A 115,105-nucleotide genomic window follows, 5' to 3' on the forward strand; every position below is an offset into this window, starting at 1 on the left:
CATCTCGTCCATGACCGCGCGCACGTCGGCAAAGTCGAGGTTGATCAGGCCCGGGCGGACCATCAAATCGGTCACCCCCTTCACGCCCTGATAGAGCACGTCGTCGGCCATCGAAAACGCCTCGGTGAAGGTGGTCTTCTCGTTGGCGAGACGGAACAGGTTCTGGTTGGGAATGATGATCAGCGTATCGACCACCCGTTGCAGGCTCTCCACACCGTCTTCGGCCTGACGCATACGCTTGGCGCCTTCGAACTGGAACGGTTTGGTGACAACACCCACGGTGAGCACACCCAGCTCGCGCGCCGCCTGCGCGATGATCGGCGCGGCGCCGGTGCCGGTGCCGCCGCCCATGCCGGCGGTGATGAAACACATATGCGCGCCCGCAAGGTGATCGACGATCTGTTCGATGCTCTCCTCGGCCGCGGCGGACCCCACGCTGGGTCGGGCCCCTGCGCCGAGTCCTTCCGTGACCTTCACGCCAAGCTGCACACGGTGTTCCGCGTTACTCTGGGCAAGGGCCTGCGCATCGGTGTTGGCGACCACGAACTCCACGCCCGTAAGCTCTTTGGCGATCATGTTGTTGACCGCGTTGCCACCGGCTCCGCCGACACCAAAAACGGTGATACGGGGTTTCAAGTCTTCCTGACCGGGCATCATGAGATTTAATGTCATTGAGCTGTCCGCCTGCTGCCTGAACCCGTCTTCACGGGTGTTTTTCTGCCTACTCTGGGACGATCCTAACGATGACAGCGGGAATCGTCATCCAAAAAAGCACAAATTGACGCGAAATATGGCCATAAATCGATCACGACACGCGGTATTTTGCCGATATGGGCACATCTTGCGGCTTTGACTGCCGTCAACACAACACGCGAAAACACCCCGCCCGAATATCAGGCGAGTCATTTTGCGTTTCAGAATGTCGGTGGCCTCTGCTCGGCCCATATATCTATCCGCCTTGTTCTGGCGGTTGATCTTATCGTATCGCGTTTCACCCACGCCGTCACCCCGAAAATCCCTTTTGGCAGGGTGTTTTACCCGCTGCCTTGCGAAAGCTCTGCGCCCTACCAGTTGTCGCGAAACCAACGCACGGCGCGGCGCAGGGAACGGACGGGGTAGCGTTCGACCGGCAGGTCGAAATCCCACCATTCATCCTGTGGATGGGTTGCGAAAAGGCACATACCCACGGCAGAGGCGAACCCCGGACCAGTCGCCGCCTGCGGCAGGCCGTGAACGCGCATGGGCCGTCCAAGGCGCACCTGTTGACCGAGGATGCGGGAGGCAAGGCCGTCAAGGCCGGGGATCTGGCTGCCGCCGCCGGTGAGAACGATCTGCTGGCTGGGCAGGTATTCGAAACCCGCTGCGTCCAGACGGGCGCGCACCTCTTCGAGGATCTCTTCGACCCTGGGGCGCATGATGCCGATGAGTTCGGCGCGCGACACCGTGCGGCGGTCGTGCTCCCAGTCGCCGGTGTCGCCTTCAAGCTCAATCATCTCGCGGTCGTCCATGCCCGTGGCCACGACCCCGCCGTAGAAGGTCTTTATACGCTCGGCCGTGGCTGTGGGCACTTGAAGACCCATCGAGATGTCGCCGGTGACGTGTTCACCGCCCATGCGCACCGCGTCGGCATAGATCATGTGCTTCTTCATGAAGATGGACAGACCGGTCGCGCCGCCCCCCATGTCGATGCAGGCCGCGCCCAGTTCCTGTTCGTCCTCGACCAGTGCGGACAGCCCCGAGACATAGGACGAAGAGGCGATCCCCGCCAGTTCCAGATCGCATCGCTTCACACAGTGCAGGAGGTTTTCCACGGCCGCCGCATCCACCGTCAGCATATGCATGTCGCAGGTCAGTTGCTGCCCCATCTGACCGCGCGGATCGCCAAGTCCGGAACGGTGATCGAGCGCGAAATTCACCGGCTGAGCATGCACGACCTCGCGTCCTTCGCCATAGTCGGGCAGGTCGCAGGCGGCCAGTGCGCGCGCCACATCCTGTTCGGTGACAACATGTCCTTCAAGGTCGATTGCCCCGTCCAGCCCGTAGGAGCGTGGCTCCGCCCCCGAGAAACAGGCGATGACGTGATCGACCCGGATCTGCGCCATCTTCTGGGCGGCCTGGACCGCTGTGCGGATGGCGCGCTCTGTCTCCTGCATGGCGCTGATTTCGCCGAAACGGACGCCGCGCGAACGGGTCGTGGCGGCCCCGATCACGCGAAACCCCGTTTGGCCCGCCATCGGGCCGACCCCGTCCATCGCGGCGAGTTTGTCGGTTCCGTCGAAGCGCAGGACAAGGCAGGCAATCTTGGAACTGCCGACATCCAGAACCGCCACCACACCGCGCTGCATCGCCGCCTTGCGCATGTTGCGCATCGCTCGCTGGCTATCGTAAAGTCCATTCATAAGTCATTGCTCCGAGCCGAGAGTTTGCGAAGTTTCCACCAGTCCTGAACCGCGCGCTCGGCGATGCGGACGGTTGGCCGCTCGGGCAGCCGCATGTCCACAATCACGAGGTCGCGGTCGAGCATGTCCTGACCTTCGGCCAGCACGATCACACGTTCCAGCGCCTGAACCGCGCCGCGTTCGGGCAGCAGGATGCGTTGTCCCCGGTCGAGCACCACGTCCCAGCGCCGCTCTCCGATACGTTCCAGGCCGCGCAGCCGGTCGCTCAATGGCTCACCCGCCGAGAAGAGCGCCAACGCCTCATCGACATGCGCCGCAGCCCCCTTTCCCGCCATGATCGGCAAGGGTCCATGTGCGGAGCGGCCCGCCGCACGGGCGACGACCACGCCATCCACATCGACCAGATCCAGCCCCGCGGCGGTGCGCCACAGGATCACCGGCACACGTTCGGTCACATCGACACGCAACACGCCGCCCGGACGGATACGCACCGAGGCGGCGGAAATCGCCGGAAGCGCCATCACCTGTTCGCGGATCTGCGCCAGATCGAGATCAAAGGAACTGCGGGGAAAATCTATCGGAACGATCTCGCGGATGGTTCCGGACACATCCGGGCTGGCGCCATTGATCTCCATCAGATCGACCATGAATTCGGGGCGGCTCTGGATCGAGGTGCGGATATCGGCAATCGCCAGCACGATACGATCGCGCCGGTCCGCATCCGACAGCCAAAGCCCCGCAGCGCCGAACGCAAGAGCAAAAGGCACCGCCACGCGAAGCGCAAAGCGGAACAGCGGGGTGAGCATAAGCCGCTGAAATCTGTAGGCCCAGCGGGAGGGAGCGGGGTCGGAACGCGGAGGGCTCACCTGTTGCACGAGGCGTCCTCCACCATCCAGCGACACAGGTCGGGGAACGACACGCCGACGGCCTGCGCCTGTTCGGGCGACAGCGATGTGGCGGTCATGCCGGGTTGGGTATTGGTTTCCAGAAGCACCAGCCCGTCGAGACCGCGCGTTTCGTCCCAGCGGAAATCGGTCCGGCTCAGGCCGCGGCAGCCAAGGGCCTCATGCGCGCGCAGGGCATAGTCGAGGCAGGCTTCGAAAATTTCCGACGGGATCTCGGCGGGAACGACATGGCGCGAGCCACCGGGCTTGTATTTGGCATCATAGTCATACCAGCCATCGGTCAGGATGTCGGTGACCGTGAGCGCCCGGTCCCCCATCACCGTGGTGGTCAGCTCGCGCCCCGGCGCGAAGCGTTCGATCATCACCACCTCGGGCATGTCCGCCGAAAGCTGCGGGGGGCCGTTGGCGGCCTCATGCACGAGATAGACCCCGACCGAAGAACCTTCGTTGTGCGGCTTCACCACATAGGGGGGGTCCATGACATGGCGTGTGCGCACCTCATCGGCGGACGCGAGGCGGCTCTTGACCACCGGCAGCCCGGCGGCGGCAAAGGCGGCCTTGCTGCGTTGCTTGTCCATCGCCAGCGCAGAAGACAGCACGCCCGAATGCGTATAGGGCAGTGCCATCCATTCGAGAACGCCCTGAACGCAGCCGTCCTCTCCCCAGCGGCCATGCAGGGCATTGAACACCACATCGGGGGCGATCTCGGCCAGCCGCAGCGCGACATCGCGGCCCGCATCGAGTTCCACTACATTCAGAAATCCGGCGTCTCGAAGGGCGGCGGCGCAGGCATGCCCCGTGGACAGCGACACCTCGCGTTCCGCGGAAATGCCGCCCATCAATACCGCAACCTTCGGGTTCGCCCTGCCCGACAGTCCCATCCGTGCCTCAATATCCGGGCCGTTTCGGCCCCTTATTATATGGCGCGATCCGCGCCTTTCTGCTCTTGGGCTGTTTGCCCCGTTCCGCCTTTCAGACGGTTGTTTTCCTCATGCGCCGATGGGGATCGTTGCCTGTCCGACCCCGGCAAAAATCAGCCCGGATCACCGATACGCATGATTTCCCACTCTAGCTCTATTCCGCTTGTCTGGAAAACCTTTTTTCGCACTTCTTCGCCAAGACCTTCGAGATCGGTCGCTGTCGCGCCACCCTTGTTGATGAGGAAGTTGGAATGTTTCTCGCTCATCTGCGCGCCGCCACGGCTGGCCCCGCGCATTCCCGCATCATCGATCACCTTCCACGCCTTCAGGTCATGCACGTCGTCATCGCGCCCGGTGGAGGAAAATCCGGCCGGATTGCGAAAGGTGGAACCGGCGCTGCGCTCTTTCGTGGGTTGGGTGGCATCGCGCCGGGCCAGTTGGTCGGCCATGCGGCGATCAAGGTCTTCGGGATCGCCGGTGCGTCCCTCGAAGGTGGCCTGCGTGATCACCCACCCCTCCGGCAGATCGGTCTGGCGGTAGCGAAAATTCAGATCATCGGCGCGGAGGGTGACCGTCTCGCCGCCACGGGTCACGGCCTGCGCCTCGACAAAGGCATCGGCCACATAGGTGCCATAGCATCCCGCGTTCATCCGAACTGCACCGCCGATGGCGCCGGGGATCGTGCGCAGGAATGTCAGATCCACCCCTGCCTGCGCGGCCTTGCGCGCCACATGGGCGTCGAGCGCGGCCGCCCCTGCGGTAACGCGGCCTCCCTCTATCGTGATACTGTTGAAGCCGCGCCCCATGCGGATCACCACCGCGCGCAGCCCGCCGTCGCGCACGATCAGGTTGGAGCCGACGCCCATTGTGAAAACGGCAACCGATGGGTCAAGGTCGCGCAGGAAGGCGGCCAGATCCTCGTGATCGGCCGGTTGAAACAGCCAGTCGGCAGGCCCGCCGACCCGCAGCCACGTCAAGTCGGACAACGGCCGGCCGGAGGTGAGTTTTCCGCGGGGATGAGGCATCTCGGTCATGCCGTCCGTGATAGGGGGCCACGTCCCGGGCTGCAAGCCACGACGACGCGCGCTCTCCGGATCCGGACGCGGCGCCTATGGGCGCGTGGCGTGCTTGACGACAACGGCCTTGAGTTTCCGGCCCAGCCGGATCAGCGGCCAGCGCAGCAGGCTCATCGCCGCGACCAGTATCAGCAGCCCGGTCCAGAGCCCGTTTTCCCAAGTCGCATAGGCCAGGATCGGCAGGCCGATCCCGATCATGCCGTAGGCAAAGCGCCAGTGGTTGTCACGGCTTGGCAACATGCCCCGCAGATTCACCAGCACCAGCCACGCCAGTGCGAGCAGGATCGAAAGATTCATGAAAGGCCTCCCTGAAAATTGGCGACCAGCGCACCCGCCGACAGAACGGCCCCGACGACCGGCACTGCCATCGGCACACGAAAGGCAGGCGCGCCCGGGTCGCGGCGCTTGAGCACGATCAGCGCGATATTCACCAGCACGAACACCGCCAGAAGAATGGAGGACGTCACCTCTGCCAGCACGCCCACCTGCAAGGCCACCGCTCCGAAGATCACCGCGCCGCCGATCACAAGGCTTGCCAGAACCGGCGTGCCGAAACGCGGATGGGCGTGGTGAAACATGGACAGAACGGCGCTGCGCCTGCCGATGCCGAACAACACCCGGCTGGCCATGACGATCTGCGCCAGAACACCGTTGAGCGCGGCGATAACCGCCACCAGTGACAGAAACCTTCCGCTGCCGCCCTGCCCCGCCTGCCAGACCAGAACAAGGGGCTGTTCGCTTGCTGCAAGCACGCCCTGCGGCACGGCACGAACGGCGGCGACAGCGACGGCGGTGTATATCAGCGTGGTCAGAATGAGCGAGATGAGTATGGCGCGCGGCAGGACACGTTCGGGATGCGCCACCTCCTCGGCCATGTTCACAATATCCTCGAACCCGATGAAGGCGAAGAAGGCGAGTACCGCCCCGGCCCCGACCCCGGACCAGATGATCGTCGGAGGCGCCTGCCAGTCGGCGACAGGGTCGGCCTGCCCGCCCGCCCAGACCACGAGCACAAGACCGAGCACCTCGATCACGGTAAACACCGCCGCAAGCGCGAGACTCTCCATGACGCCAATCACGGCGACCGCCGTAAGTGCCAGCCCCAGACCGATGACCGCCACGTTGAAGGGCACATCGATCACCCCGGCGAGGTAGCCGACCCCGCCGCGCAGGACCGCCGCAGCAGAAATCGCCCCCACCATCACGATGGCGAGCCCGACCAGAAGCGCCAGCGCCTGCGAGTTCAACCCCTGACCGACATAGGCCGCCTCGCCCGCCGCCTCCGGAAAGCGGGTGGAAAGCTCCGCATAGCTCAGCGCCGTGGGCGCCGCGATCACACCGGCCAGAAGGAACGACAGCGGCGCCCAGATCCCGGCATCCCCGGCCACGGCGCCGACCAGCACATAGATGCCGGCCCCCACCATGACCCCGACGCCATAGGCCGTGAGCAGCCCAAGCCCGATCCGACGTTTGAGATGTTCCGCCATCGCCCTGCCCCTCAAGCTGCCCGGAGCACAGCCCAGCCACCGGCGTGATGCAACTGTTTTCTTCGCGTGTCTCTTTCAGAGGCAGGCGCTACTCTCGGAGCCGCCCGGGCAGCGCGTTGGCCCATGCGCTGATTGTGCCGGCACCGAGACAAACCACGATATCACCGGGGTGTGCCTCCTCGCGCACCAAACGCAGCAGATCGTCCTCATCGCCGATCGCGCGCACATGGCGGTGACCGTGGGCGATCAGCCCCGCCACGAGATCATCGCGGCTTGCGCCCGGTATCGGAACTTCGCCAGCGCCAAAAACCTCGGCAATGCCGACCACGTCGGCGTCGTTGAAACAGGCGCAGAAATCGTCGAAGAGCGACGACAGGCGGCTGTAGCGGTGCGGCTGATGCACGGCGATTACCCGCCCCTCGCTGGCCTGACGCGCCGCGCGCAGAACGGCGGCGATTTCCACGGGATGATGGCCGTAGTCGTCGATGATCGTCACCCCGTCGACCTCGCCCACCTTGGTGAAGCGCCGGTTCACACCGCCGAAGGCGGCCAGCGCCTCGCGGATCGCGTTGCGCGACATGCCAAGGTGCCGCGCCACCGCAACCGCGGACAGCGCGTTGGAGACATTGTGATCGCCCGGCATCGGCAGGGTGCACCCTTCGATCATCGTGTCCTCGGCCTGAAGCGCAATGTCGAAATGCGCCACACCGCCCTGATAGCGCAGGTTCACCGCGCGCACGTCGGCCTGCGCGTTGAAGCCGAAAGTCACGACTCGGCGATCCGTCACCCTGCCGACCAGCGCCTGCACTTCGGGGTGGTCGGTGCAGCAGACGGCCAGCCCGTAGAACGGGATGTTGGAGACGAATTCCTGAAACCCGGCGCGCAGCCGGTCGAAGTTGCCCCAATGCTCCATATGTTCGGGGTCGATATTGGTGACGATGGCAATGGTCGCGGGCAGCCGGGTGAAGGTGCCGTCGCTTTCGTCGGCCTCCACCACCATCCACTCGCCATCGCCGACCCGCGCGTTGGAGCCATAGGCGTGGATGATCCCGCCATTGATCACCGTGGGATCATACTTCCCGTGGTCGAGCAGCGCCGCCACCATCGTCGTGGTGGTCGTCTTGCCGTGGGTCCCGGCCACGGCGATATTGGATTTCAGCCGCATCAGCTCTGCCAGCATCTCCGCCCGGCGCACCACCGGCAAACCGCGCCGACGCGCCTCGTCCAGTTCCGGGTTGCCGGGCTTGATCGCGGAGGAGACCACGACCACGGTTGCCCCTTCGAGGTTCTCTTCGGACTGGCCGATGAACACGGTCGCGCCACGCTCTTCGAGCCGCGCGGTCAGATTGCTGACCTTCAGATCGGACCCCTGCACCGTGTAGCCGTGGTTCAGAAGCACCTCGGCGATGCCCGACATGCCGATGCCGCCGATGCCGACGAAATGGATGGGGCCGACGGTGTCGGGAAGTTTGGTTGCTGGGCTCATGTCCTGTCTTTCATTCTTCGCTGGCCAGACGCTCCACCATGGCGACCAGCGCCTGCGTGGCATCCGGCCGCCCGACCGAAAGCGCCGCCTGCGCCATTTTCAATGCGCCATCGGGATTGCAGAGCACCGCGCCGATCTGGTCGGTCAGCACCTCTTCGGTCAACCGGCTTTCCGGTATCACGATGGCCGCTCCCGCCTCGCTCAGCCCGCGTGCGTTGGCGGTTTGATGATCGCCCGTCGCAACGGCATATGGAATGAGAATCGAGGGCCGTCCGATCACGCTGATGTCCGCGACCGAAGAGGCGCCGGCGCGGGAAATGACAAGCTGCGCCTCGCTCATCCGGCGGGGCACATCGTGAAAGAACGTCTGCACGTCGGCGGTGATGCCATGCTCGGCGTAAAACCGAATCACGCGCTCTTCGTCTTCCTGCCGTGCCTGATGGCTGACCCGAAGATTGCCGCGCACCCACTCTGGCAACGCGGCGATGGCGGCGGGCACCTTGTCGGACAGGATGCGCGCGCCCTGACTGCCGCCCATGACCAGAATGGACATGGGGTAGTCGCCGGGCGCGATATAGGGGGCGCCGGCCCGTTCGATCACCGCGCCGCGCACCGGGTTGCCGACATGTGTGCCCTCCCCCCCCGTGGGCAGGTCCGTGGGCCATGTGCCGCAGGCGACCGCATCGACCCGGGTCGCAAAATGCCGGTTCACCCGGCCCAGAACGCCGTTCTGTTCATGGATCATGCGCGGCAGGCGCAAGATCCGGGCTGCCGCAAGCGCCGGGATCGTCGGGTAGCCTCCAAAGCCCACGACCACCTCGGGCCGGTCGCGGCGCATTCTTCGCAAAGCCGACAGCACACCGCCCACGATACGGAACGGCACCGCGAGCCGGGCCAGCGCGCCGCCTCGGGCAAAGGTGGCGGAGGCGATCCGCTCGATCTCGACGGAATGCGGGAAGCCGCCGGTATAGCGCGCGCCGCGTGCATCGGTGGTCAGCTTCACGCGCCAGCCCTTGCGCAGCATGGCCTCTGCCAGTGCCTGCGCGGGGAACATGTGCCCCCCGGTGCCGCCTGCCGCAATGACTAACAAGGGTGCCTTCATTTCTCTGTCCATGTCTTGCGTTCCAGACCGATCACCGCAGATGACCCCGAAGGATATCCCTGATCTCGCCCTGCGGGCGCGTTCGGGTGAACGCCAGAAGCATACCCAGCGCAATCCCCCCCGCAATGAGGGAGGAGCCGCCATAGCTGACGAACGGCAACGTCATGCCCTTCGCCGGCAGAAGCCTCACCGCGACCCCCATGTTGATCATCGCCTGCACACCAAAGATGGCCGTCAGACCCGTGCCGGCCAGCCGGATGAACGGATCTCGTTCACGCATCAGCCGGGCGAACGAACGCACGACAATCAACGCATAGAGCAGGATGATGCACAGGACGAGCACAAGGCCGTATTCCTCTGCCGCGACGGCGATGATGAAATCGGTGTGGGCATCGGGCAGCGACCATTTCACCTGCCCCTCGCCCACACCGACACCCAGAAAGCCGCCCTCGCGGATCGCGTTGGTGGCATAGCCAAGCTGCGTCGTCGGATCGAGATCCGGGCTCAGGAAACCGTCGATCCGCCGGGCGAAATGTTCGGATTTGTCATAGGCCAGCATCCCGCCGAAGATCGACGCCCCGGCCATCCCGACCAGAAGTGTCATCGGTGCCCCGGCAACGAAATACATCACGCCCCAGCCGAACAGGATCAGGCAGGCCTGACCGAAATCGGGCTGCATCACGAGGATGACCGCGATCGTCACCGCGAGCATGAACGACCACATGCGCCCCGGCGGGCCGTTGATTTCCTGACTGGCGGCCATGAGCCACGCCGCCACGACCACGAAACCGGGCTTGAGAAATTCAGACGGCTGCACCGAGGCAAATCCCAGCGAATACCAGCGCATCGCGCCCTTGCCGAAATCGGTGCCAAAGAACGGCACCCCGAGTAGCGCCACGAAGGCGACGAGAAATCCCAGAACGGCCAGACGCCGCACCAGAAGCGGGCTCAGCATCGAGGTGATCAGCATCGCCGTCAGCGCCGCCCCCCCGAAAACCGCCTGCCGCATGACATAGTGGAAAGGTTCGAACCCGTTCTTGGCCGCCAGCGGCGGCGAAGCGGCAAGCCCCAGAAGAAGACCGATCGCGAACAGGATCAGGATGCAGGTCATCGACCACTTGTCCACGGTCCGCCACCATTTGGGAAAAATCGGCTCACCTTCCCTGACGGGCTGCGTGCCATACACCATCTCTGTCATCGGGTAACCCGCCGTTCTGCCTCATGCGCGCCCGGTTTTCCGGGTCTCGTGGGAAAAGACTAGCACCTTCGCGAGTCGCTGCAAAGCACCCTATCGGCCGAACCAGCAGCTTTCCGCCCCGCGCAGGCAGGGTCAGCGCCGGCGAAACGTCAGGTAATATGGCACCCGCCCTTCGCGGAGCGCCTTTTGCTCATAGCGGGTCGGCACCCAGTCGTCCCAAGGGATGCGCCAGTCGTCCGGCCTCTCTGCCAGCCAGTCGAACCCGTGGCGCGGCACCTGTTCGAGCGTCTGGCGAACGTAGTCGGGAATATCCGTGGCCACGCGAAAGATCGCCCCGGGCTTCATCACCCGCGCCAGCGGCTCGAGATATTCGGGCATGACGAACCGGCGGCGGTGATGCCGCTTTTTCGGCCATGGGTCGGGATAGAGCAGAAAGGCGCGCGCGATGCTTTGATCGGGCAGCACATCGAAAAGATCGCGCACGTCGCCGGGATGAACGCGGATGTTGTCGCCCCCCGCCTCGCGGATCTTGCCCAGAAGCATGGCCACGCCGTTGATATAGGGCTCGCACCCGATCAGGCCGATGCCGGGATTCCGGGCCGCCTGATGCACCATATGCTCGCCACCGCCGAACCCGATCTCAAGCCAGAGGTCGCGCCCGCCGAACAGGGCGGACAGGTTGATCGGGGTCCGTTCCGGATTCGCCTCCCAATCCACCTTGCCAAGCGACAGGGCGGCGAGGTCTTCGTTCAGATACGCCTCCTGCGCCTTGCGCAGGCCCTTGCCCCTGAACCGGCCATAGAAATTACGCCAGGGGGCGCCCGAAGGGTGGGTTGTCTTGCTCATGGCGCGCGTCCTAGCGGCTTGACGTGCCGGGATCAATGGGCGCCGGCGTCCATGGCGCGGCCCGTTTCAGGGCCGCGCCCGGGTCGCGTCAGACCGAGTTCCTGAGTGTCTCGGCCAGATCCGTGCGTTCCCAGCTAAACCCGCCATCGGCATCGGGCGCGCGCCCGAAATGGCCATAGGCCGCGGTGCGCTGATAGATCGGCTTGTTGAGTTGCAGGTGATCGCGGATACCGCGCGGCGACAGGTCCATCGCCTGTGCAATGGCTCTTTCGATCTCCTGCGGCGTCACCTCGCCAGTGCCATGAGTATCGGCGTAGATCGACAGCGGCTGGCTCACCCCGATGGCATAGGAGAGCTGGATGGTGCAGCGTTCGGCCATGCCGGCGGCGACCACGTTCTTGGCCAGATAGCGCGCGGCATAGGCAGCGGAGCGGTCCACCTTGGTCGGGTCCTTGCCGGAGAACGCGCCGCCCCCATGCGGGGCCGCGCCGCCGTAGGTATCGACGATGATCTTGCGGCCGGTCAGCCCGGCGTCGCCATCCGGCCCGCCGATCACGAATTTCCCGGTCGGATTGACATGCCAGATCGTCTCGGCGCTGAGCCAGCCCTCGGGCAGCACCTCTTCGATATAGGGAGAGACGATCTCGCGGATGTCGGCGCTGGTCAGGGTTTCATCGAAATGCTGGGTCGAGAGCACCAGAGAATGCACACCCACCGGCTTCCCGCGATCATATTGAACCGTGATCTGGGACTTGGCGTCGGGCCCCAGCATCGGGGCGGCACCGCTTTTGCGCGCCTCCGCCAGACGGCGCAGGATAGCGTGGGAAAACTGGATCGGGGCCGGCATCATCGCATCGGTTTCATTGGTGGCAAAGCCGAACATGATCCCCTGATCGCCGGCGCCTTCGTCCTTGCCGCCATCGCCGGTAACGCCCTGTGCGATATGGGCGGATTGCTCGTGCAGCAGGTTGGTGATCTCCACCGTCTCATGGTGGAATTTTTCCTGCTCATAGCCGATATCGCGGATGCACTCGCGCGCGATCCCCTCGATCCGCCCCATGTATTCGGCGAGCTTTTTCTGATCAGACAGTCCCACCTCACCACCAATCACCACGCGGTTGGTCGTGGCAAAGGTTTCGCAGGCAACACGCGCCCTGGGCTCCTCGGCAATGAAGGCGTCGAGAACAGCATCGGAGATGCGGTCGCACACCTTGTCGGGATGCCCCTCCGAGACGCTCTCGGAAGTGAAAACATAGTTCTGTCGTGACATGAAAGTGCTCCGTTGGGTTATTCCCCGCCACGCCAGGAAGCCGTTGTGACGGATCAATTCGACGTCAGTTACGGTGCAATGTGGAAAGGGTCAATCGCTTTTGGCAAAGCGGCGCGCGATCAGCGCAAGATGCAGCAGAAGCAACACAATACTCAGCGGCAGATCCCCGACACGGGCATAGAGCGTCGGTGCATGCGGGACGGGCAGCCGCGCCTCGACATGTCCCCCCTCGCCCAGATCCAGCGAGGTCAGGATACGGCCGCGCGCGTCGATCACCGCCGACACCCCGGTATTGGCCGCCCGCACCAAAGGCAGCCCCTGTTCGATGGCGCGCATCCGGGCCTGCGCGAGATGCTGGTAGGGCCCCGAGAACCGCCCGAACCACGCGTCATTGGTCAGTTGCATGAGAAACTCGGGGCGCTCCGGCGCGCCGCGCACATCGCGGGGAAACACCACCTCGTAGCAGATCAGCGGCAACGCCGTGCCCAGCTCGCCCAGATCCATCAGCCGCGGCCCCGGCCCCGGCGAGAAACCGAACCCCTCGTCCGCGGCGAGCCCATAAAGGCCTAGGCGCGACATCAGGCCGCCAAAGGGCATGTATTCACCGAACGGCACCAGATGATGCTTGTCATAGGTATCCGCGATCTGTCCCTGCGCACCCAGAAGAATGGCCGAGTTGTAGTAGCGATACCCCTCGCCGCGCTGAAGGCCGAGCACGACCGGCACGCCGCCCGCTGCCTCCGCAATCCGCGCCAGCGTCTCCCCGGCGGCTGAAAGCTCTGACGGGACGGATGTTTCGGGCCAGATCACCAGATCGGGGGGCTGGGCACCGGGGCGCGTCGATTCCAGCGCGCGGGCAAGAAAGCGCGGCGCGTGGTCAGGATCCCATTTGAGGTGCTGCGGCGCATTGGGCTGCACTAGCCGGATCAGCGGGCGGTCCTCATCGGGGGACATCGCGGGAGGCAACGGCCAGAGCATCGCCACGACCACCCCAAGTGCGAGCGCGTAGGCCCCGAGACGGGGCGCGCGTGCAATGGCCCAAGCCGCGAAAAAGAGCAGGAGGTTGAGCCCGTGCGGGCCGAGAAAGGCGGCGAGTTGCCCGGCGGCCCCATCGACCAGCACCTGCGACGGCATCGCCCAGGGAAAGCCGGTAAAAAGCTTCGCGCGCAGGATCTCTGCTCCCGCAAGGGTCGGTATCAGCGGCCATGCGGCCCGGCTCAGCCAGCGGGCAAGACCGAATGCCAGACCCCAGAACAGCGCAAGTCCTCCGGCCATGAACACGAGGGCAAAGGGCGCCATCCAGCCGTGGCGCGGCACGTCGACAAGGAACGGCTCAACGATCCAGTTCAGGGCCAGTGCGAAATACCCCGCGCCGAAGGCCCAGCCGATCAGCGCGGCCCGGCGCGGGCTCGGCGTCCCGGCGAAGAGATGAACCGCGAGAACCAGCCCCATGAGCGTGAAAGGCGAGAGCGAGACCGGCGCCTGCCCCAGCGCCGCGAAGGCACCCGCCCCTGCCGACATAAAAAGGGGCAGAGCCCCGGCGCGCGCGCCGGGGTCAGTCATGAAGAGCGTTGTCTTGGGCTTCGGGCAGGCGCACGCGCAGCCGTTTGATCCGGCGCGGGTCGGCGTCGATCACCTCGAACTCCAGTCCTGCCGGATGCGGGACCACCTCCCCGCGTGCCGGGACATGCCCCGCGAGCATGAAGACAAGGCCACCCAGTGTGTCGATTTCCTCGGGGTCCACCTCGTCCGTCGCCGAAAGATCGAATCCGATCTCGGCCTCGAAGTCCTCCAGCGGGGTCTTGGCCAATGCCATATAGCACCCGGACTTTTCGAGGTTCCAGAACTGGTCCTCATCGACATCATGTTCATCCTCGATCTCGCCGATCACCTGTTCGATCAGATCTTCGATCGTGAGGAGCCCGTCGACCCCGCCGTATTCGTCGATAACCAGCGCCATGTGGCGCCGCTCTGTCTGCATCTTGGTGAGCAGAACGCCTATGGGCATGGACGGTGGCACGAAGAGAAGCGGGCGCAACATCTGATCGAGCGCGAAAGCCTCTTGCGCGGCGCCGTTGAACCCGTGCTTGAGCGCGAGATCCTTGAGGTGGATCATGCCGATGGGCGTGTCGAGCGTCCCCTCGTAAACCGGCAGGCGGCTCAGGCCGCTGTCGCGGAAGACCTTGACCAGATCGGTCTGGGTGATCGAGACCGGAACCGCAACGATATCGGCCTTGGGAATGGCCACGTCCTCCACCCGCATCCGGCGCAGGTTTATCATGCCGTGCGACGTCAAGGCGACGCGTTCTGTGGTCTTGCCGTCAGAATCCTCGTCGTCCTCTGAGGTCGAGAAGGAATCGAAAAAGCGGCGTAAGAACCCGCCGCCGTTGTCTGTCTGGTCTTCGGGCTGCGCGCTATGCGCCGCGTTAGAAGAGCCGTCCGTACTGTCGCCCATTTTACCTTTCCAACAAAGGGGATGTTCCCCGACTAGTCCCTATATGGGTCAGGCACCCCCAGTTTGCCAAGTATCTCTGCCTCCAACCCTTCCATTAAAGTGGCATCCGGGTCACGCAGATGGTCATATCCCAGAAGATGAAGCACACCGTGCACGATCAGATGGGTGACATGATCGGCCATCGGCCTGCCCGCGTCGCGGGCCTCCCGGGCGCAGGTGTCCCAGGCGATCGCAATATCGCCCAGCTCCTCCGGCTCACCCGGGATCATCGGCACCGGGGGGGCGGGCACTGCTCCCGGCACCTCGGGGGCGCGCTCTTCGGACGGCCAACTCAGCACGTTGGTGGCCGAGGCCTTGCCGCGAAATTCGGCGTTCAGCGTGGCAATCCGGGTGTCATCACACGCCAGAAGGCCGATCTGATAGTCGCCTACGCCCAACCCGAGGTGGGAGAGGGTGGCTCGCGCGGCGGATTCGGCGATACGCTCAAGGCCGATCTCCTGCCAGCGGGACTCTTCATATACGATCTCGGTCAGCATGCGCCCTGACAGCCGGGGGTTTACCACCCCCGGACCCCCGTGAGTATTTCCAGAACAAAGAAAGGATCGTCAGCTCTTTTCCATATCGGCGTCATACGCCCGGATGATCGCGGCGACCAGAGGGTGACGCACCACGTCGGAGGCCGAGAAGTAGTTGAAGCTGATCCGGTCGATCCCCGAGAGCAACCGTTCGGCGTCAGCCAAACCGGAATGCATTCCGCGCGGCAGGTCGATCTGTGTCCGGTCGCCGGTGATCACCATGCGCGAGCCTTCGCCCAACCGGGTCAGGAACATCTTCATCTGCATCGTGGTGGCATTCTGCGCCTCGTCGAGCACCACGAAGGCATTCGACAGCGTCCGTCCGCGCATGAAGGCCAGCGGCGCGATCTCGATCCGCTTTTCCTCCATCAGCTTGGCGAGCTGCTTGCCCGGCAGGAAATCATTCAGCGCATCATAAAGCGGCTGCATGTAGGGATCGACTTTTTCCTTCATGTCCCCGGGCAGATAGCCGAGCTTTTCCCCCGCCTCGACCGCCGGACGCGACAGGATGATCTTGTCCACATGCCCGCCGATGAACATCGAAACCCCCACCGCAACGGCAAGATATGTCTTGCCCGTGCCCGCCGGTCCGATCCCGAAGGCCATTTCGTTCTGAAACAGATTGAGCACATAGGCTTTCTGCGCCTCGGTGCGCGGCTCCACCAGTTTCTTGCGGGTCTTGATCTCGACCGGGCCGCCCCTGAACATTTCAAGCTGATCGCCATCGCGGGTTCCGGTTTCCGTCTCTCCCCCGCCCATGCGGATCTCACGGTCGATGTCGCCCTGGCCCACGTCACGCCCCGATTCGAGCCTTTGGTAGAGCGCGCCAAGGACCTCGACGGCCTCTTTCTGCGCCGCCTCCTCGCCGTGGATGGCAAGAAGATTGCCGCGGCGCAGAATCTGCACCCCGAGTTTCTGTTCAATTTCAGCGAGGTTGCGGTCGTATTCACCGCAAAGGTCAATGAGAAGACGGTTGTCCGGAAATTCGACCAGCGACTCGGCCGGGTTTTCGGAAGGGGGCGGTGGGGTCAGGGCGCCTATGGCCAAACAAGTCTCCTGCGAGCGAAAGTTGTCACTTGATCGTGCCAACTTGTAGCCCCCTGCGCAAGCAGTGCAGAGTAAAATTCAACAAAGCGTTACAAAAATGGCCGCATGCGAAACCATGCGGCCATCTTTTCCGTTTTCGACCCCGAAATCAGATCGGATCCGGGAAGGCGGAGCCTTTCTTGAACGGGCCGGTGGCCACACCCGGGGGGGCCACACCCGAACAGACAGGCTTGCCGTATTTGTCGAGGCGCTGGCTGAGATACCCCTCAACCCCGTCATCGATGATCCAGTGATCGCACCCGTTCGGATCGACCCAGATCCCGGCCTTCAACTGGCTGAGATGCTTGCTGTCGAAGCCGCGGTCCACGGTCTTGTCGACCTTGTTTCCCATACAGCCCGAAACCGACGCGACCAGTCCGACGAGGATTATTCCCTTGAGCAGTTTCATGAACGATCCCCTTTACCGGATACAGATGATTTCGACGCGGCGATTCTCTGCCATGCCGGCGGCCGTGCTGTTCGTCGCCCGTGGCATCCGCTCCCCGTAGCCGCGCACATCGACAACCCGGGCCCCTGTGCTGGCCGCGACCTTGGCGACGGCATTCGCGCGATTGTAGCTCAGCCGCATGTTATAGGCATCACTGGCGCGCGCATCGGTGTGACCGGCGATCACGAATGCGGTTGCGCTGGCTTCGCTGAAGAACCGGCGCAGCCGCTCCTGACCGGAACGGCTGATGTTATACTTGTCGGTCGCGAAAAACTGATCGGTGTTCATCACACCGCAGACATTCCCCCGGCGGCAGACCGGAATGCCCTGTCGGTTGACATGAGGGCTCATGTACCCCTCGACGCCGTCATCCATTACCCAATGTTCGCACCCATCGGGATCGACCCAGATCGTGGGCACGTATCTTTCGCCCCGAACGGTGCGTTGATCTGCAAATGCAGGCTGTGCCAGGGTGGCCAGTGCAATCAGCACGGCAGCAGCCCCCCCGAGCACAGCCCGAACAGTCGAAATACTCTTATTCGCCACAGCTATATCCTTTGTTATCCCCCCGGGAACGGCAGCGACGAGCCAAGCCCGTTCAGTTCCCTAATGGCCCGCAGTCTAACAAAAAAGCGGGTCATGTGAAGATAATTTCACGATATCTGGTGGTCGGAGCTCACTGTTTTTGCGGCTCACGCAGTCAAAGGGCGCGCATATCTTCCCATTGCCCACAAATACGCACCAATACCGATAATGTGGCGGCATTGTTTCCAGCGGTGTCGCAGGTCAAAGTATCACCCCGGCCAGTGAATTGGGGCCGCTGTCCTCGATGCGAACCCGCGAGATCTCCCCGACCGACGCATTGGAATCGGCGACATGCACCGCATGAAGGTGATCGGATTTGCCTACCATTTGCCCCGGCAGGCGACCGGGTTTTTCAAATAACACGCTGACCTCGCGTCCCACCATCGAGTCCTGCACCGCGCGCTGCTGCCTGGAAATCAGGGCCTGAAGGCGGTGCAGCCGATCCGTGGCCACGTCCGGATCAACCTGCGCGCGCTCCGCGGCCGGGGTGCCGGGACGGGTGGAGTATTTGAAGGAAAACGCCTGCCCGTAATGCACCGCTTCGATCAGATCCATCGTGGCCTGAAAATCCGCGTCGGTCTCTTCGGGAAATCCGACGATGAAATCGCCCGAAATCAGGATGTCGGGACGTGCGGCGCGAATGCGCTCGATCAGGCGCAGATAGCTTTCGGCGGTGTGGCTGCGGTTCATCCGCTTGAGAATCCGGTCGCTGCCCGACTGCACCGGCAAATGCAGGTAGGGCATGAGTTTCTCGCATTCGCCATGCGCCGCGATCAGGTCGTCGGTCATGTCGTTGGGGTGGCTGGTGGTAAAACGAATCCGCTCCAGCCCGTCGATGTCGCTCAGCGTCCGGATCAGGCGGGCCAGGGAATACTCCCCGGTCGGCCCCTGCCCGTGATAGGCGTTGACGTTCTGGCCCAGAAGCGTGACCTCGCGCACCCCGCGCTCCACCAGATCGCGCGCTTCGCTCATCACACGATCGACGGGGCGGCTCATTTCCGCGCCGCGGGTATAGGGCACGACGCAGAAGGCGCAGAACTTGTCGCAGCCCTCCTGTACCGTCAGGAACGCCGCCGGGCCGCGCCGCGCCTTGGGACGGGATCTGAGTTTCTCGAACTTGTCCTCTTCGGGAAAATCGGTGTCGATCGCCCGTTCCCCGCCACGGGTCCGCGCTTCCATCTCGGGCAGGCGGTGATAGCTCTGCGGTCCCACGACAAGATCGACAAGCGGTTGACGACGCATGATTTCTTCGCCTTCGGCCTGTGCAACACAGCCCGCCACGCCGATCTTGAGTTCGGGGTTTTCGGCCTTCAGCCTCTTGAACCGGCCCAGTTCGGAATAGACCTTTTCGGCGGCCTTCTCGCGGATGTGGCAGGTGTTGAGCAGGATCATGTCCGCGCCATCGGGGCTGTCGGTCGTCTCGTATCCTGCTCCGCCCAATGCCTCTGACATGCGCTCACTGTCATAGACGTTCATCTGGCAGCCGTATGTCTTGATATAGAGCTTTTTCGTCGCGGTCATGTGACACCCGTTTGCCCGTGCCTGAAGATCGCCTGCCTATACCATATTGCCGCCGGCTTGCAATGCGGGCGGAATTGGCCGATTCTCCGCCAAAACAGGAGCGGAATCCGGATATGCATTACAAGTCTCTGGCAGCGTTAACGAAATCCGGCAGGGGACATTTCGCCAAGGGGCCGGTCGCTCTCGTCTTCGCGGAGGATGACGTTGAACTGAGCACCACCCTGCGCCATCACCGGCAACTGGGGTTTCAAGAGGTGATCGCCTTCATGCCCGACGCCTTCGCCCTGCCCGACGACCTGAACGACACGGTGACACGCGTGAGCTTCGACATCGCGGCCGGCGGGGATGTGATCTCGGCGGTGAACGCGGTGATCAAGGCCGCTCCGGACATCTGGTTATACTATTGTTTCAACGCGGAATATCTCTTCTTTCCCTTCTGCGAATCCCGCACTGTCGGGGAAATGATCGCCTTCCACCGCGAAGAGCGGCGCGACGCCATGCTCACCTACGTGATCGACCTCTATGCCGCCGATCTGGACACCTGCCCCGATGCCGTGTCGCTCGATGATGCGATGATGGACAGATCGGGGTACTACGCGCTGGCACGGCCCGATCCCGGTAACAAAAATTATCCCAAGGAACGGCAGCTCGATTTCTTTGGCGGGCTGCGCTGGCGGTTCGAAGAGCATGTGCCCCCTGACCGCCGCAAGATCGACCGCATCTCGCTGTTTCGCACGCGCAAAGACCTGATACTGCGGCCCGATTTCACCTTTGATGACGAGGAATACAATACCTACAGTTGCAAGTGGCACAACAACCTGACGGCGGCCGTCTGCTCTTTCCGCACCGCCAAGGCGCTCAAGCACAATCCCGGCAGCCGGTTCGACATCCACAGCTTCCAGTGGCACAATTCGGTGCCCTTTGAATGGCACTCGCGCCAGCTTCTCGATCTGGGGTTGATGGAGCCGGGACAGTGGTTCTGACTCGAGCCCGGTTCAACGACGGATCGAGCCGTTCATGATCCCAGTCAGTAGGATATTTCGCCCTCGGCGCGATTGAACACCACGCCCAGAAGCGGCGTCGCTTCGCCCAGTGCGCGCTCCGCATCGAGCACCTCATCGGCGCTGGTGATGCCGCCCGCCGCAACCAGCAACACCCCGTCGACATTGGGAAGAAACGCGATCATGTCATCGTTTTCAAGCACAGAGGGCAGATCGAAAATCACCATCTCCGGCATCAACAGGTCCTGCATTTCATCCAGAACGTCCGACGTCATGGTTTCCGCCAGAAGCTCGGAGGCATTGCGAACTGACATATCATTCAACGCCAGCGCAAATCCCGGCCCCGCACGCAGCAGAAAGTCCTCCGGCGCGATATGCCCGGAAAGATATTCAGCGATCGAGCCGGGATGCGACACCCCCAGCATCCGCGCCAGTCCGGGGGTGCGCAGGTCCATGTCCATCAGCACCGTCCGGCAGCTTTCGCGCCGCGCCAGCGCCACGGCAAGATTGGCCGCCACAAAGGTCTTGCCGCACCCCTCCGTCGGAGAGCTGACCGCGATCCGGCTCCATCCACGCTCACGCATGGCCAGAAGAAGCCGGGTGCGCAGCATGTCGAAAGACATATGCGCCGGATCGTGGCGGGACGCGCTCACCACCCGGTTACGGGCAAGCTGCTCAGAGCTCAACTGCACCGGCTCAAGCGCGGTCCAGATCTCCTCCGCCTCCAATGCCACGGGCAGATTCGCCGTGTCTGTCTTGCCGTCCTGTGTCATCTCTCTCACCGTTTGGACCCTGCGGATGCAAGGCTCTGGTTTTGCTCTGTTTACCTGCGGGCTATGCCCGAATTCCGGTCAAATCATGGCAGGCCCGGGGAATTTCCGTCAAAGCGCCGGACCTGCGCCTTTCGTCAACATGCCCCTTGTCATTTGTATTCGATAATTCGCATGGATTTCCCGCGCAAACGACGCCAGTGAAACAGGGCCATGCCGATCAGGTTTGGAAATTTCGACAGGCTGAGGAACACGGACTGGTGGAGCGCCTCGCGCAGGGGCAGCCCCTCGGTCACACACAACCCGCGCACGGTGCGCACATAGGACAACAGGTAGATCAGAACGACCGCAAGCGATAGCCACAACGTCGTGACCAATCCCAGAAGCGCCACAAGCGGCAGGATGAACCCGAACACTAGGGCACGCCGCCGCTCTCTTGCGAACCGGGGGGGATGCATGTGCCCCACCTGGGCGATCCCGTGACCGGCCCGCACCAGCCGCCGCCACCATTCGCTGAAACGGGTCATCGCGATGTCGTGCCGAGTCATGACACGCGGAAGGCGCTCCAGCCGCCAGCCCGCCTTGGCCAGTCGCAGGCAGAATTCATCGTCTTCCGATGCTATCAGGCCGGGATCGAAACCACCCGCCTGCCGGTAGGCACGCACGCGCACCATCATGTCACCGCCGCAGGTCTCGATGGGGCCGGCAGGGCGGTGCCATTCCACATCGCACATCCGGTTGTAGACGCTGATCTCAGGGTGAATCTCCGACCGCCAGCCGGTAACAAGGCCCAGTGTTTCATCCGCGTTGAGCGCCGCCCGCGCAGCCGGAAGCCAGCCCGGCTCCACCGTGCAATCGCCATCCACGAATTGCACTGCCTCCGGGGGCATCCCCGCCATCAGCGCCTCGAACCCCGCCTGCCGCGCCCGCGCGGCAGTAAACGGGAGGGCAGGATCAAGCTCCACCACCTCGGCGCCGGCCTCGTGCGCGGCCGCAACGCTGCCATCGCGCGATCCGCTATCGACATAAACGATCCGGTCCGCCTGCCCCTTGAGGGAGACAAGGCAGGCCAGAAGCCGCGCGCCCTCGTTGCGGCCAATCACCACCACACCGATCATGGCTTGCCTTCAGGGCGCAGGGTATCGGGCGCCTCCCCCTCAAGATAGCCTGTCATGAGCCGCGAAAGCCACGCCGCCTCGGCCTTGACCGTGAACTCCGCCTGCACCTTGGCGCGTCCGGCTTGCCCCAAGCGCACAGCCTCCTCCGGGTCACGCAGGATCGTGTCGATCGCATCCGCCAGCGCCCCGGCGTCGCCCGGCGGCACAAGCCGCCCGCTCACCCCGTCCTCGACCAGTTCGGACACGCCCGCAACTTGCGTTGCCACCACCGGCAACCCCGCCGCCATCGCCTCCATCAGCACCACAGGCACTCCTTCGGCAAAGCTCGGCAACACCAGAAGATCGCTGCCCCGCAGGGTGCCGGCCACCTCGTCCTGCGACCTGTAACCGGCGAACGTCACGCAGCCCTTTACTCCAAGCTGCCGCGCCCGGCCCTCCAGCGCCACTCGCTCCGGCCCGTCCCCGATCAGCGTCAGATGCAGATCGGGGTGGCTCTCTCGCAACGTGGCAAGGGCCTCCAGCAGCACCGCGATCCCCTTGACCGCCGCCAGCCGCCCGACAAACACAAGGTTCCGGCCCGCGCCGCCCGCCTGCCCGGCATACCGCTCAGGCTCCACCCCGCAATGCACGATATGCAGTTTGCGCCAATGCGCCTGATCCGAAAACACCATCGCCTGAGAGCGCGCGAAATGGCTGATGCAGGCCACGAAACGCGCGCGGGCGATCTTGGCGTCAAGCCGCCAGTGCTCGGGCGCGAAGAAGATGTCCGGCCCATGCAGGGTAAAGCTGTAGGGGACGCCCGACATCTCGGAAGCAAGCATCGCGACCGTGCAGCTCGACTTGGCAATGTGATTGTGCAGCAAACGCACCCGCTTGCGCCGCAGATGCGCCGCCAGCACCCCGGCCTCGGCGAAATAGAAAAGCTGATAGAGCATCCCGCGCAGCCCCGCCTGCCGGGTGTGCCACGCCAGTCGAAGCGCCCGGAGATACAGCCCCGGCGCCCGCCCCAGCGCCCCGACATGGCAGGCCAGAAGGTGCAGCGGCGCCCGCGCGGCGGCCAGCACGTAAAAGGTGCCCCCGGCCTCTTGCCTCTGCTCGTCGCCCACCAGATGCTCCGCCCCGGTGCGGCGGATGGAACAGGTATGGACCACATGTCCCAGCGCGCGCAGCACGGCCACCTCCCGCTGAATGAAGGTGTCGGTCGCGCGCGGGTATTCGCCGGTCAGATAGGCGATGGCTGGCTTTTCCTGGCCCGTCACTTGGTCTCGTCCCGCTCAGCCGCAATGGCACGGGCCATAGCCTCCTCGAAGGGCGGCATTGTGACCGGGCCAAGGCGATTGTGCATCCGCGCGTTGTCGTATCGCAGCGGCTTGTGCCGCGCCTCAAGCACCTTACGCCGCAACAGTCCCGGCATAAAGCCGCCATTGGGCGTGATCCACGCCGCCAGCCGCACCGGCCCCAACGGCAGGCGCAACACTCTGCGCGGCCAGCCGCTGGCACGCAGCGCCGCCACGAACCGGCGCCGATCCGGCAGATCGTCGTCGATCAGGTTGATCTCGCCCACCCCTTCGGGCGCCTGCGCCGCGCGGACCAGCGCCTCGGCGCAGAGCGTCACCTGGCACAGCGGAATCTCCCCCCCGCCATCGAGCAGCAGAAGAAGCGAGCCCAGCCCCGGCCCCAGATGCGCATTGCCAAGCCGTCCGGGCCCGTAAACCGCACCGGGCCGTAACACCGACAGCGAAAACTCCCCCATCTGCGCCGTTGCCTGAAACAGCTCCTCCTGCGCCAGCTTCGCCGCCGCATAGCCATCGCGCCGCGCCGGATCACACTCGAGCGGGGTCGCCTCGCTCAACCTGTCGAAATCCGCCAGCGCCGTGACATCATGGACCGTAATCGAACCGACAAGCACCACGCGCTTCACCTGCGCGGCCAGCACCGCGCCAAGCACCGCTTCGCTCACGGCCAGCGTGTCGCCGCATTGTTCCTGCGCGCGCCCGGTCATGCGCGCCGCCGCATGGATCACCGCCTCGGCCCCCGCGAAAACCGCCGTGAGGTCGGGCTGCTTCGTCAGGTCCGCCTCGAACACCTCGATCCCGTCCTCTGCGGCCCATCCCTCCGGTGCCGTGGCAGCCCGCCGCACGACCGCGCGCACCGAAAGCCCCGCCTCCCGCGCCGCCTTCACGGTATGGCGGCCGATGAAACCGGCGGCCCCGGTGATCACGACCGGCCCGGTCATCGCGCCCACTCCATCGGCGCCACCGGCTCGCAACGCGTGGTCATGTCCTGCGCGCCGCCCGCATCGCCCGCAGTCTGGATCGCCAGCGTCACCTCGTTGAGATGCAGCGCGAAATCCGCCGACAGGCGTGCGGGCCGGCCCTGATCGAGCGCATCGAGCATCTCCACCGGACCAAGCGCGAAGTTCATCGCCGCCGCCCCGCGCCGGCTAACCCTGGGATGGGTCGGGCCGGAAAGACGGATGCGCCGCCCGATGGGATGTTCCAGCAACCGGCGCCGGATCCGCAGCCGGCGGTGAAACCGCACCGGCGCGGTGTTATCCCACGCACGCCTGACCTCAAGCACGCCGCCATCCCCGATCACCCGGATGCGGTGATCGTGCGGCGCCACGATGGAACAGGTCAGCCGCGCCACCGGTCCGCTTTCGAAAAACAGAACCGCGACCGAGACATCCGGCGTGCCGGCGCCACCGGGCATCTTGTCCGGCAGCACCTCGGCAGAGGCGGCCACGACCCGCCGCACCGGCCCGAAAAATCCGATCAGCCAACTCAGGTAGTAGCCCGCGTGTTCCATCGTGCAGCCCACGCGAAACTCGTCCGCCGCGGGCCAGGGCGCACCCGATTCGCTCCGCCATCCGGCAAAGGGGGCCTGCGGGACGAACCCGTCGTCCAGTTCCGCATAGATCAGCCTTGGCACCCCGACAACTTCGTCGCGCAGCGCCCGGCCCAATGTCTGCGCCGCCTCCCCCAGAAGGCTGCAAGGCGCGGAGGCCAGCATCAGCCCCGCGTCCGCGGCCCGCGCGTGAAGTTCCCGCGCCTCTTTCATGGTCATCGCAAGCGGCTTTTCCGAATAGACATGGTGCCCCGCCTTCAGGCAGGCGCGCGTGACTTCGGGATGGGAATGCGGATTGGTCAGGTTCAGGATCAGCGCCCCCTTCGGCAAGGCATCCAGAAACGCATTGAGCGACGGCTCGCCCGGCACATCCCAATACTTGCAAAACGCCGCCAGCCGATCCGGATCGCGGTCGTGCGCCAGACCGATCTCGACATCGGGATAGAGCGCCAGAGACCGCATGTAGAGATCGGCGACAAAGCCGCAGCCAATGATCGAGACCGCCCGCATCTCACCTCACCTTCGTGCCGAACCCGTTTGCCTGCGCCTCCGACCCGAAGTCAAGCAGATCGCCAAGCCCCCGGCCGGCGGTTTCGGGGCCGACTATACCGCACCCGCCCCGCGATTCCAGTTGTTTGCCCCGGCCCGCCGCCGCTGTTGCCATTTCAACCCGATCCCGGTGGCGGCGCACTGCGGGGCTGGCAAGCGCCGGAAGCCGCGATATGGTATCCGCAGAACACCACCCTGACCGGAGACCCCATCCGTGCAATTCACCATCGGCACTGCCGACGTCACGGTCAACATTCCCGACAAGGCCGCGCTCGTGCGCGCGGTGGTCGAGCGTTTGCGCGACAACCGGGGCTTCGCGCTGGCCACGCTCAATCTCGACCACCTGACGAAACTGAACAGTCCCGAGTTCGCGCGCGCCTATGCCGCGCAGGATTTTGTGGTGGCCGACGGCAACCCGATTGTCTGGCTCTCGCGTCTGGCCGGGCGGCCGGTCTCTCTGCTGCCCGGTTCCGATCTGGTGGTGCCGCTGGCGCAGATCGCGGCGCGCGAGGGCGTGTCCGTCGCCCTTCTGGGAAGCACGCCAGAGGCGCTCGACCACGCCGCCGCGGCGCTGCGCGCGATGGTCCCGGACCTCAGGGTCGCGCTGCAACAGGCTCCGCCCTTTGGCTTCGACCCCGAGGGCGAGGAGGCGCTGGAGGCCTTGGGAAGTGTCGCCGTCTCTGGCGCGGGCCTTTGCTTTATCGCCCTTGGCGCACCGAAACAGGAACTCCTTGCCGCGCGCGGACGCCGCGAGGTGCCGCATGTCGGCTTTGCCTCGATCGGGGCGGGGCTCGACTTTCTGGCCGGAACGCAAAAACGCGCGCCGCGCTGGGTGCGGCGGCTGGCGATGGAATGGCTCTGGCGGATGCTGGGCGATCCCTCGCGTCTCGTGGCCCGCTACGCACGCTGTGCCGCGATCCTGCCGGGCCTGACCCTGCGCGCGCTGCGTCTGCGGTCGCAGTGAAACGGAACAGGAGAGCGGATTGGAACAGGATATGAACGTATCGGCAACCGATCCCGACTGGACGCGCGAGGCGATCCGCCGCTTCTGGGATCCGGGGCCGAAACTTCTGCGTACGATCCGCCGCTATCAGGCCGCCCGCGCCCGCGGCGGTTTATTCGGCTGGCTCGCCTCGAAATACTGGGCCTTGGTGCATCGCGTCTGGTCGGTGATCACGCAATCGGAGATTCATCTGCAAATGCAGATCGGGGGCGGTCTCCTGTTACCCCATCCGACGGGCATCATCCTGCACCCCGACGCCCGGATCGGCCCCAACTGCCTGATTTTTCAACAGGTCACGCTTGCCAATGCGGTGAACGTCGGCGGGCATGTGGACATCGGTGCGGGCGCCAAGCTCATGGGCCCGCTGCGCGTGGGCGACAATGTGGTAATCGGGGCGAACGCGGTGGTCACCGGCGACGTGCCCTCCGGCGTCACCGTGGCGGGCGTGCCCGCGCGGGTGATCTCTCAGGGGGCATCAAAGGGCGCGTCATCGAAAAAGGATGGCTTGCCGCCCCGCCCCAGCACCCAGTCATAGACCCGCGCCACCTGCGCGGCCTTGCGCGGCCATGTGAAATGCGCCGCCACCCGTTCGCGTGCCCGCGCCCCCGCCTCGGCGGCCTTTCCGGGATGCTCCGACAGATCCTCCAGCGCCGCGCGAAACCGCGGTACGATCTCTGCCCGTGTGCCGATCGGCACCTTGAAGCCCACGTCCGGCGTCACAAGCTCCCCCGGCCCGGCGTAATCCACGATCAACGCAGGCATCCCAAGCGCCATCGCCTCTAGCACCACGCCGCCGCCGAATTCGCGGATCGACGGAAAGCTGAGCACATGCGCGCGCGACAGCACATCCTGCACATCCTCATGCGCCAGCCAGCCATGAAACGTCACCGCCTGAGCGATCCCGAGCGTCTCGGCCTGTGCCCTCAGCACCGGCAGCATCGGCCCGTCGCCCACCATGTCCAGCGTCATCCGACCCGCCTGCAGAAGCGGCGCCGCCGCCTCCAATAACATATCGCCCCCCTTGTAGGGCACCATGCGCCCCACGAAACAGGCCCGCAGCGCCCCCGGCGCAGGGGTCGCCTGACGGCTGAACCGCGCCGGATCAATGCCGTTCTCCGGCAGATAGACGCATTTCCCGCGCTGCGCCGTGGGGATTTCACTTTCGGTATGGTGTGACCCCACAAGGATCGCCGCCGCGTGACGCAATGTCGCCCGCCGCCCCGGCAGGGCCTTATAGGCGCCGCGCAGATAGGACAGCCATTCCCGCTCGCGCCGCCGCTCGGCGTCAAACCCTTTGGGCCAGGGCACGCCGCCGTTGAGCGGGCCAAGCACGAAGGGCACGCCCGCCCGCGCGCAGCGTGCCGCCAGAAGGCTCGGCACGGTTGGCGAAAGCGGCGTGACCCGATGCACCACGTCGAAGACCCCCGCCGCGATCCGCTTTCCGAACTGGTGCCACACCAGCCGCTCGAAATACGGGTAGGACAGCGCGCTCACCGCCTGAAGCATGGTCCAGCCCTTGCCCTCGCCCATTCGCAGCGCGCTGCCCAGTCGCCACAGCGGCCGCGCGAAGGCTTCGGAATCGATTGCCGTGAACTCCCGCCCCTCCTGCCAGCCTGCGCGCAGGAGGGCCTCGCGGTTGCGGATCTGCGTGACCACATGCACATCCGCCACCGCGCCAAGCGCTTGCGACAGCGACCAGCCGATCAACGGCACGCTCACCCATTCGGGATTGGCCGCTTCGGCGATGATCAGAACGCGGGGCTTTGCCATGCCGAGACTCAAAGCACGCTTCGGCGGCGTTTGGGCGCGGACTGCGCCGGCAACGCCTTCGGAACGTCCGGTTCGGCCCTGCCAATCGCGCCGTCACGTGCCTCGTGCGCCGCGCTGCGATGTTCGGCCAGCAGTTCCGCGTGCCCCAGAAGCGCCCCGGAAATCAGCCAGGTGATGGGGGTCAACGTGGCATTGGGCAGAAGCTCCATCATGTTCACCCCCAGAAGAAGCGCAAGCGGCCCGATATAGGGCGAGGGGCGCAGCCTGTCGGCATCCGGTCCGCGCCGGCGCAGGACGACGGGAATCTGAAGACGCGGACGACGCCGCACCGGCGGCACCCGACCACGGTCAAGCCGCCCGACTTCCCGAAACAACAGGAAGATCGGCAGCGCCAGCAACCCGAACTCCGCCACATAGCCCGTCCATCCGTAGACCCCGAAGGTGATCACCCAGCGCCCGTCCGCGACGGTCTCGATCGTGCCGTCCACCGGGTTGCGCATATGATTGCGGCCCCAGCTTCCCCAGCCGAACAACGGTTTCTGCCGCGCGCGTTCCAGAAGCATGTCCTCATTGTCGAACCGGAACCGAAGGGAGTTCGCGCGCTCGGCGCTGACCTTCTCGGCCTGCGACAGGATCGCTTGGGTCGGCACGAGGTCCGCACCCTTGAGCACCGGATAGGTCAGCGCGATCACCGCGAGCACCACCGCGAGCCGTATCATCATCCGCCGCGTCAGGAACATGACCGCCGCGCCGAAGAAGACCGCGTAGATCAGGGGACCAAGCGTCTTGCACAGCACAAGAACGATGGCGAGCCAGAGCGCCACCAGAAGATACTTCAACCTCGACATTCCGTCCGCTGTCTGGCCAAGGGCAAGCGCCGCGGCAAAGCTGCACATGACGAAGAACGCAACCCAGATCCCGTGATACAGAAAAACGATGGGGCGATATCCGTCACCCCGGATGGATTGCTCGAACATGTGCTGGAAAAACCCGTAGATCCAGATATTGAGCTGCGGGCTGATCCGCACCTCAAGAAGGATGGGCAGCGAATAGGCAAGCCCGCCGATCACCAGCGCCAGAAGAAGATCGCGCTGCGCCGCTTCATCGCGCAAGAACCGGCATGCGAGCAGGAAAGGGATCAGGAAGATCCCCTGCGTGATCGTCAGCGCCAGCGCATCCCGCACGCCCAGCCCCCGTATCGTCTCCAGGCCATAGTTCAGCGACTCTCCATTGACGGCCACCGTCGCGATCGGGGAAAGCACGAAAAGCAGGGCGAGCCCGCGACCCGTCAATGACCGCGGCATCAGGCTCAGCCGTTTTCCCAGAAACAGGAAGGCAACCAGCAGAATCGAAAGATTTGGCAGAGTTTCCTTGTTCAGCGGCGGCATGAGGGGAAAATCGAACCCCGCCGGGCGCGGAGGCAACAGAAGAAAGGCGATCAACGTCGCCCAGATCAAGGCCCGCCCCATCGGCAAGGACCGAAACAGCGCATAGGCCACGAACGGCCAGATCGCTATCACGAATTGGGCAAACAGGTTGGGCATTGCGGCTCTGCGTCTCAAGGTTCTGGTCGGGCCCCTCGCGGGCCGCTTTGCGGTGACTATAGCGAAGCGCGCCGGTGCTGTCGCGCCGAACCGGCCCTGAAACCTGTTTCCCGCCCCTCTTTGTGCCATTGAGGTCATAGATGCGGGCCCTCCCGCCGGAAGGGTCGGATATTCGTGCCATTTCGCGCGGATCCGCGAGCGCCTGCCTGATGCGCGGCGGCGCGGCGGATTGTCCACATGTGGGGCACGGACAGGCCGCACGTAGGCCCCAAAGTTCTTGTGGCCCGCTGGCGGTAATCCACAACTTATTGCGTTATCCACAAAAATATCGCTTTACACATCCCCCCCGGCACAGCACCATATCTAGTAAGGGGATGCTTGTGACAACGCACCCCTAGAGCAGATATCAAGCGCTTGGGGCGCTGCCCTCCCCCTGGCGCAACAGGGAAAGAGGTGGCGAAATGGCATTGTCCGAACACATCCTCGAAGAAGACCTACACCCCATCGACATCGTCGAATATCTCGCCGAACATCACGACTGGAGTTTTGACCGCATCGCCGACGACCAGATCGCAATGGCGGTCGAAGGGCAGTGGCGCACCTACTCCATCACCCTCGCATGGTCGGGGTTCGACGAAACCCTGCGGCTGATCTGCTCCTTCGAGATGGAGCCGCCCGCCGAGGAACTGCCCAAGCTCTATGAGACGCTCAACGCGATGAACGATCAGTGTTGGGCTGGCGCCTTCACCTACTGGGACGCGCAGAAACTCATGATCTACCGCTACGGGCTTGTGCTCGCGGGCGGACAGATCGCGGGCCCCGAACAGATCGACACGCTGATCAACACCGCCGTGACAAGCGCGGAACGCTTCTATCCCGCGATTCAGCTTGCCATCTGGGGCGACCGGACGGTCGAGCAGGCCATGCAGGTCGCCATCGCAGAGGCTTACGGCCGCGCCTAACTTGCACAGGCTTCCAGCCGCGCGTAACACTGGCCCCCGACGACACAGACAGGGGGTTTGCAATGAATCTGGATTTCGTGGCCGAACGCGGTCTTGTGCTTCTGGGCTGCGGCAAGATGGGGTCCGCCCTGCTTCAGGGCTGGTTGCGCGACGGTCTGCCCTCCTCTTCGGTCTGGGTGCAGGATCCCAACCCCGGCGACTGGCTGCGTGAAACCGGCGTGCATGTGAACGCGGATCTCCCGCAGGCCCCGGCGGTGGTGCTCATCGCCGTGAAACCGCAGGTCATGGCCGAGGCGTTGCCCGTTCTCAAAGCCATGGGCAACGGCGAAACGCTGTTCCTGTCGGTGGCGGCCGGCATCGGCATCGACAGCTACGAGGCGATGCTGGGCGACCAGACGCCCGTCATCCGCGCCATGCCCAACACCCCCGCCGCCATCGGGCGCGGCATCACCGCGATCATCGGCAACGCGCAGGCGGGCGCGGCGCGGCTCGATCTGGCCGAAACCCTTCTGGCCGCCGTGGGCGAGGTGGTGCGCCTTGAGGGCGAGTCGCAGATGGATGCCGTCACCGGCGTCTCCGGCTCCGGTCCAGCCTATGTCTTTCACATGATCGAATGTCTCGCCGCCGCGGGTGAGGCGCAGGGCCTTGCCCCCGATCTGGCGATGCAACTGGCCAAGGCAACCGTGGCGGGCGCCGGCGCGCTGGCGATGGAGGCGCCCGAAGATCCCGCGCAGCTTCGCCGCAACGTCACAAGCCCCAACGGCACCACGCAGGCCGGGCTCGACGTGCTCATGGATACCGAAACCGGGCTGCCGCCGCTGCTGAAACACACCGTGGCCGCCGCCGCCAACCGTTCGCGGGAGCTGTCCAATGGCTGAGATTTCCTTTGACGATTTTCTGAAGGTCGATATCCGCGTGGGCACTGTCACCCATGCCGAACCCTATCCCGAGGCGCGCAAGCCCGCGCTCAAGCTCTGGGTCGATTTCGGCGCCGAGATCGGAGAGCGCAAGACCTCCGCCCAGATCACCGCGCATTACGACCCCGGCGTGCTGATCGGCAAGCAGGTGCTCGCGGTGGTGAACTTCCCGCCGCGCCAGATCGGCAAGTTCCGGTCCGAGGTTCTCGTGCTCGGCCTGCCCGACGCGACCGGGGAAATCGTGCTCATTGGCCCCGATGAGCGGGTGCCGAACGGCGGGCGGATGCACTGATGCCGCCGAAACTGCTGATCACCCGCCCGCTGCCCGACCCGGTGGTGGAGGCCGCGCGCCCCGCCTTCGACGTGACCCGGCGCGAATCCACCGCGCCGCTGTCCGATGACGAACTGCGCATGGCGCTGCGCGACTACGACGTGGTGCTACCCACCCTGCGCGATGCCTTTTCCGCCGTGGTCTTTGCCGATGTGCCCGATCCGCGCTGCCGCCTGCTGGCGAACTTCGGCGTGGGATATAACCATATCGACGTGGACGCCGCGCGCGCCGCCGGGGTGGCCGTCACCAACACCCCCGGCGCCGTCACCGACGCGACCGCCGATCTGGCCATGACGCTGATGCTCATGTCCGCCCGCCGCGCCGCGGAGGGCGAACGCCTCGTGCGCTCCGGCGCTTGGGAGGGCTGGCACCCCACGCAGATGCTCGGCCTGCACCTGTCGGGCAAGACGGTGGGCATTCTCGGCATGGGCCGCATCGGGCAAGCCATCGCCCGGCGCTGCCACTACGGCTTCGGCATGACGGTGAAATACTTCAACCGCTCCGAAAAGGCGCTCGAATTTCCGGCCGAACGGGTCAATGGCCTGTCAGCCCTCGCCGCGCAGTGCGACATTCTGGTGGCCGCGCTGCCGGGCGGGGCGGACACGCGCCACACCGTCGATGCCGGCGTGCTGGCCTCCATGCCCGCCCATGCCCATCTGATCAACATCTCGCGCGGCGACGTGGTGGATGAGGCTGCCCTGATCGACGCGCTGAGCGAACGCCGCATCGCCGGTGCCGGGCTCGATGTCTATGAGCATGAGCCGCATGTGCCCGAGGCGCTGCGCGCGCTGGACACTGCCACGCTGCTGCCGCATCTGGGCACCGCCGCGCTTGAGGTGCGGGTCGCGATGGGGCACATGGCGGTGGACAATTGCCTCGCCCATGCCGAGGGCCGCCCCCTGCCCAACCCGGTCTGATCCGCGCGCCGGCCCCGGCGGCGCTGGCCTCTGGCACTGCCCGCCGGATTGCTCTAGAGGGGGGCGACAGACGGATAACGGGAAGACCATACATGGCGCGCCATCTCATCACCTCTGCCATTCCCTATATCAACGGGATCAAGCATCTGGGCAACCTCGTGGGCAGCCAGCTGCCCGCCGATCTATTCGCGCGCTATCAGCGCGGGCGCGGACATGAGGTGATGTTCCTCTGCGCCACAGACGAGCATGGCACCCCCGCCGAACTGGCCGCCGCCAAGGCCGGCAAGCCGGTGGCCGAATACTGCGCCGAAATGCACGGTGTGCAGTCGGCAATCGCGGACGGTTTCGGCCTCTCCTTCGATCACTTCGGCCGCTCCTCCAGCCCGCAGAACCAGAAGCTGACGCAGCATTTCGCCGGCAAGCTCTTTGAGGCCGGGCTGATCGAGGAAGTGGTGGAAAAGCAGGTCTATTCCAAGGCCGACGGCCGTTTCCTGCCCGACCGCTACATCGAGGGGACCTGCCCCAACTGCGGATACGAGAAGGCGCGCGGCGACCAGTGCGAGAACTGCACCAAGCAGCTCGACCCCACCGACCTGATCGACCCGCGCAGCGCGATCTCCGGCTCCACCGACCTTGAGGTGCGCGAAACCCGTCACCTCTATCTGCGTCAGTCGCAGATGCGGGACAGGCTGGAAGCGTGGATCGACTCCAAATCCGACTGGCCGATCCTGACCACCTCCATCGCGAAGAAATGGCTGAATGACGGCGACGGCTTGCAGGATCGCGGCATCACCCGCGATCTCGACTGGGGCATTCCCGTCAAGCGCGGCGAGGAGGACTGGCCCGGCATGGAGGGCAAGGTCTTCTACGTCTGGTTCGACGCCCCCATCGAGTATATCGCCTGCGCCGCCGAATGGGCCGAGGCGCATGGCAAGCCCGCCGCCGCATGGGAACGCTGGTGGCGCACCGACAAGGGCGCGGACGACGTGCGCTACACGCAGTTCATGGGCAAGGACAACGTGCCATTCCACACGCTCTCCTTCCCCGCGACCATCCTTGGCAGCGGCGAGCCGTGGAAGCTCGTGGATTACATCAAGTCGTTCAACTACCTCAACTACGACGGCGGCCAGTTCTCCACCAGCCAGGGGCGCGGCGTCTTCATGGATCAGGCGCTCGACATCCTGCCCGCCGATTACTGGCGCTGGTGGCTTCTGTCGCACGCCCCCGAAAGCTCGGACGCCGAATTCACATGGGAGAACTTCCAGCAATCGGTGAACAAGGATCTGGCCGACGTTCTGGGCAACTTCGTCTCGCGCGTGACGAAATTTTGCCGCTCGCGCTTTTCCGAAGAGGTGCCCGCCGGCGGGCAAACCGGCCCGCGCGAGGCGGCGCTGATCGAGGAGCTGACAACCCGCATCCGCGCCTATGAAACCCACATGGAGGCGATGGAGGTGCGCAAATCCGCCGCCGCGCTGCGCGCCATCTGGGTGGCGGGCAACGAGTATCTGCAAGAGGCCGCGCCCTGGGCGATCTTCAAGACGGATCCCGACACGGCGGCGGCGCAGATCCGCTTCTCGCTCAACCTGATCCGGCTCTACGCGGTGCTGTCGGCGCCCTTCATCCCCGATGCCGCCGACCGGCTTCTGACCGCGCTGAACTGCGATGACCGCGACTGGCCGGAAGACGTGCCATCCGCCCTCTCGGCGCTGGCGCCGGGACATGGCTTTACCGTGCCGGACGTGCTCTTTGCCAAGATCACCGATGAGCAGCGCGAAGACTGGCAGATCCGCTTTGCCGGTGTTCGAGGCTGATCCGCCGCCGCCCCGCACGGGGCGGCCATTTGCCGGAGCGCATGAAATGGGCCTGAAGGACCGCTTCAAGACATGGGAACGCAGTCTGCGCGCCTCTTATAATGTCGATCTGTCCACGCCCGAAAACCGCCGCCGCGCGGCGATTCATAACGCATGGTTCGATCACGGCATCCTGCGCGCCCTCTGGGCCAATTTTTCCGAAATCGCGCCCGGCGTCTATCGCTCCAATCACCCCACACGGCGGCGCTTTGCGAAGATGAAGGCCATGGGCATCCATACCGTGCTCAACCTGCGCGGCGTGTCGCAATCGGCCCAGCACTGGACCGAGGCGGAAATTTGCCGCGACCTTGACCTGCGGCTGATTTCCATCCCGCTCAGGGCCCGCGCCGCCGCTCCCCGCGCCGAGATCGAGACCCTGCTGAAAACCTTCCGCACCATCGACCGCCCCTTCGTCATGCATTGCAAATCAGGCGCGGACCGATCAGGCTTTGCCGCGGCCATCTGGCTCATGGTGATGGAAGGCTGCCCGGTGGAGGAGGCGCGCAAGATGCTAAGCCCGCGGTACATTCACTTCCGCTTCACGAAAAGCGGCATCCTCGATTACATCCTCGACAGCTACGCGGCGCGCAACGCCCGCGCACCCCTGCCCTTCGCGGACTGGATCGCCACAGAATACGATCACGCCGCGCTTCAGGATCGCTTTGACCGCAAGGTGCCCGCGTCATGACCCAGACCTCCGCAGAGAATGACACGGCACAGGCGGCCGCCCGCGACAAGGCGCAGGCGCGCGGTCTGGTCCTCTGGCTCTGGCGCGGCTACCTGCACAAGCATGTCTGGCTTTTGCTGGTGGCGTTGGTCTTCATGGCGATCGAAGGCTCCATGCTCGGCGCGCTCAGCTACATGATGCAACCGATGTTCGATCAGGTGTTCATGCAGGGCGACGGCTCCGCCCTCGCCTGGGTGGGAATGGCGATCTTTTCGATCTTCGCGGGCCGCGCGATTGCAAGCGTGGTGCAGAAGGTTCTGCTCACCCGGATCTCGCAACACACCGCCGCCGACGTGCGCACGACCCTGCTTGACCGCCTCATGGCGCAGGATGTGGCCTTTCACAAGACGCACCCGCCCGGATACCTGATCCAGCGCGTGCAGACCGACGTGGCCTCCATCAATCAGGTCTGGTCCGCGATCATCACCGGCGCCGGGCGCGACGCGATTTCGCTTGTCGTGCTCATGGGCGTGGCCCTCAACGTGGACTGGCGCTGGACGCTGGTGGCCTGCATCGGCCTTCCGGTTCTGGTGCTGCCCTCGCTCGTGGTGCAACGGTTCGTCCGCCGCCGGTCCCGCGAGGTGCGCGATCTCGGCGCCCGGCTCGCCACACGGCTCGACGAGGTGTTTCACGGCATCGTTCCGATCAAGCTCAACCGGCTGGAGAGCTACCAGTCGTCCCAGTTTCGCAATCTGACCAACCGTCTTGTCGGCACAGAGGTGCGCGCCGCCATCGGGGCCGCCGCCATTCCGGGCCTGATCGACATCATGGCCGGGCTGGGGTTCCTCGCTGTCCTGTTCTACGGCGGCGGAGAGATCATCGCCGGCGAAAAGACCGTGGGGCAGTTCATGGCCTTCTTTACCGCGATGATCTTTGCCTTTGAACCGCTTCGGCGGCTGGGTGCGATCAGCGGATTGTGGCAGGTGGCTGCCGCCGGAATCGAACGCATCCGCGAGTTGATGGACGCGGAACCGACCCTCAGGGAGGCGGCCGCCCCCGTCCCGCCCCCGTCCGGCACGCCCGATGTCGCGCTCAGCGATGTGCGTCTGTTCTATGGCGAGGCAGAGATCCTGCGCGGCGTGACCATGCGCGCCGAGGCGGGCAAGACCACCGCCATCGTCGGCGCGTCCGGCGCGGGCAAATCGACGCTCTTCAACCTGCTCACGCGGCTGGTGGATCCGCAGCACGGCCATGTCGCCGTTGGCGGGGTGGACGTGACCCGGCTGAGCGTGGCGGACCTGCGCGGGTTGTTCTCGGTCGTGTCGCAGGATGCGCTCCTGTTCGACGAAACGCTGCGCGAAAACGTCGTTCTGGGCCGCACCGACGTCAGCGACGCGCGCCTGAAAGAGGTGCTCGACGCCGCCCATGTCAGCGACTTTCTCGAAAAACTGCCGGACGGGCTCGACACAGAGGTGGGCCCGCGCGGCTCCAACCTGTCGGGGGGGCAGCGCCAGCGCGTCGTGATCGCCCGCGCGCTTCTGCGCGACACCCCCGTTCTGCTTCTGGACGAGGCGACGAGCGCGCTCGACGCGCAGTCCGAAACCGTGGTTCAGGCCGCGCTCGACCGGCTCGCCGCGGGACGCACCACGCTGGTGATCGCGCACCGCCTGTCCACCGTGCGAGAGGCCGACCGCATCGTGGTGATGGACAAGGGCCGCGTGGTGGACGAGGGCACCCATGACGAGCTGATCGCCCATGACGGGATCTATGCCGGTCTCTACCACCTGCAATTCAACACCGGCGGGCCCACCGCCGAGGACCGGCTCGCCGCGCAGACGGTCGCGGACCCGCCGCGCACCCGCCGCCGGCGCACCTTCGTCGGGCGCCTGCTGTCGCGCCTGCCCCGTCTCTGACCGCCCCCGGTCAGCGCCGGTAGGACGCCGCCAGCCGCTCCGGCGCGACCCCGGCGAAGTAGCGCGCCAGCGTCCACAGGTTGCGCGCCCCCCGCCGCAACCACCCCTGCTTTCGGTACTTCTCCGCGCTAGTGATCGCCACCGCATCCATCGCGCGCAGCCGCCCGCGCAGCCGCCGCGCCAACGCCACATCCTCCATCAGCGGCATATCGGGGTATCCCCCCGCAGCCTCGTAAAGGCCGCGCGCGATCAAAAGCCCCTGATCGCCGTAAGGCAGGCCGAACACCCGCGCGCGCAGGTTGGCCCAGCCCGCGACGATCCACGCCGCAAGCCCCCCCTCATCGAACCGCAGCCGGAAATACCCCGCCGTCTCCGGGCGCGTCATCGCCGCCGCAACGGCCCCGCTCCAACCGGGCGCAAGCCGCGTGTCGGCGTGCAGGATCAAGAACCAATCGCCCCCCGCGGCCGCGCAGCCGCGGCGGATCTGCCCGCCGCGCGATGGCGGCCCGGCGCACCAGATCGCGCCCGCGCCGTCCGCGATCCGGTGCGTGGCGTCCTGCGATCCACCGTCGCTGACGATCACCTCGCGGATCAGACCGGCCTCCAGCCCCTCCATCAGCGCCGCAAGACAGCCCGCAAGCGCCGCTTCGGCCTGCAATGTGGGTATGATCACCGATACCGGCGCGCGCATCGCGTTTCCCTGGCCCCCTGTTGCACCCTGCCGTTCTGCCTATATGACTGGTAAGGACAGGAACAGGATTCAAAATGACCGACACGCGCGTGATCTTCAAAATCTCCGGCCCCGAGGCAGAGAGCTTTCTTCAGGGGCTCGTCACCAACGACCTGTCGCGTCTGCAGGGCGGCGCGATCTACGCCGCCCTTCTCACGCCGCAGGGCAAATATATCGCCGATTTCTTTCTGGCCCCGCTGGACGATGGCATCGGCCTCGATGTCGCCGGGGAACTGGCCGACACGCTGGAGACGCGGCTTTCCATGTACAAGCTGCGCGCGAAGGTCTCCATCGAACGCACCGGCCTGCATGTGCATCGCGGCACGGGCGAGCCGCCCGAGGATGGCTTCACCGATCCGCGCCACCCCGATCTTGGCTGGCGGGCGTGGCGCGACACCCGGCAGGAAAAGGACGCCGCCGACTGGGAGGCGCTTCGCGTGGCGCTCGGTGTGCCGCAATCTGGCGTGGAACTCACCCCCGACAGCTTCATCCTTGAAACCGGGTTCGACCGGCTGAACGGCGTCGATTTCAAGAAGGGCTGCTTTGTCGGGCAGGAGGTGACGGCCCGCATGAAGCACAAGACGGAACTGCGCAAGGGCCTCACCACCGTCGAGATCGAAGGCGCCGCCCCGGTCGGCACCGCCATCACCACCGAAGACGGCAAACCGGCCGGAACGCTCTACACGCAATCGGGGGGAAAGGCGTTGGCCTACCTGCGCTTCGACCGCGCGAAAGGGCCGCTTTCAGCCGGAGAGGCCACCGTGCGCTGGACCCCGCAGGAGGCCTGCACGACATGACGTCGCGTCACTTTTTTTGACCGTCTGGACAAAAAAGGCGCGGCACCATCTCACGCCGCGCCGTTGAGATCGGCAAACCTCCGCCGATCCCCGGCGCTCAGGCCCGCTCGGAGTATTCGAGCGTTTCGGTGTTCACCACGATGTCCTCGTCCTGCCCCACGAAGGGCGGCACCATCACCTTCACCCCGTTGTCGAGGATCGCGGGCTTGAAGCTGTTGGCGGCGGTCTGGCCCTTCACCACTGGCTCTGTCTCGGCGACCTTGCACACCACTTTCTGCGGCAGCGTCGCGTTGAGCGCCTCGTCCTCGTGGAACTCCACCTGAATCGTCATGCCATCCTGAAGGAACGGACGCCGCTCACCCAGAATTTCTGCTGGCAATTCAATCTGTTCGTAGGTTTCTGTATCCATGAAGACCAGCATTCCGTCGGTCTCGTAAAGGAACTGCTGATCTTTCTGCTCAAGGCGCACCCGCTCCACCTTGTCGGCGCTGCGGAACCGCTCGTTGAGCTTCGATCCGTTGCGCAGGTTGCGCATCTCCACCTGCGCGAAGGCACCGCCCTTGCCCGGCTTCACATGGTCCGCCTTCACAGCGACCCACAGGCCGCCGTTATGCTCCAGCACATTCCCGGGGCGAATCTCGTTTCCGTTGATTTTGGACATGGGGCGACACCGTGGCAAAAGGTTGATCAGGTTGTGCGCGCACCTATATATCGCTGAGTAAGTGGTGACAAGACGGCCTATTTCGTGCTGCCAACGCAGAAAGATATGCTCAAATTGCATGGATGCTATGCAAAAATACGCTATCCGAATCGGCAAAGTTTCGTCATAAGGGGCGTCACGCCGAAAAACGCAAGAGCAATAATACAAGGACGACGAGATGCGAGATTTCGTTGATGGAACGGCATTCAACAATGAACAGGGCAACCGGGCGCGCAAGCTGTTTGCGGCCGTGGTTCTGGCAGCGTTGGATGATGCCATTGCAGATGACAAGAAATACGGCAATGGCCCCGAGCAGATCGCCCGCTGGGCCCGCTCTCGCGACGGGCGCGAAGTTCTGAGCTGTGCCGGCATCGACCCCAACGAGCGTGTGGTCACGGGCTTGATGGAGTTCGTGGGCAAGGGTGTGCGCACATCCGTCGCGCTGTCGCGCGAAGAGAGTGAGCGCCGCCACGCCGCTGAACGGGCCGAAGCCGCCTGATCCCGAGTCTCACATCCGAAAACGGCGCGCCCTTTTCGGCGCGCCTTTTCTTTTGCGGGGACGGGTGATGGACAACCTGCGCGGCAGCCTCTGGATGATCCTTGCCATGGCCGCGTTCGCGGTTGAGGATACATTCATCAAGACCGCCGCCATCGCCCTGCCCGTGGGCGAGATCATCGCGCTTTTCGGTCTGGGCGGCACCGCGATCTTTCTGGGCCTGACATGGGCGCGCGGCGAACGCGCGCTTGTCCCCGAAGCCGCCCGCCCGGTCATGCTTTTGCGCATCGGGTTCGAGATTGGCGGGCGTGTCTTTTTCACCCTGTCGCTGGCTTTCACCACGCTGTCGGCCACCTCTGCCATTCTTCAGGCCGCGCCGCTGGTGGTGACGCTAGGCGCGGCGCTGGTCTTTGGCGAGCGTGTGGGCTGGCGGCGCTGGTCGGCCATCGCCATCGGCTTTGCCGGGGTGCTGTTGATCCTGCGTCCCCTGCCGCAGAGCTTCGATCCCGCCTCGCTTCTGGCGGTCGCGGCGCTTCTGGGATTTGCCGGACGCGATCTGATGACCCGCGCGGCTCCGCCCATCCTGTCGCGGATGCAGCTTGGCGTCTGGGGGTTCGCGGTGCTGATCCCCACAGGCGCGGCCATGGTGGCCGTGACCGGCGGCGCGCGCCTGCCGCAGGGGTCCGAGGCGCTCGCCCTCTGCGGCGCCATCGGGTTCGGCGTGCTGGCCTACTATGCGCTGACCGCCGCCATGCGCATGGGCGAGGTCGCGGTGGTCACCCCTTTTCGCTACACCCGCCTGCTCTTCGCGCTGATCCTCGGCGCGTGGCTCTTCGGTGAACGCCCCGACTTGCTCACGCTGGCCGGCGCGGCGGTGATCGTGGGCAGCGGGCTTTATACCCTCCTGCGCCAGCGCCGCGTCCCGCCGCCGCCCGCCGCCGCGCGCTGAACCCTCTGCACATCGCCCGCGATCGCGCAACGCCCGCACCCCGGTCCGCACGGGCAACGCGCGCCATGTTCATCATGGCCCAAAAGGCTGAACAAGCGACGGCGGCACCGACGCAATACCGACGTTTTACCGACGTGATACCGAAGCGGCATTTTTCGCGATTCCAACGGGTTAATCCTGATTCGCCAAAACAGCCCGATACCGCCGTTGCAAGGGTCGGAAATTTGCGGCATGACAACCTCATGACACCACATGCCCGCGCCCTTCTCGTCCACCTGCTCACCGCCACGGGTGCCGTTTTCGCGATGCTCGCGCTCCTCGCCGCCGCGCAGGAGAAATGGAGCCTGATGTATCTCTGGCTCGTGGTCGCCTTCGCCGTCGATGGCGTCGATGGCCCTCTGGCGCGCAAATACCATGTGAAACACAACGCCCCACGCTTCGACGGGGAGTTGCTCGACCTGATCATCGACTACCTCACCTATGTCTTCATCCCGGCCTTCGCCCTGTTTCAGTCGGGCTTGATGTCAGGCTGGACAGGTTGGGTCACGCTGATCGTCATCACCTTTGCATCGGCGATGTATTTCGCCGATACGAAGATGAAAACAAACGATAATTCGTTTCAGGGTTTTCCCGGCTGCTGGAACATGCTGGTGATCGTGATGTTCGCGGTGGAGCCTGATTTCTGGATCATTCTCGGCATCGTCACCGTGCTGGCGGTGACCATGTTCCTGCCGCTGAAGTTCATTCACCCGGTGCGCACGAAACGCTGGCGCGTGGTGTCCCTGCCCGTGGCGCTGGCCTGGACCTTCTTTGCCGGCTGGGCCGCATGGGTGGATTTCCACCCCGAAAGCTGGGCCACCTGGGGGCTTGTCCTGAGTTCGATCTACCTGATACTCGCAGGGATTGCCCAGCAGATCATCCCTGAGAAATCCCTATAAGATCAAAGCCTTCATTGGGAAAGATGCGGTTTCCCGCCCCCGCGGAGGGGCCGGAAAACCGCAGCCGGACGGGGCCGGCAGACACCTTTCGCCCTACCCCAGCGCCTCACTGCACCGCGCGCAGGTTCCCGGATGCGCATGGCGTCCGACATCCGGCAGGATCTTCCAGCAGCGCTGGCATTTCTCTCCTGCGGCCTTTTCAAAGACCACGCCGATCCCCTCCACCTCGGGCAGACGATAGGCTTCCGCCGGACTGGGATCGCCTGTCAGAACGATGTCGGAGGTGATGCAGACATCCGCGAAATTCACCGCCTTGAGCGCCTTGAGAACCTCCGCCTCGCGCACATGCACCACCGGCGCCGCCTCCAGCGAGGCGCCGATCACCTTCTCGGTGCGCTGCACCTCCAGCGCCGCCGTCACAACACGCCGTGCGGCGCGGACCTTCGCCCATTTCGCCGCCAGCGGCTCATCGAGCCAGTCGGCAGGCGTGCGGGGAATATCCACCAGATGCACGGAGCTGCCCTCGCCGCCGAACCGCTCCAGCCAGACCTCCTCCATGGTAAAGACAAGCACCGGCGCAAGCCATGTGGTCAGCCGCTCGAACAGCAAATCGAGCACCGTCCGCGCCGCCCGCCGACGATCCGTATCGCCGTCGCAATAGAGCGCGTCCTTGCGAATATCGAAGTAGAATGCCGAAAGCTCGACCGTGGCGAAATTGAAGATCGCCTGAAAAACCCCTTGAAAATCATAGGCATCATAGCCGGTGCGCACCTTGTGATCCAGTTCCGCCAGCCGGTGCAGCACCCAGCGTTCCAGCTCTGGCATATCCGCCGGCGCCACCCGATCCTCGTCTGAGAAATGCGCCAGAGACCCCAGCATGAAGCGCATGGTATTGCGCAGCCGGCGATAGCCATCGGCCACCCCCTTGAGGATTTCCGGCCCGATCCGCAGGTCGGCGGTATAGTCGGACTGCGCCACCCAGAGCCGCAGGATATCGGCGCCATACTGCTTGGTCACATCCTCCGGCGCCACGGTGTTGCCCAGCGACTTGGACATCTTGTTGCCCTTCTCGTCGAGCGTGAACCCGTGCGTCAGAACCCCGCGATAGGGCGGGCGCCCAATGGTGCCGCAGGCTTGCAGCATCGAGGAATGGAACCAGCCGCGATGCTGGTCCGTGCCCTCAAGATAGAGATCGGCCAGACCATCCTCGGACCCGTCCTCGCGGTCGCGCAGAACGAACGCGTGGGTCGAGCCGGAATCGAACCACACATCGAGAATATCGAACACCTGCTCATAGGCGTCCGGGTCCACGATCCCGTCCAGAAACCGCTCTTTCGCGCCGGGCTGATACCAGGCATCTGCACCCTCGGCCTCAAAGGCGGCCGTGACCCGCGCATTGACCTCCGCGTTGCGCAGCAGGAAATCGTCATCCGTCGGCAGCGCCCCCTTCTTCGTGAAGCAGGTGAGCGGCACACCCCATGCCCGTTGCCGCGAGAGCACCCAGTCGGGCCGCGCCTCGATCATGGAATAGAGCCGGTTGCGCCCGGTCTTCGGCGTCCATGTCACCAGATCGTCAATGGAACGCAGCGCGCGCTGGCGGATCGTGGTGCCATAGTCGTCCTGCCCGTCGCCCACGGGCCGGTCGATGGCGGCAAACCATTGCGGCGTGTTGCGATAGATCACCGGCGCCTTGGACCGCCAGCTATGCGGATAGCTGTGCTTGATCTTGCCGCGCGCCAGAAGGCCGCCCACCTCGACCAGCTTGTCGATCACGGTCTTGTTCGCGTTGCCTTCTTTTCCTTTGCGATCAAGGATGTATGTGCCACCGAAGAAGGGCAGATCCTCGCGGAAGGACCCGTCGTCCATCACGTTGTAGGTGATGACCTGTTCCAGCATCCCCAGATCGCGGTAAAGCTCGAATTCCTCCATCCCGTGCGACGGCGCGCAATGCACGAACCCGGTGCCTTCCTCATCGGTGACGAAGTCGGCGGCGCGGAAATCGCGGGGGTCGTCCCATTCGCCGTCAGAGCCTTCGGCCCCGGCAAGGGGATGTTGCAGCGAAAGGCTGGACAATTCCTCGGAGGTGACATCCCGCACACGCGTCCATTGATCATCCGACAGCCGCGCACGGGTCATCACGTCACCGGCACGATTGTCGGCAAGGATGAACCTGTCGCCCACATTCGCCCAGCATTCATCGGGCGTGCCCGTCACCTCGTAGAGGCCGTAAGAGATATCCTGTCCATAAACCACGGCCTTGTTGGAGGGGATGGTCCAGGGAGTGGTGGTCCAGATGACGACATCGGCCCCCATAAGGTCTTTCGGCCACCCTCCGATTGGCTCATCACCTTGGCTACCGGCGAAATCTGAACTGATGCCAGCAACCTCGAACTTCACCCAAACCGTGAAGCTTTCCTTGTCGTGATACTCCACCTCCGCCTCTGCCAGCGCGGTCTTTTCAATGGGCGACCACATCACCGGCTTGGACCCCTGATAAAGCGTGCCGTTCATCAGGAATTTCATGAATTCCTCGGCGATCACCCGCTCGGCGTGGAAATCCATCGTGAGATAGGGCTTTTCCCACTTTCCGGTGATGCCCAGCCGCTTGAACTCATCGCGCTGAATGTCGATCCAGCCGGTCGCGAAACTGCGGCATTCCTGCCGGAAATCGACGACATCGACCTTGTCCTTGTCCATGCCCTTGGCGCGGTATTCCTCTTCGATCTTCCATTCGATGGGCAGGCCGTGACAATCCCAGCCGGGGATATAGCGCGCGTCGCGGCCCATCATCTGCTGGCTGCGCACCACCATGTCCTTGAGGATCTTGTTGAGCGCGTGACCGATATGCAGGTGCCCGTTGGCATAGGGCGGCCCGTCATGCAGCGTGAAGGGCGCGCGGCCCTCTTTCTCGCGCAGGCGGTCGTAGATCCCGATACGCTCCCATCGCTCCAGCCATTCCGGCTCGCGTTTGGGCAGGCCCGCGCGCATCGGGAAATCGGTCTTCGGCAAGTTCAGCGTGTCTTTGTAGTCAGGCGTTTCGGCGCTCATTTCGGGCGTCCTTCGTCATCGGTCGGATCTGGGTGAGAGGCGGCGCGGGGTGCCCATACGCCTTGTCCCGGCGGCTCATGATCTATCAGAGCGCCGGGCATGTAATTCGAATGATGATCGCCGCAATACGGGTCATGGCCGGGTTATAGGACCGCGCGCGCAGAGGGTAAAGCATGATCTCGCGGGCACGGCCGGGGCGCCGGACAACGGCGGATGTCAGAGGGCGCGGCCCCACAGACTGAGCAAATCAGGGCCGATCCTGTGCTCCTCGCGCAGGGTGAACCGCGCCGCATCGGCCAGCGCCTCGACCCCCATCGCGCCGATCGCCGGATACCCTTCGGCGCCGAGCGCCAGACCGGCGGAGAACATCGCCAGTTCATCGACCAGATCGGACGCCAGAAGCGAGGCCGCGAGCCCCCCCCCGCCTTCGCAGAACACCTGCGTCAACCCGGCTTGCCCCAGTGCCTGCAACAGCGCGCGCGGGGAAAGCTGCGCCCCGTCGGGATCGCAAGAGATCAGGCGCGCGCCAAGGCCCTGCCATGTCTCGATCAGCGCGGGATCGGCGTCATGGCCGTGGGCGATCCAGACCGGCACATCCCGGGCGGTGCGCGCCAGTTGCCCCAGAAGCGGCAGGTCGATCCGGCGTGACACCACGATGCGCACCGGCTGATGATCCATGCCCAGTCCGCGCACCGTCAGCGACGGGTCGTCGGCCCGCGCTGTGCCTCCCCCCACCATGACCGCATCATGCCGCGCGCGCATGGCATGCACAACGCGGCGCGCCTGCGGGCCGGTGATCCACTGGCTTTCGCCCGTGGCGGTGGCGATACGGCCGTCGAGACTTGCCGCCAACTTCAGCGTGACAAAGGGGCGGCCCTGTTCTGTCCTGAGAAAGAACCCCTCCAGATCGCACGCGGCCTCATCGGCCAGCACGCCGGTTGAGACCGCGACGCCTGCGTCGCGCAACATGGCGAACCCACGTCCCGCGACTCGGCCATCGCTGTCTCCAACCGCTGCGACCACGCGGTGCACTCCCGCGTCAATCAGCGCCTTTGCGCAGGGCGGGGTCTGGCCATGGTGCGAGCAAGGCTCCAGCGTGACATAGGCGGTGGCGCCGCGCGCGGCTTCTCCCGCCTGCAAGAGCGCCTCTGTCTCCGCATGGGGTCGGCCACCCGGCTGGGTCCAGCCGCGCCCGACCACACGCCCCTCTCGTACGATGACGCAGCCGACAGCGGGGTTGGGCCAGCATCGGCCAAGACCCCGGCGCCCCAACGCCAGCGCCATTGTCATGAAACGTGTATCGCGCTCTGTCGTCACTCTTCCACGGTCGGTGTCGGTCGAAGTTCCGAGACGAACCTGTCAAAATCGTCCGCCTCCTGAAAGTTCTTGTAGACGCTGGCGAAGCGCACATAGGCGACCGTGTCGATCCGGGCCAGAGACTCCATCACGATCTCCCCGATCACCTTGGAGGGGATGTCTGTCTCTCCCATGCTTTCAAGACGCCGCACGATACCGGAAATCATCTGTTCCATACGCTCCGGCTCCACCGGCCGTTTCTGAAGCGCGATGCGGATCGAGCGTTCAAGCTTGTCACGGTCGAAATCCTCGCGCCGACCATTGGTTTTCACCACCACCAGATCGCGAAGCTGCACGCGCTCATATGTGGTGAAACGCCCCGCGCAAGCCGGGCAGAACCGCCGCCGCCGGATGGAGACATGATCCTCCGCCGGGCGTGAGTCCTTTACCTGAGTATCAATGTTACCGCAAAACGGGCAGCGCATGGACCTTCCCCTATTTGTCGTCTCTGCCTCTGTGGGTTGGGCGTCTCCCCCACTTATCCACAGTTACTATATGGCAGCCTCTAGGGTTTGGGTAGGGGGGAAATCATACCCCAAGATAGGGGAAATGCCCACGTTGCCCAGCCGGCGTCAGATTACAGGATGTCCGGCGATGTGCGGCAGTATTGCTCGGCAAGCGATACCGAGATGTTGAAGCCGACCGTGCGCATGGAGACAGAGTAATTTCCCCCCTCTCCCAGTCGTGGCCCGTCTCGCAACGATTCATCGGGCGAAATGGTAAAGGACACGCCGCGAAAGCCGGGCTTTGTCCGGCTCGGACCGTAGCCTTGCGTGATATAGATCCGGTCATTGCTGCCGGCCCCCAGCTTTCGACCGGCATGATCGCCCGCCGCGCACCAGATGTCCGTCGGACCGGATCGGACCCCGGCGATCACCTCGAAATTCCCCTGCCCGGGAAGAGGATTCACGTCGAGCCTCTCAAGATTGGGATAGGGAAAGGCCGACAACGCCCCGGCAACTGCGGCGCTGATGAATACTGTGGCAATGCGAAACATGGACAATCCCCTTTTTTCATGACCCTTTCCAGGATATAGGCGGATCAAACCACAGTGCCACAAACACACGTTCATACGATGGTGATCAGGATTGTGAAATCGGTGCCCTTCGGTGCAAAGGTCATGACCAGCGCACCACGAAAATCGCACGGTTTCAGGAGTCACTGGCGGGGCTTAGGTTTCTTTCTCACCCTCGGAAATGGTCTCGACCGGGTCGGAATCAAGACTTTCCACCGCGATACTCCTTGTCGTCTTGGCGCCAAGTTCCCTGAGTTGTTCGACCTGCCGTATGACGTTACCCGACCCCGTGGCAAGGCGGTTCATGGCGGTCGAATGTGCCGACGTGGCCTGCTTCAGGCGGGTTCCCACCTCCTGCATCGAATCCACGAAACCGGACACCTTGTCGTATAGTTTTCCCGCACGGTCTGCGATGGCTTCGGCATTGCGGGTGCGCCGTTCGACCGCCCAGACATTCTCTATCGTTCGCAACGCCATCATCAGCGTCGTCGGAGTGGCAATGGTAACGTGACGTTCCAGTGCGTAGCCGGTCAGATCGCCCTGCTGTCGCAACGCCTCGGACAAGGCCCCCTCGATGGGCAGAAACATCACGACGTAGTCGACAGTGTCATCCGTCAATCGGTGATAGGCTTTGGATGACAGCCCGTCGATGTGGGCCCGAAGTGCCGCCAAATGCTGGCGCAGCGCAAGGCTTCTGTCGTCTTCAGTGTCGGCGTTGACCGCACGCTCATAGGCCACCAGCGACACCTTGGAATCCACAACAAGGCTTTTGGCGCCGGGCAGGCGGACAATCACGTCAGGACGATATCGGCGGCCTTCCTCATCGGTGGAGTGGCTCTGAGTGAAATATTCCTCCCCCTCGCGCAGGCCCGACCGCTCCAGCAGGCTTGTCAGGATCATTTCGCCCCAGGCCCCCTGCTGCCGGGTATCGCCCTTGAGCGCGCGAGTGAGGTTCACCGCTTCCTTCGAGATTGCCTCGGACTGGCGGGAGAGTTGCTCGATCTCGGTCTTCAGGCGCTCGCGTTCCTTTGCGGCGCCCTGATGCGCATTGCGCAATTCGATTTCGAACTTGCCGACATTGTCACGCAATGGCTTGAGAAGCGCTTCCAGTCGCTCGTGGCTGACCCTCGACAACACCTCGCCCTGGGTTTTGACCGAATGATCGGCCATTGCCTTGAACCTTTGTTCCATCTCTTCGCGAACGGATTTCAGCAAGGCGAGTTGTTCCGCGCTGGCCTCTCGTTCCTTGTGAAGCGTGGTTTTCAACTCGCGGATTGTCCCGTCACGCTGCGACGACGTGTTGCGCTCGCCATCCAGCAGCCGGCGCAGGTCGTCCCGATCCTGTTTCAATTCTGCCTTGTCGGACTCTGCACGCAGGTTTAGCTGCTCAATCTGCTGCGCCAGGTGATCTTCGCGCTGCTTCGCAAGGTTCGCGCGCTCCTCGGAGCGGGCCATTTCCGCCCTCAGCGCGGCCTGATCTGCACGCGCGCCCGCAAAGCCACGCATGAGCCAGAGAACCGCAACAAGAACGGCAACCGCAAACACCAGGACGGCCCAGTAAGGGATTGAAAGTTCAACTGTTTGAAACATAAACACATCATTTGGTCTGATGCGTGCAAAGGAGTCACACTATGTGTTCTCTGTCAAGCCAGCCCGGTGGCACCGCCCTGCCGCAACCTCACTGATCGAGGAAGGACCGCAGCTTTCGGCTCCGGCTCGGATGTTTCAGCTTGCGCAAAGCCTTGGCTTCGATCTGCCGGATGCGTTCGCGGGTCACGCTGAACTGCTGGCCCACTTCCTCAAGCGTATGATCGGTGTTCATCCCGATGCCAAAGCGCATGCGCAGCACGCGTTCCTCGCGCGGGGTCAGCGATGACAGCACGCGCGTGGTCGTTTCCTTGAGATTATCCTGAATCGCCGCGTCGAGGGGCAGAACCGCGTTCTTGTCCTCGATGAAATCGCCAAGCTGGCTGTCTTCCTCGTCGCCGATCGGCGTCTCGAGGGAAATCGGCTCCTTGGCGATCTTCATCACCTTGCGGACCTTCTCCAGCGGCATTTGCAGCTTTTCGGCCAGTTCCTCCGGTGTCGGCTCGCGGCCGATCTCGTGCAACATTTGGCGCCCGGTGCGCACCAGCTTGTTGATCGTCTCTATCATGTGCACCGGGATGCGGATGGTGCGCGCCTGATCGGCAATGCTCCGGGTGATCGCCTGCCTGATCCACCACGTCGCATATGTCGAAAACTTGTAGCCGCGGCGATATTCGAATTTGTCCACCGCCTTCATCAGGCCGATATTGCCTTCCTGAATGAGATCGAGGAATTGCAGACCGCGGTTGGTGTATTTCTTGGCGATGGAGATGACGAGGCGCAGGTTGGCCTCAACCATTTCCTTTTTCGCCTGGCGCGCTTCCTTCTCGCCCTTCTGGACCTGCTGCACGATGCGGCGGAACTCACTGATATCAAGGCCGACATACTGCCCGACCTGGGCCATCTCGGCACGCAGTTCTTCCACCTTGTCCGATGAGCGCTCCATGAACATCTGCCAGCCGCGTCCCGGCTTCTGCGCCATCGCTTCAAGCCATGTCGGATCAAGCTCGCGCCCGCGATATTCGTCGATGAACTCCCGGCGGTTGATCCGGGCCTGATCTGCCAGCTTCACCATGGCACTGTCGATCGCCATCACCCGGCGGTTGATGCCATAAAGCTGATCAATCAGTGCCTCGATGCGGTTGTTGTGAAGGTGAAGCCCGTTCACCAGTTCCACGATCTCGGAGCGCAGTTTCTGATAAACACTCTCCTGCTCTTCCGAAAACGCGCCGTCTTCATTGAGCGTCGCCGAGATGCGTGCATCCTGCATTTCGCTCAGCTTGACGAAATCATCCGCGATCCGGTCCAGCGTTTCAAGAACGCGGGGTTTGAGCGCGCTTTCCATCGCCGCGAGCGACATGTTGGCTTGCTCATCGTCATCCTCATCGTCTTCCTTGGCGATGGGGTTGCCGTCGGCGTCAAGCTCGGGCTCTTCCTCTTCCTTCTTCGGGGCCTTGTCCACGTTGGCGGCATCGGCCAGCGATTCGTCCACACCCTCTTCACCGTCGATCTGGTTGCCGAAGGTGGTCTCAAGGTCGATCACATCGCGCAGCAAAATGTCTTCGGTCAGAAGTTCGTCGCGCCAGATCGTGATCGCCTGAAAGGTCAGGGGGCTTTCGCAAAGCCCCGCGATCATCGTGTTGCGTCCGGCCTCGATCCGCTTGGCGATGGCAATCTCGCCTTCGCGGCTGAGCAACTCGACGCTGCCCATCTCGCGCAGATACATGCGCACCGGGTCGTCGGTCCGGTCGAGTTTTTCCTGCGCGCTGGAACTGACCGCCACATCCCGGTTGGAGGACGCATCAACAAGTGCCGTGGTCTTCTGATCCTCGTCCTCGGCTTCTTCGTCCTCGATGATGTTGATGCCCATTTCGGAAAGCATCGACATCACGTCTTCGATCTGTTCGGAATTCACCTGATCCGGCGGCAACACCTGGTTGAGCTGATCATAGGTGATAAAGCCCCTCTCCCGCGCCTCCGCGATCATCTTCTTGACGGCGCTCTGGCTCATGTCGAGCGACATCTCGGCGTCCTGATCGGCGGGTTTCTGGTCGTCGGTATCCTTGGCGGCCATGCAATGCTCCTGCAAGAAGGGCTGAGGGATGATTCGCTAGACCGAATCAATAACGCGATATGGCGATTCGCACACCCGTTTACCCTGATTTGTTTACGACTTCCTCACCATAATACGCATCTCCAAGGTCAGGGGCGCCGCTTGGTGTAACTGATTCGCTCCATCAGCGCATCCAATTCTGCGCGTTCATCCTTGTCGATCGGGGCACCGTTCGGGGCGCGCTCGAATTCCACGTCATCCTCCAGCCCCGTGCGCAGCGCGCGATTACGGGCTTCTGTCGCCTGGCTGAGACGCCATGTCATCGCCTCACCGGCCCCCCCGGCAAGATCCTCTTCAGCCTCGGCAATCTCTGCATCCAGACCCCGTTCCGCCGCCAGCTTGGCAAGCTCTTCAGCAAGGGTCTGCCGAGCCAGATCGGTATCCCCCGGATGTCGCATGGGCGGTGCAATGCGCACATGGGGATGGCTCAGCAGCGTTTCAAGCGGCGCCTCGCCCATTTCGGCCAGGATCCGGCTGCGTAGCGCCTCGGCCCCCTCCGCCGCATGGCGCAGGATACACGACCGAAGCGCCCCATGCCCGGGATCGGCGCACTCCAACTCTTCGATACCGTGCTCGAACTGGTCCAGCACCTGCGGTGTGCAGATCACCGTGGCCAGAATCACCGCCTCGCGCAAATGCGCAGTGTCCGCAGCCACCAGAACCGAGCTTTTGGTGCCCGGCCTCACCGTGACCGGCGGCTGCCAGCGCCCCTTGCCCTGACCGGCCCCGCCGCCCCTCTGCGGGCGGAAAAGCCGCCAGCGGAATTCCTTGATCGCCTCTCCGTAATGCCGCCGGATCGACGGATCGCGGATCATGGAGATTTTCTCGCGCAGCGCCTTGTCGAGCGCGGCCCGCCGTTCGGGGCTGTCAAAGACCTTGCCTTCCGTCTCCCGCTGCCAGAGCAACTGGACCATCGGGACCGCCGCGTTCAGCACGTCCTGCACGCCCTTCGCCCCCTTCGCCCGGATCAGGTCGTCGGGGTCCAGTCCGGCGGGCATCACCGCAAATCGCAGGCTCTGCCCTGCCTCAACGAGTGGCAGCGCCAGATCGACCACCCGCATCGCCGCGCGCAGTCCCGCCGTATCGCCATCGAGCGCGATCACCGGCTCGGGCGCAATCCTCCAGATGGTCTGCAACTGCTGCTCTGTCACGGCCGTGCCAAGCGGCGCCACCGCCGCCCCGAACCCCGCCTGCGCAAGCGCGATCACATCCATGTAGCCTTCGGCCACGATCAGCGGCGCCCCCTTGCCCGCCGCCTCGCGCGCGGGGCCATGGTTATAAAGGGTGCGCGATTTGTCGAACAGCTCGGTTTCCGGAGAGTTGAGGTATTTGGCGCTGTCGTTCGGGTCCATCGCCCGCCCGCCGAAGGCGATGCAGCGCCCCCGCGCATCGCGAATCGGAAACATGATTCGGTTGCGGAACGTGTCATAAGGCTTCCCGCCCTTGCGCGACGGCTTGGCCAGCCCGCAATCATGGATCAATTCTTCCGCTACGCCCTTGCCACGCAGGTGCTCCCAAAGCCCCTGCCAGCCGTCGGGCGCGAATCCGATCTCGAAGCGGTCCCGCGTGTCCTCGCGCATCCCGCGCCCATCCAGATACTCGCGCGCCGCCGACCCCGCACCCGACTGAAGCGCAAGACGGAAATGCCGTACGGCCATTTCCATGACCTCGGCCAGTTCCCCGCGCCTGTCGGATTTTGCCTGCGCCGCCGGATCGCGTTCCGGCATCGGCATCCCCGCCTCTTGCGCAAGGATTTCCACCGCCTCCATGAAACCGACATTCTCGGTCTCGCGGATAAAGGAAATCGCATCCCCCTTGGCGTGGCAGCCAAAGCAATAGTAGAAGCCCTTTCGGTCATCGACATGAAAAGATGCGGTTTTTTCCTGATGGAACGGGCACGGCGCCCAGAGATCCCCCTTGCCCTGATTGGACTTGCGCGGATCCCACACGACCTTGCGCCCAACAACCTGGCTCAGGCTGATGCGTGATCGCAGATCATCCAGGAATCCGGGGGGCAGGCTCATGCGGCATCATAACGGCAGTGGCGGGATACTGTCCAGATAGCGTCCACGCCCCTTCGCTTCAATGGTTGAGGCACTGCTCCGCATAGGCTTCGCCGATCTCAAGCTCAAGCGCGTCCTTCTCAAGCGTATAGACCCAGGCGACCAGATGCGGCACCGCCGGCTGGTAGCGTTCCTCGACCGCCTTTGTCAGCGCGCGTGTCGTGCGTGCTTCACTACGGCCATCGCGCCGCATCTGCGCCGCGCCATCCACGATCCCGGCCTGCACGGCGCAACTGGCATTCTTGGATTCCTCCGCCGTCAGGGCGGGCGCGGCCAGCAATCCGGCCACAATCGACAGTATCAGCACTCGCATGACAGACTCCTCCGCGTCAAAGTCGATGTCTTTTGATGTCAGGCGCCACGGCGCCCCGCAACCCCCTTCATGGCGGTCTGAAGCTCATGCACCAGCGTTTCAGCCATTGACCGAAAGACTAGAATCATGAAGGCATCGTCACCCACCCGCGTGATCGACGTCGTCATATGGCCCAACAACGTGCGGGCTGTATGCCCGCGCTTGAAAACCCGCTGGCGCAGATCCATCGGCACCAGCCGTGCCAGCACGGCTTCCGCATCGTCCCCCGCGATGCGCACCGCCGCCCATGCGTCCGACTGGTCCGTTTGCGCCGCGTGACCGGCAAGCGCCGTCTGCGCGCGCGCCCCGATGAGCATCACCTGCCCGCGCCCGAACCACACCGCCCGTGCCCCCTCGCGCCCGGTGGCCCGCTTCGGGGCCGGGGTGGCCATGCCGTGCGCGTCCTTGAGCGCATCCGAAAACGCGGCCTCCCGCCCATTGAAGGGCGCCATCAGCGTCATCGCCTCCGGCACAACTTCCGTCACCGCGACGGCTCCGCCCTCAAGCGGCAACAGCCCCGCGCAGGGGGTTTTCGCAATCAACTCAGCCACGGGTCTTTTCTCCTTCCGGGTCGTGAAAGACGGGGTGACAGACCTCGCAGCGGGCGGTGATCCCGCGCAGCTGATCGACCATCCGGATCTCCTCGCCATGCCGGGCCCTGCCGTTCTTCAGAAACGCGAGCGCAAGATAACTCTCCAAAGTCGGGGAAAACCCGACCGACGTGACATAGCCCTGACCATACGCCCGCTCCGCCGGATCGCCGGCGTTGAACAAATGCGCCCCCGCGGTCAGTTGCCTGACCGTGCCCACCGGCTTCAGGCCCACAAGCTGTTCGCGCTCCGGCCCGCTGAGCCCCGGCCGCTCGCTCATGGTCTTGCCGATGCAATCTTTCTTCGCGCTCACCATCCGGCCCATGCCGATGTCGTCGGCTGTCACCCGGCCATGGATTTCCGAATGGGTGATGAATCCCTTCTCGATCCGCAACACGTTGAGTGCCTCCATCCCGTAAGGACCGCCACCAAGAGCCCCGGCCCGTGCCAGAAGCAACCGAAACAGGCTGTCGCCATAGCGCGCGGGCACCGCCACCTCATAGGCATGCTCGCCACTGAACGAAATTCGAAAGAGCCGCCCTTCGACCCCCTGCACCCGCACCGCGCCGCAGGCCATGAACGGCCAGCGTTCACCGTCGATGGTCTCATCGAGGATCGAGTTCAGCAGCTCGCGCGATTTCGGGCCCGCGACTGCGAACTGCGCCCATTGCTCCGTGACAGAGGCAAGACGCACATCCCATTCGGAACGCAGGCATTGATGCACATACTCCAGATGCCGCATCACCGGCCCTGCCGCGGCGGTGGTCGTCGTCATCACGTAATGCGTCTGGCCAAGCCTTGCCGTGGTGCCATCGTCCATCACATGCCCGTCCTCGCGTAGCATCAGGCCATAGCGCGTGCGCCCGACCTTCAGCGTGGAGAACATGTTGGTGTAAACCAGATCGAGAAACGCCGGCGCATCCTCGCCCTGAATGTCGATTTTGCCCAGCGTGGAGACATCGCAGACCCCCACCGCGGAACGCACCATGTTCACCTCCCGGTCGCAGCTTTGCCGCCAACTCGTCTCGCCCGGCGCGGGAAAGTAACTCGGGCGATACCAAAGCCCCGCCTCGATCATCGGCGCGCCGCGCTCCACGCTCGCCTTGTGGCTGGTGGTGAACCGCTCCGGTGCGAAGCCGCGCCCCTGCGCCCCCGCACCCATCGCCGCGACAGGCACCGGGCTGAACGGCGGGCGGAAGGTGGTGGTGCCGGTCTCGGCAATCCCGCGTCCCGTCGCATCGGCCAGAACCGCCAGCGCCGCGACGTTGGAATTGCGCCCCTGATCCGGCGCCATCCCCTGCGTGGTGTAGCGTTTCATATGCTCGACGGAGCGGAAATTCTCCGTCGCGGCAAGTGTCACGTCCTTGACCGTCACATCGTTCTGAAAATCGAGCCACGCGCGCCCCTTGCCCGGCACGGCCCACAGCGGCTGAAGGCGATAGGGCGCGTCCTCGGCCTCCGGCGTCTCGCCCACCTCGGTCGTGATCCCAAGGTCCGACAGCGCGGCCACCGCCGCCTCCGCCCCCTGCACAAACGCGCCATGCGTGGAAAACACCCCGTTGCACGCGCCGGCCATCCGCATCCCCGGCACCGCGCCGGGCGCAGGCAGAAACGCCTGCACCGCCTCGTCCCAGACCGGCCGCCCGTTCATGTGACAGGACAGATGCACGCTCGGGTTCCATCCGCCCGACATGGCAAGGCAATCGGTCTTTATCTTCTCCTCGCCACTGGTCGCACGATAGGTGACGGACTCCAGCCCCTTGCGCCCCGCGGTATCGCAGACCTGCGCCCCCTTGATCACAGGGTATCCCTGCCCGTCCGGCGCCTCGAGCCGGCTGTCGATCACAGCGGCCACATGCATCCCGGCCTCCACGAGATCGCGCGCCGTGCGGTGCGCGTCGTCGTTGTTGGCGAAGATCGTGGTCGCCCGCCCCGGCGCCACGCCATAGCGGTTGAGGTAACTCCGCACCGCGCCCGCCGTCATGATCCCCGGACGGTCATTGTTGCGGAAGGCGACGGGACGCTCGATCGCGCCGGTCGCCAGTACGGACCGCTGCGCCACGATCCGCCAGAAACACTCGCGCGGCGCCTGTCCGCGCGGCCGGTGATGCGCCACCCGTTCCAGCGCGCCGAAGGTGCCCTGATCATAGGCCCCGGTCACCGTGGTGCGCGGCATCAGGTGGACATTGTCCATCTGCGCCAGCTCGGCCACCGCCTGCGCCGCCCATTCCGCGCCGGGCATGCCGTCGATCTCGTGGGTTTCGGAATTGAGCCGCCCGCCCATCAGGCTGTCCTCATCGGCCAATATGACATCCGCCCCCGCCCGCGCCGCCGCCCGCGCCGCGCTGAGCCCAGCCGGCCCCGCCCCGATCACCAACAAGTCGCAGAAGGCAAAGGCTTTCTCGTAGCGGTCAGTATTGCCCTGCCCACTCAGCGCGCCAAGCCCCGCCGCGCGCCGGATCACCGGCTCATAGACCCGTTCCCAGAACGACTTGGGCCACATGAAGGTCTTGTAATAGAACCCAGCCCCAAGGAACGGCGCCGCCAGATCGTTGAGCGCCAGAAGATCCCATTCCAGCGATGGAAAACGGTTTTGCGAGAACACCTCCAGCTCCTGAAAGACCTCCTGCACCGTCGCGCGCACGTTCGGGTCCTGCTCCGAGCCCCGCCCGACCGTGATCAGCGCGTTGGCCTCCTCGCTGCCCGCCCCCATCACGCCGCGCGGGCGGTGATACTTGAACGACCGCGCCATCAGCCGCACGTCATTGGCCAGCAGGGCCGATGCCACGCTATCGCCCGCAAACCCGTCATACCGCCGCCCGTCGAAGGTGAAACTCACCGGCGTGCTCCGGTCGATCAGGCCCTTTCCCGTCACCCTCATGGCCGCGCCTCCCGCAGGTCCGCGGCCACATCAGATGCCAGTTCGGTGGCCAGAACCTCATGCGTCACCGTATTGCGCGTCACCACGACCCAGGCGCCGCACCCGCCCTCGTGAGACCAAAGATCGCGCGTGTCCCCGGCCGGATTGTCGCGGTTGTGCAGGTAATCGTCCCAGGCCGCCTCCCCCGCCTCCGGGTCAGGCCGTTCGAGAAGCACCGCATCTCCCACGTAGTAGAACTCTCGCCGGTCGCGCTCACCGCAAATCGGACAGGTGATCCTCATGCCGTTCCCCCGCGCAGGCCGGAACCTGCCCTTTCTCTGTTCTTCAAATACTCATGTCCCGCCATCGCCCCCACCTCCGTCAATGCAGGTTGTGCTGGGCGCCGGTGCCCTCTTCATCCATCAGGCCGATCCCGCTGCGGAACCGGTCGAGCCGGAAGCCCGCCGCCACCTCATGCGGGCTGTCGGTCGCCATCAGATGCGCCATGCACCAGCCAGAGGCCGGCACCGCCTTGAACCCGCCATAGCACCAGCCGCAATCGAGATAGAGCCCCTCGACCCCCGTGCGGTCGATGATGGGCGAGCCGTCGGGCGTCATGTCCATGATCCCGCCCCAACTGCGCAACACCTTTGCCTTGCCGAGCATCGGCATCAGGGTCATGCCCGCCTCCATCACATGCTCGGCCATCGGCAGGTTGCCGCGCTGCGCATAGGAGGCGTAGAAATCCAGATCGCCCCCGAACACCAGCCCGCCCTTGTCCGACTGGCTGATATAGAAATGCCCCATGCCAAAGCTCACGACATGGTCGATTACCGGCTTCAGGCCCTCGGTGACGAAGGCCTGCAAAACATGGCTCTCGATCGGAAGACGCATCCCCGCCATCGCCGCCACCTGACCCGAGCGGCCCGCCACCACGATACCGACCTTCCGGGCCCGGATCGAACCGCGCGTGGTCTGCACGCCGGTCACCTTGCCGTTCTCGATGTCGATGCCGGTGACCTCGCAATTCTGGATCAGGTCCACGCCGCGCCGGTCCGCGCCGCGCGCATAGCCCCAGGCCACCGCGTCATGCCGCGCCGTGCCACCGCGCGGGTGATACAGCCCGCCATAGATCGGAAAGCGTGCGTTGTCGAAATCGAGATACGGCAGATAGCGGCGCACCCCTTCACGGTCGAGAAGGATCGCATCGTCGCCCTGATTGATCATCGCGTTGCCCCGACGGGCAAAGGCATCGCGCTGCCCGTCGCTGTGAAACAGGTTGATCAGCCCGCGCTGCGAATGCATCACGTTGTAGTTGAGGTCTTCCTCCAGCCCCTCCCAGAGCTTGAGCGAGTGACTGTAGAATTCCGAATTGCCGGGCAGGAAATAATTGGCGCGCACGATGGTGGTGTTGCGCCCCACGTTGCCGCCGCCGAGATAGCCCTTCTCCAGAACCGCGACATTGGTCAGCCCGTGGTTCCGCGCGAGGTAATAGGCGGTCGACAGCCCGTGACCGCCGCCGCCGATGACGATGGCGTCGTATTCCGCTTTCGGCTCCGGATCGCGCCAATGGGGGCCCCACCCCTTGTTGCCGGTCAGCCCTTCTTTAAGAACACGTAACCCGGAAAACCGCATCTGTTCATCCTTCCTGCCCCGGCGCGCCATCGGCGCGTCAACGCGAAACTAACACCCTGCGCGGCAAGCGCCACCCCGTGAAATTCGGCATCGGGTTGCCCGCTGGCAGCACGCCGCGACGACCTCCCGACAGTCGGCGGAGGGCGCGGCACTGGGAAATCATCCGCAAAGGTCATTTTGCCGCCCGGCGCCTCAAAGCCCCTTGGCGCGATAGCTCTTGGCCACCTTGTCGATACTGACCAGATAGGCGGCGGTGCGCAGGTCGGACACATCCTCCCGGTCGTGCCAGACATCGCGCATCGACTGATAGGCGATCCGCATCGTGTCATCGAGACCCGAGCGCACCAGCTCAAGCTCATCGGCCCCGCGCAGGTATTTCTCCTTGAAGTTCGGGGTGAGCGACCATGTCTTGCCGAGCGAATCCGACAGCTTCTCCAACTCGTCCACGACAAGCTGGTGCCGCGATTCTTCCTGCCGGCGCTGCATCCGGCCAAACCGGATATGGCTGAGGTTCTTGACCCACTCGAAATAGGACACGGTCACACCGCCGGCATTGGCATACATGTCCGGTATGATCACGACGCCCATCTTGCGCAGGATCTCGTCGGCGCCCGCCGTCACCGGCCCGTTCGCCGCCTCGATGATCAGCGGCGCCTTGATGCGGTCGGCATTGGTCAGGTTGATCACCCCCTCAAGCGCCGCCGGAATGAGGATGTCGCATTCCTCCTCCAGCACCGCAGCCCCTTCGGCCGAGTGGGTGGCGTCGGGAAATCCGGTCACGCCGCCATGCTTGGCGATCCAGGCGTGAACCGCCTCCACGTCAAGCCCCTCGGGACTGAACAACGCACCGTCGCGCTCGATGATGCCGGTGATCACCGCGCCATCTTCCTCGCTGAGAAACTTGGCCGCGTGATAACCCACGTTGCCAAGGCCCTGAACGATGATCCGCTTTCCGTCGAGCGTACCGCTCAGCCCGGCCTTTTCCTTGCCGCGGTGGTCGCGGAAGAACTCGCGCAGCGCAAATTGCACCCCGCGCCCCGTCGCCTCGATCCGGCCGGCGATGCCCCCGGCATTGAGCGGCTTGCCGGTGACACAGGCCCGCGCGTTGATGTCGGTGGTGTTCATCCGGGCGTATTGGTCCGCGATCCACGCCATCTCGCGCTCGCCGGTGCCCATGTCGGGGGCGGGCACGTTCTGGCTGGGGTGGATCAGGTCGCGCTTGGCCAGTTCATAGGCAAAGCGGCGGGTGATGAGCTCCAGCTCGTGTTCCTCGTATTCGCGCGGATCGATCCGCAGCCCCCCCTTGGAGCCGCCGAACGGCGCCTCCACCAGGGCGCATTTGTAGGTCATCAGCGCCGCAAGCGCCTCCACCTCGTCCTGATTGACCGCGAGCGCATAGCGGATGCCGCCCTTGACCGGCTCCATATGCTCCGAATGCACCGAACGGTAGCCGGTGAAAGTATGCATCTGCCCCCGCAGCCGGACACCGAAACGAACGGTATAGGTCGCGTTGCAAACACGGATCTTCTCCTCCAGGCCGGGCGGCAGATCCATCAGCGCCACCGCGCGGTTGAACATCAGATCCACGCTCTCGCGGAAACTCGGCTCTCTCACTGATGTCGCGTCCATTCTCGCCCTCCAAACCAAAGCACCTGTTGCGACTCAAAGCCGCATACCCGAAGCCTAAGCCGGAAACCGGGCAAGATGCGAGTTTGAACTTTCGGTTTTGCACAAAACTTGAGCGGCACCTGAACACCACACGGATCGCGCGAATTCTTCTCGCCCCTTCGGCTCCAGTCAACGAAAACAGCGCGTAAATAACCGAAAAAACCGCTCCTCAGAGCCATTTCCGCCAAATTTACGCCGTAATGCGTTGCGACATATGCCGGTGGCGCAATCTGTGCCGTACGAGTGAATCCAGTTTAGCAGGCTCCCGCGGAGGGCGGATTACAATGACCCAGTCAAAGGCAGCACTTCCCCCTGAAACCGGCCCGGCCCGGGGATTCAGGCGCCATCTGGCGCGCCTTGCCATCGACGAAAGCGGGGTCGTGACCGGCCTGGCAATCTTCATTTTCCTGATAATCCTCATGGTGGGTGGCCTCGGCATCGACCTGATGCGCTCCGAAATGCGCCGGACGGACCTGCAGAACACCCTCGACCGCGCCATCCTCGCCGCCGCCGACCTCGATCAGGATCGCGATCCGGAACTGGTGGTGCGCAGCTATTTCGACGCCACCGGCCTGACCGACTATCTCGGAAGTGTCACGGTCGACGACGGGTTGAATTATCGCACCGTGTCCGCCGACGCCTCGATGACCATGAATACTCATTTCATGAAACTCGCCGGCGTCGACACCCTCACCGTTCCGGCACGCGGCACCGCCGAGGAACGCATCGCCAATGTCGAGATTTCGCTCGTGCTCGACATTTCCGGGTCCATGGCCGGCAACAGCAGAATTACCAACCTGCGTGCCGCCGCCAAGGAATTCGTTGATGCCGTGATCCGCCCCGAGACCGAGGATCTGATCTCGCTTTCCATCGTGCCTTACACCGCGCAGGTGAATGCCGGGCCGCTGATCTTCAATGAGCTCAACGTGAATCAGGTGCATAATTTCTCGCATTGCATCGAATTCTACGACAGCGAGTTTTCCACCACCGCGCTCGACACTGAACGCACCTATAACCAGATGCAGCACTTCGAGGCCGGGTCCTACTACAACAACCCGATCACCAACCCCGGCTGTCCGCGCCGGGACTATGAGCGCATCACCGCATTCAGCCAGAATGGCTCCGCGCTCAAGGATCAGATCGACAATCTGCGACCCCGCGCCAACACCTCCATTCATCTCGGAATGAAATGGGGCGCGGCGCTGCTCGACCCGTCATTCCAGCCGATCACCGGCGCGCTGGCCGCCGGCGGCCATGTGGATAGCGAGTTCTCAGGCCGCCCCGCCGCCTTCAACGACAGCGAAACGCTCAAGACCGTGATCCTGATGACCGACGGGGAAAACGTCACGACCCGGCGAATCGCCGACCACTATTACGACAGCGAAAGCGAGATTTCCCACTGGAACCGCTATCCGCTCTACTACTATCTCAACAATTATGTGAGCTGGTATTATCGAAGCGGGTTCTACTATACGAAATACTCGGCCCATCACGCCGACAACCTGCTGGACAATATCTGTGACGCCGCCAGGGCGCAGGGCATCGTCATCTGGTCGATCGGCTTCGAGGTAACGAACCACGGGGCGGATGTCATGCGCAGCTGCGCCTCGTCGGACGCCCACTTCTTCCGGGTCGAAGGGGTCGAGATTTCCGATGCCTTCTCGGCGATCGCACGGCAGATCAACCAGCTGAGGCTGACCCAATGAGCCGCCGCCCCCTGTTCCGGTCTGGCAGGCTCGCGCGGGATGAGCGCGGCCATGCCACCGTCGAGTTCGTGATCATCTTTCCGATCTTCCTGGTGATCATGCTCTCGGCCATCGAACTTGGCCTGATGACAATGCGCTACTCCCTGCTGGAGCGCGCACTCGATCTGACCGTGCGCGAGGTGCGCCTGTCCACAGGCTTTTCACCCGATCACGATGAGCTGAAGCAAATGATCTGCGACGAATTTGGCATGCTGCCGAACTGCTTCGACCGTCTGGCGCTGGAAATGATCCAGGTTAGTCCGCGGGCCTATGTCGAACCCTCCAGCGAGGTGACCTGCAACGACCTGTCGCTTGAGTCGCAACCCGTGACCACATTCACACCCGGCATGGACAACGACCTGATGCTGCTGCGCGCCTGCGCGAAATTCACACCGCTGTTTCCCAACACGGGATTCGGTCTTGAACTGGCCAAGGACGGCTCGGGCGATGTCGCACTCGTCAGCATGTCCGCCTTTGTGCAGGAGCCGAGGTAGCACCATGACCCACTCGATCTTCCGCCGCTTCCGCCGCTTCTGGCCGAACGACAGAGGCTCCGTCTCCGTTGAGGCCGTTATCATCCTTCCGATACTGCTCTGGGCCTATATGGGCAGTTTTATCTTCTTCGACATGTATCGCGCCAACTCCACCGCTTCAAAGGCCGCCTACACGATCTCCGACATGCTCTCGCGCGAAACACAGGCAATCAACCAGACCTATCTGAACAATTCGCTGGACCTGTTCCGCTTTCTCTCGGGAACGCAGGACGACGAGAGCGGCACTGCCCTTCGGGTCTCTCTGATCTCGTGGGACGGAGAGGAACAGAGACACGAACTGCACTGGTCGCACATCGCCGGCACCAAGTCCGCCCTTGAAGATAAAGATATCGATGCACTGGCAGACGATCTGCCGGATATGGCCAATGGTGAGGCTCTCATACTCGTCGAAACCTTCGCCACCTTCACACCATCGATGAATGTCGGCGTGTCGGAACTGGATCTGGAAACCTTCATCTTCACCCGGCCCCGCTTTGCCCCGCAACTGGTCTGGTCCGGAAGCTGATCACGCCTGCGCGCGTTCGAGAAGAAGCGTTTCCAGCGTCTGCGCCAGGAACTTTGTCTGCGGGCCGGGCAGAACGCCGCCGACCCCGACCCGACGCCCGAAAGCCCAGTAGATGCCCGGCTCCCAGCGCCGCGCGCCGGGGGTCTTCAGGGTCAGAAGAAAACCGTTCGACGGTTTGAAGGCAAAAGTGCTCCGGTCGATCCCGGCAATATTATCAAGCGAGGCGATCACGTCTCCATTGGTGGAGCGCAGTACCTCGCGCGTGAGCTCGATCGCCGTGGCGGTCGCTCGCCGTGTCCGCTCCGTCATCCACAACACCCCCGCCCCCAACACAACAAGAAACACCTGCCATCCCAAGGCCGGCGGCGTGGCGATAGCGACATAGAGCACGATCCCCGCAAGCCCGAGCAGCGCCGCGAGCCCGAACGCGCGCCGCATCGGAGAAGCGCGCACCATCACCAGAACCTCATCGTCCATGTCCGTCACTCTCCTGTCCATGCCGGACGTCCCCCTTACCCGCTTCATCCCCGTTTGCACAGGCCTTCCCGGTGTGATCCACCCCCGGGGCTCTGCCCCGGACCCCGAGATATTTGACCCGAGAAGATGCAGCAGGAGTCATGCCCTTTCTCTGTTCCAGAAAATACTCAAAAAGCAACGCGCGCCGCGTTCACAACGCCCCGGCACGGCGCGAGACAGTCTTCAATACCGACGCAATACCGACGTTTTACCGACGTGATACCGAAACGGGTTTTTCAGAGATTTCAGCGCATTAACCCTGATTCGCCTCAATACGGCATCGGATGGCTACGATGGATCTCATCGATCTCTCGCAGCACCTCGTCCTCAAGCCTGATATCCGCGGCTTTCAAGGCATGGTCGAGCTGCGCCAGCCGGGTCGCGCCGAAGATGGTCGAGGTCATGAAGGGACGCTGCATCGCCCATGCCAGCGCCATATGCACCGGATCGAGTCCGTGCCGTTTCGCAAGTTCCAGATAGGCAGAAACCGCCTTGAAAACACGCGGATTCTTGCGCCCGCCGAGTTCCGGAACCAGAGACATGCGCGAGCCTTGGGGCACGGCCCCGTCCTGATATTTTCCAGTCAGAAGCCCCGCCCCGAGCGGCGAGAAGGCCAGCAGCCCCACATCCTCGTTCACGCTCAGCTCCGCCAGATCGGTGTCGAACATCCGGCACAGCAGAGAGTATTCGTTCTGGATCGCTGCAGCCCGCGGCCCGCCCGTCCGGTCCGCCGCAAGCAGCCATTGCATCGTGCCCCAGGCCGATTCATTGGACAGCCCGAAGTGCCGGATCCGACCCTTCTCCACCTCGCGCTGAAGAGCGCCCAGCGCATCCTCCATATGGGCAAGCGTTTCCGCTTTGTCCTGCCCCGAGGGGTCATAGGTCCAGTTCTTGCGAAACATGTAGGAGCCCCGATTGGGCCAGTGAAACTGATAGAGATCAATGTAGTCCGTGTTCAGCCGGCGTAGCGAACCCTCGACCGCCTGCGGGATGGTTTGCGAGGAGATCGGCGCGCCATCACGGGCGTGCATCATGCCTTCGCCGGAATGTTTGGTCGCCAGGATCACATCCTGCCGCCGCCCGTGTTTCACGAACCATTGCCCGACGATCCGTTCGCTGCGGCCGGTGGTTTCGGCCCGCACCGGGTTGACGGGATACATCTCTGCGGTGTCGATGAAATTCACGCCCGCGGCAAGCGCATGGTCGATCTGGTCATGGGCCTCGTCAAGATCGGTCTGTGTGCCATAGGTCATGGTACCAAGGCACAGGGCCGACACCTCGAGCCCGGTGCGGCCCAGCGGGTTCATTTTCATTTGAGGTCTCCCTGCCGTCCTGTCTCGACACGCAGCCTAGCCCACCGGCCGAGGAGTGCAAGCGATCAGGGATGACCCGAGTGCCGGGTCATCCCGTCGTCTCAGGGTCGCATCACGAAATAGCCCTGGTCGTCCAGATCCATGAGGCGCATGACTCCGGCAGGCACATGGTTTGCAAATTCCATGATCGGTGGGACCTCACCTTCGTTGCGGGTCATGCCAGCGATGGTGTTGCCACAGGCCGAGAACGTGACATTCGGGATGCTCGTGGGGAAGTTGGCAACCCTCTCTTTCACCGGAGAGGTATCCTCACGCAGCATATGAAGCCCGGCATTATAGGCGACGATCTCGATTTCATATTCATGCCCGGCCTCGCTCATGCCGCGGGCGAAATTCGCCGCCACATTGAGCACCTTGTTCATCGTGCCGGGGTTATTGTCGCTGACCTGAAGCGCGAGTTTCTTGATCTCGAAGCCATCCTCGTCCGCCATGAGCGGGGATGCCAGGAAAAGGCAAAGCATCCCGACCGTAGCAAAAAGTCCTGTTATGCGTTTCATCGTTTCCTCCCTTAAGAATTCATACACCATTACATGTTATTTTATGAGTTCCACCCTTTATTGCGCTTTTACGCGCGGTCCGGCAGCGGGTGGAATAGGGCTGGACAATCGCGGGCGATGGGACAAGGGTTCGCGGGGCGTTGTCGCCCTTTCAGCCATAAACTTGGCCCCTCATGCGCCTGATCCTGTCCTTCTCCGCCCTGTTCCTGTCCGTCATCCTGTTGCAACTCAGTTCCGGCGGCATTGCACCTCTCGACGCGATCTCGGGCATCGCGCTCGGGTTCACCACGGCGCAGATCGGGCTTCTGGGTTCGGCGCATTTCCTGGGGTTCTTCATCGGTTGCTGGTGGGCGCCGCGGCTGATGGGCACCGTCGGCCATTCGCGGGCCTTCGCCGCCTTCACGGCATCCGGGGCAATCGGGATGCTGGCGCATTTCCTGGTGATCGACCCCTACGCCTGGGCGGCGATGCGGGTGGCGTCGGGCCTGTGTGTGGCCGGCTGTTTCACGGTGATCGAGGCCTGGCTTCAGGCGGCGGTCACGAACGAGAGCCGGGGCCGCGCGATGGGCACCTACCGTGTGGCGGACATGAGCGCCTCTCTTGCTGCGCAACTGCTCATCTCCGTGCTGGAGCCGGCCTCCTACGTGTCCTACAACCTGCTGGCGCTGATGTGCTGTGCGGCGCTTTTGCCGCTCACCCTGACGCGCGTGCGCCAGCCTGAAACGCCGGAGGCGCCGCGCCTGCGTCCGGGATTGGCCTGGACCCGCTCGCCGCTGGCGGTGGCGGGGGTGGTGGCCGCTGCGATCTCGGGCGCCTCCTTCCGTATGGTCGGGCCGGTCTATGGCACAGGCGTCGGGCTGGAGGTCGGGCAGATCGCCTTTTTCCTGGCCGCGTTCGTGGCGGGGGGCGCACTGGCGCAGTATCCGATCGGCTGGCTCGCGGACAAGTTCGACCGGCGCTGGGTGCTGATCTGGCTCTCCTTCGCCGCGATCCTGAGCTGCATCGCCACCGCTTCGCTTCAGGGGCTGAGCACCGGCGGCGTGATGCTGACCGCGGCGATATTCGGGTTGACCACCTTTCCGATCTATTCGGTCTCCGCCGCACACGCCCACGACTTTGCCGAAACCGAAGAGCGGGTGGAACTATCCGCCGCGCTGATGTTCTGGTATGCGGTCGGGGCCATCGCGGCGCCCTATGCCGCCTCCACGGTGATGGCGTTCTTCGGCTATCCGGCGCTTTTCATCATGATCGGCGTGGCCCATGCGGGATTGCTGGTCTACGGGCTGATACGCATGCGGGCGCGCCCCTCGCCGGGCAACCGCACCCGCTACATCTGGTCGCCGCGCACCTCGTTTCTGGTCGGGCGGCTGACCGGGCGCACCCGCGAGACGGACGGGAACGGTGCCCGTCAGGATGCCCCGCGTTCCGCGATCCGAATCCCGTCCGACAGGGCCGACGACGGATAGAGCACCACGCGCGCGCCGTTCTCCAGACCGCCGAGAACCTGTGCGTCGATGCCGTTGTTGCGTCCCGGCGTGACCGCGCGTTTCACCGCGCGCCCGCCTTCAGCCACGAAAACCGCCCAGTCGCCATCGTCGCGAAACAACGCCGAGGACGGCACGATCAGCGTCTCGCGCGCCTGCCAAACGACGATGCGAACCTCCACCCGGAAGCCGTGACCCAGGGCAGCGCGCGCCTCTGGCGGGTCGGTAAAGCGGATCACCGCATTGACCCGCTGCTCCTCCACGCCGAGGGCGGAATACTTGGTAAAGCCCCAGGGGTCGATCCGCGCCACCTCCCCGTGCAGCGGTTCGGGCCCCCCATAGTTGGTGATCAGGACCGGATCGCCCATCCTCACCTGCACCGCGTCCGCACTCAGAAGCTCGACCACCACTTCCAGATCGCCCTCGATATCGCCGATTTCGAGGATGGGCGCGCCGGCCGGCAGCGTGGTCTCGCTTTGCTGTATGACACGCAGAACGCGCCCAGTCTTGGGGGCGGGCAGGTCGATGGCCCCGTTGCCCGAGATCGCGGCATAGAGCCCCGGATCGTCGAACCCGATGAGCCGCGCCTGCGCATTCTCAAGGTCCGCCACGCGCATGGAAATCGCCGCGCGTGCAGTGTCCACGCTGGCCTCCGCCGAGCGCAGGCGGCTTTCGGCCCGGTCGAGCGCCATCTGCGCGATGTTCCCGCTTGCATGGAGCTTGCGCGACCGCTCAAGCTCCGTCCGCGCAAGGTCGCGGTCCGCCATCGCCCTGTGCAGATCGGCCTGCGCCACGCGCAGCGCGGCCTCTGCGGCGGAGATCGCCGCCCGCGCCTGTTCGCGCGTGCGGATATCGAGCGCGGCGGGATTGGTCGGAAGCATCCGCGCCACAACCGTCTTGCCCTCTTCGACATAGGCCCCCGGCTCCAGAGCCACGCGCAGAAGCCGCCCGGCAATGGGGGTGGATACGACATAGGCCTCGCGCACCCGTGTGCGGGCTTCTTCGTCGACCGTCACGGTCATGTCCCCGCGCCGCACAGTGCCGGTATCCACCATCTGTGGCTGCGGCCAGAAGGCCGCCACCAGCCCCGCCGCGACCAGCATCGTCGCCGCAAGAATCAGAATACGTCGTGACTGCCGTTTTGCCATGAGTCTCACTCTCGTGTCTTCAGGGTGGCGACAAGATCCACCCGGTTGATATCACGTTTCACCAGCAGGCCCGACACGATTGCCGCCACGATCACGGCCAGCGCCGCCGTGCCAAAGGCATCAGGCCGGAACCGGGTCGGGATCTGGTAGATATCGGTGCTGAACCCCGCCGCGATCAGGAACGACAGGTAGTGCCCGATCCCCACCCCCAGCGGTAGCGCCAGCAGAACAACAATCGCCAGCTCCCCCAGAAGGACAAAGGCCGTCTCGCCCGTGGAAAAACCGATCACCCGCAGGCTCGCCAGATCGCGCGCCTGCTCTCCGAACGAAATGCGCGCCGCGTTGTAAACGATGCCGAAGGTGATGATCCCGGCAATCGCCGCCATGACATAGCGCATCATCCCCGCGCCTGTATCCATCAGGGTCTGCATCGCCGCGCGCGCATCCTCGCGGCGCGCCACGCCGGCCACCGTCGGCATGGATTTGAGCACCGCGAACACCTCCGGTATCCGCGCCCCGTCCACCCGCAGATAGGCACCCGACACGCGCCCGGGCTCCCGCAGGGCACGGTTGAGCGTGTCCATGTGCATGAACGCGGGCGCCCCCAGAAGCGTCTCGGCGATACGGGTCACGGGAACCTCAAGCGTCGGCCGGCGCCCTTCGAGCACGTCAAGCTGCACCACGTCTCCCGCCTTCACCTGCAATATGTCGGCCAGTGCGCGGGCCAGCACGACCCCCTCTCGCGGCATGGCGATGGTGTCCATCTGGCTTGTGACCGCCCGGTTGAGCCTCGGTTGCGTCACCAGACCGTTGATGGCGCCACGATAGTTCTGCGCCCCGTTGCGCAGGGTGACGCCGATGGTGCGCACAGGCTCCACCTCGATCACGCCGGGAAGCTGGCGCAGGGCATGGACCGATCCGGACGGCATCGGCTGCACGAACGTCACCGACACGTCGGACCGGTCGATCACCCCGAACGTCAGGTCAAGCGTCCGGTCGAACCCGGACAGAAGCGACAACTGCGCCGAACTGAGCCCCATGCCCACCGCGATACCAACGACCGCCCCCGCGATCCGCCCCGGATTGCGCAGGATGCGGCGGATTACCATGCGGCTGGGCTGATCGAGCCAGCCCTTCAGGCGCTCGTTCAGCGCCCCGGTGCGCGAGAAATCCGCCGGGGCCGGCGGGCGCATGGCCACCGCGGGCGTCAGGCGAAACACCCCCCGCAACACCCACAGCGCGCCGGCGGAGGCGGCAAGGACACTGACCAGAACGCCGGTCACGAAAGACGCCGGATCGACGCGGAAGATCAGGAAGGGGAACTTGTAGAAGTCCTGATAGACCCCGGCCATCGCCCGGCCCGCCCAGATGCCGAGCGCGCAGCCCAGAAGCGCCCCGAAAACCGCGATCGCCAGCACCATCTTGAAATAGTGCAGCGCGACCTCCCAATCGGAATAGCCGAACGCCTTGACCAGGCCGATCTGCTCGCGCTCCGCCTGCACCAACCGGGCGATCACGATGTAAAGAAGGAAGGCCGCCACCGCCATGAAGATCGGCGGCACCACCGAAGAGCTGACACGCAGCCCCCGGATCTCCTCGGTCAGGAATCGGTCGGATATCTGATCCTTCAGCCCGTAAGCGCCCAGACCACCATGCGGATCGAGTATCCGGTCCACCGCCGCCAGCACCGGCGCAAGCCGCGCGCCGCGATCCAGCGCGATCAGCGCCTCATTGAACGCCCCCTGCACATCGAGCGCCGCCGAGAGCGCCTCGCGGTTCATCCAGATCACGGCAAACCGCGCGTCATCGGGCACGATCTCTCCCGGCGCGGTGGTGAACAGGAACTCCGGCGCCTGCGCCATGCCGACAATGGTGAAATCACGCCGCGCGCCGTTCATCGTGGCGCGCAGATGATCGCCAAGGCGCAGCCCATGCGCCTCGGCGAACCCCTTGAGCAGGACAACCTCCCCGGTGCGTCCCGGCGTAAACATCCGTCCGTCGGTCAGATAAATGGCGTTCAGACGCGGCGCCCCCAGTGCCGGAAGGCTGATCGCGCGCGCCCGCACCGGCAGATCCTGCCCCGCCATGTCCAGAAGCGCCGCCCCCGTCACGCGCCCCTCCGCCGCCGCCACACCGGGCACCGCGCGCAGCCGCTCCAGCACCTGCTCGGGCGCGCCCACCGCAGGGGCAAAGACATCGGCGAGCCGGTAGCGTTCGTAATAGGTGCGCCGGGTCTCCTCCAGCGAATTGAGCATCCCCGACATCATCACTAGAAGCAGCACCCCCACCGCCACCACCAGCGCGATCGCGGCCGCCTGCCCCTTGATGCGCCACAAATCGCGCAGCAACTTGTGGTCGAGCGCGCTTAGCATCTCACCACTCGATCTCGTCGGGGCTCTGGCGGGTGCTGTTTCGCTCCACGCTACGGATGGCGCCATCGGCGAAATGAATCACCCGATGGGCCATCGCGGCCGTTGCCGCGGCGTGGGTAACGATCATCACCGTGGCGCCCAGCTTGGCGTTCACATCGTTGAGCACATGCAACACCGCCCGCCCCGTTGTGGAATCGAGCGCCCCCGTCGGCTCATCGCAGAAAAGCACATTGGGGTTCTTGGCGACGGCGCGGGCAATCGCCACGCGCTGTTGTTCGCCTCCCGACAATTGCGCCGGAAAATGATCCATCCGTTCGCCCAGCCCGACCAGCGCAAGCGCCTCTTCGGCGCTCATCGGGTCGGCAGCGATCTCCGTCACCAGTTCCACGTTCTCGCGCGCGGTGAGCGAGGGCATGAGGTTGTAGAACTGGAACACGAATCCGACATGATCCCGGCGATAGCGGGTCAACTCGCGATCCGACAACTCCGTCAGGTTGAGATCTCGGAACCACGCCCGCCCCGAACTCGCCCGGTCAAGCCCGCCAATGATATTGAGCAGTGTGGACTTGCCCGACCCCGAGGGGCCAAGCAGAACAACGATCTCACCATCGGGAATGTTAAGGTCGACACCGCGCAGGGCGTGCACCGCAGCCGGACCTTCGCCGTAAACCTTCGTCAGGCCGCGCGTTGTGAATGTAAGTCCCGCGTCGGGGCGGTCCTCGGCCATGCTGTCCCTCGCATTGCGCCCGTGTCGGGCAGCGCCGCCCCACCCATCGGCCGGGAAAGGCCCTACTTGCTATCGGATGCAGCTTCCAGAGCCTCAAGCCGGGCCTTGAGCGCCTCATTCTCTTCACGCGCTTTCTGGGCCATGGCACGCACCGCGTCGAACTCCTCGCGGGTGACGAAATCACGATCCGCAAGCCAGCGCTCTATCATGGAATTGAACGCGGTTTCGGCCTCTGACCGTGCGCCCTGAGCCACACCCATCGCATTGGTCATGAGTTGCGAAACATCGTCCATGAATTTGTTCCGGGTCTGCATCGGTTTCTCCATCTTCGGGTCGCCCTTTATATGGGCCTTCCGCGCTTGCGCCACAAGGTTGACTTCACCCGCCGGCCAGAGGCATGACAACCCATATGTACGCCATGATCCCCTTCCCCGACCTTTCGCCAGAGCTGTTCTCCATCTCGCTCTTTGGCATGGAGTTCGCTCTGCGCTGGTATGCGCTCGCCTATATTGCGGGGCTTTTGATCGCATGGCGCCTTGTGGTGGCCGTCGTCCGGCGCCCCGCGCTCTGGCGCGACGATACCCCGCCGATGGCACCGCGTCAGGTGGAGGACCTGCTCACCTGGGTGATTCTCGGGGTGATTCTCGGCGGGCGTCTGGGATATGTGCTGTTCTACCGCTTCGGCTATTATCTGGATCATCCAGCCGAAATCCTGATGCTGTGGGAGGGCGGCATGTCCTTTCACGGTGGATTTCTCGGCGTCGTGCTGGCCGGGGCGCTCTACTGCCGCAGGCAGAAAATTCCCTCCCTGTCCGCTGCCGACGTTATGGCGCTGGCTGCACCGCCGGGAATTCTGCTCGGGCGGTTGGCGAATTTCGTCAACGCGGAGCTTTGGGGCCGCCCCACGGACCTGCCTTGGGGCGTGGTCTTTCCCGGCCAGATGGCGCAGGACTGCGGGCCGGCCATCACCGGCCTGTGCGCGCGCCACCCCTCGCAACTCTACGAGGCGGCGCTGGAGGGGCTGTTGCTCGGCGCGCTCCTGCTCTGGCTGGCATGGCGGAGGGGCGCCTTGAAATGGCCGGGTCTCATAGCGGGATTGTTCTTCTTGGGTTACGGACTTGCCCGCTTTGCCGTGGAATTCGTGCGCCAGCCGGATGCGCAGTTCATAACCGAGGGCAACCCGCTCGGCCTTGCGCTGCATGTCGGGGGCTATGGCCTGACAATGGGGCAACTCCTGTCGCTGCCGATGATCGTGTTCGGCCTCTGGCTCGCTCGCCGGGCCGTCCGAGCGCAAAGTCACCCCGCCGCGCCATGACCCCGCTCGCGCAAGAGCTTGTGGCCCGCGTTGCGGCGCAGGGCCCGCTGACCGTGGCGGAGTTCATGGCCGATTGCCTGCTGCATCCCCGATACGGGTATTACGCAACGCGCGACCCGCTGGGCGCAAAGGGCGATTTCACCACCGCGCCGGAAATCTCGCAGATGTTCGGAGAGATGCTCGGCCTCGCCCTCGCGCAGGCGTGGATGGATCAAGGCCGCCCCGCTCCCTTCACACTGGCAGAGCTCGGCCCCGGCCGCGGCACGCTGATGGCCGATATCCTGCGCGCCGCCCGTAACGTGCCGGGGTTTCACGACGCCGCCGCATTGCACCTTGTCGAGGCGTCAGAGCCGCTGCGCACCCAGCAGCGTACCCTGCTCGGCTCCACACCCACATGGCACGACAGCTTGGACACATTGCCAGATCAACCGCTGTTCCTTGTGGCCAACGAATTTTTCGATGCACTCCCGACCCGCCAGTTCCTGCGCGAAGGCGCAGGCTGGCGCGAACGACTCATCGGCGCAAAGGACGGGCAACTTGCTTTCGGTCTTGGCGAGGTCGTCCCACAGCCCGCGCTCACTCACCGGATGGAGGATACACACGAAGGCGATCTGGTAGAGGTCTGCTCCGCCGCCGTCCCCATCGCCATGCGCATCGGGGCGCAGATTGCGGCGCGCGGCGGTACGGCGATGATCATAGATTATGGCGACTGGAGCAGCCTTGGCGACACGCTTCAAGCGCTGCGGGGCCACCGAAGCGAATCACCGCTGGACAATCCCGGCGAGGCCGATCTGACAGTGCATGTGGACTTCGAGGCGATCGCCCGTGCCGCCCCTTGTGCGCATTCCCGGCTCACCCCGCAGGGCGTGTTTCTTGAACGTCTTGGCATCACGCAGAGAGCGCAGGCGCTCTCCGCGCGACTGTCCGGCGAGGCATTGCAAAGCCACGTCGCCGCGCATCGCCGCTTGACGCATCCGGGGGAAATGGGAAACCTGTTCAAGACACTGGCGCTCTATCCCAAGGGCGCCACGCCACCCCCGGGGTATGCGCAATGACGTTGGAGATTCTCACCGCCGACAGCCTCGCGCCCCTGCGCCACGGCTTTTTCACGCGCAAGGGCGGCGCATCGTCAGGCGTTTTTCAAGGGCTCAACTGCGGCGCGGGCAGTACGGACCAGTCGGAAGTCGTATCGATCAACCGCGCCCGGGCAGCCACAGCCATGCAGGTTGAACCGGACGCGCTCAAGTTCGTGCATCAGGTCCATTCCGCCGACGTGGTCACACTCGACGGCTCGGCGCCCCACCCACTACCCCGCGCCGATGCGATGGTGACGCGCACGCCGGGGCTGGCACTCTCCATTCTGACTGCCGATTGTCAGCCGGTGCTGCTTGCCGATCATGACGCCGGGGTGATCGGCGCGGCCCATGCAGGCTGGCGTGGCGCGCTGGACGGGGTGCTTGAGGCGACGCTCGCCGCGATGGAAATCCTTGGCGCCCATCGGGGCAATATCATCGCCGTGATCGGCCCGACCATCAGTCAACGTGCCTACGAGGTCGGTCCCGAGTTCCTGGACGATTTTATGCAGGAGGACCCGGAAAATGCCCGGTTCTTCGCAAACGGCGAGGGCGACAGGATGCTGTTCGACCTGCCCGGTTTCGGCCTGCACAGGCTGCGGCAGGCGGGTGTCGGTCATGCCGAATGGACGCGCCATTGCACCTATTCCGATCCCACGCGCTTCTTCTCCTACCGCCGCAGCACCCACAACCAAGAGGCCGATTACGGCCGCCTTCTCTCGGCCATTCGGCTCTGACTACCGCACGCGAACCACCGCACGCGAGCATTCATACCGCTAAAATTCACCATTCCTGCCCCATCTCCGCCCCAATCAGGCGAGAGATTGGTCTCAAGCGAGAAGTTGGCCGCACGGCCCAGCAGGAGACCAAGGACATGGCAAGACAGCGTTTCATAAAATCGATCGTCGCGGCGGCCAATGACACCACAACCCCCGCCATGCCTTGGAGCCGGGGCCCGCGCCGCCAAGCGTTGATCGCAAACCGCGCTGCTCCAGATGGCGAGAGCACCGAGGGCATGCAGAAAACCGCCTGACCGGCCCCCTCGGACCGGAACAGGCCAATGGGCCGCTTCCTTCGGGGAGCGGCCTTTTCCTTGTCGGTCACTGCCCTGAGGGAATTGGCGGTCTCTGCGCTCAGGCCGTGCGCATCATCCGCTCTTCGAGAACTTCGAACGGTACCCCCGGATCATCCTTGGCGCCGCGAATCACGAGAGAGGTCTTGACGCTGGCGACATTCTCGGCCCTCAGCAGATCCTCGGTCAGAAAGCTCTGGAAGGTGGACAGATCCGGCGCCACGCACTTGAGGATGAAATCCACCTCGCCGTTGAGCATGTGACACTCGCGCACCAGAGGCCATGCGCGGCATCGATTCTCGAATGTTACGAGATCGGCCTCCGCCTGGCTTTGCAACCCGACCATGGCGAACACCTGCACCTCGAAGCCAAGCTCGCGCGCGTCCACATCCGCGTGATAGCCCTTGATGTACCCCGCCTCCTCCAGCGTGCGCACGCGGCGTAGGCAGGGCGGCGCGGAGATGCCGACGCGCCGGGCCAGTTCCACATTCGTCATGCGCCCGTCGGCCTGCAACTCGGCCAGAATTTTGCGGTCGATGGGATCAAGCCGTGTGCCGGACATCGCAGATTCTCCGAGGAATATTTGCGGTTGTTATATCACCAGCCATGACAGGCGCAATAATGTTTCACGATAGCGCAAGATTACGTATCACCTTCAGTCCGAAGCGAAACCTCCCTGCGTCATGCAGTCCCGGCATGGCAACCCTGACAGGGGTTTCCGGCGAGAGCCGGGCCAGCTATATCCCGTCGCTGACGGATGACTGCAACAACATAGGTGCCCAATGGCCGAAACGAAACACACACGGGTTCTGATCATCGGCTCCGGCCCGGCGGGATATACGGCCGGGATCTATGCCTCCCGCGCCATGCTGGAGCCGGTTCTGGTTCAGGGGATCGAACCCGGCGGGCAGCTCACCACCACCACCGAGGTGGAAAATTGGCCCGGCGACACAGAGGTGCAGGGCCCCGACCTCATGGTGCGCATGGAAGCCCACGCCAAGGCCATGGGATGCGAGATCATTGGTGATATCATCACCGATCTAGACCTGTCCGAACGCCCCTTCACCGCAAAGGGCGACAGCGGCACCACCTATTCCGCAGACGCGGTGATTCTGGCAACCGGCGCGCGGGCCAAATGGCTTGGCCTGCCCACGGAAGAGAGATTCAAGGGCTTCGGCGTGTCGGCCTGCGCCACCTGCGACGGCTTCTTCTATCGAGGCGAGGAGATTGTTGTCATCGGCGGCGGTAACACGGCGGTCGAGGAAGCGCTCTTCCTGACCAACTTCGCCTCCAAGGTAACTCTGATTCACCGCCGCGACGAACTGCGCGCCGAAAAAATCCTGCAAAACCGCCTGTTCAAGAATCCGAAAATCGAAACTCTCTGGGATCATCAGCTTGACGAGGTCGTGGGCACCGACAACCCGCTCGGCGTGGAATCGGTAAAGGTCAAACATGTCGAAACCGGCGAAATCACCGAAGTTCCCTGCAAGGGTGTCTTTGTCGCCATCGGCCACGCCCCGGCCAACGAACTGGTGAAGGACGCGCTGGAGCTTCACAATGGCGGCTATGTGAAAGTGGGGCCCGACAATACCGAAACCTCCGTGCCCGGCGTATTTGCTGCTGGAGACATCACAGACCACAAATACCGTCAGGCCGTGACAAGCGCCGGAATGGGTTGCATGGCGGCGCTCGATGCCGAGCGTTTCCTCGCGGAACAGGACGACTGATCCAGTCCTGCCGCACGACCGCCGTGAGACATCTCACCTGCTGCACCCAAAACTGGTGACCTTGAATCACGAAAAAGGGCGCGGGATACCCCGCGCCTTCTCTTCATTCTTCTGCCCCGATGCGATCAGGGAAGAATCTCACCCGTCGGCCGCGGCGTATCAGATGTTTCAGCGGGCAACAGTGGATAGACAACTTCTGGCATCTCACCGGTCAGGGCGCCCAGAAACGCGGTGATCTGGTCGATCTCGGTCTCGTCAAGATCAGCGCCAAGCTGAGATGACGCCATGATATCGACGGCGGTCTTGAGATCCCAGACCACCCCGGAGTGGAAGTACGGCGCCGTTTCGGTGATATTGCGCAACGGTGATGCCCTGAAAACGTATTCATCATCAACGGTTTCGGTCACGGCGAAGCGCCCCTTGTCACCAACAGGCAGAACTTCGGCACCCGGCCGCTCGATCAGGCCGAACGGATAGTAGCCCTGCCCGCCGATATTGACACCGTTGTGGCAACTGGCACATCCGGCTTCCATAAACACCTCCAGCCCGGCCTTTTGCTCGTCCGTCATCGCGGCATCGTTGCCGTTCAGCCAGGCGTCGAAGGGCGCAGGCGTGATCAGTGTGGCCTCATAGGCTTCGATGGCCTTCGCGAAATTGTCGAAGGTGACAGGATCCTCCTCCCCCGGGAAGGACTCCTCAAACCATTCGACATACTGCGGCATCGAATTGAGGGTCGCCAGAACATTCGCCGGAGTGTTGGCCATCTCGACCCCCGCCTGCACCGGCCCCTTGGCCTGTTCGGCAAGGTCGGCCGCGCGCCCATCCCAGAACTGTGCCTCGTTGAAGACGGAATTCAAAACGGTTGGCGAGTTACGCGGCCCCTTCTGCCAGCCGTGACCGATGGACGTGGGCATGTTGTCATCGCCGTCCGTTGCCAGATTATGACAGGAATTGCAGGAGAAAACACCCGACGCCGACATGCGCGGGTCAAAGAAAAGGGCTTTACCCAGATCAACCTTCTCGGGTGTGACAATGTTGTCGGCCAACGCCGGGACGGTCGAAGGCAACGGCTCAAAAAAGTCTTTGGCCAAGTTGCGCAATTCATCTGACGCCTGTGCCGTGGTCGCAAATGCCACGGCCATGGCAGTTTAAAGCGCGAAATATCGGGAAAGTTGCATGAACTACCTCCAAGGTGATCAATGAAAATTCCGCGCGCAACTTATTATTACTAAGACTCCAGAGGCGCGGTCAATGACCTGCATCAATCCAGCTCGGGTTACCGTGATCGCAGTCCGGGAAATGGCAATCCTTGGAAAGAATTTTCCACACTGCGTCGAAACAGCGTCATTTCCCCCGAAAATGTATGCCTTGCCCGTTTCACGCTTGAATTTGCTCAGGAACCGGGAGTATGGCCCGGCGCAGCGGGGCCCCGATTTCCCGGACCCTATTTCATCATGCCCAAGTCACCGAGAGATTGAAATGACCAGCCAGAACCTCGCCCCTATCCCGGAGCTTTACGTTTCATATGAGTCCGCACAGAAGCTGAAATCCGAAGCTGCCGACCTGCTTAGCTGGGATCTCTCCCTGCGTCAGATCTGCGACCTAGAGCTTTTGATGAACGGCGGCTTCAACCCGCTCAAGGGATTCATGACCGAGGCTGACTACGACGGTGTCGTCGAGAACATGCGCTTGGCCAACGGCAACCTCTGGCCAATGCCGATTACGCTGGATGTGGCAGAGACATTCGCCGAAGGGCTGGAGATCGGGCAGGATATCGCCCTGCGCGACCAGGAGGGCGTGATCCTGGCCACCATGACTGTGACCGACCGCTGGACCCCGGACAAGAGCCGCGAGGCCGAAAAGGTCTTTGGAGCCGACGACAGTGCGCATCCGGCGGTGAACTATCTGCACAATACCGCTGGCACCGTCTATCTCGGCGGCCCCGTCACCGGTATCCAGCAACCGGTTCACTACGATTTTCGCGGGCGCCGTGATACACCCAACGAGTTGCGCGCGCTGTTTCGCAAACTGGGCTGGCGACGCGTCGTGGCGTTCCAGACGCGCAACCCGCTGCACCGTGCGCATCAGGAACTAACGTTCCGCGCCGCCAAGGAGGCACAGGCCAACCTGCTCATTCACCCCGTGGTCGGCATGACCAAACCCGGCGACGTGGACCACTTCACCCGTGTGCGCTGCTATGAGGCGGTGCTCGACAAATATCCGCAGGCCACCACGAGCATGTCGCTGCTCAACCTTGCCATGCGGATGGCCGGCCCGCGCGAGGCGGTCTGGCACGGGCTGATCCGTGCAAACCATGGCTGCACCCACTTCATCGTCGGCCGCGATCATGCCGGCCCCGGCAAGAACAGCGCGGGCGAGGATTTCTACGGCCCCTATGACGCGCAGGACATGTTTCGCCAGTACAAGGATGAAATCGGCGTCGAGATGGTCGATTTCAAGCACATGGTCTATGTGCAGGAACGCGCGCAATACGAGCCCGCCGACGAAATCGAGGACCGCGACAACGTTACGATCCTCAACATCTCGGGGACCGAGCTGCGCCGACGTCTGGCCGAGGGTCTGGAGATTCCCGACTGGTTCTCCTTCCCAGAAGTGGTGGCCGAGTTGCGCCGCACCCGCCCGCCGCGCGCCAAACAGGGGTTCACGGTCTTTTTCACCGGCTTCTCCGGGTCTGGCAAGTCGACTATCGCCAACGCGCTCATGGTCAAGCTGATGGAGATGGGCGGCCGTCCGGTCACGCTTCTCGATGGCGACATCGTGCGCAAGAACCTCAGTTCGGAACTGGGCTTCTCGAAAGAGCACCGGGATCTGAACATTCGCCGCATCGGCTATGTCGCTTCCGAGATCACCAAGAACGGCGGCATCGCCATCTGCGCGCCGATCGCGCCCTATGCCGCCACCCGGCGCTCCGTGCGCGAGGAAATCGAGGAATACGGCGCCTTTGTCGAAGTGCACGTCGCCACATCGATCGAGGAATGCGAACGCCGCGACCGCAAGGGGCTCTACAAACTCGCCCGCGCTGGCAAGATCAAGGAATTCACCGGCATCTCCGATCCTTATGACGTGCCGGAGAATCCCGAACTGCGACTTGAGACCGAAAACGTGGACGTGGACAACTGCGCCCATCAAGTCATCCTCAAGCTGGAGTCCCTGGGCCTCATCGCAGGGTAAGTTGCCAGAGGCACCAAAGTTCGAGAATGCGGCCTCCTCGGGGCCGTGTTCATTGGCGGGTTGACAAAGCGCTTGGCAACCGACCTCGACCTTTGGCGCTCGGGCCGAAGTGGGGCGGCAACCTGCAACTGGTTTGTGTTCGTTGCGCCGAAGGCTCCGCGCGCAACCTCCTGGACCACCGGAAAACTGGCTGAAAGAGCGCACCACCATCCTGACAGCGTTGATTTTCTTGCCCTTCCCTATAGTCTCAAAACATCTGGGTAGGATGGTGGCGTGTGACGAACTTCAAAACCCGCATCATTGTGGTCCCTGCTGTGCTCCTGGCAGAGATTGTCGGTATTGCCGTTGCCTATCAGTTTTTTGCCACTGTCAATTGTAGTGAAACCGGAGCACAAGCCGGGTGTGAACTTTTACGAAGCCTTGTCGCGCGCAGCATCGTTAGCTTGGCGGCACTCGGGTTCTACTTCTGGGCGCGACCCGAAGCATACAGCCGGCTCTTGCATCTCGGCCGGGCGCGAAAACCCCCGGCACGCTGGGTCTGGGGCGCCCATCTGATCGGCGTCGGGTTGATTTTGTTGCCCCTCATTGTCGGTGGCGCCCGCAATATGACCGGCGAGTTTTATTACGCGCTTATCCCTTGGTTGAGCGGGCTTGCTCTTGCCGGGGCAACCGGCGTTGCGCTTGCGGCCCCTTTGGGGGTCTGGCGCGACTGGTTGCGGATGGAACGGTTTAGGCCGCTGCCCATTCTTTTCATGGCCATTGTCATTCCCGATGTTGCGAACAACCTACTCCCCTTGTGGAGTTGGCAGGCGCTGACGGGTTTCACTTTCGACGCGGTTGTGGCCGTGTTGTTTGTCTTTGCGTCGGGCGTCTATGCTGATCCCGGAACCTACATCATCGGCACCGAATCCTTTCGCGTCCACATCTCCAGCCAATGTTCCGGATTGGAGGGGATCACACTGGTGACCGTCTTTATCGGATTTTACTGGTTCCTGTTTCGCCGCGATCTGCATTTCATCCGGTTCTGGCTGATCATGCTACCGCTGGGCCTGTTGCTGAGTTGGATTTTGAATGTCGTGCGCATCGCTAGCCTGGTGATGATCGGAACCCACATATCCCCCGAAATCGCGGTGAAAGGGTTTCACAGCTATGCGGGATGGCTCTTTTTTACCGTTCTCGCGGTGTTCCTGTTGTTTGTGGCCCAAGTCATGCCCTGGATCCATCGCCATTCTTCGTCCCCAAGTCTAAAAATTCCGTTGCGCGAAGACTGGTTTGCTGCACGCATTATCCCTTTCGTTGCCTTCATGGTGGTGGGAATTCTGACCTCTGCGATCTCGGTTCATCCCGACCTTGCCTATCCTCTGACAACGGTCGTGTTGCTTCTGACCCTAGCCTATTTTCGGCGACAATACTGGCATCTGATTTCGGGAGTCGACCCTGTGGCGATCGCTGGGGGAATACTTGTCGGAACAGCATGGATCGTCTTTCAGCCACCCCCATCCGCAACTGACGCAGCCCTTGCGACGACCCTGAATGGCCTTGGTGCGACCGTTCTGACGCTTTGGATTATAAGCCGCCTGATCGGCACAATGCTGCTGGTGCCTGTCGTCGAGGAATTGTTCTTTCGCGGCTACCTGCTTGGCCGGCTTGATACCGGCGGCAGAACCGGGCAGATCTTCGCCGTCGTGGCATCAAGTGCGCTATTTGCGGTGCTGCATGGACGCTGGATAGAAGCGTTCGTCGCAGGCGTCATCCTTGCGCTGATCATGATCCGGCGCGGTCGTTTGGGCGATGCTATACTGGCGCATGTGGTGGCAAATTCGCTCATTGCCGTATGGGCGCTTGCCACTGGAACCCTGACGGCAATATGACACAAGAATGGGACGTCCACACAAGCCGGAAAGGTTTCACGTCGCCCAGCCGCCTCGCGATTCATCGGAGACTACAAACAACGGGTCAATCGCAATACGCGAACCCACACACAACAATATGGCATCGCTTTAAGGGCTGCTCAAGCGCGCCGGCGCCGACGCTCCCAGATAAAGAGCGTGGCCGCAAAAACAGCAGCAAGAGCCAGAAGACCGGTCGAGGCATCAATTTCAGGCACGGCAACAGGAGTTGGACCAGGATCGCGGTCTCCCCACCAACCTCGACCGCGCCAAGATTGCGCGAGTGTCGGGCCAGCCAGTAAAAACGTGACAACCACGCTTGATCCGAAATTCAAAATACCCTGTTTCATTCCAATTCCCACTATCATCTTTGCATGATTCCAAACAGCAGTAGCGGCGATACAGCAACTTGGATCTGAAATACAGAAGAATCTCGTCGGCGCAGGGAACGCCAAAACAAGTGATTGACCGCACAACCCCTGCCTCAAGTCTTGTCGACAGGCGCGCGCGTAGTGCAGCATCGCATCACCGGGCACTTTGCACAGTCAGGGCTCGTGTTCGGTCCAGCCCTGAGAGTGATCAGGGCATATGACGAGCACCGGATGCACTCTTCAGGGGCTGTTGATGCTGTCCTGGGCGAGCTTGAGAAAAAGGAACACTATGTCAAACGTGCTTAGCTCCGACATCGTCGGAACCGATATCCCCCCTGCCGAGACCCATATCACCCTGCGGCGTCTGATGAGCTATGCTGCGTCGCTTGGCGCGACAGAAGACGTCTACTTGAACGACCTGCGCGATGGCGGAATCGTCGGATTACCGACTTCTATTGTCATTTCCGAATGGCAAGTGATGAATGGTGAGTCCTACCGATCAGTTCTGGGTGCCGACAACGCCCAGATATGGAGGTGCATTCATGTTCAGCAGGATTCGAAGGTGTTTCAGTGCCTGCGTCCCGATATCCACGTCACCACAAGCGGCAAGATATGTGTGCTGCGCCAAACTCGGATCGGTGCCTATATAGCGGTCCGGCTCGACACCTCGGCGGCCGACACCGGGGAGGCCATCGCAGAAAGCTGGTTCTGTGGAATCTTTCTCGGCGACAATGTGGAGGGACCCGACCGGAGTATCTTGGAACCGCCAGACCTCGGCCCCATCGGGGATGAATTCATCCCGGATGTCGCACCGATGCTGACCGTTTCGCACGCACTGCCGCATCTATATTCTGAGGCCGCTACCATCTGGAACCCGATCCACACGGAACGCAGCGCGGCGCGGCAAGCCGGGCTGGATGACACGATTCTGCACGGGACTTGCACTTGGGGCGCCGCCGGGCTTTGGATCGTGCGGAACTTCGCAGATGGCGACCCGACGCGGTTGACACGTCTTGGCGCTCGCATGACTGGCAAGGCGTTTGTCGGTTCCGAGCTATTCATGCGGCATCGCGTGATCGATATCCACAATGGCGCGAAGCGGGTGTCGTTTCAGGTCGTGGACGCTGACAATCGTCCCGTTTTATCGAACGGCCTTGCGGAAATCGATCTTTAGCGTGAGTTCCATATGCCCCTTGTGCGGGCACTTGGCTATCGCACGAACCGAACCGTGCCGCGCGGGCGCGAATTTCGATGTTTCCCCAACGGTCCGCCATCTTGACCAACGCGGGTTTCACCGAACGTCCAGTGTGTCCGCCAGCAGTGCGTCGAAGGCGGGTTTTCCGGTTTCCACGGCCTTCTCCAGGCTGGGTGCGTCGGAAAGTTCGGTCATGAAACGAAGATCCAGCATGGACATTTCCGTGCTGCCGTCCTCGGTCTCGTAAAAGGCCATGTTGCCGCATGGCATCATCGCCATGACGTGAAGGCCGGCTGCAACGATATCTCCACCCAGCGGCAGGTAGCAGACCTTCAACGCCGTGACGGCGCCGCCCGCGAGTCCGAACTCGCCCAGAAAAAGCCAATCCTCCTTGGCCTCGACCCGATCACGGATGGTCGCGACCGCCTCGGCACGATCCATGTCAAGATCATGGGTGATGAACATCTCGTCAGCCGCCGCGGCTCCGGCCACTAGACCGATAGACGTCGCAAGTCCTGTCAGCAAGCGTGCTCGTTTCATGGGAACAGTTCCTCCGTGTTACATGGTTGCATGTCATGCCTGTATTTGCACCGGCGCAGGCAAAGCGCCCTCCGGCCGAGGTTAGACGATCGGATCGTGTTGGGCTTGTCGGTCTTCTGACGATCTGTCGGGCAAATCCTGAGGATGATGCAACGGCCTGAAATGGCACCAGACTGCACGCGACCGACCCGACCGATCATCAGGAAATCGCCACACATCCGACAAGCTTCGCAGCGTCTGACAGGGGTAGGATGAACTTGTGGGCCCGGCTTGCTTCAGCCGCGCGGTCCAGAGACATTCAGCAGGGAGGATCTAACCATGAGCATGGCCGAAACGGCAACCGACGCTCCCCGGGAAGACACGGAATTCGTCCGCTTCTGGAACGAGGTGCTGGCCCCGAAATTCACTCGATTCCGCCACGTTCTGGTGGACGGGCTCACCTATCATAGTGAGGCGGTGTTCCCGAAACTGCCTGTCAAGGCGGGGGACCGCGTGCTCGACGTGGGCTGCGGTTGGGGTGATACAGCGATGAAGCTGGCTCGTATCGTCGGGCCGGAGGGCAAGGTGGTGGGCATTGACTGCTGCGACGCTTTTCTCGCCGATGCAAAGGCCGATCTGGCCGACGCGGATTTGACAAACGTGACCTTCATGCGAGGTGACGCCGAGGTGGCGCTACCCGAAGGAGAATTTGACTTTGTCTTTTCGCGCTTTGGCACGATGTTCTTCGCCAATCCGGTGGCCGGGCTGCGCAACATGCGCCGCGCGCTACGGCCGGGCGGGCGGATGGTGCATATCGTCTGGCGCGACCCGGCCGACAATCCGTGGCTCTCGATGGCCAAGGACATTGTGCTGCAATACCTCCCGGCACCGGGCGAGGATGCGCGCACATGCGGTCCCGGCCCGTTTTCGATGGCTGACGAGGCGACAGTGCGCAAGATGATGGAAATCGCAGGCTACACCGACATCGCGTTCGAGCGCGTCGACGCCCCGGTGCGTGTTGGCGATGATGTCGAGGACGCCATCGCCTTTCAGCTTGCCATCGGCCCGGCCGGCGAGGTCTTCCGCGAGGCCGGCGATCTCGCCGAGCAGAAGCGACCCGAGATCGAGGCCGCGCTGGCGGAAGCAATCGATGACCAGGTGCGCGACGCCGATGGCATCGTCATCGACAGCTCCTCCTGGGTGATCAGCGCGCGCAATCCCGGCGACTGAGGGCGCAGGGCGCCCCGTTCGCCGCCCGCGTTGAGCGGCGGCGTCAGATTCGCTACACTGTCTCTTTCAGCAGCGATGCAGCATGCGGCCGCAATCGGCCGCACTGCAGGAGAAGGCGAGTGATGGCGTCGCAGGCGGCCGCAGCTACGGGCCTGATCGGGCGCACAAAGGACAGCTCGGAAGGTGCCGCCGTCGGCGCGATGCCCGGCAAGCCGACCGGGGCCTTACGCTTCGGCCCGTTCGAGCTGGATTTCGACCGCTACGAACTGCGCCTCGATGGCAGGCCCGTGCCGCTCGAGCCGCGCACCTTTGATCTGATCGCATTGCTTGCCTGCAATCGCGGCCGGACGGTGACGCGCGACGAGATCTTCCGGGAGCTATGGCCGGGGCGGTTCGTGTCGGATGCGGCTCTCAGCAGCCAGATCCGCTCGGCGCGCAAGGCCCTGGGTGACGACGGAACGCGCCAGGCCGTCATCGCCACGGTCCATGGCCGCGGTTTCCGATTGCGTAGCAACCCCGATCCCGATGTTGCCGGATCGACACCGACCACGCGGCATGCGCCAGCTCAACGCCACGAACTGCTTCCCTGCATCGCAGTCCTGCCCTGTGCCCCGACCGGCGATGACGGGCGGGGCGCGGTGATCGCAGAAGGTTTGACCGAAGATCTCATCAACGCGCTGTCGCGCAATCGCTGGATGCGCGTCGTCACCCGCAACTCCGCCTTCGCGCTCGGGCGCTCGGGTGAACCGCTTGACGAGGTCCTCGACCGGCTCGGTGCCGACTATGCCGTGACGGGCAGCGTGCGCCTTGCCGGGGACCGGGTCCGCGCCGTCTTTCAGGTGACGCAGACGCCGGGCTTGCGCTGCATCTGGTCGGAACGGTTCGACCGTCCGTTTCGGGACATCTTCGACCTGCAGGACGAGCTTTCGGAGCTCGTCGCCGCACGCATCGCCAGCCAACTCGGCATTAGCGAACAGAAGCGGGCCGCGCGGCTGCGGCCCGGCAGCCTCGGGGCGTGGGAACTCTACCAGCTCGGTTCCGCCGAGTTCTATCGCTTCACTGGCGCGGGCAACCGGCGCTGCCAGGAACTGATGCGCCAGTCGATCGCACGCGCGCCGGATTTTCCGGAACCATACGCGCGGCTGGCATATGCCATGATCCTTGAAAGCGTCTATTTTGACGGGCCGACGGATCAGACCCATCTGGACGAGGCGCTGCGGCTGGCCGACCGCAGCGTGATGCTGGACGATCAGGAGGCCAACTCCTTTTTCGCGCTCGGGCGGGTGCAACTGGCACGCGGCGAGTACGGACTGGCGATCGATGCGCTCGAGACCGCCCTCGAGCTCAACCCCTGTCATGCCCTGTCGCATTGTGGACTGGGGGACACGCTGGTCTCAGACGGCCGGCCCGAGGCCGCCATTCCCTGCTTCGAGCGCGCTCTCGCGCTAAGTCCTCAGGATCCGTTCCGCTGGGCCTTCATGTCCTATCGTTCGCTCGCGCACATGTTTGCCGGAGACTGCGAGGGGGCCGTGCACTGGGCGCGCAGCGCCACGCTGGTTCCCAACGCCCACTACTGGGCGCGCGCCAAGCTGATCTCATGGCTGGCGCATTCGGGTGACCTCGACGCCGCGCATGCCAACGTCGCGCCGCTGAAGCGGGGCTGCCCCGGCTTCTCCCGCGAATTTGCGCGCTCGCGGCTCTTCTTCGTGCGCGATCCGTCACATCTGGAGTTTTTTCTGGATGGGCTCCGGCGCGCGGGGGTGCCTTGATCGTCGCGACGAGCGAGGTCGCGCCAAGGATCCACCACTTTACCAGCTAACCATAGCTCGAATTCAAAGGGGCGAGTCATCGACAAAAGGTCCGTTCTACTCAGAACCCGCTTACGTTTGGCAACCAAGTGGACAGGAACGGGATAAAGGTAATGAGCAGCAACGCCGCCGCCAGCGCCAAAAAGAACGGCGGCATTTCCCGGATCAAGACCGACGGTTTCAGTTGCACTGTTGAGGAGACGACAAAGATCAGGCTTCCGACGGGGGGCGTGGTCAGGCCAAGGGTCAGGTTGAAGATCACCACGATGGCAAAGTGGTTGGGATCAATCCCCAGGGCCAGGCTGATCGGCGCGAGGATCGGCACGAGGATGATGACACCTGGCAGCGGGTCCATGAAGAGACCGAAGGCAAGCAGAAGCACGTTGACACAAAGCAGGAACACGATGGGCGCGAGGTCCCATGCGATGATGGTTTGAGCCAGATATTGCGGCAGGCTCTCGATGACCAGGATCCAGGCAAAGGCGCGCGCTGCCCCGAGGATCAGAAGCACCGCCCCGGATGTGAGCGCCGCACGCAGAATGATGTCGGGAAGGTCGCGGATCCGCAGAGATCGATAAATGAACATCCCCACGAAGAGTGCATAGAATACTGCAATCACCGAGGCTTCGGTCGGGGTGAAGATACCGAATCGGATACCTCCCACGATGAGCAGAATCAGCAACAGGGCCGGCAACGCGTAAAAGGCGATGCGGGCGATCTCATTGAACGGCGGCATGGGGGCGCCAGTCGAATAGCCGCGAACATGACTGACCCGTGCGTTCGCGATGAGTACCAGCGCGGTGATCAAAAGCCCCGGCAGCACGCCCGCCATGAACAGCGATCCGACCGACACCGACTGATCCTGCATGGCGTAGATAATCATCGTGATGGACGGTGGAATAATCGGCCCGACGACGGAGCTGGCGATTGTCAGCGCCCCGGCATAGGCGCGGTCGTACCCGCCCTTTTCCATCATCCGTATCATCATCGTCCCAGGACCAGCGGCATCGGCCAGTGCACTGCCGGAAATACCTGCGAACATTGCGGAACTGACGACATTTGCGTGCCCGAGACCGCCTCTCATGTGGCCGACCAGCGATTGCGCGAGGCGCAGGATGGCCAAAGTGACGGCGCCGCCTGTCATGATCTCGGCGGCCAGTATGAAGAACGGCACCGCGAGTAGAGGGAAGCTGTCAAGGCCTGAGAACATTTCCTTTACGACGACGAGATGAGGGTAGTTGGAACCGAAGCTGAGCGCTACGAAGACGGCGATTGCCATGGCGAAGGCCACAGGAAGGCCAAGCGCCAGCAAAATAAAGAGTGCCGGGAAAAGGATCTCAGCCAATGGGGCCACCCGGGAGCGAGTTGACTTTGGCACCGGCATCGTCGGAACGCTTGTAGGTGCCCGCCGTGATGAATAGGCGCGCTATAATCAGCAAGTGGATGATGAGAAGGCCGAAGCCAATCGGCATTGCGGCATAGACGTAGATAAAGGGGATGCGCAGGGCTGGTGTCAACTGGAGTTGCATGCGCTGCGCATATTGCAGGCCGACATGGACCATGAAACCGAAGAAGATCAACAGGCCCACGACGATAGCCGCACGCAAGAACTTTTGCCCTGAGGCAGGCAAAGCGTCTTGCAGGTTGGTGATGGCCACATGGCCGCCGTTACGCAGTATCAGCCCCGCACCGGTGAAGGTCAGCCATATCATCAGGTAACGAGCGGCCTCGTCGGCCCAGGGAACAGAATGTCCGGTCAGGTATCGAAACGTTATGTTCGCCCCGATGACAAGAGTCATGGCAGATAACATGATAATCAATGCCCAAGCGTTCAGGGCAACAAATATCCGTTCCAACCGTTTCAAGGCGCGACCTCGGCAAGTAAGCCGACGCCAAGATGGCGTCGGCGGTAACGTGTCACTCGAAGTTTACGATCGAATCGACCAAATCCTGACTGTAGGTCTCGTAGTAGCTCTCATAGGCGGAGGTGATCGAGTCCTGGAACGTGGCCTTTTCCTCGTTCGACAACTGATTGATTTCCATACCGCGCTCTTCCAACGTTCTCACGCCGGTCGTTTCCACATCGTCGACATAGCCACGCATCGCCTTCACTGCCTCGGCGGCCGCGTTTTCGAAAGCGGCTTTCTGACTGTCGTCGAGCCCGTCCCAGAACGGCTTGGATACCAGCAGCATCGCCGGGGAATAGACGTGACCTGAGAGAGTGAGATACTTTTGAACCTCGTCGAGCTTGACCGAGACGATCACAGAAAGAGGGTTTTCCTGCCCATCGATCACGCCCTGCTGCAGCGAGGAAATTACCTCGGGCCACGCCATCGGCGTCGGCGCAGCACCCATGGCGTTGAAAGCCTCGAGGTGGACAGGGTTCTCCATCGTGCGAATCTTGAGTCCCTCGACATCGGCCGGGGTTCTGATCGGGTTGCGGTTGTTGGTAATGTGGCGGAAGCCCTGTTCGCCCCACGCCAGCCCGTGCAGACCGACATCATCGAACTTGCCAAGGATTTCTTCGCCGATCGGCCCGTCCAGTACGGCGCGGGCATGGTCAAGATCGCGAAACAGGAACGGGATATCGAAGACACCCGTATCCGGCACGAAATTCGCCAGGGTGCCGGAGGACACGATGGTCGCTTCGATGGTGCCGATTTGAAGTCCCTCGATCACCTCGCGCTCACCGCCGAGACCGGATGAAGGGAAGTGGTTGAACTCGAACTGGTCGCCGGTTTCGGCCAACACCACCTCTTCAAACTTCTGAGCAGCCACGCCGTAGTGGCTATCAGAGGCAAGCGCATAGGCAATCTTGACCTCAGTCTGAGCCAAGGCGGGTAATCCGAGTGCAACAAGAGAACCCGCTACCGCCAAGCGGCTGAAAATAAACGTCATGGATTTCCTCCCTTTAATTGTGTCTTGTCATTATCCGAGCCAGTTTTGCATGGCAACCCCGCCCTCTTCCCAGGCTGGCACGACGGTACTTTCCGCATCGCCAACCTTGCGATGCCAATTTCGCTTCGGCAAGTTCAAAAGGCCGGTACGATAAAGCCAAGATGCAACGCGCCCACATCGCCAAGCGGCAGGTGTGGGCCGCTTTCGTCCGACAGCGCCACGCGATCGCTATTATCCCAATCCCGAAGAGAAGATCAGGATCGTTTTGGCGGGTCTGCGCGATGAGGAGAGCATTGCCGCGCGCCTGATCATCACGAGTTGCGCCACGGCAGGCCCCATCGTCATGGACTCCGATAGCGATCTCTGGACTTGGGGCCCAAGCTATTCTCTCACGACAGCGACGCGCGTGATAAAATCCACGTAAACCGGCGGGAAAGGTGTAGCAACGACCTGGAACGCCGGGCCACGCGGACGCGCGAACCGCACCTCCCCATATGGCCAGCTATCGCGGCTCTGCCGAATAGGCCATCGTTCGGTTTTCCTGCGGACTGCGGACCCGCCTGACTTCTGCATGTTCTATGCCACGGTGGACAAACGGGCATGAGGAGTGACCCTTGCCAGTGGAATACGTGAAGTCCACCGAAGGGCGGTCCGAAGCAGATGCTCGCTCGGGAAGTTCCGGCAGACGATGGTTTGTCCTGATCCTGCTGGTGATCGTTCTGGCTCTCTTCGCCATGGCCCCGGCGCTGCTCAGGCTGGGCCCGTATGGCACTGAACTTTGGTATATCGCAGGCTGGATAGCATCGGCCTTGGTGGCCGGTCTGATTGTGTTGCGCGTCTCTGCGAAATGCGATGGGTCGGGACGCAAAGCCTGGCGTTGCTTTGGGCTGGCTTGCTTTATGTTCATGGCTGGCAACTTGATCTGGTTGGGCTACGGTTGGGTTGGCGCGGTTCTGCCTGTGCCGAGCCCGGCCGACGCATTCTTCTTTGCCTCCAGCCTTCTGGTCATGGTTGGCATGTTTCACTATTCTCTGGCCGGTTCGCCCGGAAGCCGCATCCAGGTGACCAATTTCGCCCTTGCGCTATGCTCGACGGTGGCCATTGGGTTCCTTCTTTACGGGCCGCTTCTGATCGGCTCCGGGATAGGGTGGCTGGGCGCTGCCGTCGTTTTCAGTTTCGCGGCTTTGGGTCTCAGCGCCTGGACATTCGGCCTCCTATGCTTCGTTTTGTATGTCCGGAGCGATCGCCGCTTTCCATTTCTGCTCATTCTGGTCGCAACCGGCGCCAATGCCGTCGCCAATTTCTTCCTGGGCTTCGATATTCTGAACGAAACCTATGCCGCCGGCACCTTCTATGATGTGCTGTGGATCGCCGCAGTTGTTTTCCTGGCCTGGGCTGGGTTGGAGCACAGGGATACGAGCGATATCGCCGCTGACCCCACAGCGCTCCCCAGGCAGGCGCCCCGTCCGGTGGAAGCCTTGATTCCCGCACTGGCGATCGCAGCGATCCTGGCAGCGGGCGTGGCAGCCAGATGGGAGCATCTGCGCCCAGAGCATATCTTCGTCCTGCCCACAATGTTCGGCTTTGCGGTCTTGCTAGCCCTGCGTGAATACGCGCTGATCAGAGCGGAACGAGAGTTGCGGCACGAGGTGGAAAATAGCGCCAGACAGCTTGCCGAAAGCGAGGAGGAACTCTCGGCCGTGCTGGCCAGCACGACAGATGGCGTGCTTTCCATGGACGCTGACTGGCGGGTCACTTATGCAAACCAGAACGCCATAGATCTCTTTTTCTCTGGCCGCCCGTTCCTAGGCATTTCCCTTTGGAATCTGCTTCCGGACCTGGTGGGCAGCAAGTTTGACTCTCACTTTCGCAAAGCGATGGAGCGACAGACGCCGGAGAAAACCGAGCTATACTATGCAGGACTCGGCAACTGGTTCGAAGTGCATGCGCATCCAGCACCCGAAAAACTGACGATCTTCTTTCGGGATGTGACCGCGCAGTGCCGGATCGAAGAACGGTTCCGCTATGTGGCGCAAGCGTCAAGCGACTTCATCTTCGACCGCGACCTCGCCAGCGACATGACCTGGGTCAACGACGCCTCCGCCTGGCTCCCCGACTACACTCCTGGAGCCCGCGAAGTCCCGCGCAACGCGTGGGTCGATTGTGTCCATCCCGACGACGGCGACGATATCCTGATGCAAATCGAGTCCGCGATCAGTAGCGGTGAGGTCATTTGGGAGGGTGAATATCGGCTTCGGAGACGCGATGGCGTCTACGCCCCTGTGCACGAACGGGCGAGCATTCTGCGCAACGACACCGGCGAGCCGGTCCGGATGATCGGTAACATCGTCGACCTGTCCGAGCAGAAGGCGCTGGAGGCGCAGTTGCGCCAGTCACAACGGCTCGATGCGGTGGGTCAGCTGACAGGGGGAATTGCGCATGATTTCAACAACCTGCTTACCGTGATCCTCGGCAATGCCGAAATACTGGCCGAAACGCTCCCCGCTGACCAACCGAGCGCGACCACAGCTCGGCAGATCATAATCGCCTCGGAACGCGCTGCGGACTTGACGCAGCACCTGCTCGCCTTTGCGCGCAAACAGCCACTCTCGCCCGGTGACTTCCACGCAAATGAGATCGTCGAAGGCATGCAGATGCTGGTCGAACGCTCGTTAACCCCGGCGATAACGCTGGAGCTCGAACTGGCCGAGAATCTTGGCATGGTACATGTTGATCGGGCAATGTTCGAAAACGCGCTTCTCAATCTTTGCGTGAATGCGCGCGATGCGATGCCCAAAGGCGGAACGCTCCGCATCGAAACAAGCGCGGTGACATTGACCGGATCGACCGCTCCCGATGCGCCGCAGGCGGGCGAATACGTGCGCGTGGCAGTTTCGGACACCGGCGAAGGGATGGATGAGGACACGCTGGCTCAGGTATTCGAGCCATTCTTCACCACCAAACCAGTCGGCGCAGGCAGCGGGTTGGGTCTCAGCATGGTTCATGGTTTCGTGCACCAGTCCGGTGGGCAATTGCGCATTCAAAGCAGCTTGGGCATGGGCACCACTGTCGAGTTGCTGCTGCCGCGTCAGGTCCAGCCTGTCAACGACGACGAAAGGCCGGAGGCCGAAACCGCACCAGAGCAAGCCGCGCCGCGCGGGCGCATTCTGGTTGTCGATGATGACGACCAAGTGCGGGAGTATATCACCATAATCGTCCGGTCGCTGGGATACGAGGTCGAGACCGAACCCCTTGCGACCACGGCCCTGGTCCGGTTGCGCGGCGGTGAGCCGTTCGATCTTCTGCTCTCCGACGTTGTCATGCCCGGCGGGGTTAGCGGCCGGCAACTGGCCGAAATGATGCTCAGGGAACGGCCGGGACTTCCTGTGCTACTGGTTTCTGGCCACGCGGAAGAAATCGCCGCCAGTGACGGGCAGCTTGACCCGCGCATCGGCTTTCTGCGCAAGCCCTTTCGCAAGAGTGAACTGGAGCGCAGGTTGGTGGAGATGCTTGCTGGCTGAGATCATCACTTGGAACCACCGTGCTTGTGGGTGTGCCTCTCGCCTTCGCGCGCAACCTTGATCCCGGCGCTGTCAATCAGCAGGTGCAAAGGGCATACCAGCCCTCCGGGCCGCCGATGATCTTGGACGTTGTGGTCTCATGTCTCATGGAGCGCCACGCAAGGCAGCCTCGATGCCCGCAATGTCGATCTTCTGCATTTCCATCATCGCGGCCTGCGCGCGCCCTGAGGCGGCGGGGTCGGGGTGCGACAGCGCCTCCATCAGGATCCGAGGGGTGATTTGCCAACGATAGCCCCAGCGATCCTTGCACCAGCCGCACATGATCGCCTCGCCGCCATTGTCCAAGATGGCGTCCCAGAGCCGGTCCGTCTCCGCCTGATCCTCGGTGTAAACCTGAAGCGAATAGGCATCATTGGGCTGCACATGCGGGCCGGCGTTGAGAAGCGCGTAGGGCAGACCGAGAAGCGTCATCTCGACCACCTGAACAGTCCCGGCCGGTGCGTTCGGCGCGCCCTCGGGAATGCGGATCACGTTATCGACGTGGCTGTCCGGGAAGGTGGCGGCGTAGAATTCTGCCGCTGCCTCTGCCTCGGTGTCGAACCAGAGGAATACCGCGGCCATTCGTTTCGTCATCGTCCTTCTCCTTTCAGTGGAACGTGGTCCGCGAGCCCTCGTCGGCCGTCGTGATCCGGTTTTCGATCAGGGGTGCAAGCCAGTCGGGACGGCGCATGATTGACAGATGCGTTGTATCGGGCAAAACGGCAAGCTGGGCGCCGACAAGCCCCGCCATCCTCGCGGCGTGATCGACGGACATGAAGTCGCTGTCGCCAAGAATGATCAGCGACGGGGTCTCAACGGATGCGAGGTCTTCGTCGCTCCAGCCCCAGTCGCTGACCATGAAGGTCTGGAGCTGCGCGAAGGTTCGCTGGAACTGCTCAGGCCCGTCCGGATTTTCGACGAAACCAGCCTGCATGCGGGCAAAGTCCTCCTCGCTGGGCATCAGTTCGAGCGCCTCGGGAGTTGGCGCGGCCTCGGGATTACGGTTCACCTCCGCGATCGCGGGGTGCATCCCGTCGAGATTCTGGCTGACCGAGATCGCGGTCAGCGTTGCGACGCGGTCCGGCGCGGCGACGCCCATTTCCACCCCCAGCATGCCGCCCATGGAGAACCCGACGACATGAACGCGGTCCACTTCGAGCGTATCGAGCACGGCAAGAGTGTCGTTTCGCATTGCCTCCAGCGACACCGGTGTATCGCGCCCGCCGGTATGACCGTGCCCCTGCTGCTCCACCCCGATCACCGTCCGCTGCGCCGCGAGGACGGGAAGCAATTCTCCGAAATCGCCGGCAATTGTACCCATGCCTCCGTGCAGGACGAGAAAGGGTACGAGTCCAGACCCGAGGTCACCGTGAACCTCATAGTAGATATCCAAGTCACCGGATACGGCCCGGCCGGCGGTATCCTGTGCGGATACTGGCAACGCCATCACGCCGCACAGGGCCAGGGCGTACAGACCTGCCCGGCGGAGAGAGGAAGCTGTATGGCCAGTCATGGCGGTCTCCTTTATTACGCTATGTGACGGGTTTGAAGGCAGCAAGTCGCGGTGGCGTCCGGTGGAACGGATCGCCTCAGCCGCCATCTTCTTTGCGCCTGGCACGGTTTCCGTCCGCCGTAGCGAAAAAGGCAACCTGGTCGGCATGCGCCGTCTTGAAGGCCGGGCGGTCGCAGACCCGTGCCACGTAGGCATCCGTCGCGGGATAATCGCCAAACGCGCGGACCCAGGGCAGGCGCAGGACGTCCGCCATCATCAGGTCGGCGGCGGTGAAACGCCCTGCGGTAAGCCAATCCCGCCCCTCGAACACGCGCTCAAGACTGTCGAGCCGTGCCCGCAACCAGCCTTCGAGCGGGTTCTCGGGAGGGCTGGCGAGGCCCACGAACCACCAGGGCACGCTGACCATCTCAACCGAGTTCAGCGCCGAAACGACCCAAGACATGGTTTCCGCTCGGGATCCGGTGTCCCGCGGCATCAGGCTTGCATCTTTTTCCGCAAGATGTAGCAGGCAGGCGCCGCTTTCGAATATCCGCAGATCGCCGTCGGTCAGGAACGGGACCTGCCCAAAGGGCTGGTGCGTAAGATGGTCCGGTCCGCGATCCTCAAAGGGGACGGACCGCATCTGATAATGCAGCCCCGCCTCCTCGCAGGCCCATCGAAGGCGCAGATCACGCACGAAGCCGCGGGGGCCTTCAGGCACCCAGTCGAAGGTCCACAGGGTCAGCCTGGCATTGTCTTCATCAGGCATCGCTCACGCCGTCTCCTCGAAGATCGGGGTGAAGCTGCCCCACATCATGCACTTTCCGTCAAAGGGCATGTCCATCTCCTGCCAGCGTGGATCGGTCTGCATGCTGGCACCGCACCTGTCGTGGCTCTGCTTGTCGGGCCAGATCATCCAGGAAAAGCAGACCGTCTCTCCCTCTTCCAGCGCGACGGCGCGCTTGAAGTCCGTGTGCTTTCCCTCGGGGATCTGATCGCCCCATGTCTCCATGATCTGCAAGGCACCGTATTCCTTGAAAAGCGGCCAGGCCTTGCGTGCGCTTTCAATGTAGGCGTCCTTGTTCCCGTTGGGCACGGGGGTCAGAAATCCTGCGACATAGGTCATGTCAGTTCTCCTTGTATGGCTTGAAAAGATTCCGACCGGCACAGTCCCGGCCCGCCTCATCCGGGGTCCGGCGGACGCGCAGGTCTCGACCTTGCCCCTTGGCAATTCGGGCACCCAGTCGTGGGCGGCAATCGTTATGGGGGCGTTCGGATCAACCGGCATGTGACATCTCCGCCGGCCCCGCTTTGATCGCCTCGGGGCTCATCCACATGGGCTCCCAGATATGGCCATCGGGATCGGTAAAGCTACGCCCATACATGAACCCGTGGTCCTGCACCGGGCAAGGATCGGACATGCCGCCAGCGGCAATCGCCGCTTCGGTGATGGCGTCCACGGCGGCCCGGTCCTCGCGGCTGATACAAAGCAGCACCTGCGCCTCGGTGGCGGGGTCGACCCGGCGGCGCTCTGTGAATGTCGCCCAGAACTCATGGGTCAGCAGCATCACCCGGATCTCGTCTGACAGGACCATGCAGCCGGCGCGGGTGTTGGTGAACTTGTCATCTCTTGTGAACCCGATGGCCTCGTAGAAGGCCATTGAACGGTCGAGGTCCGCCACTGGCAGGTTTATAAAGATCATCTGGGACATCACGGTTCCTCCCGAGTCGTGTGGTCGATATGGACGGATTAACCGCTATGAGTTACAAAAGGCAACTATGAAGAAACAAAAAGTAACTAAATCGGCGGAATCCCCCCATGGGCGGTGGTACGGTGATGCCTGCGGCACGGCATTCGGCCTCGAACTGCTTGGGGAACGCTGGTCGATGCTGATCGTGCGGGAGCTGATGTTCGGGCCGCGACGCTTCAGTGACATCCGCGCGAACCTGCCGGGGGTCAGCGCCAAGGTGCTGACCGAACGGCTTGCCGGGCTCGAGGCAAACGGCGTGGTCATCCGGTCCACTGCGCCCGAGCCGGCCCCGGCACAACTGTATGGTCTGACGGATTGGGGCTATTCGGCCGAACCGATCATGCAGGAACTGGGCCGCTGGGCTGCCGCATCTCCAATGCACGATCCAACGCTGCCGCTGTCGCCCGTGTCGTTCATGCTGTCCCTGCGCACGATGCTGGATTCGGACGCGGCGCGGGTCATGGAGGCCGTGGTGGTCTTTACCATCGGCACCGCGCAGTTCACGGTGCGGCTTGCCAACGGTGCGATGCGCGTGACACGCGGCGTGGCGGAAGACCCTGACTTGCGTTTCAAAGCGCCCGCCGCACCTCCCCTTGCGGCTGTCTTCTATGGAGATGTCGCACCTGAAAACGTCGGCGTGCAGATCGCCGGCGCCCCGGATCTTTGCCGCGAGTTCACTGCATTGTTCAACTTGCCACCCAAATACGACAGGTAGCAGGCGCCAAGCGATCAAAATTCGCTTGGCCGGATCTACCAGCAAGGGTTCTTCGCACCACTCGGCACGAAGGGCGAAGAGCAGTCGTTCACTGCGTCCTGCACGGAAAGCGGTCGACGGAGAACCCATGTTACATCCCGACAACGGACATTCACGCAGAGCCCAATCCCCGCTCTGTTCGACCTCAATCTCGATCATTCAAATTGGGTCCGACAACCGCTCCGCTATCCCATGTCACTATGGCTTGTCAGCCAGTCAAGGAAGCTTTGCCCATCGCCGGAGAGGCGGTCAGCAACAGTCACGTAATACGCGGTCCCCAGGTCGACCGCCGGGCCCGGCCATGGCACGAGTGCCCCGTCGCGCACAGCATTCTCGCTGATCGAGCGCCAGCCCAGCATCAGCCCGCGCCCATCCAGAACGGCCTGCGCGGCCTGCACGTAGTTGTTGAAGCTCTCCCCAGACATCCGGGCACGCTCGATTCCGCGCTCTCGCAGGTAGTCCTCCCAGCTCGCCCAGTGCGGATTGTGGGGGCTGCGCACATGAATGAGCGGAGCGCGCTCAAGCCCGCCCCCTTCTTCCTGAAGCCGCCTGACCAGGGCTGGGGCGCCTACGGGGCAGACCAGTTCGTCGAAGAGCTTGCGGGTTCGCCCCTCGCGCCAGCCGCCGGTACCGTAGCGCAACGCGATGTCGATCCCCGGAGCGAGGTGGGGCAGATCCGTGGATGGCGCCTGCACGTTGACCGTGATGTCGGGGTGACGCGCGTAGAAATCCGGCAGGCGCGGCATCAGCCAATAGGTCGCCATTCCAAGGGTGCAGGCCACGGTGACATTCCGGTCCGCCTGCCCATGCATGGCACGGATATCTTCCAGCGCGGCCGCGATCTGGCCCAGCCCGTCGCGCGTCGCGCGGGCAAGGATCTCTCCGGCGTCGGTCAGCCGTGCGGGGCGCGTGCTGCGGTCGAACAGTTCTACCCCGGCATGCTCTTCGAGCGCCTTCAAGGTCTGGCTGACGGCCGGCAGCGTCACGTTCAGTCGCGCCGCCGCCTCGCGCATGGAGCCAAGGCGTGTGACCGTCTCGAACGTGGCAAGCAGACGCAGGGGCGGGAAGCGTTCCATAACTTTACCATCAGCTTAACATAACTTCACTCTAAACCGCCTGTATCGATGGCGAAACCCGTGAGATGTTCGGCTCAGAATATCCAGAACCTCCTCCAACGAGCCGAGAACAGATATGAATGTGATTGCCCCGACAGTCTCCGCACCGGTGCTCAAAAACAAGGGACTTGAAATTGCCCTGTCCGACGGCGTGAGCCATTACTTCAACTACTACTGGCTTCGGGACAATTGCCCGACGTCCTTCGACGCCGCCACGCGCGAGCGTAGTTTCGACATCTTTCACCTTGCCACGGCGCCCCGTGCGGCTCAGGCCGAGGTGAAGGACAACGCTCTGGAAATCGTCTGGCAGGACGAGGACCACGTCACCCGCTTTCCGCTGAGCTGGCTGGAGGCGTACCGTGAGGGGAAGCCGCGACGTGATCCTTCCGACCTGCCGCGCGTGGCCTGGTATGGCGACCACTACCCGAACGTGCCGCGCTTCAGCCAGCCCCGGCTGGTGGCCGACCCGGAGGCGCGCGCCAAATGGATCGAGGCGATGCTGACCGAGGGCTTCACCATCGTGACCGACATGCCCGACAGCGATGCGGCGCTGACCGAGATCGCGAACCTGATCGGACAGGTGCGCCCAACATTCTTTGGCGACTATTTCGACGTGAAGACTCACATCAACCCGACCAATACCGCCTACACGGCCTCGGCGCTGGAACTGCACACCGATACGCCGGCCGAGGACAACGCTCCGGGCGTCCAGTTCCTGCATTGCCGCGCGAACACGGTGCAGGGTGGCGACAGCCTCTACGCCGATGGCGTTGCGGTGGCCAGCGACTTCCGCCAGCGTGATCCCGAAGGCTTCAGGCTGCTCTCCGAGGTCGCGACCCCCTTCTACTGCGAGCATGATAGCTACGACATGCGCTCGCGCCAGACGGTGATCGAGCTTGACCAGCATGGCGAGGTCTCGGGTCTGACGATCAGCCAGCATATGGCGGATATCTTCGACCTGCCGCAGGACCTGCTCGATGAGTACTACCCCGCCTTCTGCCGTTTCGGCCGGATGTTGCAGGAAGAGAAATATGTGATGAAATTCCTCATGAAGGCGGGTGAATGCATGGTGTTCGACAACCACCGCATCGTGCATGGCCGCGCCGCCTATTCGGCGACCAGCGGCGACCGCTACCTGCGCGGCTGCTATACCGACCGCGCCGAGATGCGCTCGACCTACCGTGCCCTCGTCAGCAAAGGACGGTTCAAAGCATGAGTGGCAAACTGCGGCATCCCCGTCCAGGCGAGGCCTGATCCCGCTGTCTGCGGCAGGGCCACGCGGCGGCCTTCCGTATATGCCACCAGATGGGCAGGAGCGAAGCCGTCGGCAACCAGACCGTTTCGCCAGAAGGCCGGCAGTTCCTGCTAAACCCTCTGGCAGCACTTCACGACGATCCGGTCCGAAGATCACCACCCGGACTAGCGCCTTTGTCGCCTCTGCCATGAGTGCCCAGTCGCATAACGCCTTGGGACAAGCCGGTCTGCTGATTGGGCGCTCCCATTTGGCTCGACTCGATGCCCCTGAAGTAGCCATCGGTAAGCGGCACCCGCCAATAGCGGCGCGTGCCCTGACTGCCTGTTTCACGAAGGAAAATCTGCGTCCCGGTCTGTGTGATCGGCTGTTCAGCCTTCGCTTGAAGCCGAGAATACCCATTGCGGCTACTCGGACACCTGCTGCTTGGTGGATCCCCGTGATCGGAGCTATCACTTCGACGGAGGTTTTGTCGGAGGTGGCTGCGCTACGGGCGCCTGTCAAACGGCATCGTGGACCGGCATTGATGATGTGATACTGGCATCAGCTTGAACTGACGGCCAAGGGAATACATTTGGATATGCAAATGTATTCGTTCATACACTGGTATTCCATCTGCGCAGAACGCCAGTAAATTCGAGAGCTGGAAATGGTCGTATCAGTTGAAGGGATTTCAAGATGCGCAGCTTGAACCAACCTCTCGGTGGGAATGACATGCCGCGCTTCGGCGGGCCGGCAACGATGATGCGACTTCCGACGCAGGAGACCGCGAAGGGGCTCGACGCGTGTTTTGTCGGCATCCCGATGGATATCGGGACTTCGAACCGCCCCGGCACGCGTCTCGGCCCGCGTCAGATCCGCGATGAAAGCAGGATGCTGCGACCTTATAACATGGCCACCGGCGCCGCACCCTTCGATCACCTTCAGGTGGCCGATATCGGCGATGTGCCGATCAACACCTTCGATCTGAAATCCTCCGTCGGCATAATCGAGACCCATTACGACCAAATCCTGTCGGCCGGTGCGATCCCGCTGACGCTGGGTGGAGATCACACGCTGACATGGCCGATTCTGAGGGCGATGAAGAATGCCCACGGCCCCGTGGCACTGATCCATGTGGATGCCCATGCCGATATCAACGAGACGATGTTCGGAGAGAAGGTTGCGCATGGGTGCCCCTTCCGCAGGGCGTGGGAAGACGGCTGTCTGGACAATAACAGGGTCTTTCAGATCGGTCTGCGCGGCACAGGGTATTCGCGCGACGACTTTGACTGGAGCCGCACGCAGGGCTGGACGGTGGTGCAGGCCGAGGAGTGCTGGTACCGGTCCATGGCCCCGTTGATGCAGCAAGTTCGCGATACCGTGCAGGATATGCCGGTGTATATCTCCTTCGACATCGACAGTCTCGATCCGGCCTTCGCGCCGGGAACGGGAACGGTGGAGCCCGGCGGCCTGTCCACGTGGCAGGCGCTGGAGATCGTGCGCGGTTGCAGCAACCTGAATATAGTGGGCTGCGACCTCGTCGAGGTCTCGCCCCCCTACGATCCGACGGGCAATACGGCGCTGATCGGGGCGAATTTGCTGTACGAAATGCTCTGCGTCCTTCCAAATGTACCGCAGGGCACCACAACACCTTAACTTCAGGGAGAATGAAAATGATGAAGAGACGCGACTTTCTTGCTTCGACCGGCGTGGCAGCGCTTGGAACACTTGCAGCGCCATCGATCCTGCTGGCACAGGGGCAAAGCCTCAAGGTAGGCACCTACGGCGGCTACTTTGAGGAAAGCTTCAAGACGCACATCTACCCGGACTTCACCGCAGCAACCGGTATCGAAGTCGATTCGATCGCCGAACCGACGGGGGAGGCGTGGCTTGTTCAGCTGCAACAGGCGGCACGCGCGGGTCAAGCCCCGGCCGATGTGTCCATGATGGCCCAGGTTGCCCGAATCCGCGGTGAGCGCGTGGGCCTTTGGGCCGAACTGGACCAGAGTGCGATGCCCAACGTGAAAAATCTGCCGGACCACTTCCTCCACGGGTATGAGGATGGGGGACTCTACGGCACCGGCGCCGTGGCATGGTACATCTCCCTCGTGACCAATACCGATGTCTATCCCGAGCCTCCCGAAAGCTGGACTGCCTTTTGGGATCCATCCAACGAGAATCGTCTCGGGCTGCTGGCGCTTGCCTCAAACTCATTCCTACTGGAAATCACGGCGCATTGCTATTTTGGCGGCACCGATATCCTTGCCACCGAAGACGGCGTACTCGAGGTCATGCACAAGCTGGCCGAAGTGAAGCCGAATGTCCGCCTGTGGTACCGCGACGAAGGCCAGTTCCAGCAGGCGCTGGAAACCGGTGAAATTCCGATGGGTCAGTATTATCACGACGTGACGGGTTTGGCTGCGGCCGACGGCAAGCCGGTTCGCTCGACCTTCCCGAAGGAGGGGGCGGTGCTCGATTCTGGCTCTTGGGTGGTGTCGAAAGCCTCCAATGCGCTGGAGGCAAGCCAGGTCTTCATCGACTACATGTCGCAGCCCGAAATCCAGTCGAAGCTGTCGCGTTTCGTCGGAACCGCCCCGACGATCCCCCGCGACATGACGGATTTGACGGACGAGGAATTCGCCGCCGTCTCCTCGGAACTGCCACCCATCCTGCCGCGCTATGACCTTTATGTCGAAAAGGCCGACTGGGTGAACCAGAAATGGTCTGAGCTCGTCACGGGGTAAGACACCGATGCCTGACCGGCCCGCACACCCTGCGGGCCGGTCACGATAAGAAGGATGCCCCCATGACAGAGCTGTCGCTGCGCCGCATGACCAAGCGCTTCGGGCGCTTGACTGCGGTTGAAGACGTCACCCTTGATATCCCGGACGGAACGTTCGTCTGCCTTCTGGGTCCGTCGGGGTGCGGCAAGACCACGCTTTTGCGCCTGCTTGCCGGTCTCGAAACGCCGACCGAGGGCCAGGTCATTGTCGCGGGTGAGGATCAGACGACGGTTCCGCCGGAAAAACGCGAATTCGGGATGGTATTCCAGTCGCTCGCGCTTTTCCCTCACCTGAGCGTCGCGGACAACATAGCCTACCCGCTCACGATCCGGGGGCGATCGAAGGCGGAAGTCCGGGAGCGGGTGGAGACACTGCTGGACCTTGTGCAACTCTCCGACCTCGGCGACCGGCGCATTCACCAGCTTTCCGGCGGCCAGCGGCAGCGGGTTGCCATCGCAAGGGGGCTTGCGATCGACCCAAGGGTGTTCCTTCTGGACGAGCCGCTGTCCGCGCTTGATGCGAATTTGCGCGAGCACATGCAGGTCGAATTGCGCCAGCTTCAACAGCGTCTTGGCGTCACCACGATCGTCGTGACCCATGATCAGAAAGAGGCGCTTACCATGGCCGATGTCGTGATCGTGATGAACGAGGGACGGGTTCAGCAGATCGGCTCGCCGATGGAGATCTACCGCGATCCCGCCAATGCCTTCGTCGCGGGTTTCATCGGGACGTCCAACCTGCTTCCCTGCACGCTCAACACTGACCGCAGCATCGAGGTTTTCGATTACCGGTTCGACGTGGAAGAGGAGGATCGTCTCAAGAGTGATCCCGGCGCCGGTCTCGTACTCTCGGTGCGGCCGGAAGATGTGCGGCTGGAGGCGCCAAGCACGGGTATCCCGGCGAAAGTCATCTTCATTCGTGACCTGGGCGAAAGCATCCAGTTCGTGCTCGATCAGGGCGACCATGAAATCTACGCGCTCTATGCGCCGAGCGCCCGGCCCGACATCGGTCTCGGCGAGGAGGTCGGAGTGACCTTCGCGCCGGGCAAGCGCGTGGTGTTCCCGGCATGAGCGGGATGCGTCAGAATTCCACGCCGGGCTGGCTTCCATTTGTGCCGGTGGCCTGGCTCCTCTTGTTCTTCCTCGTGCCCTTCGCCATCATGCTCACGGTAAGCGTAGCGCACCGGGTGCCGGGCGGATTTTACGAACCGGGTTTCGAGTTCGACAGCTACCTGCGCTTCTTCTCGGTGTTCTTCGGGCGCATTCTGTTGACATCGATCCTGATTTCGGCCGGCGCCGCCGTGATCTGCGTTCTGCTTGCCTTTCCCTTCACACTCAGCCTTGCGCGGATGAAGCAACGCGGGCAGACGATCGTGCTGGTGATACTGTTGTCGGTACTTTCGCTCTCCGAGGTCATCATTGGTTTCTCGCTGTCCACCTTGCTGTCGAAGACGGCGGGGGTCGGCAACCTGCTGGCCGCCCTCGGGTTCATCGAGGAATCCCGAGCCTATACGCCGAGCTTGTTCGCGCTGATGGCAGGCATGTGCTATCTTGCTCTGCCCTACTCGGTTCTCGTCCTCTACCCGCCCGTATCGCGCCTCGATCCGGAGCTGGGCGAGGCGGCCCGGATGATGGGCGCGAGCCCGTTTCAGACGTTCAGGACGGTCACGGTTCCGATGCTGCGCAAGCCTATGATGGGCGCGCTCATCCTCGTCTTCGTGTTCACGCTCGGCGTTTACCTGCTTCCGCAGGTTCTGGGCCAACCGCAGCACTGGACGTTGTCCGTTCACATCACCGACCAGGCGATATTCCAGTCGAACCTGCCCTTCGCCGCCGCCATGGCCGTGTTGCTGTTGCTTGTGTCGCTGGCGATGGTTGGACTCTCTCTGCTGCTCGGCCGTGACAAGGTGACTGACACATGACGCGCCACCTGCAAATTTTCTATGTGACCGTGATCCTGCTGCTGTTGGCCGCACCGATCGTCGTCGTGGCCGGGGTGTCCCTGAATGGCCAGCAAAGCCTGCGGTTTCCGCCGCAGGATCTCTCGCTGAAATGGTACGCAGAGCTTTTCCGCAACTCCGACTGGCTCGTGCCGTTGCGCAATTCCCTCATCATCGCCGCGGTTTCCAGCCTGCTGGCCGTCGCTATCGCGCTGCCCTTGGCGCTCCATGTCTGGTCGCGAAACAACCGGCTCGCACGCGCGCTCTACGTGTTGGGGGTTGCCCCATTCATGCTGCCGCCGGTCATTTCCGCGCTTGGATTTCTGGTGTTCTGGGTGTCGATCGGCATGTATGGCCAGATGACGGCCACGATCATCTCGCACGGCGTGTTTCTCGTCACCTTGCCGGTCGTCACGATAAGCCTCGGCCTGGCCGGGGTGGACACGTCTCTGGTTGAAGCGGCCCGGACCATGGGGGCGCGGCGCGGGCAGGTCCTGCGGACCGTCATTCTCCCGCTTCTGACGCCTTACATGATTTCGGGCTACGCCTTCGCCTTCGTCTTGTCGCTGAACGAATACATCATCGCCTACATGGTCGCCGGCTTCACCGTGGAGACCCTGCCTATCAAGATCTTCAACTCCCTGCGCTATGGCTACACGCCCATCATGGGCGTGGTCTCGGTGATCTTCGTGGGCCTCGCCGCGCTGGCCTTCGGCCTGATCGGGCGTTACGGGAACCTTCCGCGCCTTCTCGGGGCCGAAAGGGTCGGGAATGACTGAGCTTCCCGACACCATGCTGGCCGCGCTGTGCGACGCGCCGGGCAAGCCGTTGCGCCTGGACCGAGTTCCGGTGCCACGGCCCGGTAAGGGTGAATACCTTGTCAGGATGGAAGCCTGCGGGCTATGCCATTCCGACCTCCACGTTCAGCAGGGCGACGAGCCGATGCCGGATGAGGCCTTTCCGCTGATCCTTGGGCACGAAGGGGTGGGCCGTATCGTGGCTGGCGACGGGCCGCTCCCGATTGGGACGAGGGTCGGCCTGCCCTGGCTCTACCAGACATGCCTTGACTGCGACCCCTGCCTGCGCGGAAGGGAAACATTCTGTCCGGAGCAGAAGGCCCGCGGTCTCGATGCCCCGGGGGCGTTCGCGGAGTTCGCACTTCTCGATGGCCATTTCGCGACGCGCATCCCTGACGAACTTGATCCTGTCACCGCCGGCCCGCTCCTTTGTGCCGGGCTCACCGCCTGGTCGGCCCTGGCGCGTTGCGACGTGCGCCCCGGGCAGCAGCTTCTTGTTGTGGGTGCGGGTGGGCTTGGTCAGTACGCCATCGAGATTGCCCAGGCGCGGGGGCTGCGTGTCGCGGTCGTCGAACCCGATGAGCGCCGCCGGGCGGAGGCGCTTACGCTTGGCGCCAGTCTTGCCGTGCCACCCGGCGCCGCGCAGGAAATCCGCGCCTGGGGAGGCGCGGACATCACGCTCAACTTCGCCCCGACGCCCTCGGTCTGGGATCTGATCGCTGAGGCCGCCAATCCGCTGAGCCAGATCGTGGCGGTCGCGCTTGTCCATGACCCCGTGCCGCTTTCCATGATGTGGCTCATCAATGGCGGGCATCAGGTGATGGGCTCCTCGGTGGGCACGCGCGCGGACCTCCGCCAGTTTCTCGACTTCGCCAGGGATCACCGCTTCTCGGTCGATCACGAAGTGCTGCCTTTCGAGCGGATCGGTGAGGGCCTCGCACGCCTGGCGCAAGGTGATGTACGCGGGCGTATCGTGCTCGATTTCACGAACAGGGAGACAGGATGATGTTGAGATTGGCCATGTGGCAGGGAGAGGGCGTGCCAGACGACCGGGCGGCCACTTTGCAGGAAGTCGAACGCGTTCTTGCCGATGCCGTCGAAGCGGGCGCGGATCTCGTGGTGTTCCCGGAGGGCTACCTGACAGGTTACCATATTCCCGAGCTGAAAGCCGATGATCTGGCCGATGTCGAGGAGGCGCTGAATGCCGTCGGCCGGATCGCGGCCGAGAAGGCCGTGCCGGTCGTGATGGGCACGCATGTTGTTTCCGCCGAGGGGGTGCGCAACGCGGCTGTGGTCTTTTCCTCGTCCGGTGAGGAACTGGGGCGCTACTACAAGCGCCTGTTGTTCGGGGCGTGGGAAAAACAGACTTTCGTGCCCGGCAGCCACCCCACGCTCTTTGAGATCAGTGGCCTGCGCGTCGGCGTTCTGATCTGCTACGACGTCGAATTCCCCGAGCTTGTCCGTGAGCAGGCGCAGGCCGGCGCCGATCTCGTCGTCGTGCCAACCGCGCTCATGTCACCCCATGAGCGCGTCGCACGCCAGCTCGTGCCTGTCAGGTCCATGGAGAACCAGATCTTCCTCGGCTACGCGAACCGCACAGGCTCGGAATTCGGGCTCGATTTCGTCGGCCTGTCCTCGATCAACGGTCCCAACGGCGAAACGCTGGCCTCCGCCGGAACGGTGCCGAAGCTTCTGCTGGCCGATCTCGACCCCGGGCTCCTGCAACGCGAGCGCGCCGAGAACAGCTATCTGAAAGACCTTGAGCGGTTCAGGAACGGCTGACAGGGCAGGATTTCATTTGCATCTGTAGAGTGACAGGATCTCCTTGCGAAAGAGGTCGATCGTGGCGGGCCGCGGGCCTTTCCGGGTCACGAGGTTCATGGGCACGTCGAGATTGGGGCCGGTAAAGGGCAAGCGGCGCAGCTTGCCAGCCTTCACATGGGGGTGCGCCGCATGTTCCGGCAACAATCCCAGGAATGCGCCGCTCAGAACCAGCGCCATCTGTGCCTCAATCTCCTGAACGAAGGCATCCTTTTCCGAGAGGTGCCAGCCGCGCTGACGCCGCCTGCTCCAGTAGCGGCGATGAGCCCAGGCGAAGCCGGTGTAGTCGCAATCTGTGAGGCTACCGTCCGACTGATCGAACAGGACATGGGGCGAGCCACAGTAGAGCGCGTGGCGTTCGTGGTAGAGCGTCTGGTAATCCAGCCCGCTGACGAGGTTATCAAACCCGCCTATCCCCACGTCGAAGCTCCCGTCGAGTATGCCGCTCAGGATGTCCTGGGGGCGCTCGACCGTCAGTTCGACGCGAACGGCCGGGGCGGCTTCGACGAAGACCTTGATCGCCTCCGGCAGGCGGAATTCCGGATCACTGACGAGGCAATCGACGACGGCGATCTTGATGTACCCCACGAGGCTGCCCCGCAGTTCAGCCAGTTTGCTCTCGTGAGCGGCCATCGTGGCGAGCAGCGATTGGCTCATCTCATGAACGATCCGGCCCTTTTCCGTCAGCAGGAACCCGCGCCGCCCACGTTGGCAAAGCTTTACCCCCAGTCGCTCTTCCAAGGCGGTGATGTGATTGGATATGGTAGGCTGGCTGAGCCCAAGCTCGACCTGGGCTGCAGAGATGCCGCTGTTGCGAACGACGCTGTTGAAAACAGCAAGGAGATGCAGTTCAGTTCCGGTGATCTTCATCCCCACATAAGACCAAACAAGCCGTGTGCCTAACAAGCCAATAGTTAGAGGAGAGAATGGATGCCGTCCCTCTGTGATGCACTCCCGTTAGGCCAAAGCCATGGCGGCGTGTCCGTACCGCGACACGGATTCCGCCGGGCATGGCCCCGCCGCATTCGCGGCGTACCTCCCGGTCAAGAACTTCGACCTGGTCCTCGGCGGGCGGCCCGCACAAGTACTCGCCGCACAGATCCTGCTATCGGTCAGCAAGGATATCTTGGACGGCTGCAATCTAAGCTTGCGATCTGGTGCGGGGCCGTTACTGCGTCGGGAGGAATAAACCCCATGGCAACATGAAGAAATCTAACCTTTGGGAACGCGATATGCAGCAAGTTCAAAGCACCCGCTCTTCAGCGGGCCGACTGGGATCCACATAGTCAAATTGCAGAAGAAAGAACGCTCACCGATGGGCGCATTATCGTACGAGGCACGATTTACGAGATGGCGATGTGTCCCTCGGACATCGTCGAAGCGAATTGTTCAGAGTCCATCGGCCGGTGCAGCAGATACCCCTGAAACGTCCTGCAGCCCATCGCAGCGAGGCGGTCATGCTGCATCTCGGTCTCGACACCTTCGACGGTCACGGCAACGCCCATGGCACGGGCCAGTCCGAAGATTGCCTGCACCAGATGATCGGATTCTTCGTCCTGGCCGAGGCGCGCGACGAAGGATCGGTCGATCTTGATGGAATCGACCCGGTAGTCACGCAGGTATTGTAACGACGAGTCGCCGGTCGCAAAATCGTCCAGCGCGATGGTGATGCCGGCAGCGCGCAATTGCCCGATCTTCTCCCGGATGCCGACAGTCTTGTCCAGAAGCACCCGTTCGGTCAGTTCGAGTTCGAGGCGTGTCGGCGCAAGCCCGGTCGTGCGGAGCGTTTCGAGCACCATAGGGACAAATCCGGGATGCCTCAGTTGCATTGGTGACACGTTGACGGCGATCTTGCCAAGATTGGTGCCGACGGCAAAGCGACAGGCCGTTTCCAGCACCCATTGACCAAGCCGGTCGATCAACCCGCGTTCTTCGGCAACCCGGATGAAGATTTCGGGCGAAAGAGCCCCATGTTCCGGGTGATCCCAGCGGCAAAGTGCTTCGGCGCCCGTCACGCGGCCTTTCTCGTCGCAGATGGACTGGTAGACAAGGCTGAGGCCGGTTCCGGTGTCCAGCGCCGCGCGCAGATCGTTCTCGATCTGGTTCCGCTCATGCTCGACCTTGCCCATCTTCGACTCGAACAGAACGTAGCGGCCCCTTCCTTCGGTCTTGGCCCGGTAAAGCGCGATGTCCGCGCGGCGCATCAGGTCGTCCCGCTTGCTGTCGAGCGAACCGGCCCGCACCGCGCCGACGCTGGCCCCGATGCTCCCGGTATTTCCCAGCAGGTCATAGGGGCGCGACAGCTGTTCGACGATCCTCGCGCAGAAGCGGCGCAGGTCGTCGTCACCAGCCACGTCGCGCATGAGGATCATGAATTCGTCACCGCCGAACCGGGCGACGGTATCGCTCGCCCGGACCAGTTCGACCAGCCGACTGCCGACTTGACGGATCAATTCGTCCCCCGCCGGGTGACCGAGCGAGTCGTTGATCAGCTTGAACCTGTCAAGATCGATCGCGATCAGCGCCACAGGCTGGCCGCTGCGCGCCGTCGCATGCATGGCCTGCGTCAGACGATCCTGGAACAACTTGCGGTTCGGAAGACCGGTCAGCGCGTCATGATTTGCCAGGAATCGCGCCTGCGCTTCGCTGACATGCAACTGCCCCGACAGCCTCAGCAGACGATGTACCATCCACCACAGCAGGCCTACACCGGCCAGCACCGAAAACAGAAGAACCGGCAGCATCCGCATGAAAATCGCCGTGCCGGGTCGTTCCGGTTGCCAGGTCAGCCATGTGATCGCGGTGTCGTCGGCATCGGTCACGGGGACGCCTGTGAAACTGCCTTCGGGCGGAGCAGGTCCGAAAGCCACATCCCGAAGCTCGTTGGGCGTGCCGATCCGCCCCGCCAGATCCGCATCGATATATTGCACCGCGACATGCAGCGATTCCGTTCCAGCGGACTGAACGATATCGCCGGTGTCCGAAACGATGGGAACCACGCTGACGATGGCCGCCACGTCGTCGAACCGCAGGGCAGCCACGACCGACACATCGGCAAGCTCTTCATAGGGATTGTCAATCCCGAGGCTTGCTTCGGCCATCGCCGCGCGAAGCTGCGCCACAAGCGGAGCGATGCGGTCGGCCCGGTCCTCGTAGCGATCAAATGAGACCCGTTCGGTCTGGATCGAAGCGAAGTAGGGCACGCCCTCCGGATCGAGGATATAGGTTTCGTCATGACCGAAGTAACCTTGCACCCAGGCGCCGAGATTCCCGTCCATCCAGTCTGCATCACGGGCGCGTGTCCAGACAACGGAGTCATCCCAGATCGTGACGCTGCGCTGGTCGTTTGGCAGATCGGCGATTTCCTCGGCGAGGCTGCGTGCGGCGAACCGCTCCTGACGAGCGGACGAAGCGTCATCGGCAATCCTGATTGCGTTATAGCCGACAAACACCAAAGTCAGCAGCCCGGTGCCCAGCAGGACGACAAGCGAGGCGACAATCTGCTTCGAGAGCGATTTCTGCCTGTTCAACTCCATCGTGTCCGACCTCCTGGCATGCGTACCGTCCCCAAAACCGCCGGCCCCGATGTCGGGTCTTGGCCGGGGAGGATTACTCGCGCCGGTGTCGGTCGCGGTTTCTGTCGATTTCAGCGAGCCCGGGTGCCGAAGCTTTCGAATTCACCGAACGTCTCTCGAGTTTGAATCCGGATGGTTCTTCTTGGTCCGGCGCTATTCGTCGGAATAAAGCGAGATAGTACCGGAAGCTGCCGCCGTGCATCAGTGGTACGTGTGGCCCGTCCATATGGCCAGTCGTCGGGGTGTGTCCGGTTCAGCATGGCGGTCAAAGGACGTGGCATGCCGAAGCTTGACGGCCGGCAGTCCTTAAATATGAAGGTCATCGTAGATCGCCATAGCCGCCCGCTCGAAGGCCGGCCCGGAGCGACAGTACGGCTAGGTGATCGAAAAGCAACCGGTCGAGATCGAGCTATCAGACGGCTCAATGCTCTCTCACCGGCGGCCATCACTCCACGGGGCCTTCTGGACCATCGCATCTGGCACCAGCAACCCACGCCGACAAAGCGGGGATCCTGAGTTTTGCCAACCAAAACCACCTAACAGGACGCACCAAGGCTTCATGTTACAGAAGCCCGGTGATCTCGGTCGGCGACATCTGCGTTTCATCAGCCAAGAACTGAACGAGGGCGTCATCGCGGGCGTTATCCTCCACCATGGCCGCCGCCTTTTTCACAAGCCCCCGGCGCAGTTTGGTCATGTCCAAGTCCCGCACCTGGATGCGGCCTGGGCCATCAGGAATGATCACCGTCTGACCCGGAATTTCCGCCTCTGAATCGCCGCGCAGGATTTCGATTCCGCGGCTACGCGCAAAGCTCAGCTGAGCCGAGGGTTGCTTGCCCGCACCGGCATATTCGGTTTCCTGAACCACGATGGTCTGATCTGCGTCCATCTCTTGGCTCAGCGCGAAGGCGGCGGCGAGCGATACGTTGCCCGCCGGCCCCCGTTCCAACCCTTCCAGACGGGCCAACACCTCGGTCATGTAGAATACCTCACCCTGCTTCAGCAGCAGGTAGCGGTCCATATAGCGAAGCACTCGCGCGGCGTTGCGCGGCACGTCCGTCCGGTCCGGCCAGCCTGCAAAAGGAATGCCGAAGCCGGTATGCCCGGTGGTGAAATGCTTGCGGTTGAAATCGGTGTCGCTGGCCATGTGCAACCCGGTCAGGTTGACACTGGCACCTATGATCTGGGTGCGGTCCGCGCCCGCCTTGCGAAGGCCGCGCGCAGTACCGGTCAGATTGCCGCCGCCAGCATGGGTGCAGATCACCACGTCAGGGGCTGCCCCGGTGGCAGTCTGCATCTGCTCGACAATCTCGAAGCCCAGCGGCTCGACCCCGGCGATGGCGAATGGGGTATAGAGCGAGGCGTTGAAATAGCCTGTTTCCTCCAGTACACGCAGGAAACTGTAGAACAGCTCCGGACCTACCGAAAGCTGCATCACCTCGGCGCCGTAGATTTCGCAGGCGCGGCCCTTTTCAAGGATCTCGGGCTGGCCGATGCCGTGGCTGTCAAACACTTCCTGAACCACGACACAATCCAGGTTGCGCCGCGCGGCCTGACTGGCGACGGCGGCGCCATAATTGCCGCTGGTGGCCGTGACGACGCCCTTGAAGCCGGCCTGCTCGGCGTGATGCAGGCTGAGCGCCGCGCGCCGCGCCTTGTAGCTCCCCGATGGATTGGCTGCCTCATCCTTGACGAAGATGCGCGCGCCCTTGCCCTTGGAGGACAGGCTCCGGGCCAGCCGGGTGATCTGGCGCAGTTCGATCAGGGCGGTACTGCCGACACCTGCGCGAGCCTGAACCTGGCGGACCTCGTCAATGTCATAGGGCACAAGGCCCATCAGGGCCTCGTAGTCGAAGGTCACGGGATGCGCCATGAAGGGTGCATAATCAATGCCCAGAGAGGACAGCATGATCTCCCCCTTGCGAGCCATGACAGAAGCGTAATCGGTCTTGGTCATGTCAGTCCTCCTTTGGCATATCGCGCATCATCGCGACCAGTTCGTCGCCGGCGGCCAGCAATTCGGGAATTGCGCGGCCGAAATCATGGCCGTACTCGGGATTCTCCGCGATAAGTTCGCCGGTCTGTTCGCGACCCAGAACCGTGCGGACGCGCACCTGGTCACCGATTTCAGCGCTTTCCGTCACTTGCCAGCCCTTGACGCGCATCTCCAGCGGCACGGCACGGGTTTCGGCGGGCAAGGTCTTGGGGCGCTCATCGGGGCGTAGGATGATCTTGTGGATCTGAACCCAGTCTGCGGCATATGATGTCATGAAGGCTCCTTTCAGGCGGTCAGGGCGCGCGGGCTGTTGAGGGGCAGATCGGTCAGGTGGATCAGGCCCGGTGCCGTGCAGGCAAGGTATTCGATAGCGTTCACAGCCGCGGCTGCAGTGCCCGCGCCACCGCCGATTTCGGGGGCGATGACCATGTCTATGGCCTGATCCCCTGTGATGATGATGCGGTCCGACGTGGCCTGCGCCTCAAGATCTGGGCGGATCTGCTGGGGATGTTCCAGATGCAGCACCTCGCGCCCGTCGACAAAGGCTTTCATGCAGTGCAGGCAGCCAGCGACCTGTCCGGTGGTGATCGTCAAATGGTCCGTCGCGCGCGTCACTGTCGACATGATTGGCGTACGGGTTTCTTCCACGCGGTCGATTTTCCAGCCCAGATGGCGGGCGATCAGGGCAACGGATTGGTCAAACCCCACATGGCCTACGACACGGCCATCGGCGACGGCGCTGTGAAACTCATCCGGGCTCAGTCCCACGCCCTGCCCAGTCAGCACGGTGGGACCGAAATCGGACAGGTCGTTTGTGCGCGTCGCGAGGATGTAATCCACCCGCCCGCACGGCACCGTCAACGCCAGCACCAGCATGTCCATTGCAAAACCGGGATTGACCCCGGTGCCCAACAGTCGCACGCCGTGCTGTGCAGCGATCCGGTTCAGCCGGTCTGCCGTCTCCGGGCTGGCCGCGGCCGGAAAAGTCATTTCCTCGGCAATCGAGATCACGTCGTGACCCTGCTCAAGACAATGCGCGATCGGTCCTGCAACCTGTGCCAGAAAGGACGATGTGGCCTGCAGCACGACCGCGCCGGTGGTGGCGGCAAGGACGGAGGCGGCATCATCGCTGACGGTCGCGTCACACGTCCCCTTGGGCAGGCCCAAGACGCGGCTGAGCGGCTGTCCCGCCTTGGCGCGGTCCAGATCAATTGCCCCGGCGATACGATAGCCGCGCTCCAGCGCCAGCCGTGCAATGCGCTGGCCCATGGACCCCAGACCATAGAGGATGACCTCCCGCGTCATTTGCATGTCTCCTTGTGCATTTGTGGTCAGTCGAGGCCCAGAAGGCGCGGCAGGGTCAGCGATAGGGCCGGGAAAACCACCACCAGCAACAGCACCGCCAGCTCCACCAGCATGAAGGGCAGGATCGCTTTTGCCACCGCCTCGAACCGAACATTGCCGACCGAGGAGGCCACGAACAGGCACGCCCCGAGCGGCGGGGTGATGAGCGCGATATTCAGGTTCACCACCATGATGATCCCAAAATGCAGCGGATCCACCCCCATCGACACGGCAATCGGATGCAGGATCGGGCCGAGAATGATCAGCACGGCTGTCATCTCCATGAACATGCCGATCAGCAGCAGCGCAAAGGTGACAACCAGAAGTAATATCAGCGGGTCACTGCTGATCCCCCCGAGAAAATTGGCCAGATCGCGTGGCACGCCTTCCTTGGCAAGCACCCATCCCAGGATGGAGGCTGCCGCAAGGATAATGAAGACCGCCCCCGAGGCGCGCACCATCTCGTAGAGGACATCCCACAGATCGCGCAGGTTGAAATTGCGGTAAACCAGAACCCCCACCGCCAGCGCATAGACCACGGCCACCGCTGCTGCCTCGGTCGGGGTGAACACACCACCCAGGATGCCGCCCAAGATGATCAGCGGCATCATCAGCGGCAGGATCGCCCGTTTCAGCGCCACACGCACCGGCGGCACCTCGCGGTCCAGCGTCGCGATGGGTAGATCCTCCTTGCGCGCGCGCCAGGCGACATAGGACATGAGCGCCACCGACATCATTATCCCGGGCAGGATCCCGGCGGCGAAAAGCCCCGCAATGGACACCTGCATCAGTGATCCGTAAATAACCATGATGATGGAAGGCGGAATGATCGGACCGATCACCGACGAGGCCGCTGTCACCGCCGCGGCAAAGGGACGGCGATAGCCCTGATCGGCCATCGCCGGGATCATCATACGCCCGATCGCCGCCGTATCGGCCACCGCTGCGCCGGTCAGCCCGGCGAAAAGCACCGACACCAGTATATTCACATGCGCCAGAGCCCCGCGTACCCGTCCGACCAGCGCATTGGCCAGATCGATCAGCCGGTCGGTGATCTGGATGCGGTTCATTATATCGCCCGCCAGGATGAAGAAGGGCATCGCCATCAGCGAGAACATGTCGATTCCGGAAAACAGCCGCATCGGCACCAGACGAAGCAGGCTGGGACCGTCAGGCTGGGTCAGAGCGATCAGGCCGATGATTCCGATGGAGAAGGCCAGCGGCGTACCCAGAAGGACAAGGAGCGCAAAGGCCGCCAGAAGGATCAGCATCAGATCGCCCCGCCGCCGGGCAGGTGATCGCCCGTCTTCTCGGCATCG

106 protein-coding genes, 2 pseudogenes and 1 riboswitch (2 of these 109 cut by a window edge) are annotated in these 115,105 nt (G+C 63.3%); of the genes and pseudogenes, 39 read left to right on the forward strand and 69 right to left on the reverse strand.

Features of this window, described 5'->3' with window-relative positions:
- From ftsZ to miaB, 19 genes are all read right to left on the reverse strand, one after another.
- Positions 1–672 carry the beginning of a cell division protein FtsZ gene (gene ftsZ, locus BMW66_RS04920; protein WP_245729363.1) on the reverse strand. 990 nt of this gene lie to the left of the window's left edge, so only the first 672 of its 1,662 coding nucleotides appear in the window; the start codon lies at positions 670–672; its stop codon lies off the left edge, out of view.
- Between the two features lie 392 nt (positions 673–1,064).
- Positions 1,065–2,399 (reverse strand): cell division protein FtsA, encoded by a 1,335-nt coding sequence (ftsA, locus tag BMW66_RS04925; protein WP_093116045.1) that lies wholly within the window; start codon positions 2,397–2,399, stop codon positions 1,065–1,067.
- Positions 2,396–3,205, reverse strand: a complete 810-nt coding sequence (locus tag BMW66_RS04930; RefSeq protein ID WP_093116047.1) for a cell division protein FtsQ/DivIB — start codon at positions 3,203–3,205, stop codon at positions 2,396–2,398. Before BMW66_RS04930 ends, ftsA begins: the two co-directional genes overlap by 4 nt.
- Before the next feature lie 56 nt (positions 3,206–3,261).
- On the reverse strand, positions 3,262–4,143 hold the full coding sequence (locus BMW66_RS04935; RefSeq protein ID WP_425441307.1) for a D-alanine--D-alanine ligase: 882 nt from the start codon (positions 4,141–4,143) through the stop codon (positions 3,262–3,264).
- Positions 4,144–4,337: 194 nt separating this feature from the next.
- Positions 4,338–5,258, reverse strand: a complete 921-nt coding sequence (murB, locus tag BMW66_RS04940; protein WP_093116051.1) for a UDP-N-acetylmuramate dehydrogenase — start codon at positions 5,256–5,258, stop codon at positions 4,338–4,340.
- 75 nt (positions 5,259–5,333) lie between these two features.
- The gene (locus BMW66_RS04945) at positions 5,334–5,597 is read right to left on the reverse strand and encodes a DUF2484 family protein (protein WP_093116053.1); all 264 of its coding nucleotides are present in this window, start codon (positions 5,595–5,597) and stop codon (positions 5,334–5,336) included.
- Positions 5,594–6,787 carry an APC family permease gene (locus tag BMW66_RS04950; RefSeq protein ID WP_093116055.1) on the reverse strand — a complete coding sequence of 398 codons (1,194 nt, stop codon included), beginning with the start codon at positions 6,785–6,787 and terminating at the stop codon, positions 5,594–5,596. The genes BMW66_RS04945 and BMW66_RS04950 overlap by 4 nt, the downstream gene beginning before the upstream one ends.
- Before the next feature lie 88 nt (positions 6,788–6,875).
- Positions 6,876–8,273 (reverse strand): UDP-N-acetylmuramate--L-alanine ligase, encoded by a 1,398-nt coding sequence (gene murC / locus BMW66_RS04955; protein ID WP_093116057.1) that lies wholly within the window; start codon positions 8,271–8,273, stop codon positions 6,876–6,878.
- A gap of 10 nt (positions 8,274–8,283) precedes the next feature.
- Positions 8,284–9,375 (reverse strand): UDP-N-acetylglucosamine--N-acetylmuramyl-(pentapeptide) pyrophosphoryl-undecaprenol N-acetylglucosamine transferase, encoded by a 1,092-nt coding sequence (locus tag BMW66_RS04960; RefSeq protein WP_093116059.1) that lies wholly within the window; start codon positions 9,373–9,375, stop codon positions 8,284–8,286.
- A 31-nt stretch (positions 9,376–9,406) separates the two neighbouring features.
- Positions 9,407–10,573, reverse strand: a complete 1,167-nt coding sequence (gene ftsW / locus BMW66_RS04965; protein ID WP_093116061.1) for a putative lipid II flippase FtsW — start codon at positions 10,571–10,573, stop codon at positions 9,407–9,409.
- 132 nt (positions 10,574–10,705) lie between these two features.
- On the reverse strand, positions 10,706–11,419 hold the full coding sequence (gene trmB, locus BMW66_RS04970; RefSeq protein WP_093116064.1) for a tRNA (guanine(46)-N(7))-methyltransferase TrmB: 714 nt from the start codon (positions 11,417–11,419) through the stop codon (positions 10,706–10,708).
- 88 nt (positions 11,420–11,507) lie between these two features.
- The gene (gene metK, locus BMW66_RS04975) at positions 11,508–12,689 is read right to left on the reverse strand and encodes a methionine adenosyltransferase (protein WP_093116066.1); all 1,182 of its coding nucleotides are present in this window, start codon (positions 12,687–12,689) and stop codon (positions 11,508–11,510) included.
- Between the two features lie 5 nt (positions 12,690–12,694).
- Positions 12,695–12,744: riboswitch (SAM-SAH riboswitch) on the reverse strand.
- Between the two features lie 35 nt (positions 12,745–12,779).
- On the reverse strand, positions 12,780–14,252 hold the full coding sequence (gene lnt, locus BMW66_RS04980) for an apolipoprotein N-acyltransferase (protein WP_093116068.1): 1,473 nt from the start codon (positions 14,250–14,252) through the stop codon (positions 12,780–12,782).
- Complete coding sequence (locus BMW66_RS04985) at positions 14,245–15,144, reverse strand: hemolysin family protein (protein ID WP_093116070.1); 900 nt, start codon at positions 15,142–15,144, stop codon at positions 14,245–14,247. The genes lnt and BMW66_RS04985 overlap by 8 nt, the downstream gene beginning before the upstream one ends.
- Positions 15,145–15,176: 32 nt before the next feature.
- Entirely contained in the window at positions 15,177–15,680 is a 504-nt protein-coding gene (ybeY, locus tag BMW66_RS04990; protein WP_093116072.1) for an rRNA maturation RNase YbeY, read from the reverse strand.
- A 69-nt stretch (positions 15,681–15,749) separates the two neighbouring features.
- The gene (locus tag BMW66_RS04995) at positions 15,750–16,766 is read right to left on the reverse strand and encodes a PhoH family protein (RefSeq protein WP_093116074.1); all 1,017 of its coding nucleotides are present in this window, start codon (positions 16,764–16,766) and stop codon (positions 15,750–15,752) included.
- A 148-nt stretch (positions 16,767–16,914) separates the two neighbouring features.
- Positions 16,915–17,214 carry a hypothetical protein gene (locus tag BMW66_RS05000; RefSeq protein ID WP_093116076.1) on the reverse strand — a complete coding sequence of 100 codons (300 nt, stop codon included), beginning with the start codon at positions 17,212–17,214 and terminating at the stop codon, positions 16,915–16,917.
- A gap of 12 nt (positions 17,215–17,226) precedes the next feature.
- Entirely contained in the window at positions 17,227–17,766 is a 540-nt protein-coding gene (locus BMW66_RS05005; protein ID WP_425441309.1) for an OmpA family protein, read from the reverse strand.
- Positions 17,767–18,039: 273 nt separating this feature from the next.
- The gene (gene miaB, locus BMW66_RS05010; protein WP_093116081.1) at positions 18,040–19,359 is read right to left on the reverse strand and encodes a tRNA (N6-isopentenyl adenosine(37)-C2)-methylthiotransferase MiaB; all 1,320 of its coding nucleotides are present in this window, start codon (positions 19,357–19,359) and stop codon (positions 18,040–18,042) included.
- 113 nt (positions 19,360–19,472) lie between these two features.
- On the opposite strand from miaB, the gene BMW66_RS05015 reads away from it, so the two are divergent.
- The gene (locus BMW66_RS05015; RefSeq protein WP_093116083.1) at positions 19,473–20,342 is read left to right on the forward strand and encodes a hypothetical protein; all 870 of its coding nucleotides are present in this window, start codon (positions 19,473–19,475) and stop codon (positions 20,340–20,342) included.
- A 44-nt stretch (positions 20,343–20,386) separates the two neighbouring features.
- Here the strand turns inward: BMW66_RS05015 and BMW66_RS05020 are convergent, their stop codons facing one another.
- The 6 genes from BMW66_RS05020 to BMW66_RS20275 form a co-directional block, all read right to left on the reverse strand.
- Entirely contained in the window at positions 20,387–21,133 is a 747-nt protein-coding gene (locus BMW66_RS05020) for a CpsD/CapB family tyrosine-protein kinase (RefSeq protein ID WP_093116085.1), read from the reverse strand.
- Between the two features lie 149 nt (positions 21,134–21,282).
- Positions 21,283–22,248, reverse strand: a complete 966-nt coding sequence (locus BMW66_RS05025; protein WP_093116087.1) for a glycosyltransferase family 2 protein — start codon at positions 22,246–22,248, stop codon at positions 21,283–21,285.
- Positions 22,245–23,507 carry a glycosyltransferase gene (locus BMW66_RS05030; protein WP_093116089.1) on the reverse strand — a complete coding sequence of 421 codons (1,263 nt, stop codon included), beginning with the start codon at positions 23,505–23,507 and terminating at the stop codon, positions 22,245–22,247. Before BMW66_RS05030 ends, BMW66_RS05025 begins: the two co-directional genes overlap by 4 nt.
- Complete coding sequence (locus BMW66_RS05035) at positions 23,504–24,484, reverse strand: NAD-dependent epimerase/dehydratase family protein (protein ID WP_139196120.1); 981 nt, start codon at positions 24,482–24,484, stop codon at positions 23,504–23,506. Before BMW66_RS05035 ends, BMW66_RS05030 begins: the two co-directional genes overlap by 4 nt.
- Entirely contained in the window at positions 24,481–25,605 is a 1,125-nt protein-coding gene (locus BMW66_RS05040) for a Gfo/Idh/MocA family protein (protein ID WP_093116093.1), read from the reverse strand. The genes BMW66_RS05035 and BMW66_RS05040 overlap by 4 nt, the downstream gene beginning before the upstream one ends.
- A gap of 1 nt (position 25,606) precedes the next feature.
- Entirely contained in the window at positions 25,607–25,759 is a 153-nt protein-coding gene (locus tag BMW66_RS20275; protein WP_175483163.1) for a hypothetical protein, read from the reverse strand.
- 99 nt (positions 25,760–25,858) lie between these two features.
- On the opposite strand from BMW66_RS20275, the gene BMW66_RS05045 reads away from it, so the two are divergent.
- Positions 25,859–26,608: a WecB/TagA/CpsF family glycosyltransferase gene (locus tag BMW66_RS05045; protein ID WP_093116095.1), complete on the forward strand. Its 750-nt coding sequence runs from the start codon at positions 25,859–25,861 to the stop codon at positions 26,606–26,608.
- 19 nt (positions 26,609–26,627) lie between these two features.
- Positions 26,628–27,182, forward strand: coding sequence for a serine O-acetyltransferase (locus BMW66_RS05050; protein ID WP_245729365.1), 555 nt, complete (start codon positions 26,628–26,630; stop codon positions 27,180–27,182).
- On the opposite strand, the gene BMW66_RS05055 is transcribed toward BMW66_RS05050, so the two are convergent.
- Both BMW66_RS05055 and BMW66_RS05060 read right to left on the reverse strand, forming a co-directional pair.
- Positions 27,113–28,417, reverse strand: coding sequence for a glycosyltransferase family 4 protein (locus tag BMW66_RS05055; RefSeq protein ID WP_093116097.1), 1,305 nt, complete (start codon positions 28,415–28,417; stop codon positions 27,113–27,115). The genes BMW66_RS05050 and BMW66_RS05055 overlap by 70 nt on opposite strands.
- Before the next feature lie 8 nt (positions 28,418–28,425).
- Positions 28,426–29,961: a hypothetical protein gene (locus tag BMW66_RS05060; protein WP_093116099.1), complete on the reverse strand. Its 1,536-nt coding sequence runs from the start codon at positions 29,959–29,961 to the stop codon at positions 28,426–28,428.
- Between the two features lie 461 nt (positions 29,962–30,422).
- Here BMW66_RS05060 and BMW66_RS05065 point away from each other — a divergent pair, with 461 nt between their 5' ends.
- From BMW66_RS05065 to BMW66_RS05095, 7 genes are all read left to right on the forward strand, one after another.
- Entirely contained in the window at positions 30,423–30,923 is a 501-nt protein-coding gene (locus tag BMW66_RS05065; RefSeq protein WP_093116101.1) for a type III secretion system chaperone family protein, read from the forward strand.
- Between the two features lie 62 nt (positions 30,924–30,985).
- Positions 30,986–31,801, forward strand: coding sequence for a pyrroline-5-carboxylate reductase (gene proC, locus BMW66_RS05070; protein WP_093116103.1), 816 nt, complete (start codon positions 30,986–30,988; stop codon positions 31,799–31,801).
- Positions 31,794–32,132, forward strand: coding sequence for a tRNA-binding protein (locus BMW66_RS05075; protein ID WP_093116105.1), 339 nt, complete (start codon positions 31,794–31,796; stop codon positions 32,130–32,132). Before proC ends, BMW66_RS05075 begins: the two co-directional genes overlap by 8 nt.
- Positions 32,132–33,088, forward strand: a complete 957-nt coding sequence (locus tag BMW66_RS05080; RefSeq protein WP_093116107.1) for a 2-hydroxyacid dehydrogenase — start codon at positions 32,132–32,134, stop codon at positions 33,086–33,088. Before BMW66_RS05075 ends, BMW66_RS05080 begins: the two co-directional genes overlap by 1 nt.
- A gap of 92 nt (positions 33,089–33,180) precedes the next feature.
- Positions 33,181–34,899, forward strand: a complete 1,719-nt coding sequence (metG, locus tag BMW66_RS05085; protein WP_093116109.1) for a methionine--tRNA ligase — start codon at positions 33,181–33,183, stop codon at positions 34,897–34,899.
- Between the two features lie 46 nt (positions 34,900–34,945).
- Positions 34,946–35,626, forward strand: a complete 681-nt coding sequence (locus BMW66_RS05090; RefSeq protein WP_093116111.1) for a tyrosine-protein phosphatase — start codon at positions 34,946–34,948, stop codon at positions 35,624–35,626.
- Positions 35,623–37,518, forward strand: coding sequence for an ABC transporter ATP-binding protein (locus BMW66_RS05095; protein ID WP_093116113.1), 1,896 nt, complete (start codon positions 35,623–35,625; stop codon positions 37,516–37,518). Before BMW66_RS05090 ends, BMW66_RS05095 begins: the two co-directional genes overlap by 4 nt.
- Before the next feature lie 10 nt (positions 37,519–37,528).
- Here the strand turns inward: BMW66_RS05095 and BMW66_RS05100 are convergent, their stop codons facing one another.
- The gene (locus BMW66_RS05100) at positions 37,529–38,209 is read right to left on the reverse strand and encodes a TIGR04283 family arsenosugar biosynthesis glycosyltransferase (RefSeq protein ID WP_093116115.1); all 681 of its coding nucleotides are present in this window, start codon (positions 38,207–38,209) and stop codon (positions 37,529–37,531) included.
- A 74-nt stretch (positions 38,210–38,283) separates the two neighbouring features.
- Here BMW66_RS05100 and ygfZ point away from each other — a divergent pair, with 74 nt between their 5' ends.
- The gene (gene ygfZ, locus BMW66_RS05105; RefSeq protein WP_093116116.1) at positions 38,284–39,045 is read left to right on the forward strand and encodes a CAF17-like 4Fe-4S cluster assembly/insertion protein YgfZ; all 762 of its coding nucleotides are present in this window, start codon (positions 38,284–38,286) and stop codon (positions 39,043–39,045) included.
- A 97-nt stretch (positions 39,046–39,142) separates the two neighbouring features.
- On the opposite strand, the gene efp is transcribed toward ygfZ, so the two are convergent.
- On the reverse strand, positions 39,143–39,706 hold the full coding sequence (gene efp / locus BMW66_RS05110) for an elongation factor P (protein ID WP_093116118.1): 564 nt from the start codon (positions 39,704–39,706) through the stop codon (positions 39,143–39,145).
- A 217-nt stretch (positions 39,707–39,923) separates the two neighbouring features.
- Between efp and BMW66_RS05115 the strand changes: the two genes are divergently transcribed.
- From BMW66_RS05115 to BMW66_RS05125, 4 genes and pseudogenes are all read left to right on the forward strand, one after another.
- Positions 39,924–40,244 (forward strand): DUF6280 family protein, encoded by a 321-nt coding sequence (locus tag BMW66_RS05115; protein ID WP_093116120.1) that lies wholly within the window; start codon positions 39,924–39,926, stop codon positions 40,242–40,244.
- Between the two features lie 67 nt (positions 40,245–40,311).
- A pseudogene (locus tag BMW66_RS20845) lies at positions 40,312–40,710 on the forward strand (EamA family transporter); the annotation flags it as partial.
- Positions 40,708–41,148: pseudogene (locus BMW66_RS20850) on the forward strand (EamA family transporter); the annotation flags it as partial. The pseudogenes BMW66_RS20845 and BMW66_RS20850, both read left to right, overlap by 3 nt.
- A gap of 284 nt (positions 41,149–41,432) precedes the next feature.
- A complete protein-coding gene (locus tag BMW66_RS05125; protein ID WP_093116122.1) occupies positions 41,433–42,128 on the forward strand; it encodes a CDP-alcohol phosphatidyltransferase family protein in 696 nt (231 codons plus the stop codon).
- 93 nt (positions 42,129–42,221) lie between these two features.
- On the opposite strand, the gene ileS is transcribed toward BMW66_RS05125, so the two are convergent.
- The 13 genes from ileS to BMW66_RS05190 form a co-directional block, all read right to left on the reverse strand.
- Positions 42,222–45,176 (reverse strand): isoleucine--tRNA ligase, encoded by a 2,955-nt coding sequence (gene ileS, locus BMW66_RS05130; protein WP_093116124.1) that lies wholly within the window; start codon positions 45,174–45,176, stop codon positions 42,222–42,224.
- A gap of 216 nt (positions 45,177–45,392) precedes the next feature.
- Positions 45,393–46,493, reverse strand: coding sequence for a bifunctional diaminohydroxyphosphoribosylaminopyrimidine deaminase/5-amino-6-(5-phosphoribosylamino)uracil reductase RibD (gene ribD, locus BMW66_RS05135; RefSeq protein WP_281242622.1), 1,101 nt, complete (start codon positions 46,491–46,493; stop codon positions 45,393–45,395).
- Positions 46,490–46,957: a transcriptional regulator NrdR gene (gene nrdR, locus BMW66_RS05140; protein ID WP_093116128.1), complete on the reverse strand. Its 468-nt coding sequence runs from the start codon at positions 46,955–46,957 to the stop codon at positions 46,490–46,492. The genes ribD and nrdR overlap by 4 nt, the downstream gene beginning before the upstream one ends.
- 152 nt (positions 46,958–47,109) lie before the next feature.
- The gene (locus BMW66_RS05145; protein ID WP_093116130.1) at positions 47,110–47,529 is read right to left on the reverse strand and encodes a hypothetical protein; all 420 of its coding nucleotides are present in this window, start codon (positions 47,527–47,529) and stop codon (positions 47,110–47,112) included.
- 174 nt (positions 47,530–47,703) lie between these two features.
- Positions 47,704–49,053: a DNA recombination protein RmuC gene (locus BMW66_RS05150; RefSeq protein ID WP_175483164.1), complete on the reverse strand. Its 1,350-nt coding sequence runs from the start codon at positions 49,051–49,053 to the stop codon at positions 47,704–47,706.
- Between the two features lie 172 nt (positions 49,054–49,225).
- On the reverse strand, positions 49,226–51,208 hold the full coding sequence (gene rpoD / locus BMW66_RS05155) for an RNA polymerase sigma factor RpoD (protein ID WP_093116134.1): 1,983 nt from the start codon (positions 51,206–51,208) through the stop codon (positions 49,226–49,228).
- Positions 51,209–51,336: 128 nt separating this feature from the next.
- Complete coding sequence (dnaG, locus tag BMW66_RS05160) at positions 51,337–53,271, reverse strand: DNA primase (RefSeq protein WP_093116136.1); 1,935 nt, start codon at positions 53,269–53,271, stop codon at positions 51,337–51,339.
- A gap of 58 nt (positions 53,272–53,329) precedes the next feature.
- Complete coding sequence (locus BMW66_RS05165) at positions 53,330–53,623, reverse strand: hypothetical protein (RefSeq protein ID WP_093116138.1); 294 nt, start codon at positions 53,621–53,623, stop codon at positions 53,330–53,332.
- 38 nt (positions 53,624–53,661) lie between these two features.
- Positions 53,662–54,213 (reverse strand): sarcosine oxidase subunit gamma, encoded by a 552-nt coding sequence (locus tag BMW66_RS05170; RefSeq protein ID WP_093116140.1) that lies wholly within the window; start codon positions 54,211–54,213, stop codon positions 53,662–53,664.
- On the reverse strand, positions 54,206–57,133 hold the full coding sequence (locus tag BMW66_RS05175; RefSeq protein ID WP_093116142.1) for a sarcosine oxidase subunit alpha family protein: 2,928 nt from the start codon (positions 57,131–57,133) through the stop codon (positions 54,206–54,208). Before BMW66_RS05175 ends, BMW66_RS05170 begins: the two co-directional genes overlap by 8 nt.
- Positions 57,130–57,414, reverse strand: a complete 285-nt coding sequence (locus BMW66_RS05180) for a sarcosine oxidase subunit delta (protein ID WP_093116144.1) — start codon at positions 57,412–57,414, stop codon at positions 57,130–57,132. The genes BMW66_RS05175 and BMW66_RS05180 overlap by 4 nt, the downstream gene beginning before the upstream one ends.
- A 79-nt stretch (positions 57,415–57,493) precedes the next feature.
- Entirely contained in the window at positions 57,494–58,747 is a 1,254-nt protein-coding gene (locus BMW66_RS05185; RefSeq protein WP_093116146.1) for a sarcosine oxidase subunit beta family protein, read from the reverse strand.
- A 192-nt stretch (positions 58,748–58,939) separates the two neighbouring features.
- Positions 58,940–60,376 (reverse strand): Glu/Leu/Phe/Val family dehydrogenase, encoded by a 1,437-nt coding sequence (locus BMW66_RS05190; protein WP_093116148.1) that lies wholly within the window; start codon positions 60,374–60,376, stop codon positions 58,940–58,942.
- A 323-nt stretch (positions 60,377–60,699) separates the two neighbouring features.
- Between BMW66_RS05190 and BMW66_RS05195 the strand changes: the two genes are divergently transcribed.
- Genes BMW66_RS05195 through BMW66_RS05205 form a run of 3 tightly spaced genes read left to right on the forward strand, consistent with a single transcriptional unit; the run spans position 60,700 to position 63,219 of the window.
- Positions 60,700–62,121: a TadE/TadG family type IV pilus assembly protein gene (locus BMW66_RS05195; RefSeq protein WP_093116150.1), complete on the forward strand. Its 1,422-nt coding sequence runs from the start codon at positions 60,700–60,702 to the stop codon at positions 62,119–62,121.
- Positions 62,118–62,654 carry a TadE/TadG family type IV pilus assembly protein gene (locus BMW66_RS05200; protein WP_093116152.1) on the forward strand — a complete coding sequence of 179 codons (537 nt, stop codon included), beginning with the start codon at positions 62,118–62,120 and terminating at the stop codon, positions 62,652–62,654. The genes BMW66_RS05195 and BMW66_RS05200 overlap by 4 nt, the downstream gene beginning before the upstream one ends.
- A 4-nt stretch (positions 62,655–62,658) precedes the next feature.
- A complete protein-coding gene (locus tag BMW66_RS05205) occupies positions 62,659–63,219 on the forward strand; it encodes a TadE/TadG family type IV pilus assembly protein (protein ID WP_093116154.1) in 561 nt (186 codons plus the stop codon).
- On the opposite strand, the gene BMW66_RS05210 is transcribed toward BMW66_RS05205, so the two are convergent.
- The 3 genes from BMW66_RS05210 to BMW66_RS05220 all read right to left on the reverse strand — a co-directional run bounded on the left by BMW66_RS05210 (position 63,220) and on the right by BMW66_RS05220 (position 65,605).
- Positions 63,220–63,717 carry a hypothetical protein gene (locus tag BMW66_RS05210; RefSeq protein WP_093116156.1) on the reverse strand — a complete coding sequence of 166 codons (498 nt, stop codon included), beginning with the start codon at positions 63,715–63,717 and terminating at the stop codon, positions 63,220–63,222.
- Positions 63,718–64,004: 287 nt separating this feature from the next.
- Positions 64,005–65,048 carry an aldo/keto reductase gene (locus tag BMW66_RS05215; RefSeq protein WP_093116158.1) on the reverse strand — a complete coding sequence of 348 codons (1,044 nt, stop codon included), beginning with the start codon at positions 65,046–65,048 and terminating at the stop codon, positions 64,005–64,007.
- A 101-nt stretch (positions 65,049–65,149) separates the two neighbouring features.
- Positions 65,150–65,605, reverse strand: a complete 456-nt coding sequence (locus BMW66_RS05220) for a DsrE family protein (RefSeq protein ID WP_217639286.1) — start codon at positions 65,603–65,605, stop codon at positions 65,150–65,152.
- A 173-nt stretch (positions 65,606–65,778) separates the two neighbouring features.
- On the opposite strand from BMW66_RS05220, the gene BMW66_RS05225 reads away from it, so the two are divergent.
- A complete protein-coding gene (locus BMW66_RS05225; protein ID WP_093116162.1) occupies positions 65,779–67,071 on the forward strand; it encodes an MFS transporter in 1,293 nt (430 codons plus the stop codon).
- Here BMW66_RS05225 and BMW66_RS05230 read toward each other — a convergent pair.
- The 4 genes from BMW66_RS05230 to BMW66_RS05245 all read right to left on the reverse strand — a co-directional run bounded on the left by BMW66_RS05230 (position 67,014) and on the right by BMW66_RS05245 (position 71,650).
- Entirely contained in the window at positions 67,014–68,237 is a 1,224-nt protein-coding gene (locus BMW66_RS05230; RefSeq protein WP_093116164.1) for an efflux RND transporter periplasmic adaptor subunit, read from the reverse strand. The genes BMW66_RS05225 and BMW66_RS05230 overlap by 58 nt on opposite strands.
- 5 nt (positions 68,238–68,242) lie before the next feature.
- Positions 68,243–70,609, reverse strand: coding sequence for an ABC transporter permease (locus BMW66_RS05235; RefSeq protein WP_093116166.1), 2,367 nt, complete (start codon positions 70,607–70,609; stop codon positions 68,243–68,245).
- A 1-nt stretch (position 70,610) separates the two neighbouring features.
- Positions 70,611–71,336: an ABC transporter ATP-binding protein gene (locus tag BMW66_RS05240; protein ID WP_093116168.1), complete on the reverse strand. Its 726-nt coding sequence runs from the start codon at positions 71,334–71,336 to the stop codon at positions 70,611–70,613.
- A 62-nt stretch (positions 71,337–71,398) separates the two neighbouring features.
- Complete coding sequence (locus BMW66_RS05245; protein WP_093116388.1) at positions 71,399–71,650, reverse strand: accessory factor UbiK family protein; 252 nt, start codon at positions 71,648–71,650, stop codon at positions 71,399–71,401.
- Between the two features lie 95 nt (positions 71,651–71,745).
- On the opposite strand from BMW66_RS05245, the gene lgt reads away from it, so the two are divergent.
- Genes lgt through pgeF form a run of 3 tightly spaced genes read left to right on the forward strand, consistent with a single transcriptional unit; the run spans position 71,746 to position 74,461 of the window.
- Positions 71,746–72,651 (forward strand): prolipoprotein diacylglyceryl transferase, encoded by a 906-nt coding sequence (lgt, locus tag BMW66_RS05250; protein WP_093116171.1) that lies wholly within the window; start codon positions 71,746–71,748, stop codon positions 72,649–72,651.
- Entirely contained in the window at positions 72,648–73,706 is a 1,059-nt protein-coding gene (locus tag BMW66_RS05255; protein ID WP_093116173.1) for a class I SAM-dependent methyltransferase, read from the forward strand. Before lgt ends, BMW66_RS05255 begins: the two co-directional genes overlap by 4 nt.
- Complete coding sequence (pgeF, locus tag BMW66_RS05260; RefSeq protein ID WP_093116175.1) at positions 73,703–74,461, forward strand: peptidoglycan editing factor PgeF; 759 nt, start codon at positions 73,703–73,705, stop codon at positions 74,459–74,461. Before BMW66_RS05255 ends, pgeF begins: the two co-directional genes overlap by 4 nt.
- A gap of 396 nt (positions 74,462–74,857) precedes the next feature.
- On the opposite strand, the gene BMW66_RS05265 is transcribed toward pgeF, so the two are convergent.
- A complete protein-coding gene (locus tag BMW66_RS05265) occupies positions 74,858–75,358 on the reverse strand; it encodes an Lrp/AsnC family transcriptional regulator (protein WP_093116177.1) in 501 nt (166 codons plus the stop codon).
- 220 nt (positions 75,359–75,578) lie between these two features.
- Between BMW66_RS05265 and trxB the strand changes: the two genes are divergently transcribed.
- On the forward strand, positions 75,579–76,523 hold the full coding sequence (gene trxB, locus BMW66_RS05270; RefSeq protein WP_093116179.1) for a thioredoxin-disulfide reductase: 945 nt from the start codon (positions 75,579–75,581) through the stop codon (positions 76,521–76,523).
- A 125-nt stretch (positions 76,524–76,648) separates the two neighbouring features.
- On the opposite strand, the gene BMW66_RS05275 is transcribed toward trxB, so the two are convergent.
- Positions 76,649–77,665, reverse strand: a complete 1,017-nt coding sequence (locus BMW66_RS05275) for a cytochrome-c peroxidase (protein ID WP_093116181.1) — start codon at positions 77,663–77,665, stop codon at positions 76,649–76,651.
- 337 nt (positions 77,666–78,002) lie between these two features.
- Between BMW66_RS05275 and BMW66_RS05280 the strand changes: the two genes are divergently transcribed.
- Positions 78,003–79,715 carry a bifunctional sulfate adenylyltransferase/adenylylsulfate kinase gene (locus tag BMW66_RS05280; protein ID WP_093116183.1) on the forward strand — a complete coding sequence of 571 codons (1,713 nt, stop codon included), beginning with the start codon at positions 78,003–78,005 and terminating at the stop codon, positions 79,713–79,715.
- A gap of 275 nt (positions 79,716–79,990) precedes the next feature.
- The gene (gene xrtE, locus BMW66_RS05285) at positions 79,991–81,586 is read left to right on the forward strand and encodes an exosortase E/protease, VPEID-CTERM system (protein ID WP_175483165.1); all 1,596 of its coding nucleotides are present in this window, start codon (positions 79,991–79,993) and stop codon (positions 81,584–81,586) included.
- 140 nt (positions 81,587–81,726) lie between these two features.
- On the opposite strand, the gene BMW66_RS19965 is transcribed toward xrtE, so the two are convergent.
- Positions 81,727–81,954, reverse strand: coding sequence for a VPEID-CTERM sorting domain-containing protein (locus tag BMW66_RS19965; RefSeq protein WP_245729367.1), 228 nt, complete (start codon positions 81,952–81,954; stop codon positions 81,727–81,729).
- A gap of 274 nt (positions 81,955–82,228) precedes the next feature.
- Between BMW66_RS19965 and BMW66_RS05295 the strand changes: the two genes are divergently transcribed.
- Positions 82,229–83,149 (forward strand): MaoC/PaaZ C-terminal domain-containing protein, encoded by a 921-nt coding sequence (locus BMW66_RS05295; protein WP_175483166.1) that lies wholly within the window; start codon positions 82,229–82,231, stop codon positions 83,147–83,149.
- Between the two features lie 117 nt (positions 83,150–83,266).
- Here the strand turns inward: BMW66_RS05295 and BMW66_RS05300 are convergent, their stop codons facing one another.
- A complete protein-coding gene (locus tag BMW66_RS05300) occupies positions 83,267–83,710 on the reverse strand; it encodes a DUF302 domain-containing protein (protein ID WP_093116191.1) in 444 nt (147 codons plus the stop codon).
- A gap of 318 nt (positions 83,711–84,028) precedes the next feature.
- Here BMW66_RS05300 and BMW66_RS05305 point away from each other — a divergent pair, with 318 nt between their 5' ends.
- Both BMW66_RS05305 and BMW66_RS05310 read left to right on the forward strand, forming a co-directional pair.
- Positions 84,029–84,919, forward strand: coding sequence for a class I SAM-dependent methyltransferase (locus BMW66_RS05305; protein ID WP_217639287.1), 891 nt, complete (start codon positions 84,029–84,031; stop codon positions 84,917–84,919).
- Between the two features lie 122 nt (positions 84,920–85,041).
- A complete protein-coding gene (locus BMW66_RS05310; RefSeq protein WP_093116193.1) occupies positions 85,042–86,688 on the forward strand; it encodes a winged helix-turn-helix domain-containing tetratricopeptide repeat protein in 1,647 nt (548 codons plus the stop codon).
- A gap of 100 nt (positions 86,689–86,788) precedes the next feature.
- On the opposite strand, the gene BMW66_RS05315 is transcribed toward BMW66_RS05310, so the two are convergent.
- Genes BMW66_RS05315 through BMW66_RS05325 form a run of 3 tightly spaced genes read right to left on the reverse strand, consistent with a single transcriptional unit; the run spans position 86,789 to position 89,625 of the window.
- Positions 86,789–88,072, reverse strand: a complete 1,284-nt coding sequence (locus tag BMW66_RS05315; protein ID WP_093116195.1) for a TRAP transporter large permease subunit — start codon at positions 88,070–88,072, stop codon at positions 86,789–86,791.
- Positions 88,065–88,592, reverse strand: coding sequence for a TRAP transporter small permease (locus tag BMW66_RS05320; protein ID WP_093116197.1), 528 nt, complete (start codon positions 88,590–88,592; stop codon positions 88,065–88,067). The genes BMW66_RS05315 and BMW66_RS05320 overlap by 8 nt, the downstream gene beginning before the upstream one ends.
- Before the next feature lie 52 nt (positions 88,593–88,644).
- The gene (locus BMW66_RS05325) at positions 88,645–89,625 is read right to left on the reverse strand and encodes a TRAP transporter substrate-binding protein (protein ID WP_093116199.1); all 981 of its coding nucleotides are present in this window, start codon (positions 89,623–89,625) and stop codon (positions 88,645–88,647) included.
- Positions 89,626–89,818: 193 nt separating this feature from the next.
- Between BMW66_RS05325 and BMW66_RS05330 the strand changes: the two genes are divergently transcribed.
- Positions 89,819–90,049: a hypothetical protein gene (locus BMW66_RS05330; protein WP_093116201.1), complete on the forward strand. Its 231-nt coding sequence runs from the start codon at positions 89,819–89,821 to the stop codon at positions 90,047–90,049.
- 196 nt (positions 90,050–90,245) lie between these two features.
- The gene (locus tag BMW66_RS05335) at positions 90,246–93,146 is read left to right on the forward strand and encodes a hybrid sensor histidine kinase/response regulator (protein ID WP_093116203.1); all 2,901 of its coding nucleotides are present in this window, start codon (positions 90,246–90,248) and stop codon (positions 93,144–93,146) included.
- A 144-nt stretch (positions 93,147–93,290) separates the two neighbouring features.
- Here BMW66_RS05335 and BMW66_RS05340 read toward each other — a convergent pair whose 3' ends face one another.
- The 5 genes from BMW66_RS05340 to BMW66_RS05360 all read right to left on the reverse strand — a co-directional run bounded on the left by BMW66_RS05340 (position 93,291) and on the right by BMW66_RS05360 (position 96,389).
- Entirely contained in the window at positions 93,291–93,779 is a 489-nt protein-coding gene (locus tag BMW66_RS05340) for a VOC family protein (protein ID WP_093116205.1), read from the reverse strand.
- Between the two features lie 13 nt (positions 93,780–93,792).
- The gene (locus tag BMW66_RS20280; RefSeq protein ID WP_093116207.1) at positions 93,793–94,893 is read right to left on the reverse strand and encodes an alpha/beta fold hydrolase; all 1,101 of its coding nucleotides are present in this window, start codon (positions 94,891–94,893) and stop codon (positions 93,793–93,795) included.
- The gene (locus tag BMW66_RS05350; RefSeq protein WP_093116209.1) at positions 94,775–95,446 is read right to left on the reverse strand and encodes a glutathione S-transferase family protein; all 672 of its coding nucleotides are present in this window, start codon (positions 95,444–95,446) and stop codon (positions 94,775–94,777) included. Before BMW66_RS05350 ends, BMW66_RS20280 begins: the two co-directional genes overlap by 119 nt.
- A 3-nt stretch (positions 95,447–95,449) precedes the next feature.
- Positions 95,450–95,803 (reverse strand): DUF1428 domain-containing protein, encoded by a 354-nt coding sequence (locus tag BMW66_RS05355; RefSeq protein ID WP_093116211.1) that lies wholly within the window; start codon positions 95,801–95,803, stop codon positions 95,450–95,452.
- Between the two features lie 151 nt (positions 95,804–95,954).
- Complete coding sequence (locus BMW66_RS05360) at positions 95,955–96,389, reverse strand: VOC family protein (protein WP_093116213.1); 435 nt, start codon at positions 96,387–96,389, stop codon at positions 95,955–95,957.
- Between the two features lie 67 nt (positions 96,390–96,456).
- Between BMW66_RS05360 and BMW66_RS05365 the strand changes: the two genes are divergently transcribed.
- Positions 96,457–97,143: a winged helix-turn-helix transcriptional regulator gene (locus tag BMW66_RS05365; RefSeq protein WP_093116215.1), complete on the forward strand. Its 687-nt coding sequence runs from the start codon at positions 96,457–96,459 to the stop codon at positions 97,141–97,143.
- A gap of 224 nt (positions 97,144–97,367) precedes the next feature.
- Here the strand turns inward: BMW66_RS05365 and BMW66_RS05370 are convergent, their stop codons facing one another.
- Positions 97,368–98,258, reverse strand: coding sequence for a LysR substrate-binding domain-containing protein (locus tag BMW66_RS05370; RefSeq protein ID WP_093116217.1), 891 nt, complete (start codon positions 98,256–98,258; stop codon positions 97,368–97,370).
- Positions 98,259–98,406: 148 nt separating this feature from the next.
- Between BMW66_RS05370 and BMW66_RS05375 the strand changes: the two genes are divergently transcribed.
- The 8 genes from BMW66_RS05375 (at position 98,407) to BMW66_RS05420 (ending at position 106,832) form a co-directional block, all read left to right on the forward strand.
- Entirely contained in the window at positions 98,407–99,513 is a 1,107-nt protein-coding gene (locus tag BMW66_RS05375; protein WP_245729368.1) for a TauD/TfdA family dioxygenase, read from the forward strand.
- Positions 99,514–100,227: 714 nt separating this feature from the next.
- Positions 100,228–101,187, forward strand: coding sequence for an agmatinase (gene speB / locus BMW66_RS05390; RefSeq protein ID WP_093116223.1), 960 nt, complete (start codon positions 100,228–100,230; stop codon positions 101,185–101,187).
- A gap of 11 nt (positions 101,188–101,198) precedes the next feature.
- A complete protein-coding gene (locus BMW66_RS05395) occupies positions 101,199–102,275 on the forward strand; it encodes an ABC transporter substrate-binding protein (protein ID WP_245729370.1) in 1,077 nt (358 codons plus the stop codon).
- 62 nt (positions 102,276–102,337) lie between these two features.
- Entirely contained in the window at positions 102,338–103,384 is a 1,047-nt protein-coding gene (locus BMW66_RS05400) for an ABC transporter ATP-binding protein (RefSeq protein ID WP_093116227.1), read from the forward strand.
- Positions 103,381–104,235, forward strand: a complete 855-nt coding sequence (locus BMW66_RS05405; RefSeq protein ID WP_093116229.1) for an ABC transporter permease — start codon at positions 103,381–103,383, stop codon at positions 104,233–104,235. The genes BMW66_RS05400 and BMW66_RS05405 overlap by 4 nt, the downstream gene beginning before the upstream one ends.
- Positions 104,232–105,032, forward strand: a complete 801-nt coding sequence (locus BMW66_RS05410) for an ABC transporter permease (RefSeq protein ID WP_093116231.1) — start codon at positions 104,232–104,234, stop codon at positions 105,030–105,032. The genes BMW66_RS05405 and BMW66_RS05410 overlap by 4 nt, the downstream gene beginning before the upstream one ends.
- Complete coding sequence (locus BMW66_RS05415) at positions 105,025–106,056, forward strand: alcohol dehydrogenase catalytic domain-containing protein (RefSeq protein ID WP_093116234.1); 1,032 nt, start codon at positions 105,025–105,027, stop codon at positions 106,054–106,056. The genes BMW66_RS05410 and BMW66_RS05415 overlap by 8 nt, the downstream gene beginning before the upstream one ends.
- The gene (locus BMW66_RS05420) at positions 106,053–106,832 is read left to right on the forward strand and encodes a carbon-nitrogen hydrolase family protein (RefSeq protein ID WP_093116236.1); all 780 of its coding nucleotides are present in this window, start codon (positions 106,053–106,055) and stop codon (positions 106,830–106,832) included. The genes BMW66_RS05415 and BMW66_RS05420 overlap by 4 nt, the downstream gene beginning before the upstream one ends.
- A gap of 12 nt (positions 106,833–106,844) precedes the next feature.
- Here the strand turns inward: BMW66_RS05420 and BMW66_RS05425 are convergent, their stop codons facing one another.
- The 7 genes from BMW66_RS05425 to BMW66_RS05460 all read right to left on the reverse strand — a co-directional run.
- On the reverse strand, positions 106,845–107,741 hold the full coding sequence (locus tag BMW66_RS05425; protein ID WP_093116238.1) for a LysR family transcriptional regulator: 897 nt from the start codon (positions 107,739–107,741) through the stop codon (positions 106,845–106,847).
- A gap of 473 nt (positions 107,742–108,214) precedes the next feature.
- Positions 108,215–110,407 (reverse strand): putative bifunctional diguanylate cyclase/phosphodiesterase, encoded by a 2,193-nt coding sequence (locus BMW66_RS05435; RefSeq protein ID WP_093116242.1) that lies wholly within the window; start codon positions 110,405–110,407, stop codon positions 108,215–108,217.
- A gap of 601 nt (positions 110,408–111,008) precedes the next feature.
- Entirely contained in the window at positions 111,009–112,403 is a 1,395-nt protein-coding gene (gene ortB, locus BMW66_RS05440; protein WP_093116244.1) for a 2-amino-4-oxopentanoate thiolase subunit OrtB, read from the reverse strand.
- A gap of 1 nt (position 112,404) precedes the next feature.
- Entirely contained in the window at positions 112,405–112,716 is a 312-nt protein-coding gene (ortA, locus tag BMW66_RS05445) for a 2-amino-4-oxopentanoate thiolase subunit OrtA (protein WP_093116246.1), read from the reverse strand.
- 11 nt (positions 112,717–112,727) lie between these two features.
- The gene (locus BMW66_RS05450) at positions 112,728–113,747 is read right to left on the reverse strand and encodes an NAD(P)-binding domain-containing protein (RefSeq protein WP_093116248.1); all 1,020 of its coding nucleotides are present in this window, start codon (positions 113,745–113,747) and stop codon (positions 112,728–112,730) included.
- Positions 113,748–113,773: 26 nt separating this feature from the next.
- On the reverse strand, positions 113,774–115,057 hold the full coding sequence (locus BMW66_RS05455; protein WP_245729372.1) for a TRAP transporter large permease: 1,284 nt from the start codon (positions 115,055–115,057) through the stop codon (positions 113,774–113,776).
- Positions 115,057–115,105, reverse strand: partial view of a TRAP transporter small permease gene (locus tag BMW66_RS05460; RefSeq protein WP_093116250.1) — the final stretch only. The gene runs 479 nt beyond the window's last position; 49 of the gene's 528 nt are visible here — the last part of the coding sequence; its start codon lies off the right edge, out of view — the gene reads right to left on this strand; the stop codon is at positions 115,057–115,059. The genes BMW66_RS05455 and BMW66_RS05460 overlap by 1 nt, the downstream gene beginning before the upstream one ends.

The sequence above is a fragment of the Salinihabitans flavidus genome (assembly GCF_900110425.1).
Classification (GTDB): domain Bacteria; phylum Pseudomonadota; class Alphaproteobacteria; order Rhodobacterales; family Rhodobacteraceae; genus Salinihabitans; species Salinihabitans flavidus.

Coding starts and splice junctions, on each gene's coding strand:
- BMW66_RS05080 (WP_093116107.1), top strand. CDS start 32,132: ATGCCGCCGAAACTGCTGATCACCCGCCCGCTGCCCGACCCGGTGGTG.
- BMW66_RS04950 (WP_093116055.1), bottom strand. CDS start 6,787: ATGGCGGAACATCTCAAACGTCGGATCGGGCTTGGGCTGCTCACGGCC.
- BMW66_RS05275 (WP_093116181.1), bottom strand. CDS start 77,665: ATGGCCGTGGCATTTGCGACCACGGCACAGGCGTCAGATGAATTGCGC.
- ileS (WP_093116124.1), bottom strand. CDS start 45,176: ATGAGCGCCGAAACGCCTGACTACAAAGACACGCTGAACTTGCCGAAG.
- BMW66_RS05025 (WP_093116087.1), bottom strand. CDS start 22,248: ATGATCGGTGTGGTGGTGATTGGCCGCAACGAGGGCGCGCGGCTTCTG.
- BMW66_RS05015 (WP_093116083.1), top strand. CDS start 19,473: ATGCATTACAAGTCTCTGGCAGCGTTAACGAAATCCGGCAGGGGACAT.
- rpoD (WP_093116134.1), bottom strand. CDS start 51,208: ATGGCCGCCAAGGATACCGACGACCAGAAACCCGCCGATCAGGACGCC.
- BMW66_RS04960 (WP_093116059.1), bottom strand. CDS start 9,375: ATGAAGGCACCCTTGTTAGTCATTGCGGCAGGCGGCACCGGGGGGCAC.
- BMW66_RS05370 (WP_093116217.1), bottom strand. CDS start 98,258: ATGGAACGCTTCCCGCCCCTGCGTCTGCTTGCCACGTTCGAGACGGTC.
- BMW66_RS05090 (WP_093116111.1), top strand. CDS start 34,946: ATGGGCCTGAAGGACCGCTTCAAGACATGGGAACGCAGTCTGCGCGCC.
- BMW66_RS05405 (WP_093116229.1), top strand. CDS start 103,381: ATGAGCGGGATGCGTCAGAATTCCACGCCGGGCTGGCTTCCATTTGTG.
- BMW66_RS05150 (WP_175483164.1), bottom strand. CDS start 49,053: ATGCGTGGCTTTGCGGGCGCGCGTGCAGATCAGGCCGCGCTGAGGGCG.
- BMW66_RS05265 (WP_093116177.1), bottom strand. CDS start 75,358: ATGTCCGGCACACGGCTTGATCCCATCGACCGCAAAATTCTGGCCGAG.
- BMW66_RS05055 (WP_093116097.1), bottom strand. CDS start 28,417: ATGGCAAAGCCCCGCGTTCTGATCATCGCCGAAGCGGCCAATCCCGAA.
- efp (WP_093116118.1), bottom strand. CDS start 39,706: ATGTCCAAAATCAACGGAAACGAGATTCGCCCCGGGAATGTGCTGGAG.
- BMW66_RS05395 (WP_245729370.1), top strand. CDS start 101,199: ATGAAAATGATGAAGAGACGCGACTTTCTTGCTTCGACCGGCGTGGCA.
- BMW66_RS05350 (WP_093116209.1), bottom strand. CDS start 95,446: ATGCCTGATGAAGACAATGCCAGGCTGACCCTGTGGACCTTCGACTGG.
- ortA (WP_093116246.1), bottom strand. CDS start 112,716: ATGACATCATATGCCGCAGACTGGGTTCAGATCCACAAGATCATCCTA.
- lnt (WP_093116068.1), bottom strand. CDS start 14,252: ATGACTGACCCCGGCGCGCGCGCCGGGGCTCTGCCCCTTTTTATGTCG.
- BMW66_RS05195 (WP_093116150.1), top strand. CDS start 60,700: ATGACCCAGTCAAAGGCAGCACTTCCCCCTGAAACCGGCCCGGCCCGG.
- BMW66_RS05020 (WP_093116085.1), bottom strand. CDS start 21,133: ATGACACAGGACGGCAAGACAGACACGGCGAATCTGCCCGTGGCATTG.
- BMW66_RS05300 (WP_093116191.1), bottom strand. CDS start 83,710: ATGAAACGAGCACGCTTGCTGACAGGACTTGCGACGTCTATCGGTCTA.
- trxB (WP_093116179.1), top strand. CDS start 75,579: ATGGCCGAAACGAAACACACACGGGTTCTGATCATCGGCTCCGGCCCG.
- BMW66_RS05340 (WP_093116205.1), bottom strand. CDS start 93,779: ATGACGAAACGAATGGCCGCGGTATTCCTCTGGTTCGACACCGAGGCA.
- BMW66_RS05235 (WP_093116166.1), bottom strand. CDS start 70,609: ATGCTAAGCGCGCTCGACCACAAGTTGCTGCGCGATTTGTGGCGCATC.
- BMW66_RS05000 (WP_093116076.1), bottom strand. CDS start 17,214: ATGAAACTGCTCAAGGGAATAATCCTCGTCGGACTGGTCGCGTCGGTT.
- nrdR (WP_093116128.1), bottom strand. CDS start 46,957: ATGCGCTGCCCGTTTTGCGGTAACATTGATACTCAGGTAAAGGACTCA.
- BMW66_RS05125 (WP_093116122.1), top strand. CDS start 41,433: ATGACACCACATGCCCGCGCCCTTCTCGTCCACCTGCTCACCGCCACG.
- BMW66_RS05180 (WP_093116144.1), bottom strand. CDS start 57,414: ATGAGGATCACCTGTCCGATTTGCGGTGAGCGCGACCGGCGAGAGTTC.
- BMW66_RS20280 (WP_093116207.1), bottom strand. CDS start 94,893: ATGCCTACGTGGCACGGGTCTGCGACCGCCCGGCCTTCAAGACGGCGC.
- BMW66_RS05210 (WP_093116156.1), bottom strand. CDS start 63,717: ATGGACAGGAGAGTGACGGACATGGACGATGAGGTTCTGGTGATGGTG.
- speB (WP_093116223.1), top strand. CDS start 100,228: ATGCGCAGCTTGAACCAACCTCTCGGTGGGAATGACATGCCGCGCTTC.
- BMW66_RS05295 (WP_175483166.1), top strand. CDS start 82,229: ATGCTGTCCTGGGCGAGCTTGAGAAAAAGGAACACTATGTCAAACGTG.
- BMW66_RS05420 (WP_093116236.1), top strand. CDS start 106,053: ATGATGTTGAGATTGGCCATGTGGCAGGGAGAGGGCGTGCCAGACGAC.
- BMW66_RS05360 (WP_093116213.1), bottom strand. CDS start 96,389: ATGTCCCAGATGATCTTTATAAACCTGCCAGTGGCGGACCTCGACCGT.
- BMW66_RS05095 (WP_093116113.1), top strand. CDS start 35,623: ATGACCCAGACCTCCGCAGAGAATGACACGGCACAGGCGGCCGCCCGC.
- dnaG (WP_093116136.1), bottom strand. CDS start 53,271: ATGAGCCTGCCCCCCGGATTCCTGGATGATCTGCGATCACGCATCAGC.
- BMW66_RS05410 (WP_093116231.1), top strand. CDS start 104,232: ATGACGCGCCACCTGCAAATTTTCTATGTGACCGTGATCCTGCTGCTG.
- BMW66_RS05245 (WP_093116388.1), bottom strand. CDS start 71,650: ATGCAGACCCGGAACAAATTCATGGACGATGTTTCGCAACTCATGACC.
- BMW66_RS05035 (WP_139196120.1), bottom strand. CDS start 24,484: ATGACCGGGCCGGTCGTGATCACCGGGGCCGCCGGTTTCATCGGCCGC.
- BMW66_RS05425 (WP_093116238.1), bottom strand. CDS start 107,741: ATGAAGATCACCGGAACTGAACTGCATCTCCTTGCTGTTTTCAACAGC.
- trmB (WP_093116064.1), bottom strand. CDS start 11,419: ATGAGCAAGACAACCCACCCTTCGGGCGCCCCCTGGCGTAATTTCTAT.
- miaB (WP_093116081.1), bottom strand. CDS start 19,359: ATGACCGCGACGAAAAAGCTCTATATCAAGACATACGGCTGCCAGATG.
- BMW66_RS05040 (WP_093116093.1), bottom strand. CDS start 25,605: ATGCGGGCGGTCTCGATCATTGGCTGCGGCTTTGTCGCCGATCTCTAC.
- BMW66_RS05205 (WP_093116154.1), top strand. CDS start 62,659: ATGACCCACTCGATCTTCCGCCGCTTCCGCCGCTTCTGGCCGAACGAC.
- BMW66_RS05165 (WP_093116138.1), bottom strand. CDS start 53,623: ATGCGAGTGCTGATACTGTCGATTGTGGCCGGATTGCTGGCCGCGCCC.
- BMW66_RS20275 (WP_175483163.1), bottom strand. CDS start 25,759: ATGGCAACAGCGGCGGCGGGCCGGGGCAAACAACTGGAATCGCGGGGC.
- lgt (WP_093116171.1), top strand. CDS start 71,746: ATGTACGCCATGATCCCCTTCCCCGACCTTTCGCCAGAGCTGTTCTCC.
- BMW66_RS05255 (WP_093116173.1), top strand. CDS start 72,648: ATGACCCCGCTCGCGCAAGAGCTTGTGGCCCGCGTTGCGGCGCAGGGC.
- BMW66_RS05075 (WP_093116105.1), top strand. CDS start 31,794: ATGGCTGAGATTTCCTTTGACGATTTTCTGAAGGTCGATATCCGCGTG.
- BMW66_RS05215 (WP_093116158.1), bottom strand. CDS start 65,048: ATGAAAATGAACCCGCTGGGCCGCACCGGGCTCGAGGTGTCGGCCCTG.
- BMW66_RS05175 (WP_093116142.1), bottom strand. CDS start 57,133: ATGAGGGTGACGGGAAAGGGCCTGATCGACCGGAGCACGCCGGTGAGT.
- BMW66_RS05220 (WP_217639286.1), bottom strand. CDS start 65,605: ATGAAACGCATAACAGGACTTTTTGCTACGGTCGGGATGCTTTGCCTT.
- BMW66_RS04985 (WP_093116070.1), bottom strand. CDS start 15,144: ATGGGCGACAGTACGGACGGCTCTTCTAACGCGGCGCATAGCGCGCAG.
- BMW66_RS05240 (WP_093116168.1), bottom strand. CDS start 71,336: ATGGCCGAGGACCGCCCCGACGCGGGACTTACATTCACAACGCGCGGC.
- ftsW (WP_093116061.1), bottom strand. CDS start 10,573: ATGACAGAGATGGTGTATGGCACGCAGCCCGTCAGGGAAGGTGAGCCG.
- metK (WP_093116066.1), bottom strand. CDS start 12,689: ATGTCACGACAGAACTATGTTTTCACTTCCGAGAGCGTCTCGGAGGGG.
- BMW66_RS05280 (WP_093116183.1), top strand. CDS start 78,003: ATGACCAGCCAGAACCTCGCCCCTATCCCGGAGCTTTACGTTTCATAT.
- ftsA (WP_093116045.1), bottom strand. CDS start 2,399: ATGAATGGACTTTACGATAGCCAGCGAGCGATGCGCAACATGCGCAAG.
- BMW66_RS05365 (WP_093116215.1), top strand. CDS start 96,457: ATGAAGAAACAAAAAGTAACTAAATCGGCGGAATCCCCCCATGGGCGG.
- BMW66_RS05435 (WP_093116242.1), bottom strand. CDS start 110,407: ATGGAGTTGAACAGGCAGAAATCGCTCTCGAAGCAGATTGTCGCCTCG.
- BMW66_RS05065 (WP_093116101.1), top strand. CDS start 30,423: ATGGCATTGTCCGAACACATCCTCGAAGAAGACCTACACCCCATCGAC.
- BMW66_RS05450 (WP_093116248.1), bottom strand. CDS start 113,747: ATGACGCGGGAGGTCATCCTCTATGGTCTGGGGTCCATGGGCCAGCGC.
- ybeY (WP_093116072.1), bottom strand. CDS start 15,680: ATGCTGACCGAGATCGTATATGAAGAGTCCCGCTGGCAGGAGATCGGC.
- BMW66_RS04935 (WP_425441307.1), bottom strand. CDS start 4,143: ATGGGCGGCATTTCCGCGGAACGCGAGGTGTCGCTGTCCACGGGGCAT.
- BMW66_RS05455 (WP_245729372.1), bottom strand. CDS start 115,057: ATGCTGATCCTTCTGGCGGCCTTTGCGCTCCTTGTCCTTCTGGGTACG.
- BMW66_RS05100 (WP_093116115.1), bottom strand. CDS start 38,209: ATGCGCGCGCCGGTATCGGTGATCATACCCACATTGCAGGCCGAAGCG.
- BMW66_RS05230 (WP_093116164.1), bottom strand. CDS start 68,237: ATGGCAAAACGGCAGTCACGACGTATTCTGATTCTTGCGGCGACGATG.
- BMW66_RS05200 (WP_093116152.1), top strand. CDS start 62,118: ATGAGCCGCCGCCCCCTGTTCCGGTCTGGCAGGCTCGCGCGGGATGAG.
- BMW66_RS04945 (WP_093116053.1), bottom strand. CDS start 5,597: ATGAATCTTTCGATCCTGCTCGCACTGGCGTGGCTGGTGCTGGTGAAT.
- BMW66_RS05185 (WP_093116146.1), bottom strand. CDS start 58,747: ATGCGGTTTTCCGGGTTACGTGTTCTTAAAGAAGGGCTGACCGGCAAC.
- BMW66_RS05115 (WP_093116120.1), top strand. CDS start 39,924: ATGCGAGATTTCGTTGATGGAACGGCATTCAACAATGAACAGGGCAAC.
- BMW66_RS05060 (WP_093116099.1), bottom strand. CDS start 29,961: ATGCCCAACCTGTTTGCCCAATTCGTGATAGCGATCTGGCCGTTCGTG.
- BMW66_RS05225 (WP_093116162.1), top strand. CDS start 65,779: ATGCGCCTGATCCTGTCCTTCTCCGCCCTGTTCCTGTCCGTCATCCTG.
- BMW66_RS05310 (WP_093116193.1), top strand. CDS start 85,042: ATGGCGTCGCAGGCGGCCGCAGCTACGGGCCTGATCGGGCGCACAAAG.
- BMW66_RS04930 (WP_093116047.1), bottom strand. CDS start 3,205: ATGCTCACCCCGCTGTTCCGCTTTGCGCTTCGCGTGGCGGTGCCTTTT.
- ortB (WP_093116244.1), bottom strand. CDS start 112,403: ATGACCAAGACCGATTACGCTTCTGTCATGGCTCGCAAGGGGGAGATC.
- BMW66_RS05400 (WP_093116227.1), top strand. CDS start 102,338: ATGACAGAGCTGTCGCTGCGCCGCATGACCAAGCGCTTCGGGCGCTTG.
- BMW66_RS05305 (WP_217639287.1), top strand. CDS start 84,029: ATGAGCATGGCCGAAACGGCAACCGACGCTCCCCGGGAAGACACGGAA.
- BMW66_RS05145 (WP_093116130.1), bottom strand. CDS start 47,529: ATGTTTCGCATTGCCACAGTATTCATCAGCGCCGCAGTTGCCGGGGCG.
- BMW66_RS05415 (WP_093116234.1), top strand. CDS start 105,025: ATGACTGAGCTTCCCGACACCATGCTGGCCGCGCTGTGCGACGCGCCG.
- BMW66_RS19965 (WP_245729367.1), bottom strand. CDS start 81,954: ATGAAACAGGGTATTTTGAATTTCGGATCAAGCGTGGTTGTCACGTTT.
- ygfZ (WP_093116116.1), top strand. CDS start 38,284: ATGACCGACACGCGCGTGATCTTCAAAATCTCCGGCCCCGAGGCAGAG.
- proC (WP_093116103.1), top strand. CDS start 30,986: ATGAATCTGGATTTCGTGGCCGAACGCGGTCTTGTGCTTCTGGGCTGC.
- murC (WP_093116057.1), bottom strand. CDS start 8,273: ATGAGCCCAGCAACCAAACTTCCCGACACCGTCGGCCCCATCCATTTC.
- BMW66_RS05355 (WP_093116211.1), bottom strand. CDS start 95,803: ATGACCTATGTCGCAGGATTTCTGACCCCCGTGCCCAACGGGAACAAG.
- murB (WP_093116051.1), bottom strand. CDS start 5,258: ATGACCGAGATGCCTCATCCCCGCGGAAAACTCACCTCCGGCCGGCCG.
- metG (WP_093116109.1), top strand. CDS start 33,181: ATGGCGCGCCATCTCATCACCTCTGCCATTCCCTATATCAACGGGATC.
- BMW66_RS05190 (WP_093116148.1), bottom strand. CDS start 60,376: ATGGACGCGACATCAGTGAGAGAGCCGAGTTTCCGCGAGAGCGTGGAT.
- BMW66_RS05325 (WP_093116199.1), bottom strand. CDS start 89,625: ATGACGTTTATTTTCAGCCGCTTGGCGGTAGCGGGTTCTCTTGTTGCA.
- pgeF (WP_093116175.1), top strand. CDS start 73,703: ATGACGTTGGAGATTCTCACCGCCGACAGCCTCGCGCCCCTGCGCCAC.